Genomic DNA, 115,343 nt, shown 5'->3' with positions numbered 1-115,343 from the left:
TCTTGATTTAGTGATTCGGCGACGCCGCTGCCCACGGTGTAGAAACAAAGATCATCTACGCCATTGTTAGCATTTTTAAGGTAAGCGCCCATAAGAAACACCAACACAAAACACAGCAATGTATTGCCTGCAAAAATAGCCCTTAATTTCTTGGCAACGGGCATTGTGCTAGTGGCTTGTGCAAGCACAAGCGAGCGTCCAGTTCGTCATATTCCATACCCCCGACAAAGCAGCATCAACATCTGCGCTATCAATGCGTGTGTACCTTCCGTGTATACGCGGAAAATCTATAAGCAGACTTTAGCGGCAAACTGCATCGACAAGAATAGTGTGATCTACCTACTGAAATACGGCAGAAATAGAGGTTTTAGCAGCAGAAATACTGGCAATTTGAGGTGACTTACACGGTGGCGGTAGCGGAACGCCCCGCTATCGCCACCAGAGTACAGACATTTACGTTGAAAAAGCTAGGGAGTCATGAATAGGCGCTCATGTTTACGCCTTAATGTAGATAGAAATCGACGCGCTCATCTTGGAAAATATCGGCACCCGGTGCCAATAATTCCATATAGCGATCGAAGTAGAGGAACTGCTTCAGCAACATTGTAAAGGCGCGGGGAAAGCGAATACCGTATTTTCTAGCGATGTCCCCCAACTCACTTAATAGCGCGTTGATACCGTCGCCTTGACGATTCTCTAATACCCGCTGGGGGTCTAGGGAATTAAGTCCCTCAAATAGACTTTGTATATCATGCATTAAGGCATCAACATCGACCTTGTCGCGGGTAATACCCACGCTCACCATCGACTCCGCCATTAGACGGTAATTTTGTTCACTGATGGCCATAAACAAACTAAAAATAGCTTGCCAAGCTTCAGGCTGTATCCGACCTACCATGCCAAAATCGATGAAGCCGACTTTACCATCCGGCATAATCATCAAATTTCCACTATGTAAGTCAGCGTGGAAAAATGGGCACTGGGTCAGGCTCGCGAACCACGTGTTTAGCGCATTAAACAAGCTACTTGCGGGGTCAAATTCGCCCTTACTCATCGCCATTTCATTGGTGAGGGCCACACCATAAAAGCGCTCCATAGTGAGCACCTTCGCACCCGAGGCATTGGTATATGGCTTGGGCGCGACCACCACCTCATTGCCGCTATCACTAAGAAATTTACGGAATTGACGAAGATTGTCGGCTTCTTTAAGAAAGTCACATTCATCAATCATCGACTGATACATTTCCTCAACCAAACCTGCCACCGCGTCTTTATCGGTATTCGGCAAAATCAGTTCGAATAAACGAATCAACAAATATACTGCGTTCATATCGGTGGTAAGAATTGCCTGTACGCCAGGCTTTTGAACCTTTACAACCACATCCTCGCCGCTTAGCAATGTTGCCGCATGAACCTGCGCGATAGACGCGGATGCCAGCGCAGACTCGTCGATTGATGAAAAAACAGCCGATATGGGCTGCCCCAAGTCTTGCTCAATAATTTGACGAATTTTACTAAAGGGCAATGAGGGAGTTTGATCTAAACAATGCTGAAACTCATCCACGTATTCCTTGGGAAATATAGACGGCGAACTGGCGATAAACTGCCCAAACTTAATGTAGGTCGCCCCCAAGGTCTCGAATAACTCTCGTAACTCCTTAGGCGTGGGCTGACGCCGTTGCAACAACCATTTTATCGCGCGGGGATAGAGCGCCACCGTCGTTTGCAGAACTCGCCAAGAACCTCTTACCCCAAATTCCGCCATACTGATTCTGCGGCCAGAGGTGTCGCTGGCGGCACTTAGCCCCCGCCCTTTGGAGGCAGCAAGCAAGATTCTGTCTTTCACGCGGGCAGATATAATATTCGCCATTTCACTTTTCCCTAGATTGCGACGCAGCTTCGCAAGAAAATCACACCCATAAATTGAGGCCTCAGTACTCCGCCCCCGTAGATGCCGAGGGCGTAATAGCTAATGCAATACTTAGACCTTATTCGCTCAGGCCAAGTTACGCCATTGTAATCAGCCTTTATTCAACATTGGGTTACACTATCATTACCATCGAGCCGCACATAATAAAAAGGAGGCAACTCGAATGCAGAATACCGCCATTATATGTCAGGAAGAGCCCGTTCCCGGTGACACCGGTAAAGAAATTACCGATGAGCACTGCACAAAAGTCAGCTCCCAGTCTTACAAAATAGCCGGCAAAGATATTACGCTTCCCGTCAATGTTGGCGCCGCCGCCATGTTAATGAACATCTTTGTGGTCGATGCCAAGAAAGCCCAGCAGCTTATCGCTGATAGTGGCTTCAAGGTTGTTGAAATCTGGCCAGGCAAAGCACTCATGCAATTACTGGGCGTTGATTATCAGCAGAATGATTTGGGCGATTACAATGAAGCCGCCATTGTATTCCCTGTAACCACACCAGAAGAAAGCAAGCCACTCCCAGTCATTGGTTCGGCCCTGCGAATGGCCAAAGGTTCACTGAGCAGTTACGTGTACCGCATGCCAGTAAACCAAGGTTTTACCACCCATGCTGGCCGCTTTATTTGGGGATTTCCAAAATGGGTTACTGAGGTGGATATTCAGTTCGCTCCCAAGACCGCCGCAGCCACCTTCAATGACGATGGCGAGCTGGTATTTTCCATTCATGCCGCAACAGGGGGGAAGTCTCGAGCCAAACCGCAAGCTGCACCGTCTTTAGCGATACGAAATGGTCTAGCATGGAAAACGATAGGCACCACCGAAGGCGAAGGGCTCACCTTTAAGCTGGGAGGCCGCGTGCCAGACATTGGTGAAACCCACCCATTGGCCGTCACGCTGCGGGACTTAGGCCTACCTAAAAAACCGCTGTGTACAATTTCGATGCGAAAGGCAGTTATGCAATTTGCAGGGCCGGAATCCGTCCCGATAGGTCAGCCCTTTAGCTCCTAGCTAGCGGCATAATTAACCTACTACGCCGCTGGGTATCAAGCCGCTCTGCGCAATGCCGTCAAATAAGAATTGCATTGCCAGAGCGCAGAGCAACACACCAAAAACGCGGCTGATCATATGCATGCCCGTCACTCCCAGCCAGTTTTGCAAGCGGCTAGCCAGCAGCAGTGACAATAAAGTCATCACCAATACTAATAGCAGGGAGATAATAACAGCTCCCTGCTCTAGAAAATCTCCGTCGGCGTGGGCCATTAATAATATCACCGCGCCTATTGCACCAGGCCCCGCTATAAGTGGCGTCGCTAAGGGGAATACCGCAATATCGCTGCGCTCTTCTGCTTCTAGGTCTTCGTCGCTGGTGGTGGTAGTAGCACCACTGCCCTTCACTGTTACCAGATCAATACCTATTAACAGCAGTAGCACGCCACCCGCTGCGCGCAAGGCCGCCAGCGAAATCCCCATGACATTGAGAATGAACTCACCAAGCAAAGCAAAGGCCAATAAAATAGCGCCGGCTATCAAGACTCCGCGCACAGCGGTGTGACGGCGTTTTTTTGCTGAAACGCCGCTGGTCAAAGCCGCGAACATTGCCGCCACATCAATAGGACCAATAGTCGCAAAAAAGGTCGCCAGGGAAACGCTAAACGCTTCTATAAGTGCGCTATCGAGAGCCATTAGGCCGCCTCTTGTTTGGCAATGGCTGCAGCAGCTTCTGCAATCAATGCCGGTCCACGATAAATAAAGCCAGTATAAATTTGTACCAATGATGCGCCAGCCGCGATTTTTTCAGCAGCAGATTCGCCATCGCTAATACCGCCAACGCCAATAATGGGCAAACGGCCCTGTAGGGCATCTGCCAAAATGCGAATCACCTTTGTTGAGCTATCCCGCACTGGCTTACCACTTAAACCACCCGCCTCCTCGCCGTGGGCTAAGCCTGCCACCGCGTCGCGAGCAATGGTGGTATTAGTGGCAATCACGCCGTCGATGCCCTGCTCTACAAACACCTCGGCAACTCGACGAATATCATCCTCAGCCATATCGGGCGCGATTTTTACCGCCATTGGTACATAGCGACCGTATTGCTCAGCCAAGGCTAATTGCGCCGCTTTTAAGGCGGCAAGCAAATCTATTAGCGGCTGCCCGAATTGTAAATCCCGCAATCCCGGCGTATTCGGTGACGACAAATTCACCGTTACATAGCTCGCATGGGGATAAACAGCGCGCAGGCCGAGCAAATAATCATCTACCGCGTTTTCTGCCGGCGTGTCTTTATTCTTGCCGATATTGATCCCTAAGACACCCTTGAACTTGCTGGCCTTCACCTGTTCAAGTAAATGATCTAACCCTAAATTATTAAATCCCATGCGATTAATAATCGCCTCTGCCTCAGGCAGGCGAAATAAACGCGGCTGTGGATTACCCGGCTGTGCCTTTGGGGTCACCGTGCCCACTTCTATAAAGCCAAAACCAAGGGCTGACAAACCATTGATATGTTTTGCGTCTTTATCTAAACCCGCCGCCAAACCCACCGGATTAGGGAATTCAATCCCCATCACTGTGCGCGGTGCCGACGCCACGGGCTTAGCAAACAGACCACTCAAACCGCATTTTTGCAGCAGTGACACCGACGCTAAAGATAGGTGATGGGAGGTTTCTGTGGGGAGGCAAAATAATATACGGCGTAATACAGAATACATGGCGAAAGACCTTAACTCAGAAGCGGCAGGATACCGAAAACAAGGGAGACGAGAAAGGTATGTTGGCCAGCCAAGACCGGCCACATCATTTAGGCGGAGGTGTGCAAACCGCACTCGCGGTTTTCTGCCACCTTGGTTGGGTCAAAATAATGCTTGGCAGAAGGCAATTTGTGCTCAGCCATAAACGCCGCAACATCGGCCTCGTTCCAGTAAAAAATTGGCGCAACCTTTAATATACCGCGACCATCCCAAGACAATATGTCTAAATTCTGGCGGAATGCGGTTTCTTCTTTGCGAATACCCGTCACCCAAATTTGAGGGGCTAAATCAGCAAAGGCGCGGTTAAAGGGCTCCAGTTTTACCTGCCGAGTAAATTCCTTGTGCAGCTCGGGATTGTCATCTGGGTGTGGAATCCCCCCCATGATGGCGTTGCGGTGCTCAGCGGTAATTTCTGGGATGTATAATTTTAAATTTGGTTTAAGCAACTTGATTAACTGCTCCGCCACCCGATAGGTATCAGGCACGTTATAGCCGCTGTCAGCCCAAACCACGGGCATATCTGGCGCCACATCGGTAATCAGCTTCAACATGACTGCGGCATTTGGCGCAAAACTAGTAGACCCCATCATTGGCACGCCCTGCGACACCGCCCACCGAATAATATCGGCAGCCGACTTATGGCGAAGCTCTGCGTTTAATGAGTTTAGGTCTAAATCTTTCATTTTCATCAGTTCAGTACTAATCAGGCCGCAACTGTATCACAACACTGCCTAAAACAGGAATAAATTCTTTAAAATCATACGCTTATAACTTAAGCATATATTGTTATAACAAATTGAATATCTATTCCAAGCAAATTCTGAGCGAGCGCTTTGACTATTTGGGGATGCAAATTGGCACTACCGCAAGCAATTGCGCCCAGCACCCTGAACAGCTCAAGGCATTGGGCATACTCTTCAACTAGGAATAGTCCTGCAGACTTTTCGAGACCACCTCATACACATCGCTAGACAGTTCTGGTTCTGCTAAAACCCGCTGCAATTCAGCGCGCATCAGCTGCTGAGCCGCCGGCAAATATTTACGCCATTTGGTTAGCGGCACCAGCAAACGCGAGGCAATTTGCGGATTGCTGCGATTGAGTACCAGTACCTGATCTGCCAAGAATCGATAACCGGCGCCATCTTCACGGTGGAAATTAACCCCGTTCTGACCACAGAAGGCACCGATCAAGGCGCGTACCTTATTGGGGTTGCGAATATCAAAGGCTGGATGAGACATAAGCCCCTGCACGGTTTCCAAGGTACCCGCTAAACGACACATTGCCTGCACTTGGAACCACTGATTAATAACCAAGGGCTCGTGCTGCCATTGCTGATAAAACAGCTGAAGCGCCTTGGCCTTGTAATCCGATTCGCTATTAACAAGATAGGTGAGTGCCGCCAAACGATCGGTCATATTGCCGCTGTTTTCAAACTGCTTAATCGCCAGCGCAGTAAATTGCTCCTCATTCAGCAACATCAACAACGAGAGCGCAGTGTTCTTTAAGCTACGGCGTGCAATTTGTTCGGCATTGGCGGCATATTCTTCGTCGCTCTCACAGCGCGAATAACAAGCACTTAACTCCTCACGTAGTGCGGTGGCGAGGACTTTGCGCAGCGCCTCTCGGGCATGATGAATACCGTGAACATCTACCGGATGGATAATCTCCGCCAAGTAAGCCTCAGACGGCAGCTGCAACATGAGTGCAACCATCGCGGCATCTAGGGAGGTATCTGCCAAAAGCTCGCGGCAAGCATTGATGTACTCAACATCAGGGCACACTTCCTGCCCCGCTGCGATCGCAGTGATTGCGCGTTTTATTTCTGCCAGCCCCAATTGCTGACTCGCATCCCAGCGACAGAAACCGTCGCTATCACTGCGCATAAGGCGTAATAATTGGTCGCGGCTATAATCAAAGTCCAGTTTTACCGGCGCCGAAAAACCTCGCAATAAGCTGGGTACGGGCTCTTCTTGAATATTGCTAAATACAAAACTTTGCTCCGGCTGCCTTACGCTCAACACTAATTCAGTATTGTCAGCAGTCTCGGTATTTGGCTCGGCATCTACTAGCTGCAAAGGCAGCTGCCCCGCCTCACCAATTAAGGCAAGGGCAAGGGGAATATGGAACGGCGCTTTTTCTGCTTGCCCTGGCGTTGCTGGGCAAGATTGCTTAACAGTCAGAGTATAGCTTTGCGCTTGTGCGTCGTAACGACCGCTAATATTTAATCGCGGTGTTCCCGCTTGAGAATACCAATTGCGGAATTGTTTTAGATCGATACCGCTGGCATCTTCCATCGCCAACACAAAATCTTCACAGGTCACGGCTTGGCCGTCGTGACGTTCAAAATACAAATCGCTACCTTTGCGGAACAACTCCGGCCCTAACAAGGTGTGAATCATACGCACCACTTCCGCGCCTTTTTCATATACCGTTACCGTGTAGAAATTTGAGATTTCAATGAAGGAATCGGGGCGAATAGGATGCGCCATTGGGCCGGCGTCTTCAGCGAATTGGGCAGTGCGCAACAGGGTTACATCTTCAACCCGCTTCACCGTGGGCGAGCCCATATCGGAAGAAAACTCAGCGTCGCGAAATACCGTAAATCCTTCTTTCAAACTTAGTTGAAACCAGTCTCTGCAGGTAACGCGGTTGCCCGACCAGTTATGGAAGTACTCGTGAGCAACAACCCCTTCCACACGCTGGAAGCCGGCATCGGTGGTAGTTTCTGGTTTTGCCAACACACAGGAGGTATTAAAAATATTGAGGCTTTTGTTTTCCATTGCCCCCATATTGAAGTCATCAACGGCAACGATATTAAAAATATCTAAATCGTATTCCCGGCCATAAACCTCTTCGTCCCAACGCATGGCATTCTTTAAGGACAGCATCGCGTGGTCACATTTATCGAGGTCTTTTTCCTCAACATAAATTTTAAGATCGACGCTGCGACCGCTAAGGGTGACAAACTGATCTTCCACCACCGACAGCTTGCCCGCAACTAAAGCGAACAGATAGGCCGGTTTAGGAAAGGGATCTTGCCATACAGTTTTGTGCAAGCCATCGGGTAACTGCTCTGTGGCAACAAGATTACCGTTTGAGAGCAATACCGGATAACGCGATTGATCGGCAATAATTTCTACGGTAAACACCGACATCACATCGGGGCGGTCTAAATAATAGGTGATTTTTCTAAAACCTTCGGCCTCACACTGGGTGCAAAACATACCGCTAGATTTATAAAGGCCTTCTAGCGAGGTATTGTCCTGCGGGCGAATTCGGGTTTCACAGCGCAAGCTAAACGACGCCGGCACATTGGCAATCGTTAGTTGCTCACCGCTTTGCGACCACTCATCATCACTTAAGCGGCGACCATCAATCGACAAGGAAATCAGTTCAAGCTCGGTGCCGTGTAGCTGCAACGGCGCATCTTGAATGTCTGATTCTGGATTGCGTCGCAATTCAAGAACTGAACGCACAATGCTGCTGGCCTCACCTAATTCAAAGCTCAGCGAAGTGCTGTCAATTAAGAATTCTGGAACACGGTAATCACTTAAATATATGGTACTAGGCTGCGCGTCGCGCATGGAACAACTCCTGAATCACAATGATTCACTGCTTAATTCAATATGGTATCCGGCGTATTTACGAATATTAATTACGCCAGTGTCAAAAATTAGATACTGGGCTTTAATGCCGAGCAAAGTACCTTCAATTATGGGATCTTTATCAAGATTGAAGGACTTAACCTTTACGGGATATGTTTCAACCGGAAAGCGAATATTCTGCACCGCAACATCGTTAATCGGCTGAATTGCCTGTATGCCATGACGCTCTTGTAGCTCGCTAATTCCCGACTTGCAAAGCGCGGTAAGCTCGTCTCGGCGCGCGGCCAAATCCACCTCGCCAGGCTCGCCCTTTAACATAGCCTGCCAACTGGTTTTGTCAGCGACATGGGCCTTAAATAAGGTTTCTATCAAGCCGGACTGCAGGCGATTACTCACCCGAAATATTGGCAAGGCCGCAACTGCGCCCTGATCTATCCAGCGGGTAGGCACTTGAGTGCCACGGGTAATGCCAACCTTCACACCTGAAGAATTTGCCAAGTACACAATATGATCGATCAGGCAGTGGCTTTCGCCCCATTCTGGCTCCCGGCAAGTGCCTTCAAAATAGTGGCATTTTTCAGGACTAACAATGCAGCTATCGCACTGCGCCAAACGCTGAAAACAGGGGTAGCAATAGCCCTGATTAAAACTCTTTTTGGTCAAGCGCCCACAGTGCACGCAATTGATTTGCTGACGAAACTCCATGCGTAGCGAGCTGCCAATTAAGGCGTTCATATCCACCAACTCATCACCAATGGGCATGCTGTACATAGCAAGCTCATCGGCCAAACGGGTTTTCATTTTTGCGACGGGGCCGACCAAACTAGACAGGCTCATTAATTACTCCGCCCATTTCAAGATTTGATCTTGATCTGCACCGTCATGACTGTGGTCGTCACCGCAGACTTCACCTTCCGCCTTGCTGCCACGGTCAATATAGCCAACACGCTCATGCTCAGCATTGGTTTTTAAATCATAGGCTATAACACCCGCCATACAATGTTCGCGCTGCTCTACCGTTAACACCCGACCATCTGGCCACTTGCCAATTTCTACCGCGCGCTTAAGCCCTTCATATATTGCAGGGGTAATATTGTCGACCAACTGCTCAAAATCCATCACTACTCTCACTATTCATCTGCCACCCGCCTTACAAGGCAGCCAGCGATTATATACCAAACTTATAGGGGCTTGCGGTCGAGCAATGCCGCCGCCGCACCCAAGACAAGACCCAACACCAGACCACTCACATGAGCGGTGTTCGCCACCGAGCCAACACCGAGCAATTCAGTAAAACCGGCAATACACAGCAGCAGCCATACCACCATCACCACCGCTACTCCCTTGGCCAAGGGGAAGGCTTGAGAAGGCCGCAATTTATTCCAAATAACGATATAACCCAGCAGGCCGTAGATCACACCGGACATCCCGCCAAATAGCGAGACGCTGCTCATGGCCTGCGCGATATTAGAACCAGCCGCAACTAACACAAAAATACCAAACACCCGCACAGCGCCTTGCCGGCGTTCAATCATGCCGCCCAACTCCCAGAGCCAGAGACTGTTGAACACAATATGCATTACACCAAAGTGTAAAAAGGCCGGCGTAATCACTCGCCACAACTGCCCCACCGGCCAATCGCCTCGCAGCGTACCGTCTACAATATAAAGCTGATAAAAACTCAAATACGGCAGATATTGATAATTGCGATCAAGCACCGGAAGCAAAGCACCCAGCAAGCTTAATACCAGCAAAATAGCGACAACGGGCACGCTGAAGAAACGCTTATACCAAACGGTTTGAGGTGGCACCTCGCGGGGTTCAACTGCGGCTACTACAAGCTCCGGATCCCCTGCCTGCAGGCGCGCATAAAGAGCCTTAACCTGCTCAGCATGATGCTCCGAGGCCACCCAAACCACCTGCATACCGCGTTCTTCTGCAATGCGATGCGGCACCGAACTTTGCCAAAGCAAGAGCGAAAACCGTTCTAAATTTGCACTTAATGGCAGACGCAAGCCCACTACTTCAGCCATCTGAATCCTCTTTTCCAATATGTGCACCCCAGCCTAATTTATCGCGGCAGCTTGCATAAAAACTGTGATCTAAAGGATGCACCAAACGCAGTTGGTGGGGCTTTTTGCGCACATAAATTACGTCGCCGGGCTGAGAGGTGATTTTCACTTGGCCGTCGCAGGTAACCGGCGGTTTAACGACGTTATTGCGGCCAACGACCATTTTAATCTCGCTCTTGCCGTCGATCACAATCGGTCGACTACTGAGGGTGTGGGGAAACATGGGAACAATAGCGATCGCGTCTAAGCGCGGATGCATAATCGGCCCACCCGCCGATAAAGAGTAGGCGGTTGACCCAGTAGGCGTGGCAATAATCAAACCGTCGGAGCGCTGGCGGTAGACAAACTCACCGTCAATAAATAACTCAAACTCCATCATATGACCAGATGTACCAGAGTTAAGTACAACGTCATTTAGTGCATCACCACGTCCAACAGCGGAGCCATCTCTTAGCACCTCGACGTCGAGTAAGAAACGTTTCTCCAAACGGTATTGGCCATCTAATACCGCGCCAACCTGACTTTCAATTTCATCTGGCGAGATATCGGTTAAAAACCCAAGACGCCCTCGGTTTACTCCCAGCACTGGGGCATTGTGTCTGGCCAAGGTTCTTGCCGCACCGAGCAAACTACCGTCGCCGCCGACCACAATAATCAGATCACAAACTTCGCCAATCATCCGGCGAGAGCTCACCCGTAAACTGTGCTCAGGAAGTAATTCAGACACGGCTTCGTCGAGCACTACGCCAAGTTCACGCGCCAGCAAAAAATCGAGAAGGCGCTTTAGGGTCTCAGCAACGCCATTGCCTTCCCGCCCTATCACACCTATATTGCGAAACTGTTCCATAATACCTGCTGCCGATTCTCAGGCGATTATTATACTAAAAGCGTGGACGTTTGGATGCCAAGCGGGAGTTTGGAGCATAATAACGTCAAGTCGCAAGCAAAACTCCGTAGTTTTCTGGCATGATCGGCCACGTTAACTACATAATTAATTCGAGGAGCCAGTCCAATCACCGCCGCCACATTGCCAGCATTTCGCTCTCCACTCATTCGCGCATTAGCATGGAGTTGCTTTAGCGAAACCTTGATTAATGAAATCACTACGGCAACAGCGGTGATCCACAAGCCCCATCTCCCCCTTACGCCAAAAAGGCTGAATTGGTTGACGGCCTTAGATACGAACGACGCGCCCCTTAAAACCTATTTAGACACCCACTGCAAAAGCACAAGATTAGGTTTGGTATTTGAAAGCCTGTGGCATTTCTTTCTGCAAGAAGACCCCGACACCGAACTGATTGCGCACAATATTCCCGTACGAGACGGCAAACGAACCCTAGGGGAATTTGACCTTATTTATTATTGCCGAATGTCACAGCGCTACATTCATCTCGAACTCGCGGTAAAGTTCTTCCTAGGTATACCTAATCGGCATACAGCGCCGGGGCTGGATCAATGGTATGGCCCAAACCGCGCAGATCGATTAGACCGCAAACTCGCCCGCCTCACCCAGCACCAATTACCCCTTGCTCACACCGATGCAGGGCAAGCGGTAATTGCCCAACTGGGCATTGATCACCTTGATCAAGAACTACAGGTAAACGGCATATTGTTCCATGCCAATACCGACAATGCCCCTTACCCCTCACTAAATAGCGAACACCAGCGCGGCGATTGGCTCTCGCTAAGCGCGTTTCAAACAGCCCAAGAACAAGAAAGATGGCGCTATATAGAAAAGCCAAGCTGGCTCGGCGCCGAATACCAAACAGCAACACCGCTGGAGAACAAACACTTACAGATGGCCGCGCATAAACCCATTATGTTAATCAATAACAAACAGCAGCGACGTTTTCTGGTAGCCGACGACTGGGCAGACTAAGCCGCTCTACAAACCAAAACCGCGCCGCCCCTGCAAACCGCCAGTGTGAATAAGCAACACCTTACCACCTTCGTCGAACTCACGATTATCGACCATATACTGAAGCGCATAACTGGCTTTTGCGGTATAAACCGGATCGAGCAAAACACCATACCGCTGCTCAAATAGCTGCATATACTCCGCCATATGCGACGGCAAACGGGCGTAAGCGCCGCCGTGAAAGCGGTGATCCAAACACCAATTATTTCTGTCGCCGCCGAGCTCGGCCAATAAACCGCAAATGTCCTCGGCCATGAATTTCTCAGCCTTTAACACCGGAATACCGATGACACTTACCCCAGCTGCGATTTTTGACGCCACCCCCGCCAAACTTGTACCGGTGCCACAGGCCAATACGACCGCCGTATAGTCGCGCCCAGAATCGGGAAGCAAATCGACAATAGCGCCACAACCGCCTGCCCCCAACACATTGGCACCACCCTCCGGAATGACATAGGAATTAGGGTACTCTGCTGCAAGCTCGGCAATAAACTCCGCGTCATGGCGGCGACGGTACTCACTCCGACTTAAAAAATGCAGCGCCATACCCCAGCCCACCGCATCGAGCAAAGTGGGCGAAAGTTCAGCATCTGCATCAGCCCGCACACAAGCTATGGTCTCAATACCTTCGGCGCGACCAACTGCAGCTAAAGCGTGGAGATGATTAGAATAGGCGCCGCCAAAGCTAATGACACGTGTCTTTCCCTGTCTACGGGCGGCATTTAAATTCGGCAATAATTTAAACCATTTATTGCCAGAGGCAAGCTCGTGATGAAGATCTAATCTCAGCACATCGACAGCGACATTCTGAGCAGAGGTGTACAAATGCTGGATCATTGAATTTCTTCTAGAGCATACAATCGGTCACGATAGACCTGAGTCGCTATGATGTTGGCAGCGGTCGCTCTCACCGGGCCGAAATAACATTGGCCGCATCACTTTCTTTATCGGCTGACCACAATATTGCATATCGTCATCGGTAGCACGACATATAGGCAGACGATAATGCGCCAACCAATCGCGATACTCAGCACTAGACACCTCACACCGTGATGCGACATATGCTACTGGATCGCGGAGATACCTAGGCATTTCATCTTGCGCAATCACCAAATGCTCAACCCCAGGATGGTAGGCAACAAAGACAACCCCTTTTTCGACCATAGTTTTTAAGAGCTTATCGTCGCTACCTATCATCAGTGCGCGATTTTTCTCCCGCAGGCTACTGAGCTCGCCGCGCAGCTCAACAATCTCTGTGGCCCGCTGGTATAACTCCCGCTCCCGCTTATGCAAGGCCTCCTCTAAGGAGATCGACTGGGTATGTAAACGACGCTCCAAGTCCTCAGCGTATGATTTACGAAGCTCTAACATTTGGCGCTCAGAATCCTGACCACCTTTAATGACTAAGGCCTCCAGCTCCTGCGTTTTTTCCTGCATCAAGCGCTGCTGGCGATCTAAATGCCCTTGAAGCTCCTGCTCGGTTTTTAGCAACTCATCCAATTTGGCTTTTTGCTGTTGTATAAGTGCTTCTCGCTCTCGAAGCTGACGAGTAAAACCTTCCGCCTGAGCCTCTAAAGCACTATTAAATGATTCTGCTTGCGCCGCCAAGGTGAGTTTCTCGGCATGACGAGCGGCGCGTAATTTCTGCCGATAACGGCGATGAAATACGGGCGCTGACGGCAAACTTGCAGGGGACGATACACCTTGCGTCGACAGCTTCTTGTCGGCAGCTTTAAAAAAATTGGCAACATTCCCGGCGCCAGCCCTCTGCTTGCCACGTTCTTCGACGATGATCCCCAAACGATTTCGCATCACCGCCGTACTTATTTGATTAAACGTGCCGGCATCGGGATCCCAAAGCTGGCGCCTATACCAAGCAACTGGACAGGCGCTGCGGCAAGCAACGCGGATCGGCCCTGCACCTAAACCCGGCCCAAAACTGGCATGGTCTAGCAAATGTCGAAGTGGAATATTCCAGTGACCGGCGACCCTGCCGCGACTGTCAAAGCTGATACTGAAAAGAACAAGGCCAAGGACGCTAAGCTTGTCATCTATTTGAACAAACGCCGCACGAAGTTCGGAATTGGCAAAATCTGGAATGCCAACCACGTCATCTAGCACCGCCTCAAACTCGACGAAAAACATTTCCTTCACCACAGCATGGTCGCTGAAGAAAATAACCGCCTCTCTTAAGCCTCCCAAATAAACCTCCCCTGCGCACGATTATGTCGTCTGAGCATCCCCATCAAAGCTAATTTCACGGAATAACAGCAAACACTGGCCCGCTCCGCATTATAGGAGAGAAATTACAGGGTGCACGAAATAAATACTGCGAACGAAGGCGCGAATATTAGAGTGGAATTAATTCTTCTTGAAGTAGTTGGCGGACCGGACGGGACTCGAACCCGCGACCTCCGGCGTGACAGGCCGGCATTCTAACCAACTGAACTACCGGTCCAGATATGCACATAGATCACAGGTCTCAGACGAGTCATGCAAACTACGGGGAACAACAAGGGGAGGTCTAGATTTAAAAGTTGGCGGACCGGACGGGACTCGAACCCGCGACCTCCGGCGTGACAGGCCGGCGTTCTAACCAACTGAACTACCGGTCCGCATACTTTTACACGATTATGGTGGGTGATGACGGGATCGAACCGCCGACCCTCTGCTTGTAAGGCAGATGCTCTCCCAGCTGAGCTAATCACCCTCTCAATCGAGTGAGGCGCATTCTACAGTAATCGCTTTCGGTGTCAAACACTCGGCGCGGTTTTTTTACATTTTCTTTAAAAAAAAGCTATAACACTGATTTTGTTCATTTTTTATTCAATTTCCCACCCTATTTAAACCACCGTTAAATAGTTGACACAAGGCGCGCTGTACAGCGCCGTCAGAGCTGATTACCATTGGCGCCAATTCAAACAAGCCATCCAAAGCAGGCACCTTGCTTGCCAAACTGAGATTGAACCGTGGAAATATACAAAGAATTCACCTTTGAAGCCGCCCACCGACTTCCAAACGTGCCAGAGGGACATAAATGCGCCCGCCTTCACGGCCACAGCTTTCTAGTCAGAATATTTATTGCTGGTGATATCGATCCCCATACCGGATGGCTAATGGACTTCTCTGAGGTGAAGAAAATATTCGCCCCTATATATGACCAGCTAGACCATCATTACTTAAATGATATTGCGGGGCTTGAAAACCCAACTAGTGAAAATCTAGCCATTTGGATTTGGAAACAATTAAAGCCACGCTTAAACGCACTAAGCCAGGTCGAAATCAGAGAAACATGCACCAGCGGGTGCATTTACAAGGGCGAGTAATTATTTCCGCTGCGCACCATATATGAGCAAACTAAAGCGATTCTCTATCAATAAGTGAAAATACGTAACAGGTAACAACATTTAGCTCTTGACGTAACACTTATTCACAGATAAAGACGGGAGCTCGAAAACGTATCGCTTAGCAGCAGAAGATCACGCACTAGATTCAAAAAACCATATAACTTATTGTTTTTAATGAGCTTTATAAAAATGACTATTTTTTGAACAATTTGTTAAACTGCCGATTAAGCCTCTCTCTCCTGCCATAACCTACAACTTACCCACCAAGTTATCCACAGATACTGTGGACAAGATTTCTTGCTAATAACAGTAGCAAGGCGTTACTACAAGCGGTATTTTCACTTTATTCGCAGCCTCTGACTAACTCCACTACTGCACAGTCTCCGACATCTGCCAAGAGCACAGGCTTGAAGCCAGTAGCTATAACAGAGGGTGTCATCAATTCGTCACAATAAAATCACTTCTGTCATATATCTGTAATATAAATGTCGCAGAATTGCGGCAACAATAAGTGCGCACCACGCCGTACAAAACTTCTGCCACCACAGACACTGCTGAACGAGGATGCAATGACAACACTTACACCCCCACCACACCCAATACCTCCGCGCACACTCAAACGCCCTCTTGCGACCGTAATTGTGACACTGGCCCTATTATCAGCAGGCGCCACCGCCAATGCCGCTGACCAAGTTCAGCTCGAGCTCTACGTTGACCGCGAGACCAAACAAGTCTTCACAGAACCGGGCCCCAATCGAATCAAGCTTGGCACCTTCGAACCCGCCTCCGAAAATAATTCGTCGCTAAATGAAGACAAGCTCAAGGTCTCTACAGCGCCCAAAATCGGTATGGAAAAAAAGGGCTTAGTCGTTACATCCGCCAATAATGATTTCTCTATGAATATCGGCGGACGCATTCACGCTGACAGCAGCACCCACCTTAATGACGATCTGCAAAAACGTAGCAGTGGCGATCCCGCCGAAGCAGTCTCTGGCACCGAGCTACGCCGTGCGCGCCTAGCACTGCGGGGCAGTTTCAATCGCGATTTCTCTTACAATATTGAAGCGGATTGGGGCGGCAATAGTGTTTCTTTAAAAGATGTTCTGGTGACATACCAAGCCAGCCCGCAATTAGAGATTACCGTTGGCAATCAAAAGCACTCCGTCAGCATGGAAGTCGAAGAAAGCTCTAACGACATTATGTTTAACGAGCGCTCCTTGCTATCGGCACTCACCCTGCCACATTTTGACCGCGCAATGGGGCTCAACATTAAAACAATGGGTGATAACTGGTCGCTAAAAGGCGGGATCTACGGAGACGCCGTCTCCTCCAGTGGCGACGGCGCCGACGAAGGTGGCGGTTTCGGCGTTCGGGGAAGTTTCGCGCCTATCAATGAGTCAGGCAAATTAATACACCTCGGCGCCAGCTACGGCCTACGCAAAGCCAACGACAATAACAGCCTAAGCAACGGTAAAACACCGCGTTTGCGCTATGAAACTACGAATATGTCTGACTTATACCTCAGTGATACCGGCAGTATTGCTGGCTTTGAGGAAATTCAATTAACAGGACTTGAATTCGCCGCCATGCGCGGTCGCTTCTCGGCCCAGGCAGAATTAGGTCAAGCGAGCATTAAACGCGATGGTGGATCTGACTTGAGCTTTAATGCCCACTATCTCCAGCTTGGCTGGACCTTAACCGGCGAAGCACGCAATTACCGGGGTTCCGATGGTGAGTTTAAAATGCTTAAACCACGCAATGATTTTGACCTTGCCCAAAATCATTGGGGCGCGTGGGAATTAGCACTACGCCTAGATGAATTAGATTTACACGATGGGGGCATTGACGGTGGCAGCCAGCAACGATTCAGCCTAAACCTAAACTGGTACCTAAACGCTAATTTGCGGATTCTGTTCGGTTACAGTCGAGCATACGATGTCGAATCTGGCCCAGTGATTCAACAAGGCGGTGGCGAAGCAGATAATGTCGACATTTTCTCTCTGCGCACCCAATTGGCACTATAAAAAAGGCGGCCCTAGGGCCGCCTCATTCTAATCAAGTATTTCAAAAGCAGCGGGCGGACGGTTCAGCCGCCCGTTGCAGCACACGTCACTCCATAACGGGTATGCCTGTAACAGCATTCATGTTACTCGTATCGGTAGATTTCACGGCCGCCGCTGCAGCTTTCAGAGCCTGTAGGCGCGTTGCATAAACACCATCACCAGGCACGCCGCTATTCATGCCCTCTAGCACTTTTTGGACGTCGGCATTCATACCCGCCACATACAGCAACTTACCGCTATTGGCCGCATCGCTGGCAATAGTCTCTACCGCCAATACCGCCGACACATCAAGAAACGGCACCCGGGAGAAATCGAGTATAAGTACTTTTGCACCAACTTCACTGTGCTCGCGCACATGATGACCGAGGTCAGCAGCAGCACCGAAGCTCAATGGGCCACTGAATTCGAATAGCGCAACGCGATCTCCGCACTCAGCGAGGCACGCTTTTTCGACATCAGAATCCAAATGCTCTGGCGTGTTCTTCAGGCTGGCAATCTGCAATTGACCCACCTGCTTCACAAAGGCCAGTGCAGCCAAGACCACACCCGCAGCCACTGCGGTAATCAAGTCGACAAATACCGTGAGCGATAGCACCAAGACCATTAGGGCAAGATCCCAACGCGGGCCGTGATTTGCACGCTTAATGTAGCTCCAGTCGATAATATCTAAACCAACCTTGACCAAGATACCCGCCAATACCGCTAGGGGGATATTCGAGGCTAGCGGCCCCAAGCCCAGCACAATCGTGAGTAGCAGTAAGGCGTGAACCATACCTGAGAAACGAGTACGCCCCCCAGAGCGGATATTCACTACCGTACGCATCGTTGCACCAGCACCTGCAATACCACCAATAAAGCCAGCAACGGTATTACCAATACCCTGACCAATCAGCTCTCGGTTACTGTCGTGACGCTGACGGGTCATATTGTCTGCCACCAAAGAGGTCAACAGACTGTCGATTGAACCCAATACCGCCAATATAAACGCAGCCTCGATAACCAGCAGCGCTTTGCTTTGCTCAAAAATAGGCCAATGCAGACTAGGCAGACCCGTTGGGATCTCGCCAAGCACAGGAACGTCTAATAGTAAGAAAGCAAGCAAGGTACCCACAATCAAGGCGGCCAGCGGGCCAGGCAAATATTTACCAACCCGAGCCGGCCAGAAGAACACCAGTGCCAAGGTGCCCAAACCGAGAGCGAGGTTCGCAAAATTAATATCCATTACAGCATTTGGCAGTTTCGCCATAGCCCCTAGCGGATCACCAGGAGAATCGTGTCCCAGCAGTGGCCCCATCTGCAGAATAATAATAATGGCGCCGATTCCTGTCATAAATCCTGAGATTACCGGATAGGGAACGAGGCGGATATATTGGCCAACCCCAAGAAAGCCAAAAACAATTTGGAGAACACCCGCCAACATAACCGTGGTGAAAATCAGCGCAGCGTCACCAGACAAACTGGCAAACAAGCCCGCTAACACCACGACCATTGGCCCTGTTGGACCGGAGATTTGCGAAGCCGTACCGCCAAACAAGGCAGCAAAAAAGCCAACAGCAATAGCACCGTAGATACCGGCCATTGGCCCCAAGCCAGATGCCACCCCTAGCGCCAAGGCTAGCGGCAGCGCGACAACACCGGCGGTAATACCGCCGGTGATGTCGCCTGTGATAATGTCGCGATCTAACTTCATACCGCCACTCCATGCTCGGCAAATAAATGGCTGTAAGCCGAGTCCATTAACTCAAACTGTTGACGCTCTTCGTTGTAACACTCCACTTCACCGCTGGCGATATTGTAAATCCAGCCGTGCAAACGCACTTTTCCGCTTGCCAACTTTGCCGCCACCGCCGCGTGAGTGCGCAGATGCTGCAGCTGCAGAAGAACATTCTCTTTAGAAACTTCGTCTAAATGACATTTGTCGATATGACCGTGGCGCTCTTTTACCACCTCTCGCGCCGCACGGCAGTGGCCGAGCCACTCTTTAACATGCGGCAGCTCTTCCAGTGCACTGGGGTCGATAGCTCCTTTCATCGCACCGCAATCGCTGTGCCCACACACAACAATATGTGAGACCCCAAGTGCAGCCACAGCAAACTCGATTGACGCGGTCATGCCGCCGGTTTGGTTACTATGGGGTGGCACCACATTGCCGGCATTACGGCAAATAAACAGATCCCCTGGCTGGGTTTGGGTTAGCATGCCTGGGTCGATACGTGAATCGGCACAGGTAATAAACAATACGTCCGGATTTTGCCCATTCGCCAATTTGCGAAATGCAGCCTCTTTGCCCGGATACACCTCGTTTTGAAATTTAGCAACACCTTGAATAAGCTCTTCCACAACTACGTCCTCGTTAGTAAACAAACTGGAGTGAATATGGAGTCGATTATCCTTTGATAGTTTAATAACAAGGTATAGTATTTGCTGATATCTTTTAGTTATAAGCAAAAAGGCGAAATTGTGGCAGCAAAAATAAGCTCACCCAGCATAAAGCAATTAAATTATTTTGTTTCGGTAGCTAAACACGCTAGTTACCGGCGTGCTGCCGAAGAACTGGGAATGAGCCAGCCCGCCCTCACCAATCAAATTGCGATTCTTGAATCCACCTTAAATACACCGCTCTTTGAACGCTCCCGCGCAGGCACACTACTTTCACCAAGTGGCAGAGATTTACTCGACGCCGCACGCCAAGTATTACTGAGCATGAAAGAATTTGAGGACATGGCCGCCGCCAAAAGTGACGGCCACCAAACAACATACCGCCTCGGCGTCCCCCCTACCGTTGGCCCTTATTTATTACCCCACGTATTACCTGACCTTCACGATCTGCACGTCAATTTAAAGCTGTATGTACGGGAGGCCGCCCACCGCGAATTACAAAAAGATTTACTAGACGGGGTATACGATTTAGCCATCGTTCCGCTACCGCTGGCGATTCCGCAACTCGCCATGACGCCGCTGTTTATTGAACCCTTAAAATTTGTAGTACCTTCTAATCATCCACTTGCTGGACAAAAAAATATTACACCCAGCAAATTGCGCGGCGAAAAAATATTAACCTTAGAAGAAAAACATCATTTTCATTTACAGGTGCAAGAAATTTGTGAGCGCTGGGGCGCCGATTTGCAGCGTGACTATGAAGGCACGAGTTTGGACACCTTGCGGCAAATGGTGGTAATGGGAATGGGGGTCGCTTTTTTACCTGGGCTCTACGTACACTCAGAAATGCACAACCCAGAAGCACTTTACGTTTGCGAATTACGCAATATTCCCATACTGCGGAAACACGCCTTGGTGTGGCGACCCAACGCTCCGAACCGAGTGTTTTATCGAGAGCTGGCCGCCGATATTCGCGCAATCATCAACAAGCGATTGCGCGATGTTGTTGTCACTACCCGCTAGCTAAAACTCATCACAATACCGAGTAATTTAGCCACCACGCTATAAAACCACGTTTTTAGCGCCCGCCACCAATCCGACTGCTCGCGACTTTCTTTATCGACATTCGCCTGCTCTAAAATATAAGCGTGCAGGGCGAAAGCCTCCTCTTCATTTAACACCTCTGAGAAACCAACCATCCCCGCCTTTTTCATCACACCATCCAACACAATGGCGTTGAAATTATCGTGGAATGCCGTGGGCAAATGACGTAAATCGGGAATCGCGCCATTAGAAATCACCTCGGTTCCGTGACATGCGCTGCAGTAGGCATAATACAAGGTACGGCCCTTTTCTAAAATCGCCTTATCTTCACTTATGCGCGCCGGTGGCTCGTGCATTTGCTTAAGTGGGTTGGCGGGCAATACAGCCCCAGTACCACCCAATTTAAAGGTAAGTACTCTGCTCGGCGGTGGCGAAACTTCTTTCTCTAGACCGGCGATTAAACCGAAAGCGCCACCCCAACCGGCTAAAATCGTCACGTATTGCTCACCGTCAACGGTATACGTGACCGGTGGCGCCATAACCCCTGTGTTAGCGTCAAACGACCAAAGCTTCTCACCATTGTCCGCACGAAACGCCAAGACCTGCCCTTCTGCCGAGCCTTGAAAAACCAAACCACCAGCTGTCGCTAATAATCCGCCGTTCCACGTTAATTTATGGGGAACTTGCCAAGCAGCTTGCTGTGTCACAGGGTCCCAAGCCAACAGCGAGCCTTGGGTAATTTTACTGGTTAAGAGCTGCGCCAAAATAGGATCTGCAACTGATTGCTGCTGCATATACACGCCTAAATTCCACTGCCCCCACTGGTGTAAGTAATCATCAACTGCCTTATATTCAAACAGGCTGTTAATCACTGGGATATAGACCAAGCCAGTTTGCGGACTATAGGCCATTGCCTGCCAATTATGCGCACCCATCGACGATGGCCTTACTAATTGCGGGTCGCTTAAATAGCGGGCATTTTCGGTCTCGACTGGACGCCCTGTTTCAAGATCGTAATGGCTAGCCCAATTCACATCGGCGTAGGGTTCTGCAGACAGTAATTTGCCGTTTTCTCTGTCGAGGACAAAAAAGAAACCATTTTTGGGCGCATGCCAGATAACTTTGCGCTGCTCGCCCTTAACGTCCATATCCGCCAGCATAATATGCTGAGTTGCCGTGTAATCCCACGACTCGGCGGGGGTTTCTTGGTAGTGCCAAATATATTCGCCGCTGTCTGGATTCAGGGCCACAATCGACGACAAATACAAATTATCGCCACCCTCGGGACTGCGTATTTTTGCATTCCACGGCGAGCCATTGCCGACACCAATATAGAGTTGATCTAATTCATCATCGTAAACGATAGAATCCCATACCGTGCCACCGCCACCAAACTCCCACCACTTACCTGTCCATGTTTCTGCCGCAGCCTTCATCGCCTCACTTTCAAAGCCGTCCGCAGGATTTGCAGGAACGGTATAAAAGCGCCAAAGTTGTTCGCCAGTGTTTACATCATAAGCGCTGACATAACCGCGCACGCCGTATTCAGCCCCACCATTACCAATAAACACCTTGCCCTTGGCGACGCGAGGCGCGCCGGTAATAGTATAGGGGTAGGCGGTAATATCGGCGGTGGCAACTTCCCATATCTTTTCACCACTTGACGCGTCTAGCGCGATCAAGCGCGCATCGAGGGTGCCGAATATAATCTTACCTTCATAGGCTGCAACACCGCGATTCACTACATCGCAGCAGGCCATTTTCCCCCACTCCCGGGGAACCTGAGGATCGTATTTCCACAGTAGTTTTCCGCTTCGCGCATCGAGTGCGTAAACCACACTCCAGTTGCCCGTTAAGTAGAGCACGCCATCAATGACTATCGGCGTCGCCTCTAAGCCGCGATTAAAATCAGTGTCAAAAGACCAAGCCAAACTTAAGTCGGCAACGTTACCAACATTAATTTTGTCTAATTCACTATAACGCTGCTCTTTATAATCTTTGCCGTAAGACAGCCAGTTGTCTGGCGAATTCGCAATGATCGTTTGGGTATTCACCGTCGCTGAGCTATCAGCTAGGGCAAATAGTGAATGGAATATTGCGGCCATCACCAAGGCTGATGACACAATATTTCTACTCAGTTTTAACATGGTAATTTCCCGCGTTTATTTTATTTATCTTTCGTTCAAATACGGCCAGCACCAAGTAGGTATTCGGCTCAAACAAGTTCAGGATTAAACCCGACTTTATCCTTATAAAACGCCTTTATTGCCACGATATCCTTTTCGTAATCACCCGTTGGGTAAAAGGCCTCCCCAATACCCGTCGTTCGCGTCTTGATGTCAAGAAAACCCAAATAAATTGGCACTCCGGCACCAACTGCAATGTGGTAAAACCCCGCCTTCCAGTGCTCGACCTTACTGCGGGTACCTTCGGGGGCAATCAATACCATCAACTCTTCTCGCGCCGCATACTGCGCGATCATCTGGTCTACCGTATTGTGGGCCTTGCGGCGATCTATACCGATACCGCCAAGCCAGCGCATTAGCGCCCCCAGAATCCCCTTGGGGAACAGAGTATGCTTACCTACCCAATGCGGATCTAAACCTAACACAAAGGCCACCACCATCATGGTTGGGAAATCCCAGTTACTGGTATGCGGCGCCGCAATTAGCATATATTTTTTATCACTAGGCTTTTCACCTACGATCCGCCACCCAATAACACGCGTTATGATTTTAAATATCACACGGAAAAAGCCGCTCACTAAAGGCGTGGTAAAAACAGTACGGGTTTGCATGACGTGCGGTCGCTCAACAAAGACAGAAATCAATCCGCCGCTGCATTTATTTTGGTTACAGGGAGTTTACCAACAAGCAGGGCCAGTACAAGCACCCCGCTATTCAGTGAAAGAAAATTAACTGATTCTTAATCTTTAAAGTCTGCAGCCTTGCCTTCGCTTGCGGCGGTAATGGCTTGCATCACATCTTCAAAACTGAGCATGCCGCCATTCCACGTCGCCTGGTAATCAAGGGCATCGGAGACACTGTGGTCGCGGGTATAGAGCATCATTTGCTTGCTACCACGAATCGCCAGTGGTGATTTGCGGGCAATATCCTGCGCTAACGCCGATACCGCTTCGATCATTTCTTCGTAATTGTCAAAGCGGCGATTCACCAAGCCAATACGCTCAGCCTCTGCGGCGTCGACATTGCGACCAGTGTAAGCCAACTCGCGCATTACCCCCGCAGGAATGATATGCGGCAGTCTTTGCAAAGTGCCGACGTCGGCCACCATACCAATATCGATTTCCTTAATTGAGAACTTAACCCCGTCTGCGCAGTAACGCATATCACAGGCACTAACAATATCGACACCGCCACCCACACAGCTACCTTGGATCGCCGCCAACACCGGCTTACGACAGCGCTCAATGGCCGTCAAATTTCCCTGCAAACGCAAAATCACTGCTCTAAACCACTCTACAAAACGTGATTTTTCCATTCCCTCAGCAGACTGTGCCAAACCACCAAACATCGCCAAATCGATGCCCGCACAGAAGTGCCGCCCCTCGCCACACAGAACCACAGCCCGAACCATCGGCTCTTGATCTAGCCATTCAAAGCACACTTGTATTTCGTTCCACATAGCCTCGTTCATGGCATTTGCCTTGTCAGGCCGGTTTAACGCCACCCACGCGACGTGCTCTTCCATTCTTACTTTTAAGGTGCTGAAACTTGGGGGAACCACCGTATTCATTATTATCTCCACTCTTTCACAAAATCAGACATTTCCAACACCGGAAGCGGTTTGGCCTGCCCATCGCGACTACCTATATACAGAAACCCAGAAATTTCCTCGCTGCGCTCTAAACCAAGCGCCTTGTGCACATTGGGATCAAAAGCATTGACCCCGGTACGCCAAATACCCGCATAACCTAGAGCTTCCGCAGCCAATAAAGCGCCGTGGGCCGCACAGGCGGCTGACAACTGCTGCTCAATCACAGGAATTTTCGGGTGATCTTCAATACGGGCAATGACTACCACAATCAGCGGCGCACGTAAGGGTTGCATGCGAAAACGCTGGCAATCGGCCTCAGTAACAGCGGGATCGCGCTCCATTGCCGCCTTGGCAAATACGTCCCCCAGCGCCGACAATGCCTCTCCGCGAATCAATAAAAACCGCCATGGCCGCAAACGCCCGTGATCAGGCGCACGACTGGCCGCAGCAAAAATATCCTGCAGCTCGGTATCATTGGGTGCGGGTGCACATAACTTTGCCGCAGAGTTGCGACTTTTAAGCAAGGTCAAAGCATCCATCACGCGGCTTGCCTTGCATCAATACGAAGTTGTTTCAATTGCTCAGGGCTCACAGGCTCTCCGGTTTCATAATACTGTTTCATACTGATGGCGACGTCACGAATAACACCACGAAACACTTTGTGCAGTAGGCGCTCATAAAGGAACCGGCCCAAAGCCCCCCAGCGCATATCAAACATTAGGCTGGTTGTGAGTGCGGTTGAATTGTGGCCGGCGTCATCTAAGCGGTAGCGAAACGCCGCTTTCGCAAACGGTGGCGGCGCGCCCTTGTCTTTATTGTGAAGCCGCAGCAAAAAGCCGTGCCCCTCATTCCACTCAGCCACAGTTTCATCCATACCTTTACCAGAGGTTTGAAACACTCTTCGGCTCGCGCCGACGCCTTCGGTTTTCTCTGTTGTTATTTCGGTACCGGTAAGATTGGGCACGTAATGATGGGCAAGCGATAAGTTTTTCAACAAATCCCAGGCCTGTTCCCTCGGCATATTTATAACGACCCTAGCAGTCGCCTCATGTTTCATTGGCCATTTCCTCTGGGCAAAAAAATCCCCCAACTTGGTGGGGGGATCTATTCAACCATGAATTAGCAAGGCTGTCTCGGCTTAAGAAGCCTCAGACCATAGGGAGAAGTGGTTTAACAATCATGAATATCTGCGATCAAAATCTGCAGCATAGGCCTCAATCCATTCGGCTGCGGCCCGTTCTGGGTCTAATTCTCGGCCCTCGTTCAGCTTTACTTCTCGACGATAATTTTCAATTAAACAAAGCTGTTCGACCATTCGGGCGCGGTAAGCATCGTATGCCTGCTCAAACTCTAAGCCTAGGCGAAAACTCGCCCGCAATGGACGACACCACACAACCCTGCCGCGTCCGGCAGGCTCATCAGACAATGACGGAATATAGAAATTAAGTTTGCTACCGACCTTGATTCTGCGCGCCACATCAAACGCCAAACCCGCAACACTCACATCCCGAAGATGCCCACGCCGCGAACCGGCCTCACCAGCGACTTTTACCGCGACAGGAATCTCATTCGCGTGACGGATAAATTCCCGCATAAAACACGCTCCTAGACCTCGATTTTACACAGAGGTCTACCAACGTGAGCCATAAACAGAAATTTATCTATCCGTATTTACCCGTGTTTCGAAAATCAATCCTGCTTTGGCAACCAAGAGGCATAGGGTGAATCAAAATCTAGAGCCACTTTAGACGCCCAGCCTTTTATTGCAATTCCGTCTCGGCTTATTTCCAGATCTTCACCATCTAGCACGTTTTCGCCAAATTGGTAATGCACGCTAAGACCGGTTTCACAGGCTGCATCGTCGTAGGCTGCGGCCGCCGCCTGCACCTGCTCTCGGCGCGCCAAATATGCCTGCCATGCTTTTTCGCCGTGGCGGCCTTTAAGCATTTTTTCGCTCAACAACGGCGACAACAAGGTCACGCTAGCATTGTTGCCACCAAAACCCTTGGCATTAAGAATGGCCACATCAAGGCTACCTGCTTCAACGTCCATGTGCTCTTTTTGCAGACGTAAATTGCTCTGATGAACATCGTCGGCAATATGATCGATGGTGGCAATACCAGGTAGAATATTGTCATTCCACACCCCAAGACTGGCGATAAGTTGGTCGCCAGATGCCGCACCAATACTGTGACCGATATACGCTTTTATGGCCGCGACCGGCCAATTCTCAATCCCAAAGGTTTTAGCCGTCTCGTTCAAAATATGGGATTCAGTGACGCGATTCTGCGGCGTGCTGGTGCCGTGCGACTGCACAAAGCTGCGGGTTTTAATGGCTTTATCGCCAATAATCCCAGCGCCTGCGGCAACAGCCTTAGCTACTGTTAAATAATTGCCAATACCCGGTGACGAAATTGATTTTTTATAGCCGTCGGCATTAATAAATACATCTGGCACCGAGCCGTGAATTTGAGCGCCTAGCTGCAGGGCAAGTTCATCGTCGAACAATACGATGAACTGGGTCGACTCAGAAATAGTAAAACCGCAATTGCTACTAAAGGGTCGGCTAGCTCGGCGGTGATCGGGTTCTGTGAGACCTTTTTCGGCGTCTAATTTCAACAATTCAGCGTCTGAGGCCAAGGCTCCCATGGTGTAGTAGCCATCGATAATGCGGGAATCAATACCAGACTCCGCCACGCCTACCACCGCAACCTTTGTCAAACCATTGCGGATATCATTCACAGCTTGGCGAAGGTTGTAAAAGAAAGTTGCACAGGCACCAAGACTTGGGCCACTGGTGCCCACATTCCCGAGAACATAGGCACTGACAAAATCAGCGGGCATATCTGCCAAACCCAAGGCCAACTGTTTGGAACTCACTCGACCGCCATTGGCCCGCGCACCGAGCAAACCGCCAAAACCATTGTCGTCCAATTGCGCCATCGCTGAGCTAGCGTAAACACCCATTTGATCTGGGCGAATGCTGTCCATAACGACTTGCCATTCAATACCCATCGATTTCAGCGCATCTGATGCCCCGCAAATCGCCATTTGTAATCCGCGCGGGTGATTTCGCGAAGCATATAAACTTGCCGGATCAAAGCCGGTGGGCAGCTGCCCCGCCGTCGACACCTCTATTTTGCGAGTGGTTGGCAGCAAAACATTGCAACTCTCATTAACACTCACCGACACCTTGCCGCCATCCAGCTCTTTCACTTCCCAACCGCTGGGCAGTACATCGGGAAGATCTCGGGCACGGGTCACAAACTGTAATACACCTTCAGCGCCACTCAGCGCCATACGTTTATTCCAAGCAACCTGCTCGGTATCGAATAGATTTCCCTCGATTTTGCGAATTAAGGTGTGATCGCGCATGTATTGGCGCTGGCTTTCGTCCCCTGCTTGTTCCGCGGGAATCCCCATCACCGCCGCTAAACTGCGATAAGTACGGCTTGCCTTTTCCTGAGGTAAAGCGTCAATAACTAAACGGCGATAACCATGGTGAAATGAACTACGACCGGCGGCATTTACACCACCAAAACCCACAATAACTGGTAACTTACTCACACTAATTCCTTACACACGGCACGATATATAAATTAGGTGCTTAGTCTATCGGTATTAGGTAGATTGAAATAGAATATAACTGCCAATCAATAAGATAATTTCGCCAACATGAAACAAGTTGCTTTGCTCGCCTTTAATGACGCCCTCGCCACCAGTATTAGTCTGCCTAGCGAGTTGCTGACCGCCGCCAATAGTGTGTCGCGACGAGATAGCCGCAAAGCGATCATTAACTCAGAATTTGTCGGCCTAGACCGCTCGCCGATTAGCGTTTCTGGGGGGATGGAGGTGCACCCGAGCACGGACATAAGCAACGGCAAGGAATATGACCTGATCATTATTCCCAGCCGCTGGCGCCACCCCCACCGAGGCGCCCCCACCCGCCCCGATGTACAAAATTGGCTGCGTAGTCACGAAGCTCGTGGCGCGGAAATATGCGCAGTGGGTAATGGCAGTTACTTTCTCGCCGAAGCGGGTTTATTAAATGACCGAGTCGCCACCACCCACTGGCATTACTTCGATGACTTTGCAGCCCGCTACCCGCGTGTAGTTCTGCACCGAGATTACCTCATTACCCAGGCCGACAATATTTTCTGTACCGGCAGCGTTAACTCCGCCGCCGATCTCGTCATTCACCTTATTGACCGCAACTGGGGGGCCTCCATCGCCAGTCGGGTTGCCCAACAGTTCTCACCCGAAAGTCGCCGGCCTTTCTCTCGCAACAGCTATCGCGTTAACCGCAATGACTTGCACCGTGACGAAACCATCGCCATGGCCCAAAATTGGCTGGCACGCTATATTGCCAACCCGCTGAATATCCCAGAATTAGCGAAGCAAAGTGGACTCAGCGAACGCAGCTTTCATCGCCGCTTTCGACAGGTCACCGGCATGCCGCCCCTGCAGTATTTGCAAAAACTACGTATCGAGCTCGCCCAAGATTTATTGCAGAACAGCAACTTAAGTATTGTCGAAATAGGCCAGCAATGCGGCTATAGCGACGCCAGCTATTTTTGCCGACTATTTAAGCAGCATAGCAGTGCTAGCCCTGGGGAATACCGCCGCGCCGTGCGCCGAAAACTCTTTGAAGTAAACAAATCCCAATAGCCGCTATTAATCAGCGAAATGCCCTCAAGCCTTGAAAATCGGGGCTTGGCATGGCTAAATGTGCCGCCTCTAAAAATTCCTACTTTTAAATTTAGCGTCTAAATGTCGCCTTATTTTGCGTCAAGACGGCAAACCAACAGGGAAATTATCCTATGTCTGACTCCGTATATATTGTCTCCGGTGCCCGCACTCCTATGGGCGGTATGCTCGGTTCACTTAGCTCACTCACAGCGGTAGAACTTGGCACCACCGCCATTACAGAAGCCGTTAAGCGTGCCAATATCGACGCAGGTAAAATCGACGACGTCATCATGGGCTGCGTATTACCTGCGGGCTTAAAGCAAGGCCCAGCTCGCCAGGCCGCTATCGCAGCGGGCATTCCAAAATCTACCGGCGCCGTTACCGTCAACAAGCTCTGCGGCTCTGGCATGCAAACCACCATATACGCCCACGACCAAATTAAAGCGGGTAGCTGCGACATCGTTGTTGCCGGTGGTATGGAAAGCATGACCAATGCACCGCACATTGTCTTAAATGCCCGCAAAGGTGTTGGCACCGGCGCCAAAGGCTTCGAAGATCATATGTTCTTTGACGGCCTACAAGATGCCTATAGCGGCCGCATGATGGGTAGCTTCGCTCAGCAAACTGCTGACGACAGCAACTTTACCCGAGAGCAAATGGACGCTTATGCCATTGAGTCTCTTAAACGTGCCTGCGCTGCCATCAATAACGGCTCACTAAAAGCAGAGACGGCAGCTGTTACCGTAAGCTCTCGCAGCGGCGAAACAATTGTCACCGACGACGAACAACCTCTCAAAGCCTCTCTAGAAAAAATCCCTACGCTGCGCCCCGCCTTTGCTAAAGACGGCACTATCACCGCAGCAAACGCTAGCTCCATCTCTGATGGCGCATCGGCGATGGTGTTAATGAGTGAGAAGGCCCTCAAAGAAACTGGCTCAACGCCAATGGCACGTATTGTTGCCCACAGCCGTCAATCCTTAGAACCAGAATTGTTTACCACCGCCCCCGTTGGTGCAGTACAAAAGCTGCTCGCCAAAACTGGCTGGAACAAAGACGATGTGGATCTTTGGGAAATTAACGAAGCCTTTGCAATGGTAACGATGCTAGCGATTCGCGACCTTGAACTAGACCACGCCAAAGTCAATGTTCACGGCGGTGCCTGCGCCCAGGGTCACCCCGTTGGCTCAACCGGCTCACGTATCATCATCAGCCTGATGTACGCCCTGAAGCAGTACGGCAAAAAGCGCGGAATCGCAACGCTGTGCATTGGCGGTGGCGAAGCCCTAGCGGTAGCGATTGAGCTGGTCTAATTAGTTATATTCTGCGCGGCTAGTGTTTTCTCTAGCCGCGCCTACCTTCCCGTCTAATCTGCTCTCTATTTTCACTCGCAACACCACGCGCTAGCGTATAATCCTATTTTCATTATTTATCTTTGCGTGAGGACTACCCCATGACCGCGATCGGTCGCATTAGCCGCTTTAAAATTACCCGTCACACCCAAGCGGGATATTATTTAGACGGTGGCAAACTGGGGGATATTTTCTTAAGCCGCAAGAACGCACCCGAAAACTGTGAGCTAGGCGATGAATTAGACGTCTTTGTTCACCACCATAGCGACGGCAGCTTAATCGCAACAAGCACAAAACCACTTGGGCAGCTCGGCGATGTGATCTCCCTCAGGGTGTCGCAGGTGAATGATACCGGCGCTTTTCTAGACTGGGGCCTAGAAAAAGAACTACTACTACCCTATGCAGAACACGTGGGTGAGGTCATTGCCGGCAAAAATGTATTGGTTAAAATATACCTCGATAAAAGCTACCGCATTGTCTCGTCGATGAAGCTCGATGAATTCATTGAAGATACTGCACCACACCTAAAACGCGGCCAATCCTTCACCGTTACCGTTGGCAATAAAACCGAGCTTGGCTATAAGGCGGTAATAGAAAACCAATACTGGGGATTACTATACGATAGCGACCTAGTACGCCCATTGCGTCGCGGCGAAACCTTAACCGCCTACGTAAAAAAAGTTCGCGATGACGGTCGTATCGATTTAAGCATGCAACCCGTTGTTACAGTAAACAACACCGACATCGCCAGCAAAATTATCGCTCAACTAGAGGCCAACAACGGCTTTTTAGACGTGGGAGACAAAAGCCCGCCAGAGAGAATTTACGCTCAATTTGGCGTTAGTAAAAAAATTTTTAAACAAGCCATTGGTCGTCTTTATAAACAAGGACGTATAAGCATTGAAAACGGCGGAATCAAATTAATCGACAACTAATATTTCCGCCTTAATGAAACACAATCAGCGCGAGACCACAGCTAATGGATGCACTGGCATTTCTAAGAGAACAACGCAGCCCAATGCGATTGGCGGTAATAGATCAAGACGGTTTCCCAATTGTGTGCTCACTTTGGTATATCCTCGACGGTGAGGACATACTTTGCGCGAGCCATGCTTCAGCAAAAATAATCCGCGTTTTAAAAGACAATCCCCACTGCGCCTTCGACGTCTCCGTCAATGATTCGCCCTATCGTGGCGTTAGAGGTAAAGCCCTAGCCACACTCACAAAAGACCGCGAAGGACTCGTGCTGGCAAAGCTAATAAATCGCTTTATTGGTGATTCGCAACCCAGCCTTAAGGCATGGTTGCTAAGCCGCAGCGCGGACGAATACGTCATTAGGTTGACGCCTAAGACACTGTCTAGCTGGGATTATGGCCAACGCATGCAGGGCAACTAAGCTGCCCCGCCCCACCGCTTCCTCCCATATCATCTACCGCGCTTAGCTTTCTCACCAAGTGTCGCGAGCAAAACATAAAACAGCGGTACGAACACCGTTGCTAAAAATGTTGCCAATAGCATGCCTCCGATAACACCGGTACCGAGTGAAATACGGCTCGCAGCCCCCGCGCCGCTCGACATGGCCAGCGGCAAACAACCCAAAGTAAAGGCCAGCGAAGTCATGACAATAGGGCGAAAACGCAGTCTGATTGCCTCCACTGCCGAATCGGCAATCGACATTCCCTGCCGCTGCTTTTGCATTGCAAACTCAACAATTAATATCGCGTTCTTACTGGCCAAGCCAATCAAGCACACTAGGCCTATTTGGAAATAAATATCATTTTCCAGACCCCGCATCCATGTCGCCATGATGGCGCCCAACAATGCAAAAGGCACAGCTAAAATAACCGCAGCGGGAATTATCCAGCGCTCGTACTGAGCTGCCAGAATCAAAAACACCATCAACACCGCTAATACAAAAGCTTGGCTACCGGAGCCACTAGATGCTTTTTCTTGGTATGAGCTGCCCACCCACCCTAAATCAAAATCAGGGCTCAGTGCTTCGGCGGCAACGCGCTCTAAGGCCGCTATTGCATCACCAGAACTATAACCTTCAGCCGGATTACCCAATACCTTTGCAGCGGGAAAGCCGTTAAAACGACTAACCGTATCAGGCCCAACAATGCGTTCGACCTGCAACAGCGAACGCAGTGGCACCAAGCTGCCTGAGTCAGCTCGAACAAAGACTTTTCCCAAATCATCCGGCGAAGTTCTAAAGTCCTCTTCTGACTGCAGATTTACCTGAAAACTACGGCCGTATAAGGTGAAATCATTGACGTATAAACTACCGAAGGTCGCCTGCATTGTGCTGAATACATCTGCCACCGGAACACCCAAACTCAGGGCTTTCTCGCGATCTAAAGTCAGTCGATATTGCGGTGTATTAATATCGAAGGTGGTATTTACACCGCTCAGTTCTGGCTGCTTATTCGCCAAGGCTAGAAACGCATGCAGCTGTTTATCCATTTCAATAAAATCACTGCTACCGCGATTCTGCACAAAAAATTCAAAGCCACCCGTACTACTCAAACCAATAATCGGCGGCGGGTTAAAGGCAAACATTTGCCCGTCTAAAAGATCACTACCTAGCATAGGAAGGCTATGCGCCAATTCCGCAGAACTCTGCTTTACTTCTAGCCGCTCATCCCAGTCTTTGAGCATAATAAATGACACGCCGGCATTGCTCTTTTGCGCAGACGCTAGCAAATCAAACCCAGAAAATGTCATTAAATTGCGCACTTCTTCCTGCTCAAGAATGCGCTCATTCATTACCTCCGTCACCGCCATTGTGCGCGACAGTGACGCAGCTGGTGGTGTTTTATAGGCCATGATGACGTAGCCTTGGTCTTCACTGGGCACCAAGCTACCAGGAACAATACTGAACAAATACCACAGCCCCAGCATTAATCCAGCAAATGCACCGAGACCAATAAGCCAATGCTCGATGATCTTTTTGGTCACGACAACATAGCCATTGCGAAGCACGCCAAACCAGCGATTAAATCCGCCGAGGAAACCCGTTTCACGTGGCGCGTGAACCTTGCTTTTTAACAGCATTGAACACAGTGCCGGCGTTAATGTTAAGGCCACAATCCCCGATAAAATAACGGACACTGAAATTGCGACCGCAAACTGCCGGTACATTTCACCAGTTAAACCATCCATAAAAATAACGGGTAAAAACACGGCACAGAGCACCAACACAATCGCGACCAAAGGCCCAGAGACCTCTTCCATAGCGCGCTTTACAGCCGTGTCGGCGTCAACGTGCTGCTCTTCCATTATTCGCTCGACGTTTTCGATCACAATAATCGCGTCGTCAACGACAATACCGATAGCGAGAATCAAACCGAATAAGGTCAACAAATTAATAGAAAAACCAACAATATAAAGCCCAGCGAAAGTACCAATGATCGACACTGGAATAGCCAGCAGGGGAATAATCGTTGCCCGCACGTTTTGCAAGAAAATAAACATGACAAGTACTACGAGTACCAGCGCTTCGAAGAAGGTAACAATCACCTCTTTAATCGAATGCTCAACAAACACCGTGGTATCAAATGCCAAACTTAAGTTCACACCCTGTGGCAATTTTGCGCGCACGCGCTCTAATACTTCCTGCGCTTGTTTTGCGGTTTCAATGGCGTTTGCACCAGGCTGTAAATACATTGCCACTGGCACGGCAGCTTGACCGTTAAATGAGCCTTGGAAGGCGTAATCCTTCGCACCCAATTCAACCCTAGCAACATCACCCAAACGCAAGGTGGCCCCTGAGTTGTCAGTCCGTAAAATAATATTTTCAAATTCCGCCACTGTGGCTAAACGGCCCTGGGTTGTCACCGTATAGGTGAATGGCGCGTCGTGAACCAGAGGTTCTGCGGCAAATTTACCCGCGGCAAAATTTGCGTTTTGTTCCCGCACTGCCTGCGCCACATCCGCAGGTGTTAGAGCAAACTCCGCAAGGCGGTCTGGTTGCAACCAAATCCGCATCGAATAATCTTTGGCACCTAATAGACTAGCATCACCAATGCCGGGTAAACGTCGCAATTCGTCGACAATATTCAGCAGCGCATAATTACTCAAATATATGGCGTCGTATTGTGGAAAATCCGAGGTCAGTGCATAAATCATAAGAATGCTGGTGGAGCGTTTGCTCACTTGAATACCCAAGCGCTTTACCGCCTCTGGCAAACGATTTTCAGCCACTGCGACACGGTTACTCACATTAATTGCCGCTTGGTCCGGATCCGTTCCAGTGGCAAATACAACATTGATACTTACTGTCCCCGCAGCAGAGGCCTGCGTAGACATATACAACATGCCATCAACGCCGTTAATTTGCTGCTCCAAGGGTGCAGCCACGGTCTCAGCAATGGTCTCTGCATTTGCACCAGGGTAGCTTGCTGAAACAACGATTTCTGGCGGCAAAAACTCAGGGTATAAAGCGATCGGCAAACGCCCCATCGCGGTAGCACCACCAAGTAAAATTAGGAGTGATATAACAATTGATAAAACCGGACGATCAATAAAAAAACGTGCGCTCACTCCCCGTCACCCTCCACTGCAGTGATATCTGCCTGCGCCGATTCACCCTCGGCAGGCCCTATTGATTCAGGCTCACTTGGTGTTGAATCATTTGCACCCTCCAGTTCGCGCGGATCGAGAATCGCACCGGGTTGAACTCTAGACACACCATCCACAATAATTAGGTCGCCAGCATCTACACCCGACTCAATAATCACACCCTCGTCAGCATCCATACCCAAGGTAACGTCTACCATTTCCGCTTTATTGTCTTTACCAACTCTGTAAACGTAAGTGCCCTGTGCCCCCTGCAGTACGGCTCGAGCAGGTAACACAATCGAATTCAGACTCATCAAGCCATGCAATTTAACCCGCAAAAACTGGCCTGGTAATAGCGCGTTATCTGGATTAGGAATAATGGCACGTAATTGCACCGTTCCCGTTCGGCGATCAATGGCGCTTTCAGTGAAATTCACCTGGCCAAAATAAGGATATGGCTCACCTTGACCGACAATAATTTCTACCTCCCGCTTTCCTTCAAACGCAGCCTCACCACGATCAATCATACGTCGAATACCCAGCACTAATTTGTCTGGGAGCGACACATTGACCCATAAAGGGTCTAGCTGGGTAATTGTCGTTAATAAGCTATTATTTGGGCCGACCAAACTGCCTTCGGACACGGCCTCTCGGCTAGTAATGCCAGCGATTGGCGCCTTCACCTGAGTGTAATCAAGATTAATTTTTGCCGCCTGCACCTCAGCTTCAGCGAGTTTTACTGCTGCCTTGGCAAAATCTAAATCAGACTCAGTATCGTCGCGCTCACGGCGACTAATGGCGTTGGTTTTAATTAGCTCCTGTGCGCGCTGCCAGCGGCGCTGAGCAGCCGACAAGGTGGCATTGGCTTGCGCCAACTGAGCTTTTACGCGATTTAAGGCTACTTCAAATGGCGCAGCATCAATCTCAAACAAGAGCTGACCGGCAGTAACGGCCTGCCCCTCAGTATAGGCGCGGCGCAACAATATACCTTCCACACGCGCGCGAACCTGCACCTCCTTTGAGCCAACTGTTCGCCCAGGGTACAAACCGCCAATTGGCACAGAATGCTCCACTGCGCGAACCACATTCACTTCAATTGGAGAATGCACCTGCTCTGCGGGAGTCTCATTACCACAAGCGATAAGAGCAAACAGAGTGAAACCAGAAAGCAGTATGAAACCAAAGCGGGACGAAAAAGATAGCACTAGCGAACGCCTCTAACTAAGCAAGATACAAACTTCACTTTACATACATGCGTGCATGTATGTAAAGTGAAGTTTCTGTAAAGTTCACCACAGCAAATAATAAGTTAGGTTAGCAATCATGAGACGATCCAAGGCCGATGCAGAAGTAACACGCGCCCGTGTTTTAGACGCAGCCGGCAAACTCTTTGCCAGCCAAGGCATCACCCGCACCAGACTTACTGATGTCGCGAGCGAAGCAGGCGTAACCCGTGGCGCGATTTATTGGCACTTCAAAGACAAAGAAGCCTTGATAGAAGCCATGATGGACAGCGTGGGCGCCCCAACCAACGCCGCATTAGAAGCACTCAGCAACACTCGAAAGCATGAAATTGTGTCGCTAAACATGTTAAAAGAAGTCATTGTCGACGCCTTTGAACGAAGCAATCAGCAGCCCGCTCTAGAGCAAATAACACGGTTTGTTTTTAGGTATTCGCTGTGTAATGAAAATGAGTCGCTCACCAATCGCATCAATAGCGACCGCAAGCTAGCCATTACTCGGCTACAGCGTTTTATCAGCAACGCTCAAAAAGCAAAACTGGTAAGAGCAGACCTTAGTGCCGAATGCCTTGCCATTCACATCCACACCCACATCATTGGCCTATTTCACCACCATCTTAGCGCCCCACCACCGAGACTGTCGGCGGAGTATGTCGCCACCTCACTAGACTTACTATTTGAAGGAATAAAAGCAAAACCGTGTGAGTCTTAAGCCTTCACCAATCAACCAAAGGCCTGCTCCTCACCAACAAATTCATTTATTGTAAGAGGTAATACAATTTCAAAAACCGCACCCTGATCTGGCTGGCTACTCACGGAAATACGCCCTTTCAATTGCCGCCTCACGGTATTGTAGACAACATGCAAGCCCAAGCCTGTGCCGCCACTGCTGCGACGAGTAGTGTAGAAAGGCTCGAATATTTTTTTCTGATCGGCCAGCGGAATACCAATCCCATCATCGCTGAATCGAATCACAACCTCGCCGGAGCGCGAACTCACACCGAGCTTAATATGCCCCTTGCGATCATTTGGAAAGGCGTGAATAAGGCTATTAGTTAATAAATTAATGACAACCTGAGCAATGCCTCCCGGCACAGTTCGAATATTAAGATCTGGCGGGCAATCGAGTATTACCTCATGCCCAGTGCGCCGGTAATTCGGCGATAAATGCATTAGCACGTCCGTTAAATATTCATGCAAATTTATTGTTCGCGTTTCCGTCGTGGCCTGATCTACCGACACCTGTTTAAAACTCATAATAAGCGCCCCAGCCCGCTGAACATTGGCCAGCACAATACGGGACGCCTCCTGCATTCGCCGCAGCGTAGCTATCTCCGCAGCCACTCCGCCACGCTCCTGCAATGCCGCATCCAGTTTACCAAGATCATCCTGAAGGGTAGATTCGGCAGTTATTGCAATACCAAGAGGAGTATTTAATTCGTGAGCAAAGCCCGCCACCAACCCCCCCAGCGACGCCATTTTTTCAGCCTCAACCAAGTGTTCCTGCGCCTCTTGGAGTTGATGCAGCATCCCCTTTAATTTTTCACCAGTCACCTCAGAACTATATTTTTGCCCCGTTAACACCAAAAATGTCATCCCCAGCAAGCCGGTAAACAGCAAGCCCGCCACCAACATTCCCCATGGCACCATCGACCGACTACCAACCAAAAACCGCTGGTCCGCCGTCAACTGAAAAAGCCACTCCGTATCAGCGAAGTGCAAAACGGCACTGTCAGAGAATAAGGACTCCTGAGCTGATGACGAGCGATCACCAAAGATAATTTCACCACCATCTCGCTCGGAAACCGAGGCCGAGATATTCGCCAAATAATCTGAGCTCAGCAATAAATTCATTAGATCGGGGATTCTGAAAACAGCAGCCACATAACCCGCCAAACCAGCCCCGCTAGTTGCGTCGCTGATAAAATGGACCGGCAGATACACAACCAAACCCAGCTGATCTTCCTGCTCTTGAACCAATCGAATCGGCCCCGTCGTCGCTGGGGAATTTCCGGCTGCAGCCCTCGCGAGAGCATTACGGACAAGATCGCTAGAACTAATGTCGTAGCCCAAAGCTGTCAAATTATCCGCCAAGGGCTCAATGTAACGAATAACATAATAGTCCTCCTTGCTGAGCTGCGGCATGGTATTTTGCTTTTCGTCACGCCCTGTAATGAGGACATGAGCACCGTGCTCGGCACTCATCTGCGCCTCCATCGTCAGTCGTTCACGGTCAGGAATATGCTGAACCCAAACAATTGCTTGAAAGCCTGTATTTCGCGCCAAAAAGCCATCGACAAATTTCTCAAACTCGATTGCCGTTACCTTATTAGAAACCTCAAACAAGGCCCTTGTTGCATACAAATTTTCTATATGCGCGTCGATAACAGTTTGTGCGCGGGTAAATATTTGCGAGGTGTAACGACTGAATTCGCTTTGCTGTCTCGATAACTCCCAGCGACTGCCGAAAACATAGAGGGTGACCGCAACCACCGACACCCCAAGCAATACCGCCGGTAAAATACGACGGCGACTACGCCAAACAGCCTCCGGTTTACCGAGATACACAAAGGTCAACACGGTAAAAATCATCACCCCTAAACCGTCGCCAACCCACCACGTTAGCCAGTTAAAGACAAAATTTTCTACGGGGAGCAGGCCCGCCATAAACAAGGTCGCAGTGCCGACACTAGCGCTTACCAAACAAGAAAGCCCACAGCCAATTAAGATAAACCGCAAAACCTCGCCTACGCTGTCGAGGGACAACTGAAACCCAATATAACGGCGTATCAAGTAGGCCCCTATCAGCGCCTGTATCGCAGCACCGACGGCGATAACAAAGGGGACGACAAAGCTCGCGAGCAATGTGAGCAGTGGCTGCCCCAAGGCCGGCACCGCATCAATATTCACCAGAAAGGAACCCAGCAAAATACCGGGCCAGACGCGATAACCCATTATCATTACTGCAGCCAAGGCAACACCGGCTGCTGGCCAAATGGCGGTAGCGTAGCCCGGTGGAATAGCAAGAAGAAGTGCGAGCTTACCTAATAATAAATAAGCTAAAGCAACAAGAAGTATCACGAAGCTACGGCGATCAGACATCACATACCGACATCAACATAAACACAGCAGTTGGATTATTTAATCGATTTTCCACTCATACCCCGCAAATTCCGCTGTCATCTGGATATACGAAAACTATTCGTAACCACGTCAGTTTAGTCCGCAAAACGCTTATGGCTCTATAAGTAGAACTGCCTAAATAACTGACAATACGGGCCACTATCATGCCAAGATATGACGCTATCATATTAATTTATAGGGAGTTTTATCTTGACCATAAACTCAGTTAATCCACACTTTTATCGCTTCTTAAGGCCATTTGTAATATCCTAGGCCGTTTTACCCAAAACCAAATTGTTAACCACAATGGATCTACAAAGATGCTCATAGGAATCCCAAAAGAACTCGCGAGCGGCGAAAACCGCGCAGCGATTATTCCGACAGATGCCAAAAAGCTAATCAGAGCCGGTGCTACGATTCAAATCGAAGCGGGCTTGGGCTTAGGCAGCGGTTTTAGCGACGAGGAATACACCGACGCTGGCGCCACTGTTATTGCTGACCGCAACGCCGTGCTGGCCAATGCCGATATTATTTTACGTATCAGCAAGCCAACATTGGACGAAATTGGACAGATGAAATCCGGCTGCATTCATATCAGCTATCTGGATCCGTTTAATGAACACAGCTTGATCAAAGCCTTCCGTGATCGCGGAGTAAGCGCGATCAGTATGGAAATGATTCCACGCTCTACTCGCTCGCAAAAGATGGACGCTCTCAGTTCACAGGCGAGCTTGGCCGGCTATGTGATGGTGCTGCTTGCCACCACCAAGCTACCCCGCATTCTGCCCATGATGATGACCCCAGCGGGCACCTTGAAGCCGTCTACCGTCTTCATCATCGGCGCCGGTGTTGCCGGTCTGCAAGCCATTGCAACCGCAAAACGCCTTGGCGCCAAGGTTGTTGCCTTTGACACCCGCTCTGTGGTTGCCGAGCAGGTTCGCTCATTAGGTGGCAAGTTCCTTGAAATCGATCTCGGCGAAACCGGTCAAACCAAAGATGGCTACGCGGTTGCCCTGACCGAAGAGCAAATGAAATTGCAGCTTGAAGGTCAGAAAAAGCAAATTGCTGAATCTGACATCGTCATCACCACCGCCCAACTGTTTGGTCGCAAGCCGCCGGTACTCGTTACCAGCGACATGATCAAGGGCATGAAGCTCGGCTCGGTTATTGTCGACATGGCAGCCGAGAGCGGCGGCAATGTTGAAGGCTCTGTCGCTGGTGAAACCGTTGTTGTCGACGGCGTGACCATTATCGGCGACGGCAACTGGTCTAACTTCGTTAGCCGCGACGCCAGCCAAATGTATTCATCCAACCTCTTCAACCTTGTTGATGAAGGCTGGAACGGCGATGACAAGAAAATGGTTATCGACATGGAAAACGATATTCTGCAGGGCTGTGTGATCACCCACGGCGGCGAGATCGTTAACGAAACCATTAAAAACCTGATTAACTAGGAGAAGATGATGGAAATTGTATTTCTCGCTTTCATCTTAATGCTGTCTATATTCTTAGGCTTTGAGCTGATCAATAAAGTCCCTGCCACACTGCACACGCCGTTAATGTCAGGTTCTAACGCTATCTCGGGTATTACCCTTGTCGGCGCCCTTACCTCAGCAGGCGCGGAGCACTCTGGCCTTGCTACTATTCTTGGCACCATCGCGGTGGCGATGGCAACCATCAATGTGATCGGCGGCTATATGGTCACCGACCGCATGCTGGCCATGTTCAAGAAGAAGGGAGGTGCTAAGTAATGGGCATCGAATTACTGGTAAATATGTCCTATGTGGCAGCGGCCGTCCTCTTTATCTTCGGTCTTAAAATGCTGGGTTCACCAGCAACTGCCCGCAAGGGTAACTTGGTGTCTGCACTGGGTATGTTTGTTGCGGTTGTGATCACCCTGCTAGATCAGAGCATAATTGATTACAAATGGATTCTGGCCGGCGTTGTGGCCGGTGGTGCTATTGGCGCCATTGTTGCCCGCCGCGTTGAAATGACCGGCATGCCAGAAATGGTCGCTCTGTTTAACGGCTTTGGCGGTGTCGCCAGTTTACTGGTTGGCTGGGCTGCGCTATATGGCTTTGAAGCCAACACCTTTGAAATGATCACTATCATTTTGTCGATCTTGATCGGCGGTGTGACCTTCTCAGGCAGTATGGTTGCCTGGGGCAAGTTAAGTGAACGCATCTCTGGCAAGCCAATGGTTTTTGGCGGTCAGCGGGTCTTTAATATCCTGCTGATTGTTGCGATTATCGCCGCATCAGCCATGTTCACCCTCTACCCAGAATCGCACCTCTATCTGTATCTGGTGATCGGCCTTGCGCTGCTGCTGGGTATCATGCTGGTTATCCCTATCGGCGGTGCCGATATGCCAGTGGTTATCTCGCTATTAAACAGCTACTCCGGTCTAGCAGCGTGTGCGGCTGGCTTGGCAATCAACAACATCATCTTGATCGTGGCGGGCGCACTGGTTGGTGCTAGCGGTATCATCCTGACCCAAATCATGTGTAAGGCGATGAACCGCTCACTGAGCAATGTCCTGTTCAGCGGCTTTAGCGCGGTATCGGCTGGCGGCGCTGCCGCTAAGATCGAAGGCGAAGCCAAAGCCATGACTGCAGAAGATGCCTACTACGTGCTTGAAGCGGCGGCTAGCGTGGTCATTGTCCCCGGCTACGGAATGGCGGTTGCACAGGCACAACACGTGGTAAAAGAACTGCAAGAGCTGCTAGAAAAGAATGGCGCTGAAGTGGTTTACGCTATTCACCCCGTAGCAGGCCGTATGCCTGGTCACATGAACGTACTGCTTGCAGAAGCAGATGTCTCTTATGACCTACTGCTGGAAATGGATGCGATCAACCCGCGCATGGAAACCTTCGACGTGGCGATCGTTATCGGCGCCAACGACGTGGTTAACCCCGCGGCACGCGAAATGGAAGGCAGCCCGATTTACGGCATGCCGGTCATCAACGTGGACATGGCGCGCAATGTATTTGTTATGAAGCGCTCGATGGCATCTGGCTTTGCGGGTATCGACAACCCACTGTTCTTTAAAGAGAACACGCGGATGTTGTTTGGTGACGCAAAAGAAATGCTGGGCAATATCATTAAGGCATTTAACTAAGCCCCGCTTAGTTAGTCGCAAAAACGGGCTCCTAGGAGCCCGTTTTTACATCCGCAAGAAAATGCTAATCTTCTTCTAGCCCCGCCTTCAACGCCGGCAATAACCGCCCCAATAGCTGCTTCAGCTGCAGTAAGTCATCCTCTTCAGCCACGACTTTATTTAACAAAGCACTGGGAATGCATTCACACTCATCTCGCAAGCTGCGCCCCGCATCCGTAAGATGCAAAACAACTACCCGCTCGTCCACCGAGTCTCGCTGCCGCGAAATAAGCCCCTGCTGCTCCAAGCGCTTCAATAACGGCGTCAGGGTATTGGTGTTGAGCAAAGTACGAGCACTCACGGTTTTCACCGCGCACGGCGCACTCTCCCACAACACCATCATCACAATATACTGAGGATAAGTTAAACCGAGGGGGCCCAACTTATCCTGATACAAACGAGTGATCATTCGTGACGCTGCGTAAAGCGGAAAACAGAGCTGGCTATCCAATTGCAGCTGCGGGGGAATTACCTCAGTCGCTACTCCACTCATGCCGCTAGCGCAGCCTCAATGTCCGCAACAATATTCTCAGGCTTAGTAGTTGGTGCAAAACGCTTAATTGCAACGCCATCTTTGCCCACCAGAAATTTTGTAAAATTCCACTTCACCGCATTGCTTAGTGTGCCCGGCGCCGCCTTTTTAAGGTAGGCAAACAATGGGTGCGCGCCCTTCCCGTTTACATCAATTTTTTCCGTAATCGGAAAACTCACGCCGTAGTTCACCAAACAGCTGCCCTCGATGGTATCGGCGTCGCCAGGCTCTTGATTGGCAAACTGGTTACAGGGCGTACCTAGTATGACCAAGCCCTTGTCCTGATACTTGTCATACAGAGCCTGCAAACCCTCATACTGAGGTGTAAGACCGCACTTACTCGCGGTGTTAACGACCAATACAACCTTACCCTTGTACGCAGATAAATCTAAAGGCTTACCCTGTAAGCTTGATATCTCAAAATCATAAAGTGTTGTCATCGTAATTCCCTAAGTGCATTTAACAGAATCCAGCAGCAAACTGGCCCAGCTACATTAAAGCAGCATTTTGAATCGCACACAACTATATCGTGCACGATATAATATATAACTAAAGCATATGTAATTTATGCCGATAGACTAAAAGAAGAGGAATAAAGCCAAGCAACAACCTTAGAGCGCTTATGGTCATAATCAACCCCAGCTTCGCGACCCAGCCTGCGGCACTGAATCGCCCCGCAGGTCCCGCGCCAGTACTCGCAATCGATCGCGTACTGAGCGCCGTTGTCGTTGGCCAACGCGCCGAACATCTCTATGAACTCGCCTCTGGCAATCTAAGGATGATGGCGGAAAGCCAAACCGCCCTGCGTCACGGAGAAAAACTACTGCTGCAAGTCACCGGCAAGGATCGTCAACAACGCCCACAACTTCTTATCCTTAAGGCAGACGCCAATTTCATTAGCAAGCAATTGCGCTCAGCACTGCCCCAACAGCAAAGCACTCCCCAGCTACTTAGTACAATAAACGCCGTTAACACACGACCAACACCGCCGAGCCTCAGCGCGCTGCTTAAGGAATTTTTAAATATATTACCCAGCAAGACACAGGTAACACAGGCAAGTGAACTACGACAGACTATCTTACAGAGTGGACTATTTTTTGAGAGCCAACTCGCCAAGGGTGAGGCACCACCTCGCGATATAAAATGCGCCCTACTGCGCTTGCATCAGCAGCTAAGCCAAGAGCTCGACCTTGAATTACCAGCCGAGAAGGTAAAACGTGGCCAAACAAGCGCCGACGAAAAACAGACTCAACTAGCCCGAGAGTACGCCCCCCCAAGCCGCTCACTATTAGCCCCCGCAAATCTTAGTACAGGCAGCAAACCCATCGTCAGCCAGAGCTATACCGAATACGCTGCAAACAAAGCTAGGCCTGAAGAATTACCCGGGCAACTAAACCCACAGGGTAGACAAACTGCAAACCTCGCCGACGGCGATTCACAGACTGAGATATTGCGGCAGCTGCTCCGTGACGTGCGCGGCTCCTTGGCTCGCCAAGAATCCCATCAGCTACAATTTTTGCAGCAAAACGACAAACAACACAGCCAATTTATGATCGAGCTACCGGTCCGTGACGACGACGGTACAGACCTTTGGCAGCTACAATTTTACAAATCCCAATACACTGAAGATAAAGCGCAAAACCAAGAACAGCCGCGCCCTGATCGAGAAAAACCCCAGCACAACTGGGTAGTAAACTTAAGCTTTGACCTTCCCGGACTCGGCCCGCTAAAAGCCCGCATTAGTCAAACACCGACGCTAAACATTCGATTCAGCACTGATAAACCCCAGACAATGGCACTAATAAACGCTCAACGCGGCGACCTCGAAGAACGCCTGTCCGCCCAGGGCATTAGCACCCCAAGTATTCAATGCAGCGCGGAGCCCATAGCAGAAGGCGCGCTATCGCTATATCCGCAAACACTACTGGACACGCAGGCATGAGCAACAAACCAGGGGAAATTGCCGTTTCTTTACATTACGACGGCTACAGTGCACCTACGGTCAGCGCCAAAGGTGAGGGAGAAATTGCGCGCCAAATACTCGAAATTGCCACTGAGCACGATATTCCGATTTACCAAAACGGCCAACTTACTGAGCTTTTATCTAGAGTGGAACTCGACAACGAAATACCAAGAGAATTGTATATTGCCGTTGCCGAAGTCATTGCATTTGCCTACCGTCTTAAAGACAAAACGCCGATGGACTGGTGATAAAAGTCCGCGCTTATCTCGTTAACTTCCATGTAAACCGCACCTGCGCCACAGAGGCGACGGGCTTGCCGTTTACCCGTTCAGGTTCAAAATCACAGCGCGACAATGCTGAAAGAGCCCGATAATCAAGACGACGTGTACCACTGGTTTCAACTACCTTGCCCTCGCTAGCATTGCCCTCAGCATCAACAACAAAGGACATTGTCACCGTGCCCTGCTGCCCAAACCGCACAGACTCCTCTGGGTATTCTGGTCGAGCACAGCTATTCCAATCAATGCTGGCCGGTACGGTGTCTATTGCTGCCACCGCGCTAGCCGCCTTATTAGCCGCTGTAGCAGGCTTGCTCTCCACAGGCTTAGCGGGCGCCTCGCGCTCCCGAATCTTAGCCAGTGCGAGTTGACGCTCTTTTTCAGCACTCAATGCCCGCGCCTCAGCAACCTCTGCCGCACGGGCGGCCGCCTCCGCCGAAGCCTGCGCCATCGCTAGGGCTTCTGACTGCTGCTGCAAGGTTGCCAACTGTGCTTGCTGACGCAAATTTTGTTCGCGCTGACTAAACTCACCATCCAAGCGACGCTGCCATTCCGCCAGCACCGCCTGCTCTTCAGACTGAAGACGCTCGTCCCCCTGAACAGATGCCACCTTCGCAATATCACTTCTGTCCGCAGAGATTGCCGGCTTGTCATCACCAGACAACAGCCAAGCCGCCAACCCAGCAGCCGCACATACACACAACAGGGCAATTGCAACCACTGACTCCGCAGACTGGGCCATACCCTGCTTACGATCCACCGCGCCTACCGCTTCATTCATTCGGCAACTCCCTCTAGTCTCGTTATCACGCAGTCAAACCAAATAAACGCCCAATGCGCTGAAATACACCCCGGCGATCCGACTCTGGTGGCGGTGGCGGCGTCGCCTCCGCTGCAATTCGCAGGGTTTGCGCTGGGTGCTTTTGTAATATTTCAAAGCGCCGCATTGCCAAATTGACACTACCCCGCAACAAACCCTCACTTACCGGCTTGCTAAGAAAACGGTAGATTTGTCCCCGATTGATGAGATCAATCCCCTGCTCCGCGTCAGATTTCCCCGTTAAGACTATCGCCACCAAGCTCGGGTGGTGTTGGCGCAAGGCACTCAGCAGGTCGGTAACAAGCTCACCGCCTACCGCAATTTCCGTGATAATGACGCCAATCTTATGGCGCTCTAATAAATCCAAGCCCTCATCTAAATTAGCTGCGGTATACACTGCGCGCTCACGCCCCAAAACACGCTGCAAGGTCGTACGCGTCGCCTCGTCATCATCCAAAATTAAAGTGCCGACATCATCAACACCTGGAACGTGAACACGGGCCGTTAAATCCTCTTCCGGCGCCGCCGCCTCACTGACAAAATCCACCGCGGAAGCCTTTACCGCCGCCGCAATCGTTGAACGCAAATCAACATTAGACCAAGGTTTATTAATAAAGCGGAAAATCTCCCCATCGTTTATTGCAGAGAGTATGGCGCTCAAATCTGAATAACCGGTCAGTAGCACCCGAATAGCGCGGGGGCGCAAGTCCTTAGCCTTGCGCAACACTTCCACCCCCGTCATTTCAGGCATGCGCTGGTCGCTCACCACAACATCGACATCACCTTGACGAAGAATTTCGAGCGCAGCCTCACCGGAGCCCGCCGTCACCACATCGTAATCTCGTCTGAAAAGTGCTTTCAGCGCGATTAAAATTCGCGGTTCGTCATCGACAAATAAAATTCGTGCGCGAGGCTCTTCAGAGGGACTTCCTACGTTCGTTTCCATACTTTACGCATCTCCAGTCAAAACCACATCTTGCTCTAAGAAACTATCTGACGCTTTATTAACACCAGCCACGGGCAATCGAATAAAGAACTCAGTACCCTTACCCAATTCCGATTCAACACGGATGCTGCCACCGTGGTCCTCTATAATTCGGAACACAATAGACAAACCAAGCCCCGTCCCCTTTCCTACCGGTTTGGTAGTGAAAAACGGTTCAAAAATATGGGCGCGGGTTTCCTCGTCCATACCACTGCCGGTATCGCTAATAGCAACCTCAACATCATTTTCATGAAGGCTGGTGCGAATACATATTTGTCCCTTGCCATCCATCGCTTGGGCAGCATTGGTTATCAAATTAAGGAATACTTGATTCAACTGCGATGGCGCACAGTTGATCTGAGGTAGCTCAGCAAACATGCGCGTAACGTTTACGCCGTCTTTAAGCTGGCTATTACAAATTTTAAGCGCAGTTTCTATGCCTTCGTTTATGTCAAAAAGCTGGGATTGAGAGCGATCTACGCGGCTAAAATCCTTGAGACTCATGACCAACTCGGCAATCTGCGTTAAACCGTACTCGGTGTCAGCCAATAGCATGTCAAACTCCGCTATGCTCTCCGCATCTACGGTGCCGTCCATCGCCTGCATAGACTCTCGAACAATTTCGACATTGCTGGAGGCATAGCCAAGGGGCGTGTTAATTTCATGTGCCACACCCGCAACCATTTGCCCGAGTGAGGCCATTTTCTCTGATTGAATTAACTGTCCCTGCTGCATTTTCAAGTCATCTAAGGCTTTACTAAGAGCCTGGGTGCGCTTATCGACGATTTGTTCCAAATTCACGTTCGCATCTTGTAGCTCATTATTCAGGCTATCTAATGCCGAGAAACTAGAGCGCAAACGCACCGCAATAACTCCAAAGGCCAGTAGCAACGCTACCGCGTACACCGCCAATGTTTGCCGGTAATTTCGCGCGGTTGTCTGCAAACCGTGGTAGTGATTTTCGTAAGAATTACGCAAATCATATAGAGCAGCCCCAGTAGGCAAGCTATCAAACTTTGCAACAAATACCTGAAGCTGGTCTGCAGATTCGCGCAGAGCATCGACTGTAGCGAGTAAATGCCGGAGCGCCCCCACCTCCGCATCGTTATCCAGCTGCTCCTCAGCGGCGACAAGATTTCGCCCTAGCTCGTCGATATATGAACCGTTTGTGGCTTCAGATTGAATTCCATACGCCGTCGCCTCTCGCAAAATCGCCATTACATTTTCACGCAATTCTTCCGAGGCATTTACAGAAGGGGCATTCAAAAGTGAGATACCAGCAACACGCAAGACCGAAAAATGCTGGGATAAACGAGCTAACTTTGCAGAATAGTCATTCAATACACGGAGCTTTGCAGAAGCTTGGGTATTATATTGCTGGAGCGAAGAGTCAATTTCAGGAGACAGGCCAGCCAAACTCGCTTGGCCGCTGCTTAGCGCGCTCTGAGCGACGGTGAAGCGATCTCGAGCCAACTCCAACTGCTGCGCCCCAGAATCAAGTGATAGGCGCCCACGGGCGATTTGAAGATTGAGTTCGGCATCAGCCTTGGCCGCCGTCTCAAGTTGCTCCAAACGTATGACATGGAGGCCCGTTTCCAATGGATTTCGTAGCGTTTTCCATAGCAAAAACGAGATCAAACTCAAGGCCAGCAGCACAGCAAGCAATGCAATAAATCGCTGAATTGAAAAGCCCCGCGAAACACGGAGAGACACACCCACTCGAACCATAGAAGTCTTCTTATTATTTTATGTGCTACGCTACCGCTTTCCTTCCCCAGCAACAACACGCTCAGTTATTGCAAAGCAATTCAGACGGCAAGCAACAAATCGAAGCAAACACCCAAAACGTCTTTTTATATTTTTAAAGCAGATGAAGAATAAAAGCTGCCAAGCAAAATGTCTAGCATTTAACAAAAACGAAATATCGCAATATTATTGATATAACAGTCACTTAGCCAAAAAACTTAATCGCCTGCTGCGTATACAGTAAAACCGGCTAGCGTCTCATCACAAGTAGGGCGCGAAGTAAGACATGGACAGGATGTGGAAATGTGGTAAATCTGTGGTGAGAAAATAGGGGCATCATCTAAGTGATTGAAACCCCTATATTTTTTTGGTCGGAACGGCAGGATTCGAACCTGCGACCCCCACACCCCCAGTGTGGTGCGCTACCAGGCTGCGCTACGCCCCGATTGAAGGGGCAGCATCATACCCCAAGAATTTGTTTGAGTGAACTATCTTTTCAGGAGTTTCGCGACTTCTTCAAGCTCACTCAGCATTTGCCGAATAACTTGGCGAGTTTGCGACGATTCGTCTTTGGCGGTATCGCCCGACATACGCTGCCGCGCGCCACCGATGGTGTAGCCCTGTTCATAGAGCAAGCTACGAATCTGCCTGATCATCAGCACATCCTGATGCTGATAGTAACGGCGGTTACCACGACGCTTAACGGGGGTTAGCTGAGGAAACTCCTGCTCCCAGTAACGGAGAACATGGGGTTTTACGCAGCATAAATCGCTCACTTCGCCAATAGTGAAGTAACGCTTTCCCGGTATGGGGGGCAATTCATCGTTATGACTTGGTTCCAGCATAGTCCTCTACCCTGGATTTAAGTTTTTGTCCGGGCCGGAACGTAACAACACGACGAGCAGAAATGGGAATCTCCTCGCCGGTTTTGGGGTTACGTCCGGGACGTTGACTCTTATCCCTAAGATCAAAATTCCCGAAGCCAGATATTTTTACCTGCTCGTTGTTTTCCAAGCAGTGGCGAATTTGTTCAAAAAACAATTCGACCAGCTCCTTGGCCTCACGCTTATTAAAGCCCAGCTCTTCGTATAATCGTTCAGCCATTTCTGCTTTGGTGAGGGACGTCATCACACTAGTTCCTTAAACTTGCGCCAAATGCCTCCTTCAAGGTTTGTACAACCGCGTCAACCGATTGACTCACCTCTTCTTCGTTAAGGGTGCGCGATGAATGACGGAAGGTCAAGCCTAACGCCAAACTTTTTCGTTCAGGATCAATGCCTTTACCCTGATAAATATCAAATAGCTTCAAGTCGTTCAGGTATTCACCAGCGGATTTCCTGACTACCTGCAAGACCTCATCTGCCGCCAATTGTCGGTCAACGATAAGCGCCAAGTCTCGACGCACCTCAGGATAGCGAGACAATTCCGCGAAAACCGGCACTTTGCGCTCAAGTAGAGGCTGTTGATCAAGCTCAAACAGGTATACCGGATTCACAAAATCCCACTTCGCCTGTAGGCTTGGATGGAGTGCACCAATACGCCCAATGCGCTTACCATCACAGTAGATATCGGCAGTTTGTCCAGGATGTAGCGCAGCATATTTAGCGGCCGTAAAGGAAATTGTGCCCGCAGATACCGAAAGCAGGCTCTCTAAATCAGCCTTGAGATCATAAAAATCGACCAAATAGCCGCTCTCGCTCCAACTTTCGGGCTCGCGACGCCCCGTTAGCAGTGCCGCCAAGGTGGGCACCTGCTTCAACCCAGTATCGGATTTTACAAACCTGAGCCCAGATTCAAACAAACGTATCCGAGCTTGCTGACGCTTTGCATTGTGCATCGCGGTTTTAATCAGACCAGGGAGCAAGCTTGTCCGCATAATCGACATATCAGCCGAAATTGGATTAAGTAGCTCGACACCCTCTTCACCCTCGGCCATGGCCTGATGCATCGCAGGATCAATAAAGCTGTAAGTGATGGCTTCTTGGTAGCCTCTCGCCACCAATTGTTGACGAAGCTGCGGCATTCCGCGACGGCTTTCTGGTGCGGCCTGAATCGTCAGAGAATCGTGAATTGGTGTCACCGGCAGACGGTTATAGCCGTAGACCCGCGCTAGCTCTTCTAGCAAATCCACTTCGATGCTGATGTCGAAGCGCCAACTAGGCGCGATTACGCTCCAACCCTCGTCTACCGCGCTTACCGCCATACCCAAGCCGCGCAAAATGGATTCGACTTCGTCGCTGGCTATCGCCATTCCAAGCAGCTTCTTAATGCGTTTTTCACGAAGCATTATCGGCTCACGGGCCGGCATTTGAGCCTCAACACAGCTCACCGGCCCAGCCTCACCGCCGCATATTTCGATAATGAGCGCCGTTGCACGCTCAATAGCGCGCTGGGGCAGTTCATAGTCTACCCCGCGCTCAAAGCGATGCGAGGAATCTGTATGCAAACCATAAGACCGCGCGCGACCAGCAATTTTATCTGGGGCAAAAAACGCAGCTTCTAAAAACAAGTGCTGACTAGCGTCAGTCACAGAAGACAATTCACCACCCGTAATTCCCGCCAAAGCGAGGGGCTGCTTCTCGTCGGCAATAAGCAGGGAGTCTTCACGAAGCTCAATAGTCTGTCCATCGAGTAACGCCAATGATTCTCCCGAGACTGCCTGACGCACAACAATACCACCTTGGATTTTATCCAAATCAAAGGCGTGCATGGGCTGCCCCAATTCCAGCAGAATAAAATTGGTCACATCGACAACAGCATCAATACTCCGCAAACCGCAACGACGCAGCTTTTCCTGCAGCCACAGAGGGCTTGGCTTAGAGACATCGACATTGCGGATAATCCGCCCCACGTAACGCGGGCAGTCATCTGCTGCCATCACCCTAATTGGCAATTCTTCGCCTATCGCTGGGGAGTAAGGCGCTATCGCAGCGTCTTCAAAAGCTAGACCACTCAACACCGCAGCTTCGCGGGCAATACCGCGAACACTTAAACAATCTGCGCGATTGGGTGTTAAACCCAACTCAATCACCGTGTCATCTAATTTCAAATAGCGGCGAATATCCTCGCCCAAGGGCGCATCGGCGGGTAATTCCATCAGGCCGTCAGATTTTTCCGCCAAGCCCAACTCCTGCTCAGCGCACAACATGCCGAAGGACTCCACACCCCGCAGCTTGGCCTTTTTGATTTTAAAATCACCAGGTAAAACCGCCCCCAATGTCGCCAAGGGGATTTTTATGCCGGGGCGCGCATTTGCCGCGCCACACACAATCTGCACCTCTTCGGCACCGTTATTGACTCGGCAAACCTGCAACTTCTCGGCGTCTGGGTGGGGTTCCGTGGCAACAATCTCTGCCACAACCACGCCGCTAAACACGCCGGCAACAGGATCAATCGCATCCACTTCCAAACCGGCCATCGTTAACCGCGCGGCTAATTGCTCGGTATCCACTGCTGGGCTTACCCACTCTCGCAACCACTGCTCACTGAATTTCATATTCTTTCCGTCTAAACACGTTTGGGCGACACGCTAAGGCCAACTACGCAGCCAAAGCCCGCTTACTTAAATTGAGCGAGAAAACGCAAATCGTTCTCAAAAAACAGGCGCAGATCATTCACGCCATAACGCAGCATCGCAAGCCGCTCCACACCAAGACCGAAGGCAAAGCCCGTAAACCGCTCAGTGTCGATATTAGAGGCCGCAAACACACTCGGATGAACCATGCCGCAGCCCAGAATTTCGATCCAGCCAGTATGGCTACACACTCGACAACCTTCACCACCACACATCACACACTGTATATCCACCTCAGCGGAGGGCTCTGTGAAAGGAAAATAAGATGGTCTAAAACGAACACTTAGCTCTTTCTCAAAAAAACTACGCAAAAAGGATTCGAGCATGCCTTTTAAATCGGCAAAGCTGGCGTCTTCACTGATCAACAAACCCTCAACCTGATGAAACATCGGGGTGTGGGTTAAATCTGAGTCGCAGCGATAAACCCGCCCAGGGCAAATCAACTTCATTGGCGGCTCGCTAGTCTCCATCACCCTCACCTGCACCGGCGAGGTATGGGTGCGAAGTACCGTAGACTCATCAACGTAAAACGTATCGTGCATAGCCCGCGCAGGGTGGTGAGCAGGAATATTAAGCGCTTCAAAATTGTGATAGTCGTCCTCAATCTCAGGCCCTTCAACAACGTCAAATCCAATGCCGCCGAAAAATGCGCTGATCCGCTCGATGGTTCGCGTTACTGGATGCAATCCACCGGCATGTTGACCTCGACCAGATAAAGTAACGTCGATTTTTTCAGCCTCAAGGCGGGCATCAACTGCGGCTTGATCAAGGCGCTGCTTAGATTCCGAGATTTGGTCTGACAGAGCCTCTTTCACGCGGTTAATTTCCGCGCCTGCCGCTGGCCGCTCTTCAGCAGACAAACTACCCAGCCCTTTTAATAGTGCCGTGATATGCCCTTTTTTACCTAGGTACTCTACTCGCACTTGATCCAACGCCTGCGCGTCTGTTGCGGCACTGATTTTTGCCGCAGCCTCAGCCGCTAAACCTTCAAGATTTTCCATTCCGCGCTCCCAATCTCTGCGCCGCTGCCACCCGATTAAGCCTTAAGGCCTCTAGTGATGACTTAAATTAGTGTCTTAAAAACAAAATAGGGAAAGGGCGCTAGCCCTTTCCCTATAGTAAAACTAAGCACAATGACCGCCACGCAACGGTCAAACGCTTTTTAAGCTAAGGCTGATTTCGCGCGTTCTACGATCACAGCAAAGGCTTCTTTGTCATGCACGGCTAGATCAGCCAGTACGCGACGGTCTAAAGCAATATCTGCCTTTTTCAAGCCAGCAATCAAACGGCTATAGCTCAAGCCATTAGCACGTGATCCTGCATTGATACGAGTGATCCACAAAGCGCGGAATACGCGTTTCTTAGCACGGCGGTCACGGTAAGCATATTGACCTGCTTTAATTACCGCTTGTTTCGCAACACGATAAATACGTGAACGAGCGCCGTAGTAACCTTTGGCTTGTTTCAGAATCTTTTTATGACGACGGTGTGCGGTCACACCACGTTTTACGCGGGGCATAGTATATTCCTCTTAATCTCGATGACGTTTATCAGATGGCGCGCAACATGCGGTCTACTAGAACTTTGTCCGACTTATGGACAGCACTAGTACCACGTAATTGACGCTTACGTTTGGTGGTCATCTTGGTCAAGATGTGGCTTTTATGAGCGCTTTTACGCTTATAACCGCTACCGGTTTTTTTGAAGCGTTTTGCCGCCCCGCTGTGTACTTTTTGTTTTGGCATCGTTAGATACTCCGCATTCTCAATGTAAATTAAATCAAGTAGGCCCTAGGAGCTCGCTACTTTTTCTTTTTCGGAGCAATGACCATAGTCAATTGACGGCCTTCCATTTTCGGAAATTGTTCTACAGAACCGTATTCAGCGAGGTCTTCTTCAACCCGCTTCAACAGCTGCATACCCAATTCCTGGTGGGCCATCTCACGGCCGCGGTAACGCAGAGTTACCTTAGCCTTGTCTCCGTGTTCAAGGAAACGTGTCAGGTTGCGTAGTTTTACCTGATAGTCCCCATCTTCCGTACCTGGGCGGAACTTAATTTCCTTAACCTGGGTTCGAACCTGGTTTTTTCGGGCCGCAGCTTGCTGCTTCTTGGCCTCGAAAACATGTTTTCCGTAGTCCATCACCTTACAGACTATCGGGTCTGAATCAGTGATCTGAACTAAGTCCAATGTCGCTTCTTGCGCAGCTTTCAGCGCTTCCGCAAGCGGGACAACGCCAACTTGGTTGCCCTCGGCGTCAATCAAGCGTACTTCACTGGCTTCAATTTCTTCGTTTATCGGCGCACGTTTGCTGCGCCCTTTTGCGTTATCGCGTTTAATTGCTAGTTCTCCGAATTTGCGCGGCTACGTTTAGCTACGCTATCTGCGAGGAGTTTACTGAGATCATTAATTGATACCGATCCCAAATCTTCGCCACTGCGTGCACGTACCGAAACAGTCTGCGTTTCGACCTCGTTGTCACCTACGACAAACAAGAACGGAACCTTCTGAATTGTGTGCTCGCGGATTTTAAAGCCGATCTTCTCATTTCTCAAGTCCGCATCGACTCTAAAGCCACTATCTCGCAATAAATCTTGCACTTTAGTGACGTATTCACCTTGTTTGTCCGTAATATTACAAATTACAGCCTGAACCGGAGCCAGCCACACAGGAAATGCGCCTTCGTAATGCTCGATCAAAATACCGATAAAGCGCTCAAAAGAACCCAAAATTGCGCGGTGCAACATGACCGGGGTTTGACGCTGACCAGACTCATCGACGTATTGCGCCCCAAGGCGGCCAGGCATAGAGAAATCGACCTGAATCGTACCCAACTGCCATACGCGGCCAATACAATCCTTTAGCGAAAATTCAATCTTAGGCCCGTAGAACGCGCCCTCTCCCGGCAACATTTCCCAAGGCAGGCCTTTGCTATCAAGGGCGAGGGCCAAAGCCTGCTCAGCGCGATCCCAATCTTCGTCACTACCGACCCGCTTTTCAGGGCGAGTAGACAAACGATAAATGACCTCGCTAAAACCAAAGTCTTCGTATACTTCATGCAAGAAATCTATAAACGAAGCCACCTCTGGCTGAATTTGCTTTTCGCTACAGAAAATATGGGCATCATCTTGGGTAAAGCCGCGCACCCGCATAATGCCGTGTAGCGAGCCCGAGGGCTCATTGCGATGACAAGAACCAAACTCCGCCAAGCGCAGCGGCAAATCGCGATAACTGCGCAAGCCCTGATTAAATACCTGTACATGGCAGGGGCAGTTCATGGGCTTGACGGCAAAGTCACGCTCGTCGGCACTAAGGGTAAACATGCCATCACTGAATTTGTCCGCGTGACCCGATTTTTCCCACAGCGAAATATCCACGACCTGCGGCGTACGGATCTCTTGATAATCGTGTTTGCGCTGCTTACTGCGCATATATTGTTCAATCGCCTGATAAACACTCCAGCCTTTAGGGTGCCAAAACACCATACCTGGCGCCTCTTCCTGCATATGGAAGAGGTCGAGCTTTTTACCAACCTTGCGATGATCGCGTTTTTCAGCCTCAGCAATGCGATTCAAATACGCCTTCAGTGCTTTCTTATTGCCCCAGGCGGTGCCGTATATACGCTGCAACATGGCATTGGCTTGGTCGCCACGCCAGTAAGCACCCGCCACTTTAGTCAACTTAAAGGCATTCAACTTGCCGGTGCTAGGAACATGAGGGCCACGGCACAAATCCATCCAATCGCCCTGCTTGTAGACAGAAATATCTTCGTCGCCAGGCAGGTCTTTAATAATTTCGACTTTGTATTCTTCGCCCAATTCACTAAATGCTTTTACCGCATCTTCTCGGCTCATTACGACACGGGATACAGGCAAGTCTTCCGACGACAACTCGGTCATGCGGGCTTCAATTTTTTCTAGATCTTCTGGCGTGAAGGCGCGCTCATAAGCAAAGTCGTAATAGAAACCGTCGTCAATTACTGGGCCAATGGTAACTTGCGCGCCAGGAAATAGATCCTGCACCGCCATCGCCAATAAGTGCGCAGTAGAATGGCGAATAACCTCAACGCCCTCTTCATCGCGCTCGGTGATAATACCAAGCTCAACATCGTCATTAATAATATGGCTAGTATCAACCAACTTGCCGTTCACACGGCCCGCCAAGGCGGCTTTCGCCAAACCGGGGCCAATATCCATAGCAACGTCGGCAACAGAAACAGGATGATCAAAGACACGCTGGCTCGCGTCGGGAAGGGTAATTACCGGCATGGTATTTTCCTTTCAGTGGTGACCCCTACGAAAGGCCACGTGAGTTAAATAGTGTATTGAAAATTATAGAAATTTAAGCCGCCCATTATGAAGTTTACAGCGCCGAGCTGCAAGTAATGGCAAGCCACAAAAACTAACTAAAGCTGGTATTCGATGCAAATTAAATAGGTAATGACTATTGGCCCGTCGTCATGGGGCAATTTTTCCTCAACGACCCGCCGCGTTGCTAAACGCTCAAAGCGCGACCGGTTCTCCTCAAAATTCAAGAAAGCCTGCTCCTTGGTATCCGCTGTTTGGAAAAAATCGATTAACGCCGACCGAGATACAGCAAAAATATAACGCTTACCAGCAGCTTTAGCGGCGAACTTCACGCCGCTAAATTTATCATCCCACGACGCCGCATCTTCAAATTCCATTGCCTGTTCCCACCAAAATCATCAATATCAACACCAATCCACTTTTGTTCCGCCGCCATAGGGCACAGCAAAACCACCAAGGATTAATTGCTCTCCTAGGCTTACCCCATCAACCCATACCTCGGCCAGTAGACGGAAATATTTATCGCGCTCAATACCCTTGAGCTCTATTAGCTTCCCCTCTCTAAGCCGTGCCACCGAAAACTGCTTGGCCGCCCGTGCCGCCTCCTTTTCTCGCTGACACTTACCGCGCAACTCCGGTGTATCTATGCCCTTTATACGCACCGGCATACTGTCACCAACCACCGCGGGCCAACCATCGATGTTCACCCGAAAAGTATCGCCATCATAAATCGTGCGTACAGCAGCCACTGTTGCGCTACCAAATTCGGCAGCACTGAGAGCAGTCGTTAAGAAAAATGCGCACAGAAAACGAGTAAGCTCGTTTTTAAAAGCCCTACAAACACGAGTAAATTTAATTTAGGCAACCCCAACTTCAGAAACAAACAAAGCAAGTCGGGAGCTCCTTTTCCGATACAGGCTGGATAATTAATAATTCGGTGCGAGTATAACGTCATTAGAGAAAAAACGCCGCGCTGATTTGCGAAACGAAAAATCAAAGCGCAAAACAAGTTTTTTCACTAAGGACAAACGATACGACAAGAATGAAAAGCCAAACACTGAGAGATTTGAGCAAGCCCAATTAGGCTAACGTCAATTTGAACTCAAAGGGAATTGGTACGACCGAGTGGATTCGAACCACCGACCCCCACCATGTCAAGGTGATGCTCTAACCAACTGAGCTACGGTCGTACAAAGCGTGCTGGCAATCGTCGAGTCGCTTGCCTTACAAGGAGGCGCATTATAATCACGCCACCACAGCAGCACAAGGTTTTACGCCAGATTAATAAATTGCAAATTAGCTCGTGAAGAAACGCTGTTTGATCTCAGATAATTTATCCCTCACATTCGCAGCCGCCTCAAATTCCAGATTCTTCGCGTGCCGCTGCATATCTTGCTCGAGGGTTTTCAGCAGTTTCGCCAGCTCGGCATTCGACATTGTTTCCGCATCCAGCAAATAATCTCCCGAGGGCTCAGCGACTTTTCGCTGCTCACCGCGCTGCTTTTTCTTTGAGCCAGGTATCGCGCCTGCGTCAAGAATATCGGCTACTGATTTTAAAACACCGATAGGCGTAATATTATTTTTCAAATTATGGGCGATTTGCTTGCTTCTGCGCCGCTCGGTTTCATCAATAGCACGCTGCATTGAGCCGGTAATTCGATCGCCATATAGAATCGCTTTGCCGTTTAGGTTTCGCGCTGCGCGACCAATAGTCTGTATTAATGAACGCTCTGAACGTAGAAACCCCTCTTTATCCGCATCCAAAATAGCAACCAAAGAAACTTCCGGCATATCCAAGCCTTCACGCAGCAGGTTAATCCCCACCAATACATCAAACTTACCTAGGCGAAGGTCGCGGATTATCTCCACTCGCTCAACAGTGTCAATATCTGAATGGAGGTATCGCACCTTTACACCATGCTCATCTAGGTATTCAGACAAATCTTCGGCCATACGCTTTGTTAGTGTCGTTACAAGCACCCGATCACCCACGGCCGTGCGCAAAACAATTTCCGAAAGCAAATCGTCCACCTGCGTACTTGCTGGCCGCACTTCAATTTCAGGATCGATTAGGCCAGTGGGCCTTACCACTTGCTCAACGACACGGGATGAGGTTTCCGCTTCGTAATTACCGGGCGTCGCCGACACCAAGATAATTTGCGGCACCAAGCGCTCCCACTCATCAAATTTCATCGGCCGATTATCAAGCGCCGACGGCAGACGAAAGCCATATTGCACTAGGGTTTCTTTCCGCGAGCGGTCCCCTTTATACATAGCGCCAATTTGCGGAATGGTGACATGGGACTCATCGATGACAACCAAAGCATCTTCCGGTAAGTAATCAAACAGCGTTGGAGGCGCCTCTCCCGGCTCTCGACCCGACAAATAGCGTGAGTAATTTTCAATGCCGTTGCAGTAGCCAAGCTCGCGAATCATCTCAATATCGTAGCGAGTACGCTGCTCTAATCGCTGCGCCTCGACAAGCAGCTCATTGCTGCGCAGCTGCTCCAAGCGCTCGACCAACTCCTCCTCAATAAAATCGACGGCCTTTAATAAGGTTTCTCGCGGCGTTACGTAATGGCTTTTAGGGTAAATCGTTATACGCGGATACTTGCCATAGGACTCTCCTGTGAGCGGATCAAAGCCCGTAATAGAATCAATCTCATCGTCAAATAGCTCAACACGGATCGCATTTTTATCACTCTCCGCCGGAAAGATATCAATTACGTCGCCGCGAACTCGGTACGTCCCGCGCTGGAAGGCAATATCATTGCGGGTGTATTGCAACTCCGCCAAGCGGCGCAAGAGCTTGCGCTGATCAATACGCTCGCCACGCACTAAATGAAGAATCATTTTGAAATACTGCTCAGGATCACCCAAACCGTATATCGCAGATACCGACGCCACAATAATAGCGTCAGAGCGCTCCATCAGCGCCTTAGTCGCCGATAAGCGCATTTGTTCTATGTGATCGTTTATAGATGCGTCTTTTTCAATAAACGTATCAGAGGCAGGGACATAGGCTTCAGGCTGATAGTAGTCGTAATAGGAAACAAAATACTCCACGGCATTATTCGGAAAAAATTCCTTAAACTCTCCATAAAGCTGCGCCGCCAAGGTTTTATTCGGCGCCATCACAATTGTCGGCCGCTGCAGCGCCTCTACGACGTTAGCGATAGTAAATGTTTTACCAGAGCCCGTTACCCCCAATAAGGTCTGAGCATGCAAGCCCGCATTTACGCCCTCTATTAGACCGGCAATTGCTGCGGGCTGATCTCCCGCAGGAGCAAACTTCGACACCACCTGAAAAGGTTTACTCATAAAATTGCCCGCCACAAAAATCCCCATATTAACGCGGCCAGCAGCTCGCAGCAAAACAACCCCAGCTATTTTAAATACGCTAAACCTTGGAAATTGCTCATAAAATCACCAAAACAAGAAATTCTTTCATCAGGGGTTGACGACCCCAAGAAACATCCTTAATATGCGCGGCCTCAGCTGTTAAAGCTGTTCCGCCTTAGCTCAGTTGGTAGAGCAAATGACTGTTAATCATTGGGTCGCTGGTTCGAGCCCAGCAGGCGGAGCCAAACCTAAAGCCCTGATTTATCAGGGCTTTTTTATCTCTTAGACTTCAGTTTGATAGTTGGTCAGCACCTAACTTTTAACTGACGAGCACAGTAGATCCCTACAATGCCGGAGTGTCTAAGGGGAAAGCCTTATGGCCACCTGTTGATTTGAATCTATTTTAGAGCGCGGTGAATAATATAGGCCCTTTTTTATGCAATAATTTCTGACATATCCACCAACACGTCAATCACCCAACAGCCATCGTCAATCTTGATATTAAGCTGCCCCTGCAAATCTGCCACGCGCTGTCGCATTATTGACATACCGCGACCAGCGGAACCGCCCTCTGTCACCGAACCATCATTCTTTATTGAAATACTCAAACGGCCGCCCTTTAAGTCAACGGCAATAGCTACATAGGTCGGCGACGCATGGCGCAGCGCATTAGACACCGCTTCCCGCACAATGCGCTGTAATTGATGCTGCGATTCTGGCGTGAGCAGACTTAGCAGATATTCGCCACGCTGCTGCCACCTAAGCTCAACATCAGCGCTTTGACAGCGCTCTTCAAACTCTAACTTCCATGCGGATAGCATTTGAGAAAGACTGCGGGGCGGGATATCTAAAGCCTCTAGCAAAGCGCGCAAATCCTTGATTGCTTCACGAACCAGTGGGCGCTCGCTGTCGGCACTTCTATGCAGCAAGGTGAGCAACCTCGCGCCTAAATCGTCATGAATATCACGACGAATACGATCTCGCTCGGCGAAGCGGCCCTCTTCCCGCGCCTCAACTGCAGATATCGCCACCTTAAACTGCGCCTGCAACAATTCAATAATGGCGATATCGCCACGATTAAATAAACGCCGCCCCTTCTCAGGCATCGCCATTTCTATGGAGTGATTTTCGTTAAAAACACCACTGACAGCTAAAACCTGCCCACCGTCTCGAATCTCACTATGCCCGAGCATTTTGTCTAGCGGAGAAATACTGAGAGGCGAAAATATATCTTCTAATAGCCGTATCCAAAGCAAACGCAGCTCACCCACATCGCGAATATCGACAAACATCGGAATACTGCTGTGTAAAATCTTTTGCAAATCTCGGGTCGGCACACTTACAAAACGTGTCCAAAACCACTGCCTCAAAGGAAAATATATCCAACCTACTGCGGCTAAGGCCAAGGACAAGGCCGCGGTCTCGCCTAAGGCGGGAATAGACACCAAGGCCAAATCAACCAAAATGACGGCAATACCACCGAGCAGCCAGCTCCAAATTTCGAACCACCAACGGTCAATATCAAATAGCCGGTAGCGCAACAACCCCAACGCAATACCGGCATACATCAGCAAAAAAACCGCAAACAAAACCGACTGTGGCAGAAGCAAATCCATACCCAATGCAGCCGGAATAAGCTGAAAACCGGCAAAGAGACCCGTACCTAAAAATATCGCCAGCAAAAACCATAGTAGTGCAGCGCGCTCAAGCGGCTTATGGCGGGTGTAAAACCATTGGGTAGCGGCAAACACAATCGCCGCCATATATATCAGCAAGGTATAAATATAGGAGTCTGATGCGCCCGACCCAATCTGAAAGAAAACCGTTATTACACCCGCAATACCCGCAGCAAAGCTAAGATAAACAGCGGGAAAGCGCCCTAAACGCTGCGGGTAATACCAAAGCAGAGACGCTAAAGCAGAAGAAAACAAAATTGCGTTAGAGCTATTAATATTAGACAAATAACGAAACAATTGTCCGTCAATTAAAAAACTGCGCGTGCTATAAACAGAGGCGGTAACGATAGCAATCGTTAAACAAAGCCCCGTCAAGGCATATAAACCCGTTGCCTTGCTTGGTTGCGCGGCCCACACCACGCCACCAATTAAGCAAACCCCGGTCGCCACCAGTAACTGAAACCAAAAATCCCAGGGCAGATCTGCAATATGCCGGTCGCGAATCAACACCGTATTCGATTCACCTTCCGCACTCATAAATTGCAACACCCCTGATTTCGCCTCTTTACCTAAAATACTGTGTGCATACATCAGGCGGTTAAAATCCGTAAAGGTTTCGATGATATCTGGCTCAGGAATGAGCAATAATGACTCGGCTTCAATGTCGCCGGCACTGCTTATAAAATGGCTAATCGCGATGGCGTCTTGGCCTTGTTCTTGATAGATGAGACTGTCTTCATCGGCATAAAAATAACCGTTGGTCTCAGGTAAATTAATACTAAGGTAGAATGCGGAGCTTAATAACAGTACAAGTAGGCTTAAAACAAGACCAAGGCGAAGCTGTAAATTCATGATTTCTCTTTTTGCTTTTACCGCCTCACCCGCGAATAGGGGATGTGCGCAGTAGACATATTCAGGCACTATTATTGTTTATAATCCATATAGATAAAAGACGGCGAGGCAGGATTGACCCTCTATCAAAATATACTAATCGTTGAAGACCTAGCTGACGTAGCAGACTGGCTCTACCGTGTATGCGCTGACTGTTTTGAAGGGGCCGACATTCGCACCGCAAACTCTATTAGCAGCGCCAAATCATCAATTAGCGACTGGGTGCCGCAGTTAGCCTTATTGGATATTGGCCTACCAGATGGTTCTGGCATAGACATCATGGAGGATATTTTTGTTGTTAACCCAAGTTGCCAATGCGTCATTACCACCATCTTCGACGATTCAAATCACCTGTTTGACGCACTCAAGGCCGGAGCAACAGGCTATTTGCTCAAAGACGAAACCGAAGCTGTATTCACCACCCGTCTTAAAGGCATTCTCGAAGGCCAACCACCGCTGTCACCCAGTATTGCACGCCGAATGTTGAGTTTTTTTCAGCCGCAAAAGATTGCGCCCGAAACAGACATTACACCCCGCGAGAAAGAAGTACTCACCCTCATCGCCCACGGCTACAGCGTGCGCGGCACTGCAGAATCACTATCACTTAGCCACCATACCGTGGCGAGCTACGTGAAAGATATTTACCGTAAATTGCAAATAAATTCTCGAGCAGAAGCCACATTGAAGGCGATGGAACTGGGGCTAATTAGTCGGAATGAATAAGGGCTGCTATTCCTTAATTAGCAGCTTTCGCTCAAGACACGAGTCAGGCGATCAATATTCTGCTCATTTGCAGCGCCCACTAATTGCTTAACTGCTTGCGCGGTTTCGGCATCGTCAAAAACCTGCTCCCACGTCAAATGCGTTCCATTGCTAGTAGGCCTTAGCCGAATTGTAAGCCGGAAGTATGGCGGGCAATCATGACGAATCACAACTTTGGCTTCTGGCTCAAGCTCCTCAAAGCGGCTTTCATTAAGATAGCTTTTTCCGTCGGGGCCATGCATCACAAACTTCCAGCGCCCACCAACTGTAAATTCAAAAATTTCGAAAGTATTAGAAAAGCCCTCAGGTCCCCACCATGTCGATAGTAAATCGGCAGACGCAAAAGCCCCATATATTTCTTTAGGTGAGAATGGCAATATTCTAGAAGTAGCTAGTGTTCTTTCTTTAGTCATGATGGTGACTCAAAAGTGGAGATATTTTCTACTGCCTAAGGTTTCAATCAACTAAGCTCAAGAGCTAAGAATTAGAAATATTCGATGCTTTATTCTGTTCATTTTTAATTCTAGCGATAAGGGCTTTCTAAAAGAAAGCCCTTATCGCCTAAGTTTTACGAAGAGTGGTTGCTACAAGCCTTACAGCAACAAGCGCCGTATATCTACCAATATCTCCCCCATAAAAGTAAAGAACTGCCCAGCATCAACACCGTTTATCGCACGATGGTCATAAGACAAAGAAACCGGCAACATTTTACGGGGCAGGAATTCGCTGCCATTCCACTGGGGTTTAACAGCTAATTTAGACACCCCCATAATCGCCACTTCTGGCGCATTGATAATTGGGGTAAAGCCGGTGCCACCAATGTTGCCAAGACTAGAGATCGTAAAGCAGCCGCCCTGCATATCGGCGGATTTGAGTTTACGATCCTTCGCCTTCTGCGCTAACTCGGCGGATTCTGCAGCGAGTTCCCACAACGATTTTTTATCAACATCGCGAATAACCGGTACAACCAATCCTGCAGGGGTGTCTACAGCGATACCTATATTGACATACTTTTTAAAGACTATGTTTTCACCATCGCTACTCAACGAGGCATTAAACTTAGGATGGGTACGCAGCGCGAGTGCCGCCGCTTTGAGCAAGAAAGGCAATGGCGTAAGCTTAACACCACGCTGCTCGCCTTCTTTTTTCACGCTGGCGCGGAAGTCTTCTAAGTCACTAATATCTACTTCATCAAACTGCGTCACATGGGGAAGATTCACCCAACTGCGATGCATATTCGCCGCAGTTAGTTTATGCAGCTTCGTCATTGGCTGAACGTCAATTTCACCAAACTGGCTGAAGTCAACCTCTGGAATAGCGGGAATGCCAGAAGCCGGCGCCGCTGCTTTGCCCGTCGCTAGATCTTTTACAAATTGCTGCAGATCTTCTTTAAGAATTCGATTGCGCGGCCCAGTACCGGTTACCTGCTCCAGCTCGATACCAAACTCCCTTGCCAATTTGCGCACCGCCGGCCCCGCATACACATCGGCATGACTAACAACAGAGGGAACAAACGGTTCTGCTGGTTTACTCGCCGCAAGAGCAGATTTTTCTGGCACCGGAGCGGGCTTCTCTGGTGCTTTTTCTGGCACCTTATCTGGCGTTTCAAACTCGGCGTCAGACTCTTCTGCAGTGGCTTGATATTCAATTTCCGCAATGGCCGTACCCTGCTTGGCATTGTCGCCGGTCTTAATCGCCACCGACACAATTTTACCGCTATAGGGTGAAGGCACCTCCATTGAGGCTTTGTCAGACTCCAATACAATCAGCGAATCACCTTCGCCAACTTCGTCGCCCTCCGCGATACAAACCTCAATAACCTCTATGCCATCGCTAGCACCGATGTCTGGCACTTTGATCATTTCACGTTTCAAACCGCCGGCAGCAGGCTTTTCACTTTTCGCCGGCGCAGCTGTTGATGGTGCCGCCGCTTGCTCGGCTTCCTCCACAGGTTTCGCTTCCGTCTGAGATGGCTCTTCCGCAGCAGCTTCTGAGGACGCCTCGCCTTCTACTTCTATTTCAAGAATGACGTCGCCTTCACTTACCGTGCTGCCCTCTTTAAGGCTAATACTTAACACCTTGCCGGCTGTTGGCGAGGGGATTTCCATAGACGCTTTTTCGGACTCTAGTACCACCAACGAGTCTTCCTTAGCGACGACATCGCCCACCTTGACGCAGACCTCAATGACATCAACTTCACCGCCACCTAGGTCAGGAATTTTTACCGTTTCTTTTGCCACAAAAAAAATCCTTCTAAACTATTAGCGATAAAGTGGATTCAATTTATCCACATCTAAACCAAAAGCCTTAATTGCTTTTGTCACTTCGCTTGCAGCGAGCTGTCCATCGTCGGCCAAGGCTTTTAATGCCGCAACAACAATGTACTGGCGGTCTACTTCAAAGTGCTGACGCAGTTTGGCGCGGGTGTCTGATCGGCCATAACCGTCGGTACCCAGCACCACATAGCGGGCCTCAATATAAGGCCGCAACTGCTCGCCGTAGGACTTAATATAGTCTGTTGCACAAATGACCGGCCCCTGCTTGCCGCGCAACTGCTCAGTCACATACGGCACGCGCGCATCACTTTCCGGGTGCATCATATTCCAGCGCTCGCAATCCAAACCGTCCCGACGTAGCAGATTAATACTTGTCGCACTCCAAATATCAGCCTCGACTTTGTAGTCAGATTTTAGGATTGCCGCCGCTGCTTCAACTTCACGCAATATCGTGCCCGAGCCCATCAACTGCACTTTTAGTTTTGGCTTTTTAAGCGCCGATGGCGCAAGACAATACAGACCCTTTATGATGCCTTCTGCACAGCCCTCAGGCATATCGGGGTGGGCGTAGTTTTCGTTCATTACCGTAACGTAGTAATAAACATTTTCCTTGTCTTGGTACATACGCCGCATACCGTCTTGAATAATAACGGCTAGCTCGTGGGAATAGGTTGGGTCGTAAGAAATGCAGTTTGGAATCATATTTGCCATCAGGTGGCTATGGCCGTCTTGGTGCTGCAAGCCCTCACCGTTAAGGGTCGTACGACCGGCAGTCGCGCCAATCAAGAAGCCCCGCGCCTGCGAATCACCCGCCGCCCAAGCAAGATCCATAATCCGCTGAAAACCAAACATTGAATAGAAAATGTAAAACGGAATCATCGGGTAATGGTGGTTGCTATAGGAAGTCGCCGCCGCCAACCACGCAGAAAACGCACCGGCCTCGGTAATCCCCTCTTCTAGGATTTGCCCCTGCTTATCTTCTTTGTAGTACATGATTTGATCAGAGTCATGCGGCGTATAACGCTGCCCCTGCGAGGAATAAATACCTAGCTGACGGAACATGCCCTCCATACCAAAGGTACGCGCCTCATCCGGTACGATTGGTACGATGCGAGAACCCACTTCCTTGTCTTTTACCAAGCTAGACAGCATACGCACAAACGCCATCGTCGATGAAATTTCACGCTTACCGGTAGCTTTTAGCTGGGCGCTAAAGGTGTCTAAACTCGGTGTTGTGACCGCCTGAAAATCTGCCTGACGAGCGGGTAAAAAGCCGCCAAGTTTTTCACGACGTTTACGCATATAGACCATTTCTGGGCTATCTTCGGCTGGGCGGTAATACGGCACCGATTTCAAATCATCGTCGCTAATGGGGACGCCAAAACGATCTCGGAATTTTTTCAGTTCTTCTAAATCTAGCTTTTTAACCGAGTGCGCTTCATTTTGCGCTTCGCCACCATCACCTAGACCGTAGCCTTTTACGGTCATGGCCAGTATCACGGTCGGACGATCCTTGGTTTCCATCGCCTGCGCATAGGCTGCGTAAACTTTGTATGGGTCGTGACCGCCGCGATTGAGATACATAATATCTTCATCGGACAGGTCTTTTACCAACTCTAACAACTCGGGGTATTTACCAAAGAAATGTTTACGGGTGTAGGCACCACCATTGGCTTTGTAGTTTTGCAGCTCGCCATCAACCACTTCGTTCATACGGCGGCGCAATAAGCCGGTGGTGTCTTTTTCTAATAATTTATCCCAGTGTCGGCCCCAGATAACTTTAACAACATTCCAGCCGGCGCCACGGAAAACACCTTCCAGCTCCTGAATAATTTTGCCGTTGCCCCGCACCGGCCCATCAAGCCGCTGCAAATTACAATTAACAACAAAAATTAAATTATCTAGCCTTTCACGACCCGCCAAGGCGATAGATCCCAGTGATTCTGGCTCGTCACTCTCGCCGTCACCCATAAAGCACCACACTTTACGGTCGCCATGATCAACCAAACCACGGCTTTGCTGGTACTTCATTACGTGCGCTTGGTATATCGCCTGAATCGGCCCCAGCCCCATACTCACCGTAGGGAACTGCCAGTAATCGGGCATTAGCCAAGGGTGTGGGTACGAAGACAGGCCATTGCCGTCGACTTCGCGACGGAAGTTATCTAGCTGAGTTTCATCAATACGCCCCTCAAGATAGGAACGCGCATACATACCCGGTGAGCTGTGGCCTTGGTAGTAGATTAAATCGGCCTTTTCGCCGCCGCAGAAGAAATAGTTAAAGCCCACATCGTACAAGGTTGCAGAGGACGAAAAGCTCGAAATATGGCCGCCCAAGCCCTCATTATTGTCATTGGCGCGCATCACCATCGCCAAGGCATTCCAACGAATCATTGAGCGAATTTTACGCTCCATAAACAAATCACCCGGCATGCGGCGTTCGTTATTCGGTTCGATGGTATTGCGGAATGAGGTGGTAATTGCGGAGGGAAGCTCGGTGCCAGCACGTGTTGCGTGCTTGGCCAGTCTTTTCATCAAAAATGCAGTGCGTGCCCGACCACCATTTTTTAATACGCCATCAAGGGCTTCTAGCCACTCTTGGGTTTCTTGGGGATCTAAGTCTTCACGCAAATCATGGTCTTGATACATACACAGTCCTTTACCAATACAGTGGGCTGTCCAGACCAGCAAGCATTGAGCTTGGATGTGTTCCGCTTACAACTGACTCACCGGAGAGCGATCAGCTCCGGGTGCTTGGAATCAGCCTGTGAGTGACGGTTATCACCTGGCCTAGTTGGGCAAAACGCGAGCCTTTTGAGCCTACGAGCACCCGAATACAGGATTTTTTACCTACACCCAAGATCTGGTTTACAGATTTGGGCGACGGAAATTCTCACAGCTTTTTATGCATAAATCAACTAAATGAAACTATTTTTTATGTGAATAAACTATTACAACATCATCATAGAATGCATCAAAAACAATGGCTTACAACCTGCAAGCCATTGCCTTCAAATTACTCAAAGCGGTAAGCGGGTAAGGCGGCCTTAAACTTAGCAGGCTCGCCACTCGCCTTTCCGGCAGGAATCGACTTCGGCCATTTACCGGCGTTATACACCAGCAGAGCGCGCTGCTTGTTCGCCGCAAAATCGCGTTGGGTTGCCGCAAGCCAGTCGCTGTAACTCAAGCCCTCTAGGGCCTCTAGCAATAATTCGCGGCTATTAAACTTGGGATAATCGTCCAGCAAATCCTGCCAGTGACGGGCTGCGGCGTCCCATAAATTTTCAGGCTGCTCTGCAAGACGTAGCAACAAGCCAGCCTTATGTTTATTGAAACTTGCTTCGTCTACACCAGTGGTCAGCCACTGCTGAATGTATGCATTAATCTCACCCTGAACTGCGGCGGGATCAAGCACCGGCGACTGCACTAAAAAGATCATGCCGGCAACTTCACGCTGAGGGTAAACACTGGCGCTAACGACATAACCCAACTGCTTTTCCGTACGCAATTGATGATAGAAATCTGCACTCATCATCTGCGCTGTTAAGCCCATCGCCACCCGCGCCTGCATGCCCTTAACCGCACTTTGCACATACAAGAGCACCGCGCTGTCGTCATGCTCCGCAGCAATTTTTCGCACCGCCGTTCCTGCGGCCAATTGCGTCACAAACTGCGCCGGCGACCGTGTTTCTACTGCATTTGGTAGCGCTGTCGTCACCACCTCAGCCAACGCCTCGGCGTCGGCCTCGTCAAAATTGCCATCTACCAACATACGTAAATGCAGATTTTTCATTACTGAATTCACATGCTCGGCAACGGCGGCCATATCAGCAGCCTGAGTCGCGGCTTCGTGTTCTACTAAACCTGGCGTCTCGCGATTCAGCATTCGTGGTAATTCAGCAACCACCTGCTGATAAGGTGATTGGCGACGGGCATTTTCAAACTGACGAAGGCGCTGCGCCTTTAATCTTGAAAAGCGACTTTGCTGCCATTCTGGGGCTTTCAATACCGCCAGTAACTCAGCCAGCAGTTCGCCCTGCTTCTGATTGAAGCCGCCGACGCTGATTTGAATACCGCGCCACCCCACCGACACATCAAAATCCAAGCCCGCTAACTGTGCTGGATAAGCCAACTCATTTAGCTGATCTTTCACCATACGCAGCCATAAATCACTCTTTGCACGCTGCTCCGCGTCCGTCACCGCCTCCTCAGACTCGAGCAATAAATACACTCGCCCCTTTGGCAATTCAAATACATCGTCAGTATTCAGCCACAACTCAATTGGCGCACTGGCCAATAGCTTAGGCGCAGATTCTCCACCTGCTTTGAGGCTAAAATCAGAGGCGACAAAATTATTCTTTGCCGGCAAACCAAGACCTGCGGTATCGCTTTTGGTCAAAGCACTTAATTGCTCGGCGCTGACTTCACGCTGGCCGTAATTAACTTGATAGCGAGCAATCTCGGCATCGACACTCACATCCGGTGCCACCAAGCTGATGTAGCTATTTTCTGGCGTCATCACCGCCAAAAATTCTTTTAAAACGTCAGGCCGATAGTCACCCATCAAATACGGCCCACGCAGTAACTCTTGGGCAGGATATTTCTGCAGCGCCATAGATAGCTGAACCACTTCGTTTATCGGTGCATTTTGCGCCCTAAACATAAACTCTTGTTTGGCTAAGCCCGCCTGCTCTTCAAAACGCCATTCTTCAATGCCGCTGTCACGTAGCTGCGCAATGCCTTCGTAAATCAAACCAACAATCTCGTCGACATGCTTAAGGCCTGCATCAGTTAAAGAAACGTCAACACCAAACAGCGCACCGCCCTGATAATCAAAGCTCTGGCCCGCACTTAAATTTTCGGCCCAGCCTCGCGCTTTAAGCACCGACAGCAAGCTGCCATCGCCTTCATGCCCCAGAATATTACCGATATAGTTCAAGGGCTTGCTGCGCCAGTATTGCTCCGCATCGGGTACTGGGAAATTAACCGACAGCGAACGACGATTTTGCACCGGTTGAATATTTATCCAGCGCGGTAAGTCGCCGGCCTTAAATAAAGGTGCATCGATAGCCGCCAAATGACGATTGCGATTTTTTACAGCGCTGAATTTGGGCCGCACAAGAGCCTCTAAGTCCGCCAATGACTCACGACCAATTACCGTTAAGGTCATGATGTTGGCAGAGTAATTTTTGCGATAAAAACTCAGCAGCTGCTCCCGCAGTGCCGCCTCTTCGCTGCTGTGCAGCGTGTCGAGGTTACCCACCGAAAATTTGGCGAAGGGGTGTTCTTGATTTAGCTGCGACTTAAACACCGCCAACTCACGGCGCTGATCGTCACGTATACGGGCGCGATACTCGGAATTCACCGCGTTCACTTCACGCTGCACATACTCAGCATTAAATAATGGCCCCACAAAAAACTGGGCGAATTGATCCAGTGCCGGCTCTAAAGAATCGGCGCTAATATCAAAAAAGTAATTGGTGTGTTCAAAGCTGGTAAAGGCGTTGTGACTACCACCGTGGGCAGTGATATATGCCTGATAGGCACCGGCCTCTGGGTATTTTTCAGTGCCCAAAAATAACATGTGCTCTAAAAAATGCGCCAAACCTTGATAGTCTTTGGGGTCTTGGCGACTACCCACATTCACGTCTAAGGACGCGGCGGCTTTGTCGGCCCCCGCATCTGAAATCAGCATAACCCGCAGACCATTTTCAAGCTCGATATAGCGATATTCGCGCTGGTCACTGACGGGTTTTAAAACCCCTTCACTGGCATCACCTAGATTCAACCAACTGCAGGCTGCCAACTGAAAAATGAGGACAAACAAAGTCACTGATTTCAAATATTTCACAAACCTTCCTTCACCACGTTGAATGATTTTTCTCTGTTATTCGTCGGCCAGCATATCCGTCGTGTTCTCTCCCGCCACCTTGGGCCGCGGCCACGCATATAAAATTGCCTTCACAAGGGTGGCCAATGGGATGGCAAAAAACACCCCCCAAATCCCCCAGAAACCGCCGAAGACTAATACCGCAACAATAATCGCCACAGGGTGCATATTCACTGCTTCTGAAAACAATAGCGGCACCAAGACATTGCCATCGAGGCCTTGAATCACGCTGTAGACAATAAACAGGGTAAAAAACTCCCCTCCCCAGCCCCATTGAATAAAGCCCACGAGCAATACCGGCAAGGTAACCACCGCCGCGCCGATATAGGGAATAACCACCGACAGCCCGACCGCCAACGCCAGCAAGGCCGAGTAGTTCAAGCCAATCACCACAAAGGCGATATACGAGACAAAACCGACGATGACAATCTCTACCGCTTTACCGCGAACATAGTTGGCAACCTGAACATTCATTTCTGCCCAAACTGCGCTTAGCAGGGGACGCCGCCCAGGTAAAAAGCTCGCCAGCCAAGACAGGATGGTCTCTTTATCTTTCAAAAAGAAAAACACCAGTATCGGAATCAGAATGATATTTATAACTAAACCGACCACATTCGGGAGCTGGGCAATAGAGAATGACAGCAAGTACTGCCCAACTGAGCCGAGTTCTTTGCTGGCCAGGGCCATCCAGTCGCGAATTTGCTGTTCAGTGAACATTTCCGAGCGCTGTGGAAGTAGCAGCAAAAGTTGCTGAAGCTTACGCAGCATGGCAGGTAATTCTTGAAAAAGATTCGTCAACTGCTGCCAAACCAGCGGCAGTAGCACTACTAAAACACCAAAGAAAATACTGACAAAAACCAGATAAGTGATGGCAATCGTCAGCCAGCGAGACATGCCCATATTACTGAGGCGAGCAATAATGCCCTGCATCATAAACGCTAAAACAATACTGGCAACAATAGGCACCAATACATTACCCAACGTCACCATTAACAAAAAACACGCGCCAATCAACAGCAGCAGCACCACTGTTTCTTCTTCTGCGAACAGGCGGTCAAACCATGAACGAACAATACCCAGCATGACTGAGATTCCTATAAAGTTGGTGACGTGAGTCGGGCAGTGTTACTTCTTTTTAAAGAGATAGCGATAGGTGCCAACGTTATCTTCGCTCAATAGCAAAGTATTGCCGCTTTGCTTGGCAAATACCTCAAAATCCCGCACAGAACCGGCATCGGTCGCTAACACTTCTAGTACTTCGCCACTGGCCATACGATTTAAGGCCTGTTTTGCTTTTAATAGCGGCAGCGGGCAATCTAGGCCTGCGGCATCTAAAAAGACATTAATTTCAGTCATAGTTTCCGTATCAAAACGATAAAATAATGAGGCCTGCTAAAATATAAGCATCTATAAGGTCAATGCCTTAGCGCCGTTGGCCCCTAGTATAGCCTGCGACGTCGAGCGCCCCAAGGGATCGCGTCGCGGCCTAACGAGAACAATAATTTACACCTACTTAAACAAGCACTTTTAATGAATAAGAAGGTCATAGGCTAAGCGCTCTAGTATGATAAAAGACCGCACTATTTTCGCGATGCAAGGTATATAAGATTGACTGTGTTTAAACATCTGCTCGGTATTGGTTTACTACTCACTGCAGGCCTTAGCCTCGCAGATAACAGCCCATCCACTAATTTACCTGATCTAGGGGACGTTACAGCGTCGCGCTATTCCGCCCAGCAAGAGCACGACTTGGGCAGAATGTGGCTTAAAATGTTCCGCAATAGTGTAAAAACCGTCGATGATCCGCTGATGCAGGATTATATTGAATCACTACTTTACCGCCTGGTATCTAACAGCGAGCTAAAAGACCGACGCCTAGAAACCGTGGTTGTGGATAACCCCACCATTAACGCCTTTGCGGTACCCGGTGGCGTGATTGGTGTGCACAGCGGTTTATTTCTAAACACTGACAACGAAGCCCAACTCGCCGGCGTACTCGCCCACGAAATAGCCCACATTAGCCAGCGTCATTTCACTCGCTCACTAGACAAGTCTGCGCAAAATACCATACCAACCCTTGCGGGTTTACTCGCTGGCGTAGTGCTTGCCGCCACCGCCGGCGCAGATGCCGGCATGGCCGCCATTACGGCAACCCAGGCCGCAGCGCTAGATAGTCAATTGCGCTTTAGTCGTCAAAATGAACAAGAAGCAGATCGCCTAGGCATGGAAACCTTGGCAAAAACCGGCTTAGACCCTAATGGCGTACCGAGCATGTTCGAAAACATGGGCAAAAATCTGCGCTACGCCCGCTCCAAACCCCCAGAGTTTTTGCTAACTCACCCGCTGACCGATAGCCGTGTCGCCGACAGTAAAAACCGCGCCCGCCAATATCCGCGCAAAGTCTATACCGACAATCTGAATTATCAGTTGATGAAAATGCGCGCTACCCTGTTTCACAGTAATAACGCCGAAGATCAACTTAAAAACTGGTCTGGCAGCTCCGGCGTTAACGGTGAAGCCCATCGCTACGGCGTGGTAATTGCCCTCATCAAACTAGAACGCTGGGACGAAGCACGGGAAAAGCTCGAGCCCCTGCTAAAAGACGACGGCGACCGCATTGCCTATCGCATTGCCGAGGCGGACATACTCATGGGCAAAAAAGAGTATGACAAAGCCATTGCCATGCTTAGTAGGCAATTGGCTATTAGCCCCGGCAACAACCCATATACAATGGCACTGGCCGAGGCCCTGCAAGACGCCAATCGCTACGACGAAGCTGACCATTTATTAAGTACGCAGTCTCAGCGTCGCCCCGACGACCCGCATCTGTGGTATCGGCTAGCTGAAGTGCGTGGCTTAGCGGGGAATATTCTGGGTGTACACCTCGCCCGTGCGGAGTACTTTATTCTTGTTGGCCAATTTGAACGAGCCAAGCAACAGCTGCGCTACGGTTACGACCGCACCGGCAGCAATCATATTGAGCAAAGCCGAATTAGAAAACGGCTAAAGGATATTGCCGATATGGAAGAAAAATTGAAACAGCTATAAATCCATGCCAGAAATAAAAACGCCGCTAAATTTAGCGGCGTTTTTTTATATATGCGTCACGCGATTAGCGCTTACCGGCTGCAAAATCCAGCATTCGCGTTAATGGCTTCATGGCCTCTAGCCCCAACGCTGGATCAACAAACACCTCATTTGTGCCGCTTTCAAGCACGGCGGCCAAATTATCTAAGGCATTCATCGCCATCCACGGGCAGTTAGCACAGCTGCGACAGGTGGCACCGCTACCCGCCGTTGGCGCAATAATAAATTCCTTATCTGGCACTTGCTGCTGAAGCTTATAAAAAATTCCCTGATCCGTAGCGACAATCATCTGCTTATTCGGCAAGTCCCGCGCGGCATTAATAATTTGTGTTGTTGAGCCGACCATATCAGCCAATTCAACCACGCTCGCCGGCGACTCGGGGTGCACAAGCACCGCCGCATCGGGGTAAACCTTTTTCAGATCGAGAATACCCTGCGCTTTAAATTCTTCATGAACAATACAGGCGCCATCCCATAGCAATACATCGGCGCCGGTCTCTCGGCGAACGTAATCACCCAAATGCTTGTCGGGGGCCCAGAGTATTTTTTGCCCTTCGCCGTCTAAGTAATCCACCACGTCTAAAGCAATACTAGAGGTCACCACCCAGTCTGCACGGGCTTTTACTGCGGCTGAGGTATTTGCATAAACCACGACGGTGCGGTCGGGGTGCTCGTCGCAAAATGCAGAAAACTCATCGATTGGGCAACCAATATCTAAAGAGCAGGTGGCCTCTAAAGTCGGCATTAATATGCGCTTTTCAGGGGACAATATCTTAGCGGTTTCGCCCATAAACTTAACGCCCGCCACCACCAGCGTTGAGGCGTCATGATCGCGACCAAAGCGCGCCATTTCCAAAGAGTCAGATACACAGCCACCGGTTTCTTCGGCCAGCGCCTGAATTTCGGGGTCGGTGTAATAATGCGCCACTAAAACCGCATTGCGCTCAATAAGCAGGCGCTTAATTTTTTCACGCAAGGCCGCCCGCTCTTCTGCTGGGACCTTGGGTTGCTCATGCAACTGCGCCAAATGTTCGCGAACCACCTGTTGCGCTGAAGCTTGTTCCGCCATAACTCTATCTCTTTGTCACGGATACTGGGGTCGCGAAGTTTAACAGAATTGCTAGAAGCAATCCCAGCGCTTAGCTCCCCAGCAAAAAGCATCGCTCATAAAATGCCGTAGCCACTGCTGTTAAAAATTCACATTTATTGAAGCAAAAAGCAATATTCAGGTCTTCCGGCCCCAGCAAAAAGTCAATAAATACAATTTAATTCAATAACTTAATAACAATTAATCGATTTCTACAGAATTACCTGCCTCGAGCAAACCTAAGTAAACACCCGTTGACAAACACGCGCTGCAAGCCTATTGTGCACACACGTTTACTAAGTGCTGATTTAAATATAGATCAGCAGCTCAATTTTTAGACATTAAGGAGAGGATATGAGCCTTGCCACAACAACAGCCCGCAGTGCTTGGCGCCGTATCGTCGATACACCGCTAATCAATGCACTGGCCGCGCCACACGGAATCGGCCGCTACCTTGAGGTTATCAACCCCATGTGGTCGCTGGATAACACTCGTATCCCGGCGCGTATCACCAACATCACCCGGGAAACCGATGATTCAGTGAGTATCGAACTCTCTCCCAATGGTGAGTGGACACATTTTCAAGCTGGTCAATTTATTCAAGTTCACATCGAAGTTAATGGCCGCCAGCACAATCGCTGCTACTCACTTAGCCGCAGCGCCTTTACCACGAAACCGCGTATTACGGTGAAAGACCATGACGATGGATTTATTTCGCACTATTTAAACACCCAACTAAAAGTGGGCGACCGTATTGCGATCTCGCTAGCTCAAGGTGATTTTGTGCTGCCCACGCAAATACCAAGCGCACTACTTTTTGTTGCCGCTGGCAGCGGCATTACCCCCGTTATGGCAATGATTGATACCCTGCTGGAGTATAAGCACGATAGCGCGATCACCCTTCTGTACTACAGCCGCAATAAAACAAGCTGCATTTTTAAAGAACGCTTAGAAGAATTAGCCCAGCAGCACCCTAATTTTTCCTTGCTGATGGTTTACAGCCAAAATGACTCTACAGCTGAGCATGGTCTACAGGGCCACTTTAATCAGCAGCATCTTCTTAAGGCACTGAGTCTTAATCCCGCATTGACAGAACAAACCAAGGCACTTTCGCTGCCACTAAGCTATGTATGCGGGCCGGAGCAATTAATAAATGCAGTGCAGTCTGAATACGAATTGCTAGGCCATAAAGACAAATTACTCAGCGAGCGCTTCAAGGCCGCAACTGCGGCGCAATACGAAGGTGAAGTAGCCGGCGATATCGCATTTAATAAAAGCCTGTCGAATGTCGCCAACGACGGTCGCAATTTATTAGAACAAGCCGAAGACGCGGGGCTAAACCCACAGTCTGGCTGCCGGATGGGGATTTGCCATACCTGTAGCTGCTTAAAAACCAGCGGCAGTGTTCGCAATATCAGCACCGGCGAGATTAGCCATGGCGAAGAACATATCCGCTTATGTATTTCGCAGGCACTCGGCGACGTCAGCTTGTCGCTGTAGTGATCTACACCAGCCAGCCACACAAACACTAGCACCTCAATTTTGGGACAAGGCTATGAATCAAAAAACATTAAACGCCGAACAACTTGCCGCCTTTGGCGACGAAATCGACGCCATAAAACAACAGGCGCTGAGTGAGCGCGGCGCAAGAGACGCAAACTATATTAAGCGTGTCGTCGCCTTTCAGCGTGGGCTAGCAATCAGTTCTCGAATCAGCATATTTGCTGCCCTGCCGTTTTTACCATCACTTGGCCTAGCAGTAGCTAGTTGGCCAGTATTTTGGCTGCTCATCTGCGCGGGAAGCATTGGACTGGGTATTGCCAAAATTCTCGACAATATGGAAATTGGCCACAATATTATTCACGGCCAATACGACTGGATGGGGGACCCACGCTTCCATTCCAAATTCTACGACTGGGACACCAACTGCCCGAGCGAGCAATGGGCGCATTCCCATAATTATGAGCACCACACCTACACCAATATATTGGGTAAAGACCGCGATATTGGCTACGGTATTTTACGCATGGACGCTGCGCAATATTGGCATCCAGCTTATTTAGCCAACCCCATTTTTGCGACCTTACTAATGTTGTTCTTTGATATGGGTGTTGCACTGCACGACGTTGAAATGGACAGCCTGCGCACCGGCAAACGGTCATTCCGCGAAACTTGGCCAAAGCTAAAGCAATCCTTGCGCAAGACAGCGCGGATTTGGGGTAAAGATTTCATTTTATTTCCCGCCCTTGCAGGGCCGCTATTCCCAGTTGTTATGGCCGCCAATGCCGTCGCTAACCTTATAAGAAATATCTGGAGTTTCACCATTATATTCTGCGGGCACTTTCCAGCAGAGGTTCACACCTTTCCCAAGCATGTTTGTGAAAACGAAACCCAAGGTCATTGGTATTACCGCCAGCTACTTGGCTCTGCAAACATCGAGGGCGGCAAGCTCTTTCATATCATGAGCGGAAACTTGTCTCACCAAATTGAACACCATCTGTTTCCCGATGTTCCTGCGCACCGCTACGCTGAAATGGCGCTAAAGGTACGCAAGGTCTGTAATAAATACGGTATTCCATATAACACCGGCCCGCTGTGGAGCCAGTACGCCTCGGTTTGGGCAAAAATATTTAAACTGGCCTTACCGCCCCGCAACTCTCAAACCTCGATCACCGCATAACTATCAATACCACCCACCACATCCTTCGCTGGCCACATCCAGCGAGGGCTTGTAAACTTGCTTACTATATTCTGAGCACCGCGCCTGACACCCCGAACCAAGAGCTTCGCGGGATTCCCCTTCAATACGCGATGCAATAACTCTCGACCAAGGTTAAGCAACTCTATGAGTCGTCCACAAAAGCGTCATCGCAGCCACGGCGATACCCTCATTAATACACGGCAGGCACTACTCGAAGCCGTACTAGAATTGATCAACCGCGATAAAAGTTTTGACGGTATCAGCCTGCGAGAAGTCACCCGCGAAATTGGCATTACCCCCGGCGCTTTTTACCGACACTTTCCAGACATGGACAGCCTTGGACTGGAATTAGTTACCTCATCCTTCAGTACCCTGCGCACCATGCTAATCACAGTGCGGGCCAATCCCATTCCAGAAGAATTAATAATCCGCCGCTCGGTGGAAACCTTCATCACCTATGTCCGCGCCCACCGTCGACAGTTTCAGTTTATTAGCCGAGAGGCCTTTGGCGGTGTGGCGGTCATTCGCAACGCCATTAACGATGAATTCAAGCAACTCGAAGTTGAACTCGCCAGTGATTTAGCCCGCCTAGTAAGTAGCGACAATTGGAGCGAGGAAGATCTGCAAATGCTGGCGAGCTTGATGATCGGCTCAATGATTCAAATCGTCACCCAGCAATTGATGGGAAGACCCCGTGGCGAAGACGATGCTGAACTCATCCAAAAAGCAGAAAAACAATTACGACTGATCGCCTTAGGCGCCAATGCTTGGCATAGTTCAGGCAGCAAAAATGAATCTTGATCAAGACCCGCAACTGCTGATTGACGCAGTAAACCAAGTCATGCCCTTTGGAAAATACCAAGGTCGAAAGTTACTCGAACTTCCAGAACCTTATTTGGTGTGGTTTCACAAACAGGGTTTTCCCAAGGGCAAGCTCGGTGAACAGCTCGCGCTAATGTACGAGATTAAACTCAATGGCCTCGAAAATATGCTAAGGCCATTGCTACGCTAAACACCTTTACTACAAGCCCAGCAGCGGCGAATTTAATAATGGAATTGCCGGAATGATGGTCAGACCTTCTGAAATAATCGTACCGCCGCCAAGAATAAAATCGCCAGTCGATAATGGGTCATTCATCAGCACGTCTAATATAGGCACTAGCTGCCCCTTCAATGGTCCACCTAAGCTTATTACGATATCGAGTGGATTGCGCCCGCTTAACAATATATCGCTGCCCGCATTAAAGAACGCACCGCCATTTTCAATACTGCGCGGCAATAATCCCAAATTACTAATAGGAGCGTAAAGCACCGCGCCAGGGCCATCGCTAAGCGACAATAAATTCGCCAACTCCGCTTGCGCAAACACCTTTGTACTCAGAAGTGGCATTGACATCAGCAGCGCTGCAGCTACTAAAGGTTTAGATATAATACGATTTAATTTCATGTGTACTTCCTTTTTATTCTAAAAATTAAAAAAGCGGAGGACGCGCCGTCCACACATCCTCCGCAAGGGTGTTTTTCTCACTCAAAACAGCGTGTCGAAATCCCATTTCAGTTTTAAACCATAGGTACGCGGTGGCGCTAAGGTCACTGTGCGACCAAAGTCCTGCTGCACCATCGCTTGGGTATAGTCTTTGTCTTTCGCGTTATTAACAAAGGCCGTTAATTGCAAACCAAGTGGGTCGTAAAAATATGAGACGCGACCTGCCCAAGTTTCATATTGGTCTTGTTCAAAATGCGGTGATGCTTGGGGAGTCGTGTTGTAGCCACCGTTGTAGTAATAGTCCACACCAAACTCAAGATTACCCATCTCACCTAAACTCAAGAATTGGTTGGCCGACACGCTGGAGCTAAAGCGCGGCGTTCTCACAATACGATTGCCGCTAAAGTCCCGAGCAGGGTCACCTGTTAAACTATCGTCACCAAAATACAGACCGGTGTCGTCATCAAAGCCGGCGCCGTTTTTATAATCGGTATAATAGGCGTCTAGGTATGTCGCACCGCCACTGAACACTAGACCAGGATTAAGATCCGCCATTGGCTGCCATTGAAAATCAATTTCAGCACCCTCTATTTCAGCAGTACCTGCATTTTTAAAACTCACAATACCGCCAGAGGGAATGGCGACAAGGGCTGTTAATAAGCCGTCTATCTTCGTTTTAAATATTGCGCCGTTCAGACGCAAGGTGCTATCAAACAGATCAGACTTAAAACCTAACTCAAAAGCTGTTGCCTCTTCTTTATCTACCGGATCAGGGTTGGTAAAGAAATTAACAATATTATAGGTTGGGCTCTTATAGCCGCGCTGAGCAGAGGCAAATATCTGCAAATTGTCTGAAGGAAAGAACTGTATTGCGATTCGCGGTGAAACCGTCTTTTCTTCCAGATCCGGCGCTTCAAAATCTGATATGCGAACATTTTGCGAGCGATCACCCGACTTATAATATTCATTTGGTGGATCACCCGCAGTCGGCAATACCACGTCTAGATAGCTATTGGTAATGCCGCGCACTTCTTCTTGATAACGCACACCTGCCGTGACATTAAACCAATCGGTGGTAAACCACGTCGCCTGAGCGTAGGCTGAGTTAGATTCTGTAGTGAGAATACCGCCGTTACCAAGTACAACATCAGGTGTTGAATTAAGTATCGGCCCCAAAATCGGTGCTAGTAGATTCGGCAAACCAACAAGGTTAAATGCCAAGCCAGTTGGATTAAGCGTGAGATACAAGCTCCCAAAGCCACCCTCTCCCTCTAGGCGATATAAGCCGGCAACCCACTGCAGATCCTCAGACAACCAAGTGTCCTCATTGGACAAAACCTGTAACTCGTAGGTTTTTTGATCATTGAACTGGTCAGCACTGTAAAAATAGGCCTCTGCCTGCTCCGTTGAATCAAGGTCGTAATGGGCCTCGTCAACGATGGCGTAGTTTTCTGAATAAATAAATTTCACATCTACAGGACCCGGATGCCATTCAAATATCCCGCCATATAATTCGTTCATAGTAGAGTTGCCACCAAGATCGTCGTTATGCCAAACACGATCTTGCTCGTCGGCTTCCACACCGGCTAATAGCACTGGCGACGGTCTGGTGTTTTCTTGCGACAAGGAGTTACTGGTAAATTGATTCCCGTAAGATGCAATTAAGGTCATTGAGAAACTGTCCCAAGGGTCCCAACGCATTTTGACGCGAGCGCCCTCTGCAAACTCATCCCTCATGGGACCTGGCTCGCCAAACACTTCATTGCGACCATATAAGTCTTGCGAACTATTAAATAGAGAGACCGTTAGACCCAAGGTATCTGTCACAGGCAAGCCCAAATAAAGCTGACTGGCCTTGGCGTTGTAATTACCGATTTCGGTCTTTAAATAGCCGGTAAACTCCTCCGGTGGATCTTCTGTAATAATGCTGATCGCGCCGCCGGTCGCATTGCGCCCAAACAAGGTTCCCTGCGGTCCCTTTAGCACCTCGACACGCTTCACTGCGCCTAGTGTGTCTTGCTTACCCTGACTTGGGCCAATGTTAATCCCATCAATATAAGTGGCAATACTGGGATCAGCATTCGGAAGGAATGCATCAGTTCCAATACCGCGCAAATAGATTACCGTATAGCCATATGCATAGGTAAAGGTGAGGCCTGGAGTGATCTTTTGAAGATCTGCGGTGGAGTCGACCCCCATTGCATCTAGCTTTTCACCGCTAAAAGCGCTAATCATAATAGGAATATCTTGTGAGTCCTCTTCGCGCTTTTGGGCCGTAACCATGACCTCCTCAATTAAGCGGCTTCCCTGACCGGCGGCAAGCGCCGATGTAGGAATTGACACCGCCGCGCCACTACCAATAGCCAAGGCCATCATTCGATAAAGGTAATTCATGTTTCACACACCATTATTATCTGTTTTTATTAAGCAGCGATGCAGGTGTCTATTCGCACCTACTTTGTACTGCCACTTCCAGGTTTTCTATTTACGTCTTCTTTATCAACGCCGTAGCAAAAACTGCTGCTGCACCAAAGTCTGCCAAGGCTAATACCAATAGCGCCGGAGATACGCCCTGCATATACCCAAACAGCAACCACCCTCCAGCAAATATTTTTACCAGCAAGCTAATTAATACCAGATTTCTACTGTCGGGAATCCGTAACCGAAGTAATGAAAAGCCCAGCCCCAGTACTCCGGCAATCCCCACAAAGGTAATTAATGCCGTCTTCGCCGAACCAACGTAGAAGCCAGCGTCGCCAAAGGAAAGTATGATACTGATCAAATACTCATTGAGACACGGAATGGCTAAGAGTAAAAACAAGCCTACATCCGACACATAGAAACTACGGTGACTAGGCAGCATTGTTGGTAAACGCCTTATAAGCCACTGTGGTATTCATAAAATCGCGGAACCACAGCCATTTTCCGTCTTTACAGGTGATAACGTGTACGAAGGGCGATTTAATTTCATTGCCGTTAATTTTAGTCGTTAAGCGCAAGTGGCCTACCACAATGACCTTGTCGTTTTCACAGATAAACTCGTCGGCCTCGAATACATGAATATCAACCGAAGAAAGTACCGTATTAAAAAATTCTCGACATTCGGCTAGGCCCTTGTAGTCTCCAGCATAGGGAATTTCGCTAGGCCCATAGAATTCAATGTGGGCATCGTCATGCAGCAGCTCCACTATGCCATCAACATCATGACTGCCAAATCTAAAAAACACCTCTTTAGTTAAGGCCAGATTCGCTTCTTCCAGCTTCTTTGCTTCGATATCACTCATTATTATTCCCCTATTCGGATTGAGCTATTGTGATTTTTAAAGTTTTTAATTCTTCTTTTAGACTTAACTGACACAGAAGGCGGCTACCGCTACGAACATGTAATAAACCGTCTAAAACATCCCGCTCGCTATCATCGCAATCTGATAAATACTTTGCGTCGCCTTCATCGGTATAGACATGACAAGTTGCGCAGGAACAACATCCGCCACACAAGGCATCAATTTTCATTTCATCGCTGAGCTGTGTAAAAAGCGCTGACAAATCAGGCACCTCGTACTCGGCTACCTCACCGCTTCTATCTCTTACTATTACTTCCACGCTACATGCCTTATATCTGTAAATTAAATTTAGCTACCACGCTTTGCTATCAGTTGTAGCGGTAGCGTGGCAAAGCCATAAGCTAGTAGGCCACCAGATTGACGCTTTGAATTAGCTAACTCGCCATTAACCCCTTCGCATTTATCAAGAATGACATTAAGCATAATTTCGGCCTCTACACGGGCCAACGGCGCGCCTAGACAATGATGAATTCCTCTGCCGAAGGTGATGTGTTTGGCAATATTTTTGCGACCAATAATAAATTTTTCTGGTTCAGGGAATACATTTTCATCATGATTCGCCGCCGCCATAAAAAATGCGATCCAGTCTCCAGCTTTAATTGCCTGACCTGAAATTTCACAATCTTGAAGCACTAAACGAAATAGACGTTGCGGCGGCCCATCTCGGCGCAAACACTCTTCCATAAAGGGCCGAATCAAACTGCGGTCAGACTTTAATTTAGAGAACCACTCTGCATCCTCAAGCATGACCCCCATCAAGTTACCTAAGAAATATGTGGTTGTTTCGGCACCGGCAACCACCAAGGTAATGCAGAACAAAACAACCTCTTCCTTAGATAAAGTGTCACCTTCGTACTCCGCATTAATAAATGCTGTCATAAGGTCATCCGATACCTTATTACCCGCTTCAATATCCGCGTAGCGCTTGCCTACCGCAGCCACAAAATAGTTGAAGAGTTCAACATTACAAGCTTGGCGTTCTTCCGGTGTAAAGTCAGATGAAACCATAAATGCATTGGCCCAACGTACCAACAACTTATAATCTTCTGGTGGCAAACCCATTAAATAGGTCATTACTAGCGCGGGAATCACGCCAGCCACGTCCACCATAAAATCCATTTCTGCGTTGAGCTTACGGTCTACAATTTTATTAATATCTGTGCGCAATCTATCCACAATATCGTCGTGGATACGCTTTGGAGTAAACGCCATCTTCGCCAAATTTCTTAACGCCGTATGACGAGGACGATCATGATTTACCAGCATCAAGCTTGGCGCGCTGGAGTTTGCCTGCATCGGGTCTTCCGATGAAAATATCTCAGGGTTACGCAATACATAATCAACGTCTTCGTAGCGAGTCACTACCCACGCTGGATAAGGTGTATCCACACCGGGCACGGTACCTGGCGGATAATCCAGCAAGCCATTCACTGGCGCATGACTGCGCAGCTGCTTATAAACTGGATATGGATTACTAATACACTCCGGCGACAACATGTTTTTAATGAGGAGTTCGATGTCAGTCTCGGTACTACTCATAGCGCTATTATTCATATTTTCCTCATTAATTTATTAACCATTCTGAACACACCTGAATATGGCGGCGTGACAAAGCCGGACACATCAACAATTCCTGATTTGTATACCGCTCTATTATTTGAAAACTCTTTGAAACCGTATTCACCACGGTACTTGCCCATGCCGCTGCCACCCACACCACCAAAGGGCAGGTCGTCATTGGCGTATTGAAAAATAACGTCGTTTTTAACCAAACCACCTGAACTGGTTTCGCGGGCGACACGTCGAAATTCAGTTTCACTGCGGCCGAAGTAATAAATAACCAAGGGATGCGACGATTGATTGATATAAGCGATTTGCTCAGAAAGATCGCCTATGGTCTTGATTAGCAGAACCGGGCCAAATATTTCAGAACTATTTATTCCGGCGTCTGCTGATGGATTTATGACTACCGTTAATTGGTAGGCCGACTGATTGTGGCCGGAAAATCGCATCACTCTAGCGTTTGTGCTCTCACCTTCCGCTATTAAATAATCGATACGCTGACGATGGCGTTCATTCACTATGGAAACTGAATCGGCGGAACCCTGGGATGAATCGGCGTGCTCTACTTCGGATTTCAAGTCGAGTAAAAATGCCTCTAGCCTATCCTCAGCGATTAAAAGGTAATCCGGCGCAATACAGATTTGCCCCGCATTGAAGTATTTACCAAAGGCAATTCGCTTAGCGGTTAATTTTAAATCGGCAGAGCTACTGACTATGACCGGCGACTTACCCCCCAGCTCAAGTGTTAGTGGCACAAGGTTTTCTGCGGCATCTCGCATAATATGCTTCGCCACCGTTTCGCCACCGGTATAAATAATGTGATCAAAGGGCAGCTTCACAAAGGCTTGCGCCACATCTACATCACCACAGGCAACGGCCACTTCATCGTCAGTGAAATATTGCGAAATCAATTTTTCTAATAACGCCGAAGTCGCCGGCGTGGCCTCTGAGGGTTTTATAAACGCACGATTTCCAGCAGCCAATACCGACACCAATGGCGATAAAGCCAAATTTATTGGGAAGTTCCAAGGACTAACAATACCTACCACGCCCTTGGGGAAGGCTTCCACATAGGTTTTGGCTCCACTCATTCTCAAACTCAAGTCAGGTATGCGACGCTCTGCCTTCATCCAGAATTTCAAATTCTTTAAGGCATGGTTAACCGACTTAATACTGGTAGTAATGTCCGCAAATGAACTTTGATCCGCAGATCGATAGCCGAAATCCTGAGATAAAGCCTCGCACCATGCCGACTCATGCTCAGTCAACATTGCTTTAACACGACGCAAGCGATCCAAGCGAGCCGTAAGCGAAGGATAGCGCTCTAGGTAATAAGCCTTGCGCAAGACCTGGAACTGGGGCTCTAAGTTATTACTGCTGACAGACATAAACTATTTCGACTCGTTATTGTTTCGAAAAAGAATACAAGCCAAAAGAAATAGTGTCAACAAGAAATAGTTTCTATATTATCACTATGTCGAAATTCAAATATCTTGACACTGCCGCCAATCAACCCTAAATTCACATATAAATCAGTACATTGGGAAAAAAATTGAGTAACAACTGGAAAAAACACGACGACGTGCCCGTCAATGCGGAAACCGCGCCAAATATGTTTTTGGACTATTTCTACCCAATTCATTTTTCAATCGGGATGAAAATAGAGGCCGGGTTAATGGAGTGCGGGCGGCTTGATCGCCATCAAACCGTTATTATGTGGATACTTCGTTCAGAAACTCAGCGCAGTGGTGAAAGCGCTATCAGTCGCAAAGACGTGGTTAGATTAATGACTAACTGGTACGACATTACCAGCAGCAGCGTATCGAAGGCGCTACGCGCACTGGCGAAATCGCCGCTTAATTACATAGAGCTGGAAGAAGACCCTAACTCCGGGCGCGAAAAATTAATCACCCTTACTCCCGCTGGTGAACAACACTGTAAAGAAATGATTGCCAGTGCCTGCAATGTGATTAAGCGCATTACTGAAAACTTTTCTGAAGATGAAAACAAAATGGGTATCTATATGTTTATGCGTATGGATGACGAATTTTCAAAAATCAGAGGCTAATCGTATTAGACCTGTAAATTCCTTTGAGTAAGCCCATTGACGACTTTATCGCGCCACATTGCGCGGATGAGATCGACATACTCTACCAAGACGAAGACATTCTGCTAATCAGTAAGCCAAGTGGCTTGCTGAGTCTTTCTGGGAAAAATCCTTTAAATAAAGACTCTGTGCATTTTCGTATGTCCCAGAAGTTTCCGAGTATTAGCCTTGCCCATCGCTTAGATTTTGGCACGTCGGGTATTATGCTTTTAGCACTTAATAAAAAAGCCAATGCCAATCTGAACAAGCAGTTTCAAAATCGTAGCGTTAAAAAAACCTATATTAGCGAACTGCTGGGGCATATTGCGGAAGACAGCGGAATTATCGATGCCGCCATCGCTAAAGATCCAGAAAATTTTCCCGTACTGAAGCTATGCGAAAAACTAGGCAAATCAGCGCAAAGTCATTTTAAGATTATTTCGCGACTAGCTAATCCAAATCGCAGTCGAGTGCTCTTCACACCAGTAACGGGACGGACTCACCAACTAAGAATTCATAGCCTAGCGATTGGCCACCCCATTTTAGGCTGTGATTTATATCATTGCGGAAATTCGGCACAACTTGCACCGAGACTACTTCTACATGCTGCTTCGCTGGAATTTGACCACCCATCAACGGGGCTGCGAATGCACGTAGCTAGCCCCTGCCCCTTTTAGGCGCCAGCAATCAGCACTCGGAATATCTAGAACTGATCGCTGTACGACATCATGCTTGCAAAGATTTCACTGGAACCATCCTTCTTCACAAGCATCACATTATAGGGCGTGAATTGGCTACCCATTTCCATACCGGGACTACCGGCGGGCATACCGGGTACCGCTAAACCTGCTGCGTCAACAGGCGGATTGGCCAAAAATTTTGCGACCACACTAGCGGGAACATGACCTTCAAAGAAATAACCTTCGGCACTGACGCCGGTATGGCATGAGCTTAAATTGGGTGGAATACCTAATGCTGCCTTGGTTTCATTCAAATTTGACGGATGCTGAACCGTCGCGGTAAAACCGCTTTCCTCAAGATGCGTCACCCACTTACCACAGCAGCCGCAAGAGGGGCTTTTAAACACCTCTAGCGCCGTTACACCCGGTGCTGACTCAGCAAAAGCAAAACCTGTGCTTAGTAATACACAGAGCAGTAGACATCTTTTAAATATGACCATCGGAACACCTGCCAAGGGTTTGTAAGGAGTATTGGCGTGAAACCACGTAAGGTGAAATTTCCGCCTACCATATAACTTGAGGATACTGTATCACAGCCGCGATTGGCGCAAAATTGCCATTTTCTGAGCCGAGCCTGCACTCGCCTACCAAGGAGCTACGGCCATCCTATTGCTGACGCGCCAGGGAAATTGCTCAATTTGAGATAGTAAGTGTTTTTTTCTCAAGCTCGCCATCGTCCACCTGCCAACTAATCCGCAAATCAATTGTGTGGCGTGATTCATCCTGAATCGCGGTTAGCTTCATATTTAGCAAGCCTTCGGGCGACATAATAAGCTCGCCGTCTTCATCACTAAATTGAAGTCGGCCCTTGGCAAGGCCCTTTGTTATTGCCTTTAAAAATTCCTGAATAGATTTTCCGTCCTGTAAAGACTCGTGACGAAAACTGCTTTTAGTTTGACGCATTTCAGCTCTTTCCTTGTTCGCTTACAAGCCGCAGATAGTTATTGCAAATAACGTGCAGGAGAAAATTCCTTGATGGCAGGATAGTCATTGCTAACACCCAACACTCTTCCCGTCGGCTCGATAATAGTGGCTCCAATCCCAATTCCAGTCAGGCCTTCTTTAAGGCGGGAATTACGATCCATAGTAATATCGCCCTCTATATGTAATAGGCCCTGTCGCAGCATTAGTCGCTGACCATCCAAGCGATTACGATGCCCGTGAACAACCGCATGAATGCCTTGGCGACAAAGCTCGGCCACCGCCCCGTTTGAAAGCGGCATATCAACATCGCGATACTTTGTCCGCATGGTATTCGCGACGGAGCCATAGTAAAAATCGAATAAATTATGCCGTAGCTGCTGCTTATACAGCTTATTGAGCGACTTCACGCCATCACGCTTTATTATCTCTATCGCTTGGTCGTCCAAGCCGGCGTGAATAAATAAAAATGAGCCACTGCGGTAGGCCAGCTGCATTTTATTAAAAAACCAGAAAAACTCACCGCCACGCTTTAGAAATAGCTTTTGGCATAGCTTTGCGGTCGCGTAAACCTCACGCCAATCCATACCCACGTCAGAAAATGCAGATTCAAACCCCGATATTTTTTTCCGCATTCGCGTCAATTCACGCTGCAAGGTCTCGTCGCGCATACGGCTCCGCGCCGACATCTCAAAGCGCTCAAACCAATCCGCCGCCGGTAATAGGCGCTTTTGACACTCCTCACGAGAGGGCACTCCCCTAAGAGCGCGCTTACTGCCTTGCAAATAGTGCTGGTATATTTCATGTAAAAGCGGAACCACCTTCGGCGACATCCGTGCAAACATATGCTCGGTATCACAATGCGCGGGCAAACTCATTGCGCGCAAACCAATGAGAAAGCGAACATCGTGATTTCCCGCCAATAATTTCACATCGGCACCGCAATCCATCAGCGCTTTCACGCTGCGCAATAAGGCTAAATTACTTGGCCCCTTATCCAAGCAGTCGCCACCAATAACGAAGCTAGCCTTGCGCCCTGCCGCCGTTAGCACAAATCCACGATGACGATGTAATTTAACGCCACCGGATACCACTAAAGACTCCTCAAAAGCCTCGGTATCTGCATGCGGATCAGACACAAAAATAATGCTTCGCTTCGGCCAAGCCCAAGGGTGCTCTGCAACAGATTTTTCTAAACTCTCTCGTAATAGCGTTCGCCGCTTTGCCAGCTTCAATGAATCACTTCGACCACCCAATTCCCAAGGTTCATAGCCAGAAGCTAGCTTCTCTGAACCGCTATCAGCCTGAGAGTTAAATTGAAGCCTGTGTGCAACACCTACTGCCATCGTGTTTTTTCCATCATCATGAGCCTACAGTTATATTTCAGCTCTATGACATTTAAATGAATACGGCGAATTAATTGCTCTTTGATTTAGCGGCAAACACTCAATCAAGCATAGTGCGCGCCCCATCACGCAGCTTCCAATCGCCGCCAATATGCACCCACTTGTCATCAATTAATTCTATATAAATAGGTTTTGCGTGGTACATGCTGAACTTTGCAATATCGTCAAAATTCAGTACACCGAGTATATGCGCGGCATGGCGAAACGCCGCACCGTGGCCCACAAATACCTTTAGAGTATCGCGCTCTGCGTTAATACAATCTTGCATACTCATGCTTATATGCTCCGCGACGCGCTGGCCAGCCATCATCAAGGATTCCGCACCCGTTAACGGCAGACAGAAATGACTATTAGACTTCCAGTCTTCGGGTAGATCGGCAAAGCGCGGGTCATCGCTAATAATTTTTTGGATCTCCGCCAAAGTCAAATTAGCTGCGCTGCCCACACTGCGCTCGCACAGGGCGTCAAAGCTTGCCAGTTGCGCTGGCATGTCGAGATGGCCTTGAATAGCCAAGCAATAGCGCTCTGCAGTTTGCCATGCCCGCAACAAGGTCGAGCTATCAATGCGATTGCAAATATCCCACTGATTTTCTGCAGCCTCAGCAATTAGCGCTGCTGCGGCCTCGTCTGTTTGGACAAAACCCCTGGCGTTTAATGGATAAGGTTGAAGTGCACTTGGAATGTGTGCGCGCTGATGATATTCGCCATGACGAACAAGCGCAGCAATTAGTCTTGGCATAGCGGCTCTAGGGCTAGTTGATTCATAATTAAATTTACGCCGCACTCAATGTCTACCTTGCCACTCAACTCCCACACTTGGGATAGTTGAAGCAAGGAGAGATAGGGCTCCTCATCTACCCCATTGTCATCCTGCAAAAATTTGCCGTTGGCGTCTTGATAAAAAGGCCCCGGCGCCTTTTTTACTGCCGCCAGTAATTCCCGGCGGGCAGCAATATCCACTGCCTGTATCATCGTTGGCTCGTCACTGTCGTGCCGCCAATTCAAAATAATGACTGCGCTCAATTCCGACGAGGCCAAAATTCTACCCATGCCATACAATGTCTCTATTGGCACATCGTATTTCTTCTCAATATTCCAAAGTTCTGAAAAAGGAAGATTATCAAAATATAACTGATCACCCTCATCCATCAAGACTCGAAGTCGAGCGTTGTTTAACAAGGTACCCGGATTAACACGAGGCAATTTCGGCACGCCAACTGCATGCACACCGTCGTCGCTGTAGCGCAGGAAAAGGCGGTCATTGCTAATAAATTTACTATCGCTATTTTCCATTAGCTTTAACATCAAGGTAGACTTTCCGCCGCCAGAAAAACCCGCTAAGGCCAGCCCAAGCCCATTTACCTGCACAGCAGCTGCGTGACAAATTAGGTAATTGGAATGCTGAAGGCGGTTCATCACTTGAGAAATAATAAAATTAACCACTTGATTGCTATTAGCCACACAGGGGCCAAGCGCCAATAGCAGCTTACTATTTTGCAGAAAAACCATACCCGTGCGCACTTTTCGCAATAGTCGGCCATCACTCAAGTCGGCATAGCTATCCTTGCGCCCTGTCTTGCCACCCTCTCTGCGCCAATCTTGAAAATTCATTTCTACTAGAGGTTCTTCCTGCTCAATAGCGGCAATGCGAATAGTCCCTTCAGTAGCAACTAAATCATCACTTGGTAATATACAGTGCAAAAAATACTTACTGAGCTCATCAAGCATTTCTAAAGAATTACTGCGCAGAGCCACCCTTATACCAGCCCATTCCAATTGAATTTCACGCGGCTCAAATACCACGCCGTCGCAAAAATGCTGGTAAAGCTCTCTACTGCTTTTCATCATGGTCTTATATTTTCCAGTACATACTCACTGTAAAGCGCTGCTGCGTCGATTCCCGCCCCTTCGAGCGCACCGCGAAATCCGCCAAAAGCTGACACTTCAAACACGACTGGGCCAATATCGGTTTCGGCCACATCGACGGTGGTAAAATCTAAATTAAATGCCGCCTGTGCGCGCTGTGCAATTTCAATAGTCTCAGCCGGTGGATCTGCTAGCGCGTAGCGGCCGCCGCTATTAATCGTTGTATTCCAACTATCACTTTGAGAAACCCGAGCGTAACTCCCTAAATACTTGCCACCCAAAAATACCAAGCCTAAATCCCGCCCAGGGAGCTCGATCTTGCGCTGCAGATACATAACAGGATTAGCTAATTGAAACTCTTGCAACTCCGCAGCAAGTGCTACGTCTTCTTGCTGAGCATTAATAATACACATTCCCCGCGCCTTGGTAGAAAAAAGGGGTTTGCATACCACCGCTGAAAACTCGCGCGCTGCAGCCATCGCTTCGTCTATATCTTCCGTTACCACCGTATCTGGCATGGGAATTCCGTGTTGCCGCAAAGTGACCGTGCAGCTAAGTCGATTAATCAACCCCAACATACTTGTCGCAGAGCTAAACACACGCACACCACGGGCCTCAACAAAGCGCAGCATTTCAAGGCGGTTAAGGGTATCTGGACTGTATTCGGCACTTATTTTCTTCACCACAATACCATCAAGATCACACAGATTAATACCGCGGTACATCAGTAATCCAAGGCTTAAATCTAAACAGACTTCTGCCATATCAATCACTAGGCGAAATCCCGTTCTAGATTCAAGTGCGTCTGCGAACACTTCGGTAGACCATTTTCCTGGTATTCCTACCACAGCGATTTTTAATTTAGACAACGAAGATCTCCTTGATCGGCACTTTGAACGACGGCACCTCACTAGCTGGCGTAGCGAGGACTTTTTCAATCAAGTAGCAGGAGCGTAAAAACATTCGCCGCGCCTGCGACTTATCAAGAGTAAAACGGCTTGAAGTAATAAAAGAACGCGCCAGCCCCAGTGCTAAACGAATCTCAAAACTATCGTCCCCCTGCTCAGCAGCAAAGCGACGGGTAGATTCACAAAAGTCTCTTGCTACCGCCATAATGCGCTGTCGAATTTGGTGATCGAGTATCTGTAAACGATAATTCGACACCATAAATACCGACACATCCTGCACATAATCCATATACCTAGAGCGATGCAGATCAATAAAATTAATTCGATTCTCCGCTGGGTCGTAAATAATATTGTCGACGTTAAAATCGCCGTGAATATAAACTGAGAAAGGTGCAAGAAAATCCCTTTCATAAACCTCTGCCTTTTTCAAAACATCTGCAAAAGCAGGAATTTTAAGACTACAAATATTAGCCTTACCCAGACGAAACTCAGGATGAATTCTATAAATTTCTGGCAGGCGTTTGCCGATTTGAGTAATAAATCCCGCAGCCACCGGCTCTTCATTGCGAGTCTGTGTCCACACTGCCTGCAGCGTTTCGCATAGCCGTTCAAGACTAATCGCAAGCTGGTTACGGTTTCCACTTAGCAGAATTTGCTCAAATGTAAGGCCAGGCAAATGTTCTATTAGCAATGCAGCCGACTGGCCACGCTTTTTATAGCTCAGTATGCGCGGCGCCAAACCTGGATAGATTTCGTGCCAGCTCTTCACTCCTTGCCGCTCTTCCTTAAGCTTGCTTTTCTGGCCCTCCTTAAAAATGGCAATTGGTTCCCTCTCATTTCCCGACCCAGCGTGAACACCGGATATAGCGCTACCTGATCGGGTTTCAGCAATAGGGAGTACCGTTAACTGACCACGCAGGGCCTCGGCCTCCAAGTGCTCTACCGACTCTTGCAGGGCGTGGTAGCGTTCAAAATTTACGGGCTGCCCGATATTTGCAGAAATAATTGTTTCACTAATATTGCGTAAGGCATCACCCATCTGCTCAACGTTATACGCAAGAAACAACGCCGTCACAAAGCTTTCGGTATATTTGCCATTGATCTTTAAAGCAGTGATATAGCGCTTATATAAGCGATGATAGCTGCGGTCTATCTGCGACTCTAGCTGAGCGATTTTCAAGGCTTGACGGCTATCGCTGTCATTAACTGCCACGCCAATCATCGCAATACCTTCACGTATCAAGGTTAGCATCGGCGGATAGCGCTCCGGAAATATCTCACTGCGCTCATCTAGATAGCTAATTTGCTTAACACTCTCGCGGCAAAGCTCAGCAATACGCTCTAGGTCGGTAGCAATGAACTCCGCAGCGCGTAGGCTCATAGTATTGTCATCGCCTGTTTTAAGAAATGACAACTGCTGGAGAGAGGCGTTGTGAATTCGTACTTTTAAATTGTAGGCATAGCCGCCTCGATCGAGTATCCGTCGACCTTGCACCGCGACATCCTCAAGAAAGCAGGCCTCTAAGCTCTCCAATAAGGAATCAACCTCAATGCACAAAAATCGCAAATTGTCGCGGATGTTTTTAGGGATTTTCATGGCTGATCTTCTTCATATTGCCATCGGCAATGGGAACGACAGGACAATTTTCACACTGCAGTCAGGGCAGAGTAGAAGTTAAATGACGAAAAAACGTCACATAAGCGACGTATCATGGCTTAATTCTGAACCATTATTTGTCATTGCCTGTTACAGAAATATGACAAAACCGAGATTAGCCTTAAGAAATTGATTTAATTTATGACGAATGTTCGAGTTACCCGCAGCCTCAGTATTCCCGACCCATTACGTATTAGCCGCTACCGAAAAATACCCGAGCTTGGCCCTCGCATACTATTTTTTAGCGGTGGCTCGGCCTTAAACAACCTTTGCAAAACCCTTAAAAACTACAGCCACAACACTATCCACCTATTAACACCTTTTGATTCTGGCGGCAGTTCCGCAGAATTGCGCAAGGCTTTTGACATGCCATCAATTGGTGACTTACGCAGTCGTCTTATGGCACTAGCCGATGAAACGGTACTCGGGCATCCAGAAATTGTCGCTCTGTTTGAGCACCGTTTAGACAAAGCTGCATCGCAGCAACTTTTGCTTATGCAGTTGAATGACCTGATTCGGGGTAAATCGCCACTCATCAGTGACATTGCAAACCCCATGCGCAAGTTAATCTGCAATCAATTAGGATTCTTTCTGGCCGCCATGCCAGAAAATTTCGATCTAAGAGGCGCAAGCATCGGTAATCTTATTCTTGCCGGTGGATACTTAAATAATCACCGCCACCTAGATCCTATTATTTTCCTATTTTCCAAGCTTGTGAATGTACAAGGCATCGTAAGAACTATAGTGAATGATGATCTTCATCTTGGCGCCGACTTGGAGGACGGCAGTGAAGTCATTGGTCAGCATTTAATTACTGGCAAGGAAGTAGCACCGCTAGATTCAGCCATTGAGCATATATTTCTATCTCAAGATCCAGAAATGAAATCCATTAAATCCATTTCCATTCGCAAAAAAAATCGCAAATTAATCGAATCGGCAGAACTCATTTGCTATCCCCCAGGCAGCTTTTACTCATCACTACTTGCGAATTTGATCCCAGAAGGCGTTGGGAAAGCGATAGCAGAAAACGACTGTCCAAAAGTATATATCCCTAATTTAGGCAGTGATCCTGAACAATTCAATATGGATTTAACTAGCTCAGTTGAACGTCTACTTGCCCAACTTCACGCAGACTGTGACGATAGTACGACAAACCAGCAACTATTAAACTTTGTACTACTAGATAGCCGAAATGGAATTTACCCATCTAAACTTTCGTCCGAGGTATTGGCATCACTGAATATTGAGCTAATCGATACGCGGCTAGTTAGCAAGCAAAGCGCGCCCTATTACGACAACGAGCTTTTAGTCTCCGCGCTTATGTCACTTACATAAAGCACCGACGAGTTTAGGAAAGATATAGGCGTTTTTAATAGGATATCGACATTTTAAGCTCACGACGTTTATCACTGAGCAGCGAGCTAATCACCAAGCTTAGCGTTTAAGTCCTGTATCTGCCGAGCAATATGGTGGCTTGTTTCTGGTGTTGCCATCACGCCGCTAGACCACTGCACGGCGTACCACAACACAGTTAAATAGCAGTAAATTAAGCGCCAATTTTTAAGGTTTTGCCTGTCGTTTTCACTTACGGATCTCGCAAAATATTCGCTTAATAGCAATTCTTGCTGCGACTGATTCAGTGCCTGGCCTTCAACAATTACTGCAAGTTCATAGAAGAGGTCGCCCATTGTGGCGTATTCCCAATCAATTGCGTATAAGCGTCCCTCTTCCGTACTAATTAAATTCTCTCTCAGCAGGTCATTATGGCAAAGACAGGCGCCAGAGCCTGAACGCCTTGTACTTTCGATAAGTGGCATCATTTTATTTGCCACCTTTTTCAATTCTGCCAAATGCGGTGCGTTTTTAGCTATTGCCTGCCAATAGCGCTCGGCTTTATCGGCAATAGTTAAATATTTATCAATGGCGGGAAGGCGGTGAATACGCTGCAATAGCGTTGCCAATGAGCGAATTCCCTGCTCGTCTGCACGCCAGTGCTTACCCTCTACATAGCGACTCACCACGTATTGATAGTCGCCGTCGTAGTGAATAAGAGGGGCGCACAAACCCGCATCGTCGGCAAGCACCAACACCCGCGCCTCGGTAACGCGATCAAGATTTAATGCTGCACTTATAGCGGAGTTTTTCCGCAATACCATGTCGGTGTTGTCGGCAGATATTAAATAGCTCTTATTTGTTAAACCGCCGAGCAATGGCTTTAATAGCTTGGGTTTAGTTTTACTCCACTTCGGCCAGTCTACTGGGATAATGTCGGCTGATGTGTTCATACTTAGGATTCGAGCTGTTCGCGTTTATAAATGGCATTCCATTGAAAAAAGCCAATCACGACCAACACTACATAAAGCACAAATAATAGCGCAGTTAAATACAACTCTCGGTCTATGTATAAGTAGACTGAGGCGCCGTCAATGACGATCCAGTAAATCCAATTTTCTAGTACTTTACGGGTCACCATATAGGTTGTGACAACGGCACCCCAAGTAGTAAAGGAATCTAAATATGGTAGTTCCGCGTGGGTCGAAGTGGATAGCACATAACCGAAACTCAGTGTTAGCAAACCCACCACAACCGCAACTATGATGTGTGTTCGCAAAGCCCAGCGGTGAATGCGCAGTTCACTTTGAGTATCACCCTGTTTACGCCACTGCCACCAACCGTAGACAGCCATAACAAGATAAAAAATCTGCAGCGCAGATTCCATTAATAAACTCACGTCCCAAAATAAAAAAACGTAAATTGATGTGCTCACAAATGCGGCATACCAGCACAGGCTATTTTCTTTCATGGCGAAAATCAAATACGCCAAGGCGAGTACAACCGCAGCCACTTCCCACAGCGACATCGCCGCAAACGCAGCTGTAATCGCGTTGAAAACTTCCTCGCTAAACATTGTCAGCCACAGGGCTTAAATCGCCATCAATAAACTTGCAGATAAAAATGGCGCGACCAAACTGCTCGTAAGATAAGCGCATTTCTTTTTTTAGTACATCCATCACTATGTCGTAATCCCCAAAGATTTGAGTGCTCATAGTATTGGTAATTACTTGTAAGTCTGGGTGAGTATTCAAGCGATCAATAAAATGTTGAATAGCGAGAATATACTCATCTTTTAGGGGATACATACTGATTTCAACCGAAAGCTTCATACATTTTCCTCGACCTATTTTTCTAAGTGCTTGAATTAGGGCGGCAGTAGCCGCCCAACCCATCAAAAGGTGTAGTTAGCTGAAACACCTACAATGCGCGGCTCGCCAAACTGGTAATAGGCCTCTGGCGCATAGCCATTGGCGGGGTTGTTACCGAAGGCGTTGCTAAAGTAAAACCCTCTGGTTTCGTAGTCTTCGTCTGCTAAATTGCGCCCCCATACCGACACATCCCAGTTGCTGGCATAGTAGGTCAAGCGCGCATTAATCAGCTCATAGCTACTTGATTTTTCATTGTGGCTATTCGAGAAATAAAACTCATCTTTGCCCTCAAGCTCTACACGCAAAACAAGGTTACTCAGAATATTTAATTCAGTGCCCACAAAGAATTGATACTTGGGTGCGTGGGCGAGCTCTCTGCCATCAAGATTTACCGGCGCCAATGCCACACCATTACCGTCGTCCTTTGCGTCGACATGCGACTGGCTCACAAACTCGTCGAATTCAGCGTTGAGTAAACCCGCTGCAGCAAAAAACCGCAGACTGTCACTAGCCAAATAATTAAGTTCCAACTCTAGACCGCTGGTCTTACCCCCTGCCGCATTGGCTAGGAAATCATCAAAGGAAAAATTATTGGGATCAAAAATAGATTGCTTGGCTTGCACATCACTGCGATCTTGGAAAAAGGCGGCAAGCTGCGCTTGCAGACGATTGTCTAACCACGCGCCTTTAATACCCAGTTCGTAGTTGATCATATGTTCGGTATCAAACTGGTAAAGATCACTATCTATAGAAGTATTCGTCGCAGAGGCAGAGATGATCCGCCCGTTCACGCCACCTGCCTTATATCCCCGCGATATTGTCGCGTAAACCAGTTTGCTATCGGCGTAACGGTATTCCAGGGTCAAATTACCGCCCCACAGGTCTTCATCATTATCTGAACGAACTTGCAGCGAATCTTGATAGTCCGCTTTGCGCTGTTCAAATCGCAGTCCAGACACCAAGGTCAAAGTATCGCTTAAGCTCGTTTGTAGCTGGCCGTAAACTGCCGTATTGTCGGTTTCAAACTGACTGCTAAAACTCGCGTTACGTTCAAGATCTTCGTCTTCTGTGCGCAAATAAACGCCGCCTACCCAGCTAGTGCTGTCATTAAAAATGCGAGATTCATCACTGGAAATAAACCGAACATCAACACTTATATTCTCTTTGTCACGCTGATAATTATCGACGGAGCTGTATTCGTCGGGGTGAAATCCGATATAGACCCAGTCTTCATCATAGCCGTATTCGGTTTCCGAATTTGCGAAGCTCAGCGTCGATTCAAGACTGAATAATGAGCTAGCCGTCCAACGCGAAATAATCGAGCCCGCTAGGGTTTCCTGCGTATCTGTGCCTGGCTGGTCTGACTGTGTTTTACGATTATTATCTAAAGAAAAAGCGTCGTAGCCATTGTCGGCATCTAGGTACAAAAGATTGAAATCCAACTGCAAGTCGTCACTCGCCGCAAAACTAAGTTTGCCACGCAGCACCGATTCGTCGATATTATTGGTATCATCGCGGTTTAAAAAAGTATTTTCGACATAGCCATCGGACTGTTGATTTTGCACTGCAAGTCGATAGCCCACCCGCTCACTCAAAGGCCCACTCGCAACCACAGCCAATGTTTGGCTATTGTACTCGGCCACTTCGGCGGAGATTTTTACCATCTGCTCTGCGCTTGACGCTTGGCTAGTCATGCTAATTAGCCCCGCCAAGGCATTGGCACCGTAAACAGTACCCTGCGGCCCGCGCAGCACTTCAACCTGAGCGATATCTAAGGTACTTGCCGCTAAACCCAGACCGCTAAAATCGATACCATCAATAATCAAACCCACAGACGGACTGACGGGGTCAATAAACTGGCTGCGCTCACCAATGCCGCGAATCTGAAAAAAGCGACCGCGAGACGCACCCGCTGCAAAATTCACATTGGGCGCAAGATTTAGCAACTGCTCGATATTGCTAGCGCCGCGAGCACTGATGCTCGCCTCGTCGAATACGCTGACGGTGCTGGCAAGATCTAATAGACTCGTGTCGCGAAACTGGCTGCTAACAATAACTTCTTCCATATTTGCAGGCTTGCCCGATGCGTCGGCAAAACTTGGATTTGCCGCCAACAGGCAGGCGACACCAGCGGTATAAACTAGGGATTTAGAGGGAAATAAAGGTTTCATGGCTCTCTCATAAGTATTAAAACTAAGAGACCCGGTACGCGCTAGAAGAGGATTTTCGACCTTACACCTATTCCTACGCCGGTATTAACCGGATCAGGTTCAAGGGTTTGCAGATTGCTTTACACAATCGCATCTCAGGCCGCAGCCACCCCTTAGGTTTTTCGAGCGAGACTATAGCAGAATTGCTTTATGGCGGGAATTATCGTTAATCGAACTGACGTTTTGAGGCCGTAGCCAGCTATTGATGAGTCACACTGTTTGAGAACACATTAATCACCACGACGCCAGCCACGATTAAACACATTCCCAACAAGGCGGGCAAATCCAGTCTCTGACCGTAATAAAGCAGGCCGACAATGGCTATTAGTACCACCCCCAAGCCCGACCAAATGGCGTAGGTAATCCCAACAGGCATGGTGCGCAGCACAATGGACAAGCAATAAAATGCAATGCCATAGCCAAGCACAACCGCGATGCTAGGCATCAACTTTGAAAAGCCGTCCGATGATTTCAATGCACTGGTGGCGATGACCTCAGAAATGATTGCTATCGCCAAGTATATATACGCGTTCATAACTTACCTCAACAACCAAGAAGATAGCCGCCAAGTTAGGCGGCTGAGTGCAGTGTAACGGAAAGCCAAGAGAACGATAGAAATGAAATACATGCTCAGATAGATTGGGCCGCACTCTACGCCAAACGACGATAAGGGCTACTCGTAGTGAGTCCATAGACGCAATACTTTGACAGCTTTCTGCTCTTCCAATACTTGGTAAACCAAGCGATGCTGAATATTTATTCTACGAGAATAAGCACCGGCTAAATCACCAATCAGCTTTTCGTAAGGCGGGGGATTTTGAAAGGGATTATTCTCAATGAGCTTTAATAATTCTTGGGCTTTTTCTTTAAGACCTGATGACGCTAATTTGCGCGCGTCCTTTTGTGCTTGTTTAGTGTAATGGAGCGACCACATCACCAATCTAACTCTTGGGAGCAGTCGTCTAAATCAGTGTTCAAACCCTCGCGAATCGATTCACGCATATTTGGCTGTGATAACAGATAGAGCGTTTCGTTAATCGCGTTCCAATCGTCCTCGGCCAGAAGTACAGCATTGCCTCGTTTGCCAGTAATAACGATGGGTTGATGGCTACTCGCCGTTTCATCTATCAGAGCGTAGAGTCTGGAACGGGCTTCAGTAACTTTGAGTGTGGTCATAATAAGGTGCCTCCCAACGACAAAGCGTACGCCTACACGTACGCGTCGTCAATATTTAGTTATTGGGAGATCTGAGACTTTTATTCTGTAGCCGCCATTAATGCGCCTTTTTAGACAGCGCCATAATCAGGTCTGCCTCGCTGGCAGAAATGCCGCAGCGCTGCGCCAACTCCGGGGCAGCCATACCTCGGCCAGCCATAGTGCTAACTTGTTGGTAGAACCGGGCATCCTTTTTATCTGCGTCGCTGCGCTGTTGACGCTCGCCTAGCATTTCTAAATATTCTTCCAAGGCCAAAATTCTCTCGCCAAGCATCGATATCGCGGAGTTTTGATCGTCAATCTTGCGCTCCAATGCCGCCACCAAAGCGCTGTCTGCAGGCTCTTGCTTCACCTCAGCCACACCGCCATCAACCCGACGAGCTTTTAACATAAACATCAGCAAGCCAATACCGACCAAGCTGAGTAGCAAGCCTAAGAGCGATGCCTCGCTTAAATTTTGGCACCACTCAAGGAATTTCATTGGGAACTGCAAATACTCATATTTAGTCATTGCTATCTCACCTTAATACCGCACTGTTCATCACGCCGAGGCTCGCCGCTACGCCGCTGTCCATTCACTGAGCCGCCCCTTAAGGCGAACGATGGCTTGGCTGTGAATTTGGCAGACCCGCGACTCACTCACTTCCATAACTTCGCCAATCTCTTTGAGGTTCAAGCCGTTTTCGTAATACAGGGCCATCACCAACTTTTCGCGTTCTGGCAGCTCATTAATTTGGCTGGCTAGAGCGTGCTGAAAACCGTCTTCTAAAACGTTCTCTAGGGGAGCATAGCGATCATCTCCCCCACCAATATCAATGGTATCGTTTTCACCTTCGCTCATTTGGTCGAGACTAAAAAGACGAACTGAACTGGTATCCCGCAAAATATCGTGATATTCGTCTAGTGAAATATCCATTTCTTCGGCTATATCATTCGCCGTAGCTTCTCGACCCAATCGACTTTCCACCTTGCGCACCGCTTCGCTCATTTCACGCAGCTGGCGGGTAACAGAGCGCGGCGCCCAGCCGCTATGACGCATTTGATCTATCATTGCGCCGCGAATACGAATACTGGCAAAGGTTTCGAAACTGGCACCCTTATCCATTTGGTAATTGCTACCAGCCTCGAGCAGGCCAATCATGCCCGCTTGAATAAGATCATCGACTTCGACACTCGCCGGTAAGCGACTCACCAAGTGATAGGCAATTCGCTTAACCAAAGGCGCGTGACGACTCACCAGCTCTTCGCGGCTGCCGTACTGCACATTTAGGTAAGCGGAATGCCCGTTCACATCGCCGCTCCTGCTACCGCGTCACCGCTAAACATGCGGTCTACAAAGAATTCAATATTGCCACTGGGACCTGTCGGCATGTCCCATTTATCAACGACTTCTGCCAAACGTCTAAACGCCATTGAGGACTCTGCACCAGGGTACAAATCACTAACGGCTTTTTGGCGGGTGTCGGCTTTAATTAAATACGGATCACGGGGAATAAAGCCGGCGTATTCTAGCGTGACATCCAAGAAACGCTGCGCCACTTCATTTAAACGCTCGAAACCATCCCGCGCCTGATCATGGCTATTCACCATATTGCGCAGCACTTTAAAGCGCTTTATACCCGCGTCGCGGTTCATAACTTTAATAAGTGCGTAGGCATCCGCCATCGACGTGAGTTCGTCGGTGACCACCACCAATACATATTGGCTAGCGCGACTAAAGGTAATAACACTGTCTGAGATACCCGCGGCAGTATCGACAATCATCACATCGTAATCGCCGCTCAAGGAACTTAAAGAGCGCACAATCGCCGCGTGCTGATCATTGCCCAATTCCGCCATTTTCTTGATGCCAGAAGCAGCGGGAATAATAGAAATACCATCGGGACCAGGAACCAAAACATCCTCAATTGAGCACTTGCCATCAAGTACATGAGACAAATTCCATTTTGGCTTGAGCCCCAACATAATGTCGACGTTGGCAAGACCAAGGTCAGCATCCATCAGCAAGACCCGGTTTCCGCGTCGCGCTAATTGACACGCCAAATTAACCGACACATTGGTTTTACCAACGCCACCTTTACCACTGCTGACAGCTATTACTTTTACTGCGCTCATTGTTTTTATCACTCTCCCGATACATTTTTCACCACCCCAAAATCGATGGCAGCGGATTCTTAAACTATCGTTCTTTTATCTTATGACCTTTACCCTAAAATTGATCTACGCACTATCACTAACATCTTGATTATATTGCGCTAAACTCGCACATTTAGCGACGAACCACGCTGAGCTTGCCTAGCCATTGCCACCTCCGCCGGTACAGATTCAGCCTGCTTTTCAGGCTCCTTCGGCACCGTAATCGGCTGGCGCTTATGCTCAAAGGCTTTGGTCATGCGAACAGCCATATTCACTAATTTTGAGGCATCCGCAGCGGACAAGTTTTGCGGCACTCGCGGGCCATTAGCACACCACACCAAAGGTAGGCGATGCTGAATTAAATTCGACATTGCGCCGCCGATACGCATGGCCTCGTCAATGCGAGTTAGCACTGCGCCTCTGGCATTAAATGCAGAATAAGCGTCGATGATTTCGCTTTGCACATAGTTTTCGGTATCCGCTGGCAGAGTTAAAAACACCTGCACGTCTTGCATGGCCGACACCAGACTATGAAGTTCACTAATGCCCTGCTTGTCGCGGAAGGAAATCCCCGCCGTGTCGATCAGGACCAAATTCTTTTTGCGAAGTAGGCGATAGGTTTTCACCGCCTCTTCTTCGTCTGCGGCAACATGCACCGGCACCTGTAATATACGACCATACGCCCGCAGCTGCTCTTGCGCGCCGACTCTGGCGGTATCGGTTGTTAGAATCGCGATGTCACTGCGGCCGTGAGTCAGCACATATTGCGCGGCAATCTTGGCGATTGTTGTGGTTTTACCCGCGCCCTGCGGACCAACTAAGCAAATTGCACCGGAGCTTGGCGGGGTCGCTACCGACAATTTTTTAATCAATAGCATTTTTAGCATTTCACGCTGCAAGCTCACGGTCTCGTCGGCGGGAATCTCCGCGCGGAGCTGCTTGCCTAAGGCCGGATCAATATCCATTGCCGACAAAAATGCATTCAGCTCTTCGTACTCAGGAGTTTGATGGCTGGCATGTTGCCAGCTATGACCTTTAAGCTGATCCATCAACATGGATTTCATCGATGCCAATTCCTGCTTCATGGTCAGCAGTTCTTCATTCTGCGACCAAACAACCTGCGGCCCGGCGGCGGTTTCGCGATTAGGCGCAACTGCCTCCTTAGCAGCAGGTGCCGATTGCTCCTCTGCTTTTTTACGACGATTAAACAAGGCATCTAAGGCCGTTGGCTCGCGCTCACTTCGGGTATCACGCGCAGATGCCAAATTCGCTGTGGCCGGCGCGCTGCTTTCAATCAGTTCTTCAAGGCTGACAACAACTTCGACACCACCCGCAATACTGCGACAATCTAATATAACCGCGTCAGGGCCGTGTGATGCGCGTACCAGACGCATCGCTTGCTGAGTGTCAGCGGCTTGATATTTTTTTACTTGCATAAGCTTCTCCAGCACATTTCATTTCTCAAGAAATGCATTAACTTAATCTTTCTCACAGCCCTAAACGCTATTTCAAACATGCTAATTTAGGCGCCCTTGCTGACCGATGGTTGATAGCAACCTTACTTGCTTGCTGTCTGGTACTTCGTTGTAAGACAACACCGCTAAACCTGGTACGCTGCGCCGCGTAAATCGTGATACCCAAGAGCGTATCGACGGGGATACCAATACTACGGCGGGCTGTCCGGCAATTTCTTGGCGGTGACTGTAATCCGCCAATTCATTCTGTAAACGCTCCGCAATTCCTGGCTCTAATCCTGCGGCCCCAGCATTGCCTCGCAACATGTCTTGCAACAACTGTTCCAAATCAGGATCTAGCGCAGAAACCGGCAACTCTTCTTCTAAGCCATTGATTTCTTGGACAATCATTCGTCCTAAAGCAACGCGAACCCCCTCCAATAATTCGTCAGGATTTTTGCTACGCGGCGCTTGCTCCGCCAAACTTTCGGCGATCATGCGAATACTTCTAATCGACACACCTTCTTTTAGCAGGTTTTGTAAAACCCTAACCACAATACTGAGTGGCAATTGCTTGGGCACGACGTTTTCAACCAAGCGTGGATCTGTTTTAGCGAGGCGATCTAATAATTGCTGCACTTCTTCATGACCTAATAATTCATGGGCATGCTGTTTGATAATTTGGCTCAGATGAGTGGCAATAACCGTACAGGGATCAACCACGGTATAGCCTTGGGTTTGCGCCTGATCGCGTTGGCTAGAATCGATCCACACCGCATCCATACCAAAGGCGGGATCTTTTGTCGCAGCGCCGCGCAAGCTACCCTGAGCGCCACCGGGATTAATCGCCAATTCTTTGCCAGCCTGAATCTCGCCCTGGGCGATGGTGTCGCCCAGCAACTGAATGCGATAGCTACTTGGCTGCAGCTCTAAGTTGTCGCGTATATGTACCGGCTGAATTAGAAACCCAAGATCCTTAGATAATTTTTTGCGCACGCCGGTTATTCTTGCGATTAACTCACCACCTTGATTACGGTCTACAAGTGGAATTAAGCGATAGCCAACTTCTAAACTAACGACGTCCATCGGTGTTACTTCGTCCCAGTTAAGCTCACTGGGCTCACGCGCTGCGGGAAGATCTTCTACGCCCTCGTCTTCGTCTAAAATTTCTGGGGCATTTTTCTTCTGATTCTGCATCCACCAGCCGCTACCACCGCAGGCGGCAGCTAATAGTAAAAACACCAGATTGGGCATGCCGGGGATAATACCGATAAGACCTAGCAAGGTAGCCGACATGTACAAGACATTGGGGTTGGCAAACATTTGACCAACAATTTGCTGCCCCATATTTTGTGAGCGAGAGATACGGGTAACAATAATCGCCACCGCCGTAGACAGCAGCAGTGAAGGTAGCTGCGCCACCAAACCGTCACCAATGGTCAGCAGCGTGTAATTATGCATGGCCTGAGAGAACGACAAACCGTGCTGGGCCATGCCCACACCCAAGCCGCCAATAACATTTATAAACAAAATCATAATGCCGGCAACCGCATCGCCGCGCACAAACTTACTGGCACCGTCCATTGAGCCGTAGAAGTCTGCCTCGGTGCGGACTTCTTCACGACGACGACTCGCCTCTTCTTGATTCAAAAGACCCGCATTTAAATCGGAGTCTATTGCCATTTGCTTGCCGGGCATCGCGTCAAGGGTGAAACGTGCCGTCACCTCTGAAACCCGCCCCGCACCTTTGGTCACCACCACGAAGTTGATAACAACCAAGATAATAAACACCACGATACCGACAACGTAATTACCGCCGATAACAAATTCACCAAAGGATTCAATTACCTTACCCGCAGCGCCGGGGCCACTGTGGCCTTCTAATAACACCACGCGGGTTGAAGCCACGTTCAAGGCCAAACGCAGCAAGGTTGCCAATAGCAAAACCGTAGGAAAAACCGAGAAATCGATGGGCCGCTCGACGTAAATAACCGCCAAAATAATGACCAAAGACAAGGTAATATTGAAGGTAAACAATAAATCCAGCAGGAACGGCGGCATGGGTATAACGAGCATACCTAAACACGCAACAAGCAATAGCAACACACCAATACCGCTATCTGCGGTCTTTTGTAGCCATCCCGGCATTGCTAGTGCTTGTGTCGCCATACCTTAATCTCTTATCTGTAACGTGTTGAGCAGTAGTGGACACACTACTAATGCGCCAATATTTCGTCGTTATAGAATAGAGTTGCAACAAGGGGGCCAATAAATATAAGGGTAAATACGGATGCTAGCTGCGCTTACAGCAGATTACCTAGGTATTCATCCGCCACCTCTGGTTCCGGTGCTTCTGGATAGTCGCCACCCATCGTTTCCCAGCTGCGCAATTGGTATACATAGGTCAAAATTTGCGCAACGGCTAAATACAGGCCGCCGGGAATTTCTGCGTCTAAATCCGTGCTGGCAAACACCGCCCTCGCCAAACGCGGTGACTCTACAATCAGCACATCGTGTTCGGCAGCCAGTTCACGAATTTTGGCGGCAATATTGTCAGCACCTTTAGCCAAAAGCATAGGTGCAGCCATACGCGCTTCGTCGTATTTCAAGGCGACGGCAAAGTGGGTGGGGTTGGTGATGATAACGTCTGCAGTCGGGACCTTCTCCATCATGCGGTTGTTTGCGGCGGCTTGCTGCATTTCTCGCAGCTTGGCTTTCACCTCTGGACGACCGTCGGATTCCTTATGCTCGTCGCGCACCTCTTGACGAGTCATTTTCAATTCTTTATTAAAATTCCAAATTTGCCACGGCACATCCACCGCCGCTATCGCCACTAACGGTAAACTCACTATAAAGAAAAACCACACCAGTAGCTGCGCACTATGGGCAATGGCATCTTTAGGGGCCTGCAGCCCCAATGCCAAAATATCATCTGCCATCCCCGACAGTAACCACACCGCCGCCACGCCAATAAACACCATTTTTAAAATGGATTTACCGAGCTCGCCCAAGCTACGCAGAGAAAATAATTTGGCAATGCCCTTTATCGGATCCATACGTTCCGGCTTAACACTTAAGCTAAAGGTCCAGCCACCCAGGATCGTTGACGACACCAATACCGCAACTAGCGCGATAGCGAGTATCGGCCAAATGGTAAGTAGGCCTGACACCAGCGTTTGGTAAAGGCGCGATACGATTAGGGATTCGTTTTCTACCAATAAAAACTCCGGCGACAAACTGCCCGCCAAAAGCTCTTTTAAAGCGAGTGCCAGCTCCCCCCCCATAAACAACAGCATGGCCGCACCGCCAACCGTCACCATCATGGTGGTGAGTTCTTTTGAGCGTGTTACCTGCCCCTTCTTTTTGGCATCGGCCAATTTCTTGGCCGATGCCTCTTCTGTGCGTTCCTGACCGTCTTCGTTCTCTGCCATATACTAGGCTCCGAGAAACAGTTCGACAGCAATGAATGCGCTGCCCAACATAGACGTAAGTTGTGGCAATAAATTTGGCAGCAAACGATCAACCACCAAAAACCCAATTAGCATCGCAATAGGAAAACCCACCGCAAACAAGTTCAAGGTCGGCGCGGCGCGACTCACAATACCAACGGCGAGCTGTACCACTAACAAAGCCACAACAGCAGGGATAGCCACCCGTATCGCGCCGGTAAACAGCTCTGCACCGCGCACCCACACTATTTTGAGTTGATCTGGCGAAACACCATCGCCACCTACCGGCCAATACTCAAAACTGCGCGCCAACAAGGCGAGAAAGTCGATATGGCCATTCATAGCGACAAAAATAAGCATGGTAAAAATCAATAAAAACTGTGATAACACCGGCACTTGAGCGCCGCGCTGGGGATCTACCATCATGGCAAAACCAAGCCCCATTCCCATCGCAATAAGCTGGCCGGCAAGAATAATGGCGTCAAACACCAGCTGCACGATAAAACCGATACATACGCCAATAAGCAATTCATTGGCGGCTAAAAAAATAGCCTGGTAGCCGATTAAATTCATCACCGGTGGTGCAGGCAACATAGGTAATATGGCGGCGGTGATAAAAACTGAAAGGAGAATACGCGCCCGTGGCGGAATATAGGCAGCGCTAAACAATGGCGCAGTGAGCATGGCACCGCCAATACGCAGAAACGGCAGCCAAGCGGATGCAAGCATAATACTAAGCTGGTCTGCCGTCGGCGCGATCATGTCACACTTACCCGACCAAACTCGGAATCATGGCGAATAATTGGCGGGTATAATCAACTATCTGACCCAACATCCAAGGCCCCGTCACTCCCATAACAACAATCAGTACAACTAACTTAGGAATAAAACTTAGGGTCATGTCTTGAATTTGAGTGGCAGCCTGAAACATACCAATAGCCAAACCGGCGGCCAAAGCCGATAGCAACAAGGGCGCGGCCAATAAAACGGTGACGTTCATAGCCTGACGACCGATCTCGATTACCGTGTCTGCATTCATAGCAAGGCCTCATTGAATTGGTTTATCGCGGCTATTGCCACTGCCGTTGAAGTCGTCATTGATAGAAACTCGCCGCCAAGGAACCCATCACCAAGCCCCAGCCATCTACCAAAACAAATAACATAATTTTAAAGGGCAGCGAGATCATCATTGGCGACAGCATCATCATACCCATCGACATCAGAACGCTGGCCACAACTAGGTCGATAACCACAAATGGAATAAAAATGAGAAAGCCAATTTGGAAGGCCGTTTTTAATTCGCTGGTCAAAAACGAGGCCATCAAAATAGTGAAGGGTACGTCTTCGGGCTTATCAAATTGCTGCATGCCGGCAATTTCTGCAAAGCGGCCGATATCTTCTTCGCGGGTTTGCCGCAACATAAATTCACGAAAGGGTTGAAAGCCACTTTCTAATGCCTGATCAAAACTTATCTCTTCAGCAATATAAGGCTTGATGGCATCGGTATACGCTATCTCTGCAACGGGGTGCATAATAAATAGGGTAAGAAACAGCGCGAGACTCAACAAAATTTGATTCGATGGTGTTTGGCCCGTGCCCAGTGCCTGCCGCAGTATCGACAACACAATCATAATACGGGTAAAGGCGGTCATGCCTAGAAGTATCGCTGGCAATAGGGTCAGCGCCGTCATCACCGCCAATAATTGCAGCGACACGGTATATTCTTGACCACCAGCCGGTGTCGGCACCGAGGTCACCGCCGGCAAGGCCAGAGACGCAGCGTCGGCTAATAGAGGAAATCCACATAAGCAAAACAATATTGCAATGCGCGAGAACTTCATAGCTGCTCCCCCGTTTTGCTACTGCTAGCTGCAGTCAGCTGACGCTTAGCCAATAATTTTGCAAAGGCCGACTCTGGCGGCTTGGTGTTCTCATCGTCTGGCGCAGAGGGCCAGCTATGCAATGTATTGATTGCCGCCGCAGTGCAACCCAGCAACAATTTTTCGTCACCTACCTGCACAACAATTAATTTCTCTTTCATGCTGAGCGGAATTTGCGATACCAAGCTCACACCACTCTGCCCAGTTGCCGCCACCAAGCGGCTGCGTTTTAGCAACCACATTAGACCGACGATGCATAAAATAACAAACAGTAAGCTGCCAATCATTCCAGTAACATCAAAAGACGGCCCAGCGGGCAAATTCGCTGCAGGCGCTGATTTCGTCGCTAGCTCCTCCGCCCACAATGACTGCGACAGCACTGCGGCAGCCAAACTAAGCGGCAGGCGAATTGCACTAAGCGTGAGGCAAGCTACTGACTGACGCATTAGTGACGCTCGCGATCATCTTGACCAACCACTTCGGTTAGCATGATGCCGTATTTTTCCTTCACCACAACAATCTCGCCACGGGCCACCAGCGTGCCATTCACCAGCACATCCAAGGGCGTACCTGCCGCGCGATCTAGTTCAATAATCGCGCCCTGATTCAAATCACGCAGATCTCGGATACTCATTTTTGTTCTACCCACTTCAACGGCAACGCTAACATTGACGTCCATAATCATATCCAGACTCATATCCTTACTCATGCGCCCGCTTCCTGTTCTTTCCGCAGTGGTGTTGGTGGTATTTTTTTCAGTCAGTGCAGCGCTTTCTTGTGCTGGAGCCTCGCTGCCGCTATTAATTTGATCAGTCATCCTTCGTCCTCAATGCTGGTGTCGATTCGTTTCCGACCTGCCGGTCAAGCGAACAGCTAATTTTTCATCATTGCTGCCAAATCGACCGTACATAAACGGCGTGTCATCGATCATAAGTACAACGTCTTCCGCCGACGGAATATCGATAACGTCGCCCACTTTAAGTAAAGAAACGCGCTTCAAGCTCATGCGGGTTTGCGCAAGAATGGCTACCAACTCTATGGGTGCCATCTCTAAACCCTCCCGCAGGCGCTCGCGCCAATCTGCGCTTGAGGCCTTTGTGGCCGGCTTGGCAGGATCACTTAAACTGTCTCGCACCGCGTCTATGGCACTCCATGGCACTATCGACCAAAGCCCACCAGAAAACTCACCCACATTGACAATAAAGCGAGTCGCAACCAGTGAATCTGCCTCGCCAATACTGTCCAACATACGCGGGTCACTCACCTGGGCAGCGATACTTGGCTCAGTTTTAATGACGGATTTCCAAGCTGTGCCAATGTCGCTTAGCAGCGCAGCATTCAGCATTTCCATAAAACTAAATTCCGACACTGACAACTGTTCGCGCTGACCTTTTTGAAGGCTGCCGGAACCACCGAAATAGCGATCAACCATCTGGAAAACCAAATCAGATTCAAAGGCCAGTAAAATATTGGCGTTCATCGGCAAACCACGTACTACTGAAATACTGCAAGGCGCCGGCAAGGTATTCAGCATTTCGTCAAATTTCATTACCGTGATTTTATCGACCCGCACCGCATCAACCGACGACACAAACTCACGCATGCGGTCTCTGGTTGCGGTAGCAAATTGCGACTGAATAAGTGACAAAGCCGGAATCAAACGCTGAATAGCGTAGTCTTGACGGGCCAAATTATATTTAGCGCGGCTAGGATCATTCTCATCTTCGCCGGCCATTAAGGCTTCTAATTCTTCGGGATCGAGAATATTGCTCATGCCCTCACCCTCACTGAATCACAAACTTGGTAAAGTAAACGGCCTCTACACCGCCCTTACCAGATTCGGAATTCAATACACCATTGATTGTGACTAAGGCTTGCTCCTGAAGATTCTGGCGCTGCTCAACGGTCGCGACGGCTTCGCGATCCAAATTGCTAAACAACATAAGAAGGTCATTCCGAATACGCGGCTCGTATTGTTCAATACGCGAGAACACATCATCGCGACGCGACATCAAATCAATTTCTATCATTAAAAATCGAATATTGCGCTCGCCCTGCAAATTCACAACAAAGGACGGCGACAAGCTGTAATACTCAGGTTCTTTTTTCTGACTGGCGGCAGCAGCTTCAGCGCTGGCTTCGTCACCGGCCACAGGCTCGGGTGCGGGATCACTCATAAAAAACCATGTCCCCCCCACTGCGCCGGCCAAGACCAACACCTGCACTGCGATCATAATAATCTTCTTATTCATAGCTCTTCCTAATTCCTTAGCCGCCACAAAATCAGCATTCCTACAGAGATAGAGCAAGCCCTATGCCAACCAAATTTATCTTTAAATAACAGCAACTTACTAAAACAGAAGATAAAAACGACAATAATTTGGCGGACTTGGCAAAACCCTGAGCCACTGTATCAACACAGAAAATTGGCACCATTAGTAATAACCACAGCGGGTGTAGGTTTTGTCGGATGGAGGGTGTCGGATGGCGGGTGTCGGGTGTCGGGTGTCGGGCGTCGGGTGTCCGGTGTCGGGTGTCCGGTGTCCGGTGTCCGGTGTCCGGTGTCCGGTGTCGGGTGTCGGGTGTCGGGTGTCGGGTGTCGGGTGTCGGGTGTCGGGTGTCGGGTGTCGGGTGTTTGGATTAATCCATAATTTGGCAGAGAAGTTGAACTATGCGCAGGCAAAAGTAATGTTTTCTCGGTACGACTCCCCGTTACCAAAGGGATTTTAGCTATAGCTCGTAATAAAGCCTAAACATCACATTAGCGAACATACGATAATTACAAACATCGGCATCAATTCTGGCTGTATTAACTGTATATTTTTTCTTCGCTAGGATTTATGCTCGGTTTATCGGAGCGGAACGCTCGTTTTTTCAGTTCTGCCAATAAAAAATTTTGTAAGATCAGCCACATAGGGACTTGGGGTAAGACATATGAGACATCACCAAAATTACATATGCGCGCGCTCGTTTTCCCATTGCGTGGCCTCTATTCCACCCCCATTTTCTCTAATAAAATCAATACATTCGTGCCGCTTGACCGGATATCCATTTTTGGAAAAACGAGCACGCCGTATATTCAAATGTTATGTCTTTGCTCTTTGCTAGATCGGATATGAGACGGCTAAATGAGAGAGAAGAAGTGGCTGTCCCATTGGGAGTGCTTTTTGTGCCAATTATCCTAATGCGCACAAATAATTATCAGGTGGCGGCTTTTGGTGTAGTACTTTTTATCGCGATCTATATTCTTTATTCAAAGTACTTTTTTCCAGATATACGATCTAAGGTTGTTACTCTCTTGGGTGCCGTTACAGTTGGAGTTTATGGTCTTGCTTCGTGCCGGAATGGAAGGTGTAAAGATTACTCTCACGATTTATTTGATGGTTTAACCTGGTCGGACAGTATTTACATAGCATACCTAGTTACGGTCTCCTTACTAATATTTAAAAATTACAAAAAGAAATATCGATAATATAATGATCTCGGTAGATATAGCTAGAAAGCATAACAATCACGCGCAGTTGGCCGCTGAAAAGCGCGGCGGGACAGCCAAAGCTCCGCGCCTTTTTGTGCAATCGCTACGCTCATTTTTGCACAAAAAGGTGCTCCACTTCGTCTGCCTCTGGCGTGGGCGTTAGACGCCATCCATGATCATGAGAATAGGTGAACTTGCTAAAAGTGCAGGAGTTTCGGTCGAGACGGTTCGTTACTATCAGCGGCGGGGGCTTCTGGATATTCCGGAGCGCCCATACGGCGAGAACCGGCACTACTCGACGTCTCACCGTGATCGTCTGTATTTCATCAAGCGCGCTCAAGCGCTTGGGTTCACGCTGTCGGAAATTTCCTCCCTGCTTGAGCTTTCAGCATACGATTGCGCGGAGGTCGAGAGCGTAGCTAACCGGAAGTTGTTGCTGGTGCGTGAAAAATTGAATGATCTTGCCAAAATCGAAGCTGTCTTGGAGCAAGCCGTTGCCAGTTGCAAAGATCGCAAGCCTTATGAGGGATGCCCCATCATAGAGAGCCTGATCGAAGAAAAGAATTGACGCCGTACTTAGGTACGGGATTTACACTGACCGTGTCTTAATAGTCAAGGTCTCATGCCATGAAAGAATCCCTTCTAAGTTTTGGTGGTGTCGGAAGTAGTGTGTCAGCGGTAGCCGCTGCGGCTCCTTGCTGCCTTCCGTTTCTTGCTTCCGTTGCCAGCACAGTCGGTTTATCTGCTTTACTGCCTTACTCCGAGCACATTGCGTACATCGTGCAAATATTCGGCCTGCTGGCAGTTTTCGGCGCGTTTCTGTCATTTCGGAAACATGGCAAGTACGGGCCATTAGCCTTAACCGTAGTGTGCTTTGGTGCATTGGTGGTTGTTTACAACATTTCGCTACTGGGATGGCTACTGTACTCTGCGCTGGTTGGGCTGATGGTTGCTGCCATTTGGAACACTTTGGAAGCTAGGAGGTGTAATCAATGCGTAGCACAGGCATAGTGCTTCAATCGGAAATCACATGCCCCCACTGTGGTCATCAAAAAACAGAAACCATGCCAACTGACGCATGCCAATATTTCTATGACTGCGAGTCCTGCAAAAGGGTCCTAAAACCAAATGCGGGAGATTGTTGTGTTTTTTGTAGCTTTGGTACGATTAAATGCCCTCCAATACAGGAAGGCAAGTGTTGCGAGTAATGGCATCTAATCGGGTAGCCGAGGGTCTCTAACCCTCAGCCCCCACAACACCCTGCATGCGGATCCGCACAGGGCGTTTCACTAAGAATGGTGAAGCTTGATCCAGCCATCGCGCAATTCGTACAACCCCTGAGATTTTAAATAGGCATTGGATAATGTCTGATTAATCCCCGGTGTTTTGGAGCTGCGCCATGGGCCTTTGCTGGTAATACCACACGCAA

General features: G+C 49.1%; 109 protein-coding genes, 6 tRNA genes and 1 riboswitch (1 of these 116 running past the window's edge). Of the genes, 28 read left to right on the top strand and 87 right to left on the bottom strand.

Going from position 1 to position 115,343, the window contains the following annotated elements:
- Positions 1-188, bottom strand: the beginning of a protein-coding gene (locus C0068_RS18335; protein ID WP_146047927.1) for a sensor histidine kinase. Its footprint begins 1,261 nt before the window's first position; 188 of the gene's 1,449 nt are visible here — the first part of the coding sequence; it begins with the start codon at positions 186-188; its stop codon lies off the left edge, out of view.
- Positions 189-502: 314 nt separating this feature from the next.
- The gene (locus tag C0068_RS18330) at positions 503-1,870 is read right to left on the bottom strand and encodes an ABC1 kinase family protein (protein ID WP_103685919.1); all 1,368 of its coding nucleotides are present in this window, start codon (positions 1,868-1,870) and stop codon (positions 503-505) included.
- A 223-nt stretch (positions 1,871-2,093) separates the two neighbouring features.
- On the opposite strand from C0068_RS18330, the gene C0068_RS18325 reads away from it, so the two are divergent.
- A complete protein-coding gene (locus C0068_RS18325) occupies positions 2,094-2,936 on the top strand; it encodes an acetoacetate decarboxylase family protein (protein WP_103685918.1) in 843 nt (280 codons plus the stop codon).
- Positions 2,937-2,948: 12 nt separating this feature from the next.
- Here C0068_RS18325 and C0068_RS18320 read toward each other — a convergent pair whose 3' ends face one another.
- The 8 genes from C0068_RS18320 to C0068_RS18285 form a co-directional block, all read right to left on the bottom strand.
- Complete coding sequence (locus C0068_RS18320; protein WP_103685917.1) at positions 2,949-3,611, bottom strand: MarC family protein; 663 nt, start codon at positions 3,609-3,611, stop codon at positions 2,949-2,951.
- On the bottom strand, positions 3,611-4,636 hold the full coding sequence (locus tag C0068_RS18315) for a quinone-dependent dihydroorotate dehydrogenase (protein WP_103685916.1): 1,026 nt from the start codon (positions 4,634-4,636) through the stop codon (positions 3,611-3,613). Before C0068_RS18315 ends, C0068_RS18320 begins: the two co-directional genes overlap by 1 nt.
- Before the next feature lie 89 nt (positions 4,637-4,725).
- Positions 4,726-5,358, bottom strand: a complete 633-nt coding sequence (locus C0068_RS18310; protein ID WP_103685943.1) for a phosphoadenosine phosphosulfate reductase domain-containing protein — start codon at positions 5,356-5,358, stop codon at positions 4,726-4,728.
- Positions 5,359-5,596: 238 nt separating this feature from the next.
- A complete protein-coding gene (pepN, locus tag C0068_RS18305; protein WP_103685915.1) occupies positions 5,597-8,260 on the bottom strand; it encodes an aminopeptidase N in 2,664 nt (887 codons plus the stop codon).
- 15 nt (positions 8,261-8,275) lie between these two features.
- The gene (locus C0068_RS18300; RefSeq protein ID WP_233208863.1) at positions 8,276-9,118 is read right to left on the bottom strand and encodes a DUF2797 domain-containing protein; all 843 of its coding nucleotides are present in this window, start codon (positions 9,116-9,118) and stop codon (positions 8,276-8,278) included.
- A 3-nt stretch (positions 9,119-9,121) separates the two neighbouring features.
- Positions 9,122-9,400 (bottom strand): YeaC family protein, encoded by a 279-nt coding sequence (locus tag C0068_RS18295; RefSeq protein ID WP_103685914.1) that lies wholly within the window; start codon positions 9,398-9,400, stop codon positions 9,122-9,124.
- Between the two features lie 62 nt (positions 9,401-9,462).
- Positions 9,463-10,314: a rhomboid family intramembrane serine protease gene (locus C0068_RS18290; protein ID WP_103685913.1), complete on the bottom strand. Its 852-nt coding sequence runs from the start codon at positions 10,312-10,314 to the stop codon at positions 9,463-9,465.
- Positions 10,307-11,200 (bottom strand): NAD(+) kinase, encoded by an 894-nt coding sequence (locus C0068_RS18285; protein ID WP_103685912.1) that lies wholly within the window; start codon positions 11,198-11,200, stop codon positions 10,307-10,309. Before C0068_RS18285 ends, C0068_RS18290 begins: the two co-directional genes overlap by 8 nt.
- A 180-nt stretch (positions 11,201-11,380) precedes the next feature.
- Here C0068_RS18285 and C0068_RS18280 point away from each other — a divergent pair, with 180 nt between their 5' ends.
- Entirely contained in the window at positions 11,381-12,232 is an 852-nt protein-coding gene (locus C0068_RS18280) for a DUF1853 family protein (RefSeq protein WP_158250027.1), read from the top strand.
- Between the two features lie 6 nt (positions 12,233-12,238).
- Here C0068_RS18280 and C0068_RS18275 read toward each other — a convergent pair whose 3' ends face one another.
- The 5 genes from C0068_RS18275 to C0068_RS18255 all read right to left on the bottom strand — a co-directional run bounded on the left by C0068_RS18275 (position 12,239) and on the right by C0068_RS18255 (position 14,981).
- On the bottom strand, positions 12,239-13,108 hold the full coding sequence (locus C0068_RS18275; RefSeq protein WP_103685910.1) for a 1-aminocyclopropane-1-carboxylate deaminase/D-cysteine desulfhydrase: 870 nt from the start codon (positions 13,106-13,108) through the stop codon (positions 12,239-12,241).
- A gap of 27 nt (positions 13,109-13,135) precedes the next feature.
- Entirely contained in the window at positions 13,136-14,473 is a 1,338-nt protein-coding gene (locus C0068_RS18270) for a hypothetical protein (protein WP_146047926.1), read from the bottom strand.
- Between the two features lie 179 nt (positions 14,474-14,652).
- Positions 14,653-14,729: transfer RNA gene (locus C0068_RS18265), tRNA-Asp, on the bottom strand.
- A gap of 80 nt (positions 14,730-14,809) precedes the next feature.
- Positions 14,810-14,886, bottom strand: a tRNA-Asp gene (locus C0068_RS18260).
- Between the two features lie 19 nt (positions 14,887-14,905).
- Positions 14,906-14,981, bottom strand: a tRNA-Val gene (locus C0068_RS18255).
- Positions 14,982-15,240: 259 nt separating this feature from the next.
- Here C0068_RS18255 and queD point away from each other — a divergent pair.
- Entirely contained in the window at positions 15,241-15,597 is a 357-nt protein-coding gene (gene queD, locus C0068_RS18250; protein WP_103685908.1) for a 6-carboxytetrahydropterin synthase QueD, read from the top strand.
- 590 nt (positions 15,598-16,187) lie between these two features.
- Entirely contained in the window at positions 16,188-17,642 is a 1,455-nt protein-coding gene (locus C0068_RS18245; RefSeq protein ID WP_158250026.1) for an OprO/OprP family phosphate-selective porin, read from the top strand.
- 85 nt (positions 17,643-17,727) lie between these two features.
- Here the strand turns inward: C0068_RS18245 and C0068_RS18240 are convergent, their stop codons facing one another.
- Together C0068_RS18240 and C0068_RS18235 are read right to left on the bottom strand one after the other, a co-directional pair.
- The gene (locus C0068_RS18240; RefSeq protein WP_103685906.1) at positions 17,728-19,371 is read right to left on the bottom strand and encodes a SulP family inorganic anion transporter; all 1,644 of its coding nucleotides are present in this window, start codon (positions 19,369-19,371) and stop codon (positions 17,728-17,730) included.
- Positions 19,368-20,021 (bottom strand): carbonic anhydrase, encoded by a 654-nt coding sequence (locus tag C0068_RS18235; protein WP_103685905.1) that lies wholly within the window; start codon positions 20,019-20,021, stop codon positions 19,368-19,370. The genes C0068_RS18240 and C0068_RS18235 overlap by 4 nt, the downstream gene beginning before the upstream one ends.
- A 120-nt stretch (positions 20,022-20,141) precedes the next feature.
- Here C0068_RS18235 and C0068_RS18230 point away from each other — a divergent pair, with 120 nt between their 5' ends.
- Complete coding sequence (locus C0068_RS18230; protein WP_199176226.1) at positions 20,142-21,083, top strand: hydrogen peroxide-inducible genes activator; 942 nt, start codon at positions 20,142-20,144, stop codon at positions 21,081-21,083.
- Here C0068_RS18230 and C0068_RS18225 read toward each other — a convergent pair.
- From C0068_RS18225 to C0068_RS18195, 7 genes are all read right to left on the bottom strand, one after another.
- Entirely contained in the window at positions 21,080-23,251 is a 2,172-nt protein-coding gene (locus tag C0068_RS18225; RefSeq protein ID WP_103685904.1) for a PQQ-dependent dehydrogenase, methanol/ethanol family, read from the bottom strand. The two genes, C0068_RS18230 and C0068_RS18225, sit on opposite strands and share 4 nt — an antisense overlap.
- Positions 23,252-23,319: 68 nt before the next feature.
- A complete protein-coding gene (locus tag C0068_RS18220) occupies positions 23,320-23,901 on the bottom strand; it encodes a lysophospholipid acyltransferase family protein (protein WP_103685903.1) in 582 nt (193 codons plus the stop codon).
- A 128-nt stretch (positions 23,902-24,029) separates the two neighbouring features.
- Complete coding sequence (locus C0068_RS18215; RefSeq protein WP_103685902.1) at positions 24,030-24,860, bottom strand: crotonase/enoyl-CoA hydratase family protein; 831 nt, start codon at positions 24,858-24,860, stop codon at positions 24,030-24,032.
- Positions 24,861-24,862: 2 nt separating this feature from the next.
- Complete coding sequence (locus tag C0068_RS18210; RefSeq protein WP_103685901.1) at positions 24,863-25,420, bottom strand: nitroreductase family protein; 558 nt, start codon at positions 25,418-25,420, stop codon at positions 24,863-24,865.
- On the bottom strand, positions 25,420-25,938 hold the full coding sequence (locus C0068_RS18205; protein WP_103685900.1) for an SRPBCC family protein: 519 nt from the start codon (positions 25,936-25,938) through the stop codon (positions 25,420-25,422). The genes C0068_RS18210 and C0068_RS18205 overlap by 1 nt, the downstream gene beginning before the upstream one ends.
- 120 nt (positions 25,939-26,058) lie before the next feature.
- Complete coding sequence (locus C0068_RS18200) at positions 26,059-26,475, bottom strand: PilZ domain-containing protein (RefSeq protein ID WP_103685899.1); 417 nt, start codon at positions 26,473-26,475, stop codon at positions 26,059-26,061.
- 95 nt (positions 26,476-26,570) lie between these two features.
- Positions 26,571-28,448 (bottom strand): beta-ketoacyl synthase, encoded by a 1,878-nt coding sequence (locus C0068_RS18195; RefSeq protein WP_103685898.1) that lies wholly within the window; start codon positions 28,446-28,448, stop codon positions 26,571-26,573.
- Between the two features lie 108 nt (positions 28,449-28,556).
- On the opposite strand from C0068_RS18195, the gene C0068_RS18190 reads away from it, so the two are divergent.
- The 4 genes from C0068_RS18190 to C0068_RS18175 all read left to right on the top strand — a co-directional run bounded on the left by C0068_RS18190 (position 28,557) and on the right by C0068_RS18175 (position 32,315).
- A complete protein-coding gene (locus tag C0068_RS18190) occupies positions 28,557-29,549 on the top strand; it encodes a GlxA family transcriptional regulator (RefSeq protein ID WP_103685897.1) in 993 nt (330 codons plus the stop codon).
- A gap of 152 nt (positions 29,550-29,701) precedes the next feature.
- On the top strand, positions 29,702-30,880 hold the full coding sequence (locus tag C0068_RS18185; protein WP_103685896.1) for a thiolase family protein: 1,179 nt from the start codon (positions 29,702-29,704) through the stop codon (positions 30,878-30,880).
- 140 nt (positions 30,881-31,020) lie between these two features.
- A complete protein-coding gene (locus tag C0068_RS18180; protein WP_103685895.1) occupies positions 31,021-31,854 on the top strand; it encodes a CvfB family protein in 834 nt (277 codons plus the stop codon).
- Between the two features lie 44 nt (positions 31,855-31,898).
- Complete coding sequence (locus C0068_RS18175) at positions 31,899-32,315, top strand: pyridoxamine 5'-phosphate oxidase family protein (protein ID WP_103685894.1); 417 nt, start codon at positions 31,899-31,901, stop codon at positions 32,313-32,315.
- Between the two features lie 29 nt (positions 32,316-32,344).
- Here the strand turns inward: C0068_RS18175 and C0068_RS18170 are convergent, their stop codons facing one another.
- On the bottom strand, positions 32,345-35,461 hold the full coding sequence (locus C0068_RS18170) for an efflux RND transporter permease subunit (RefSeq protein WP_103685893.1): 3,117 nt from the start codon (positions 35,459-35,461) through the stop codon (positions 32,345-32,347).
- Entirely contained in the window at positions 35,458-36,684 is a 1,227-nt protein-coding gene (locus C0068_RS18165) for an efflux RND transporter periplasmic adaptor subunit (RefSeq protein WP_103685892.1), read from the bottom strand. Before C0068_RS18165 ends, C0068_RS18170 begins: the two co-directional genes overlap by 4 nt.
- Before the next feature lie 118 nt (positions 36,685-36,802).
- Between C0068_RS18165 and C0068_RS18160 the strand changes: the two genes are divergently transcribed.
- Entirely contained in the window at positions 36,803-37,432 is a 630-nt protein-coding gene (locus C0068_RS18160; RefSeq protein WP_103685891.1) for a TetR family transcriptional regulator, read from the top strand.
- A gap of 11 nt (positions 37,433-37,443) precedes the next feature.
- On the opposite strand, the gene C0068_RS18155 is transcribed toward C0068_RS18160, so the two are convergent.
- Positions 37,444-39,822 carry a CHASE domain-containing protein gene (locus C0068_RS18155; RefSeq protein ID WP_103685890.1) on the bottom strand — a complete coding sequence of 793 codons (2,379 nt, stop codon included), beginning with the start codon at positions 39,820-39,822 and terminating at the stop codon, positions 37,444-37,446.
- 341 nt (positions 39,823-40,163) lie between these two features.
- Here C0068_RS18155 and C0068_RS18150 point away from each other — a divergent pair, with 341 nt between their 5' ends.
- Genes C0068_RS18150 through C0068_RS18140 form a run of 3 tightly spaced genes read left to right on the top strand, consistent with a single transcriptional unit; the run spans position 40,164 to position 42,961 of the window.
- The gene (locus C0068_RS18150) at positions 40,164-41,297 is read left to right on the top strand and encodes an NAD(P) transhydrogenase subunit alpha (protein WP_103685889.1); all 1,134 of its coding nucleotides are present in this window, start codon (positions 40,164-40,166) and stop codon (positions 41,295-41,297) included.
- Between the two features lie 9 nt (positions 41,298-41,306).
- Positions 41,307-41,594 carry an NAD(P) transhydrogenase subunit alpha part 2 gene (locus C0068_RS18145; RefSeq protein ID WP_103685888.1) on the top strand — a complete coding sequence of 96 codons (288 nt, stop codon included), beginning with the start codon at positions 41,307-41,309 and terminating at the stop codon, positions 41,592-41,594.
- Positions 41,594-42,961, top strand: coding sequence for an NAD(P)(+) transhydrogenase (Re/Si-specific) subunit beta (locus C0068_RS18140; RefSeq protein ID WP_103685887.1), 1,368 nt, complete (start codon positions 41,594-41,596; stop codon positions 42,959-42,961). Before C0068_RS18145 ends, C0068_RS18140 begins: the two co-directional genes overlap by 1 nt.
- Before the next feature lie 64 nt (positions 42,962-43,025).
- On the opposite strand, the gene C0068_RS18135 is transcribed toward C0068_RS18140, so the two are convergent.
- A complete protein-coding gene (locus C0068_RS18135; RefSeq protein ID WP_233208861.1) occupies positions 43,026-43,409 on the bottom strand; it encodes a MarR family winged helix-turn-helix transcriptional regulator in 384 nt (127 codons plus the stop codon).
- A gap of 80 nt (positions 43,410-43,489) precedes the next feature.
- Positions 43,490-43,972: a glutathione peroxidase gene (locus tag C0068_RS18130; RefSeq protein ID WP_103685886.1), complete on the bottom strand. Its 483-nt coding sequence runs from the start codon at positions 43,970-43,972 to the stop codon at positions 43,490-43,492.
- Positions 43,973-44,154: 182 nt separating this feature from the next.
- Here C0068_RS18130 and fliK point away from each other — a divergent pair, with 182 nt between their 5' ends.
- Positions 44,155-45,474 (top strand): flagellar hook-length control protein FliK, encoded by a 1,320-nt coding sequence (gene fliK, locus C0068_RS18125; protein WP_103685885.1) that lies wholly within the window; start codon positions 44,155-44,157, stop codon positions 45,472-45,474.
- A complete protein-coding gene (locus tag C0068_RS18120) occupies positions 45,471-45,743 on the top strand; it encodes an EscU/YscU/HrcU family type III secretion system export apparatus switch protein (protein WP_103685884.1) in 273 nt (90 codons plus the stop codon). Before fliK ends, C0068_RS18120 begins: the two co-directional genes overlap by 4 nt.
- 13 nt (positions 45,744-45,756) lie before the next feature.
- On the opposite strand, the gene C0068_RS18115 is transcribed toward C0068_RS18120, so the two are convergent.
- The 16 genes from C0068_RS18115 to uvrB form a co-directional block, all read right to left on the bottom strand.
- Positions 45,757-46,554, bottom strand: coding sequence for an energy transducer TonB (locus C0068_RS18115; protein ID WP_103685883.1), 798 nt, complete (start codon positions 46,552-46,554; stop codon positions 45,757-45,759).
- Positions 46,555-46,579: 25 nt separating this feature from the next.
- Positions 46,580-47,539: a response regulator gene (locus C0068_RS18110; protein ID WP_103685882.1), complete on the bottom strand. Its 960-nt coding sequence runs from the start codon at positions 47,537-47,539 to the stop codon at positions 46,580-46,582.
- Positions 47,540-47,542: 3 nt separating this feature from the next.
- Positions 47,543-49,291 (bottom strand): ATP-binding protein, encoded by a 1,749-nt coding sequence (locus tag C0068_RS18105; protein WP_158250025.1) that lies wholly within the window; start codon positions 49,289-49,291, stop codon positions 47,543-47,545.
- A gap of 401 nt (positions 49,292-49,692) precedes the next feature.
- Positions 49,693-49,769: transfer RNA gene (locus C0068_RS18100), tRNA-Pro, on the bottom strand.
- A gap of 43 nt (positions 49,770-49,812) precedes the next feature.
- Complete coding sequence (locus tag C0068_RS18095) at positions 49,813-50,169, bottom strand: MerR family transcriptional regulator (RefSeq protein ID WP_103685880.1); 357 nt, start codon at positions 50,167-50,169, stop codon at positions 49,813-49,815.
- Entirely contained in the window at positions 50,150-50,452 is a 303-nt protein-coding gene (ihfA, locus tag C0068_RS18090; RefSeq protein ID WP_103685879.1) for an integration host factor subunit alpha, read from the bottom strand. Before ihfA ends, C0068_RS18095 begins: the two co-directional genes overlap by 20 nt.
- A gap of 4 nt (positions 50,453-50,456) precedes the next feature.
- Positions 50,457-52,820, bottom strand: coding sequence for a phenylalanine--tRNA ligase subunit beta (gene pheT / locus C0068_RS18085; RefSeq protein WP_103685878.1), 2,364 nt, complete (start codon positions 52,818-52,820; stop codon positions 50,457-50,459).
- 62 nt (positions 52,821-52,882) lie between these two features.
- The gene (gene pheS, locus C0068_RS18080) at positions 52,883-53,899 is read right to left on the bottom strand and encodes a phenylalanine--tRNA ligase subunit alpha (RefSeq protein ID WP_103685877.1); all 1,017 of its coding nucleotides are present in this window, start codon (positions 53,897-53,899) and stop codon (positions 52,883-52,885) included.
- A 161-nt stretch (positions 53,900-54,060) separates the two neighbouring features.
- Entirely contained in the window at positions 54,061-54,417 is a 357-nt protein-coding gene (rplT, locus tag C0068_RS18075; protein ID WP_103685876.1) for a 50S ribosomal protein L20, read from the bottom strand.
- Positions 54,418-54,448: 31 nt separating this feature from the next.
- Positions 54,449-54,643, bottom strand: coding sequence for a 50S ribosomal protein L35 (gene rpmI / locus C0068_RS18070; protein ID WP_008247190.1), 195 nt, complete (start codon positions 54,641-54,643; stop codon positions 54,449-54,451).
- Positions 54,644-54,699: 56 nt separating this feature from the next.
- Positions 54,700-55,236 (bottom strand): translation initiation factor IF-3, encoded by a 537-nt coding sequence (infC, locus tag C0068_RS18065; RefSeq protein WP_103685875.1) that lies wholly within the window; start codon positions 55,234-55,236, stop codon positions 54,700-54,702.
- A gap of 2 nt (positions 55,237-55,238) precedes the next feature.
- Positions 55,239-57,164 (bottom strand): threonine--tRNA ligase, encoded by a 1,926-nt coding sequence (gene thrS, locus C0068_RS18060; protein ID WP_103685874.1) that lies wholly within the window; start codon positions 57,162-57,164, stop codon positions 55,239-55,241.
- A gap of 137 nt (positions 57,165-57,301) precedes the next feature.
- Positions 57,302-57,580: a DUF1488 family protein gene (locus tag C0068_RS18055; protein ID WP_103685873.1), complete on the bottom strand. Its 279-nt coding sequence runs from the start codon at positions 57,578-57,580 to the stop codon at positions 57,302-57,304.
- A gap of 27 nt (positions 57,581-57,607) precedes the next feature.
- Positions 57,608-57,952 (bottom strand): thermonuclease family protein, encoded by a 345-nt coding sequence (locus C0068_RS18050; RefSeq protein WP_199176224.1) that lies wholly within the window; start codon positions 57,950-57,952, stop codon positions 57,608-57,610.
- Between the two features lie 364 nt (positions 57,953-58,316).
- Positions 58,317-58,393: transfer RNA gene (locus C0068_RS18045), tRNA-Val, on the bottom strand.
- Between the two features lie 106 nt (positions 58,394-58,499).
- A complete protein-coding gene (gene uvrB / locus C0068_RS18040) occupies positions 58,500-60,524 on the bottom strand; it encodes an excinuclease ABC subunit UvrB (RefSeq protein ID WP_103685940.1) in 2,025 nt (674 codons plus the stop codon).
- Positions 60,525-60,714: 190 nt separating this feature from the next.
- On the opposite strand from uvrB, the gene C0068_RS18035 reads away from it, so the two are divergent.
- Positions 60,715-60,790: transfer RNA gene (locus C0068_RS18035), tRNA-Asn, on the top strand.
- Between the two features lie 189 nt (positions 60,791-60,979).
- Here C0068_RS18035 and C0068_RS18030 read toward each other — a convergent pair.
- Positions 60,980-63,073: a sensor histidine kinase gene (locus tag C0068_RS18030; RefSeq protein ID WP_103685871.1), complete on the bottom strand. Its 2,094-nt coding sequence runs from the start codon at positions 63,071-63,073 to the stop codon at positions 60,980-60,982.
- A gap of 114 nt (positions 63,074-63,187) precedes the next feature.
- Here C0068_RS18030 and C0068_RS18025 point away from each other — a divergent pair, with 114 nt between their 5' ends.
- Complete coding sequence (locus C0068_RS18025; protein ID WP_103685870.1) at positions 63,188-63,835, top strand: response regulator transcription factor; 648 nt, start codon at positions 63,188-63,190, stop codon at positions 63,833-63,835.
- A gap of 17 nt (positions 63,836-63,852) precedes the next feature.
- Here C0068_RS18025 and C0068_RS18020 read toward each other — a convergent pair whose 3' ends face one another.
- The 6 genes from C0068_RS18020 to C0068_RS17995 form a co-directional block, all read right to left on the bottom strand.
- The gene (locus tag C0068_RS18020; protein ID WP_103685869.1) at positions 63,853-64,287 is read right to left on the bottom strand and encodes an SRPBCC domain-containing protein; all 435 of its coding nucleotides are present in this window, start codon (positions 64,285-64,287) and stop codon (positions 63,853-63,855) included.
- Positions 64,288-64,467: 180 nt separating this feature from the next.
- On the bottom strand, positions 64,468-66,114 hold the full coding sequence (locus C0068_RS18015) for a dihydrolipoyllysine-residue acetyltransferase (protein WP_103685868.1): 1,647 nt from the start codon (positions 66,112-66,114) through the stop codon (positions 64,468-64,470).
- 21 nt (positions 66,115-66,135) lie between these two features.
- Positions 66,136-68,781, bottom strand: coding sequence for a pyruvate dehydrogenase (acetyl-transferring), homodimeric type (gene aceE, locus C0068_RS18010; RefSeq protein WP_103685939.1), 2,646 nt, complete (start codon positions 68,779-68,781; stop codon positions 66,136-66,138).
- Positions 68,782-69,166: 385 nt separating this feature from the next.
- On the bottom strand, positions 69,167-72,001 hold the full coding sequence (locus C0068_RS18005) for an insulinase family protein (protein WP_103685867.1): 2,835 nt from the start codon (positions 71,999-72,001) through the stop codon (positions 69,167-69,169).
- Between the two features lie 36 nt (positions 72,002-72,037).
- Positions 72,038-73,123, bottom strand: a complete 1,086-nt coding sequence (locus C0068_RS18000; RefSeq protein WP_103685866.1) for an AI-2E family transporter — start codon at positions 73,121-73,123, stop codon at positions 72,038-72,040.
- A 42-nt stretch (positions 73,124-73,165) separates the two neighbouring features.
- Positions 73,166-73,396 (bottom strand): sulfurtransferase TusA family protein, encoded by a 231-nt coding sequence (locus C0068_RS17995; RefSeq protein WP_103685865.1) that lies wholly within the window; start codon positions 73,394-73,396, stop codon positions 73,166-73,168.
- 258 nt (positions 73,397-73,654) lie between these two features.
- On the opposite strand from C0068_RS17995, the gene C0068_RS17990 reads away from it, so the two are divergent.
- The gene (locus tag C0068_RS17990; RefSeq protein WP_123182202.1) at positions 73,655-75,088 is read left to right on the top strand and encodes a M48 family metalloprotease; all 1,434 of its coding nucleotides are present in this window, start codon (positions 73,655-73,657) and stop codon (positions 75,086-75,088) included.
- A 64-nt stretch (positions 75,089-75,152) separates the two neighbouring features.
- Here the strand turns inward: C0068_RS17990 and nadA are convergent, their stop codons facing one another.
- Positions 75,153-76,196, bottom strand: a complete 1,044-nt coding sequence (gene nadA, locus C0068_RS17985; RefSeq protein ID WP_103685863.1) for a quinolinate synthase NadA — start codon at positions 76,194-76,196, stop codon at positions 75,153-75,155.
- A gap of 372 nt (positions 76,197-76,568) precedes the next feature.
- Between nadA and C0068_RS17980 the strand changes: the two genes are divergently transcribed.
- From C0068_RS17980 to C0068_RS17965, 4 genes are all read left to right on the top strand, one after another.
- The gene (locus C0068_RS17980) at positions 76,569-77,714 is read left to right on the top strand and encodes a ferredoxin reductase (RefSeq protein ID WP_103685862.1); all 1,146 of its coding nucleotides are present in this window, start codon (positions 76,569-76,571) and stop codon (positions 77,712-77,714) included.
- A gap of 55 nt (positions 77,715-77,769) precedes the next feature.
- Positions 77,770-78,894: a fatty acid desaturase family protein gene (locus tag C0068_RS17975; RefSeq protein ID WP_103685861.1), complete on the top strand. Its 1,125-nt coding sequence runs from the start codon at positions 77,770-77,772 to the stop codon at positions 78,892-78,894.
- Between the two features lie 165 nt (positions 78,895-79,059).
- Entirely contained in the window at positions 79,060-79,716 is a 657-nt protein-coding gene (locus C0068_RS17970; RefSeq protein ID WP_103685860.1) for a TetR family transcriptional regulator, read from the top strand.
- On the top strand, positions 79,706-79,927 hold the full coding sequence (locus C0068_RS17965; protein ID WP_103685859.1) for a DUF3820 family protein: 222 nt from the start codon (positions 79,706-79,708) through the stop codon (positions 79,925-79,927). The genes C0068_RS17970 and C0068_RS17965 overlap by 11 nt, the downstream gene beginning before the upstream one ends.
- A gap of 9 nt (positions 79,928-79,936) precedes the next feature.
- On the opposite strand, the gene C0068_RS17960 is transcribed toward C0068_RS17965, so the two are convergent.
- The 7 genes from C0068_RS17960 to C0068_RS17930 all read right to left on the bottom strand — a co-directional run bounded on the left by C0068_RS17960 (position 79,937) and on the right by C0068_RS17930 (position 86,696).
- A complete protein-coding gene (locus tag C0068_RS17960) occupies positions 79,937-80,362 on the bottom strand; it encodes a hypothetical protein (RefSeq protein WP_103685858.1) in 426 nt (141 codons plus the stop codon).
- An 81-nt stretch (positions 80,363-80,443) separates the two neighbouring features.
- On the bottom strand, positions 80,444-82,795 hold the full coding sequence (locus C0068_RS17955; protein WP_103685857.1) for a TonB-dependent receptor: 2,352 nt from the start codon (positions 82,793-82,795) through the stop codon (positions 80,444-80,446).
- Between the two features lie 91 nt (positions 82,796-82,886).
- Positions 82,887-83,264, bottom strand: a complete 378-nt coding sequence (locus C0068_RS17950) for a hypothetical protein (RefSeq protein ID WP_103685856.1) — start codon at positions 83,262-83,264, stop codon at positions 82,887-82,889.
- Entirely contained in the window at positions 83,254-83,685 is a 432-nt protein-coding gene (locus tag C0068_RS17945; protein WP_103685855.1) for a nuclear transport factor 2 family protein, read from the bottom strand. Before C0068_RS17945 ends, C0068_RS17950 begins: the two co-directional genes overlap by 11 nt.
- Before the next feature lie 10 nt (positions 83,686-83,695).
- Positions 83,696-84,004, bottom strand: a complete 309-nt coding sequence (locus tag C0068_RS17940; protein WP_158250024.1) for a 2Fe-2S iron-sulfur cluster-binding protein — start codon at positions 84,002-84,004, stop codon at positions 83,696-83,698.
- Positions 84,005-84,033: 29 nt separating this feature from the next.
- Positions 84,034-85,299: a cytochrome P450 gene (locus C0068_RS17935; protein ID WP_103685853.1), complete on the bottom strand. Its 1,266-nt coding sequence runs from the start codon at positions 85,297-85,299 to the stop codon at positions 84,034-84,036.
- Positions 85,296-86,696 carry an aldehyde dehydrogenase family protein gene (locus C0068_RS17930; RefSeq protein ID WP_103685852.1) on the bottom strand — a complete coding sequence of 467 codons (1,401 nt, stop codon included), beginning with the start codon at positions 86,694-86,696 and terminating at the stop codon, positions 85,296-85,298. The genes C0068_RS17935 and C0068_RS17930 overlap by 4 nt, the downstream gene beginning before the upstream one ends.
- Positions 86,697-86,860: 164 nt before the next feature.
- On the opposite strand from C0068_RS17930, the gene C0068_RS17925 reads away from it, so the two are divergent.
- Positions 86,861-87,376, top strand: coding sequence for a MarR family winged helix-turn-helix transcriptional regulator (locus C0068_RS17925; protein WP_103685851.1), 516 nt, complete (start codon positions 86,861-86,863; stop codon positions 87,374-87,376).
- Between the two features lie 23 nt (positions 87,377-87,399).
- Positions 87,400-88,071: an RluA family pseudouridine synthase gene (locus C0068_RS17920; RefSeq protein ID WP_103685850.1), complete on the top strand. Its 672-nt coding sequence runs from the start codon at positions 87,400-87,402 to the stop codon at positions 88,069-88,071.
- Positions 88,072-88,097: 26 nt separating this feature from the next.
- On the opposite strand, the gene C0068_RS17915 is transcribed toward C0068_RS17920, so the two are convergent.
- From C0068_RS17915 to C0068_RS17885, 7 genes are all read right to left on the bottom strand, one after another.
- Entirely contained in the window at positions 88,098-88,574 is a 477-nt protein-coding gene (locus C0068_RS17915) for a DUF411 domain-containing protein (protein ID WP_103685849.1), read from the bottom strand.
- Positions 88,575-88,767: 193 nt separating this feature from the next.
- Positions 88,768-89,037, bottom strand: a complete 270-nt coding sequence (locus tag C0068_RS17910; RefSeq protein ID WP_103685848.1) for an amphi-Trp domain-containing protein — start codon at positions 89,035-89,037, stop codon at positions 88,768-88,770.
- Positions 89,038-89,075: 38 nt separating this feature from the next.
- Positions 89,076-90,401: a metallophosphoesterase family protein gene (locus tag C0068_RS17905; RefSeq protein WP_103685847.1), complete on the bottom strand. Its 1,326-nt coding sequence runs from the start codon at positions 90,399-90,401 to the stop codon at positions 89,076-89,078.
- A gap of 100 nt (positions 90,402-90,501) precedes the next feature.
- Positions 90,502-91,200 (bottom strand): histidine phosphatase family protein, encoded by a 699-nt coding sequence (locus C0068_RS17900; RefSeq protein WP_103685846.1) that lies wholly within the window; start codon positions 91,198-91,200, stop codon positions 90,502-90,504.
- Positions 91,188-92,309, bottom strand: a complete 1,122-nt coding sequence (locus tag C0068_RS17895) for an HprK-related kinase B (protein ID WP_103685845.1) — start codon at positions 92,307-92,309, stop codon at positions 91,188-91,190. The genes C0068_RS17900 and C0068_RS17895 overlap by 13 nt, the downstream gene beginning before the upstream one ends.
- Entirely contained in the window at positions 92,306-93,196 is an 891-nt protein-coding gene (locus C0068_RS17890; protein ID WP_103685844.1) for a GAK system ATP-grasp enzyme, read from the bottom strand. The genes C0068_RS17895 and C0068_RS17890 overlap by 4 nt, the downstream gene beginning before the upstream one ends.
- Positions 93,189-94,832, bottom strand: coding sequence for a PhoU domain-containing protein (locus C0068_RS17885; protein WP_103685843.1), 1,644 nt, complete (start codon positions 94,830-94,832; stop codon positions 93,189-93,191). The genes C0068_RS17890 and C0068_RS17885 overlap by 8 nt, the downstream gene beginning before the upstream one ends.
- A 201-nt stretch (positions 94,833-95,033) precedes the next feature.
- Here C0068_RS17885 and C0068_RS17880 point away from each other — a divergent pair, with 201 nt between their 5' ends.
- Positions 95,034-96,227, top strand: a complete 1,194-nt coding sequence (locus C0068_RS17880) for a GAK system CofD-like protein (protein ID WP_103685842.1) — start codon at positions 95,034-95,036, stop codon at positions 96,225-96,227.
- Positions 96,228-96,313: 86 nt separating this feature from the next.
- Here the strand turns inward: C0068_RS17880 and C0068_RS17875 are convergent, their stop codons facing one another.
- The 20 genes from C0068_RS17875 to C0068_RS17780 all read right to left on the bottom strand — a co-directional run bounded on the left by C0068_RS17875 (position 96,314) and on the right by C0068_RS17780 (position 112,691).
- On the bottom strand, positions 96,314-97,177 hold the full coding sequence (locus tag C0068_RS17875; RefSeq protein ID WP_103685841.1) for a phosphotransferase: 864 nt from the start codon (positions 97,175-97,177) through the stop codon (positions 96,314-96,316).
- A 2-nt stretch (positions 97,178-97,179) separates the two neighbouring features.
- Positions 97,180-97,800: a nicotinamide riboside transporter PnuC gene (gene pnuC / locus C0068_RS17870; RefSeq protein ID WP_103685840.1), complete on the bottom strand. Its 621-nt coding sequence runs from the start codon at positions 97,798-97,800 to the stop codon at positions 97,180-97,182.
- Positions 97,793-98,056, bottom strand: a complete 264-nt coding sequence (locus C0068_RS17865; protein ID WP_103685938.1) for a YkoF family thiamine/hydroxymethylpyrimidine-binding protein — start codon at positions 98,054-98,056, stop codon at positions 97,793-97,795. Before C0068_RS17865 ends, pnuC begins: the two co-directional genes overlap by 8 nt.
- Positions 98,057-98,118: 62 nt before the next feature.
- Entirely contained in the window at positions 98,119-100,266 is a 2,148-nt protein-coding gene (locus tag C0068_RS17860; RefSeq protein WP_103685839.1) for a TonB-dependent receptor, read from the bottom strand.
- A gap of 53 nt (positions 100,267-100,319) precedes the next feature.
- Positions 100,320-100,429, bottom strand: a riboswitch (TPP riboswitch).
- A 75-nt stretch (positions 100,430-100,504) separates the two neighbouring features.
- Positions 100,505-100,840: a DMT family transporter gene (locus C0068_RS17855; protein ID WP_103685838.1), complete on the bottom strand. Its 336-nt coding sequence runs from the start codon at positions 100,838-100,840 to the stop codon at positions 100,505-100,507.
- Between the two features lie 138 nt (positions 100,841-100,978).
- Complete coding sequence (locus tag C0068_RS17850) at positions 100,979-101,239, bottom strand: Txe/YoeB family addiction module toxin (protein WP_233208866.1); 261 nt, start codon at positions 101,237-101,239, stop codon at positions 100,979-100,981.
- On the bottom strand, positions 101,239-101,481 hold the full coding sequence (locus C0068_RS17845) for a type II toxin-antitoxin system Phd/YefM family antitoxin (protein WP_103685836.1): 243 nt from the start codon (positions 101,479-101,481) through the stop codon (positions 101,239-101,241). The genes C0068_RS17850 and C0068_RS17845 overlap by 1 nt, the downstream gene beginning before the upstream one ends.
- A 97-nt stretch (positions 101,482-101,578) precedes the next feature.
- Positions 101,579-102,031, bottom strand: a complete 453-nt coding sequence (locus C0068_RS17840; protein WP_103685835.1) for a DUF2802 domain-containing protein — start codon at positions 102,029-102,031, stop codon at positions 101,579-101,581.
- A gap of 48 nt (positions 102,032-102,079) precedes the next feature.
- Complete coding sequence (locus C0068_RS17835) at positions 102,080-102,811, bottom strand: RNA polymerase sigma factor FliA (RefSeq protein ID WP_103685834.1); 732 nt, start codon at positions 102,809-102,811, stop codon at positions 102,080-102,082.
- Positions 102,808-103,635: a MinD/ParA family protein gene (locus C0068_RS17830; RefSeq protein WP_103685833.1), complete on the bottom strand. Its 828-nt coding sequence runs from the start codon at positions 103,633-103,635 to the stop codon at positions 102,808-102,810. Before C0068_RS17830 ends, C0068_RS17835 begins: the two co-directional genes overlap by 4 nt.
- A 140-nt stretch (positions 103,636-103,775) precedes the next feature.
- Positions 103,776-105,092 (bottom strand): flagellar biosynthesis GTPase FlhF, encoded by a 1,317-nt coding sequence (gene flhF, locus C0068_RS17825; protein ID WP_103685832.1) that lies wholly within the window; start codon positions 105,090-105,092, stop codon positions 103,776-103,778.
- 81 nt (positions 105,093-105,173) lie between these two features.
- Positions 105,174-107,279, bottom strand: coding sequence for a flagellar biosynthesis protein FlhA (flhA, locus tag C0068_RS17820; RefSeq protein ID WP_199176223.1), 2,106 nt, complete (start codon positions 107,277-107,279; stop codon positions 105,174-105,176).
- Between the two features lie 134 nt (positions 107,280-107,413).
- Positions 107,414-108,541, bottom strand: a complete 1,128-nt coding sequence (gene flhB / locus C0068_RS17815) for a flagellar biosynthesis protein FlhB (protein ID WP_103685831.1) — start codon at positions 108,539-108,541, stop codon at positions 107,414-107,416.
- Positions 108,542-108,544: 3 nt separating this feature from the next.
- Positions 108,545-109,321, bottom strand: coding sequence for a flagellar biosynthetic protein FliR (gene fliR / locus C0068_RS17810; RefSeq protein ID WP_103685830.1), 777 nt, complete (start codon positions 109,319-109,321; stop codon positions 108,545-108,547).
- A 7-nt stretch (positions 109,322-109,328) separates the two neighbouring features.
- Positions 109,329-109,598, bottom strand: coding sequence for a flagellar biosynthesis protein FliQ (fliQ, locus tag C0068_RS17805; protein WP_103685829.1), 270 nt, complete (start codon positions 109,596-109,598; stop codon positions 109,329-109,331).
- Between the two features lie 55 nt (positions 109,599-109,653).
- The gene (gene fliP, locus C0068_RS17800; protein ID WP_103685828.1) at positions 109,654-110,400 is read right to left on the bottom strand and encodes a flagellar type III secretion system pore protein FliP; all 747 of its coding nucleotides are present in this window, start codon (positions 110,398-110,400) and stop codon (positions 109,654-109,656) included.
- Positions 110,397-110,885 carry a flagellar biosynthetic protein FliO gene (gene fliO, locus C0068_RS17795; RefSeq protein ID WP_103685827.1) on the bottom strand — a complete coding sequence of 163 codons (489 nt, stop codon included), beginning with the start codon at positions 110,883-110,885 and terminating at the stop codon, positions 110,397-110,399. Before fliO ends, fliP begins: the two co-directional genes overlap by 4 nt.
- On the bottom strand, positions 110,885-111,256 hold the full coding sequence (gene fliN, locus C0068_RS17790; protein ID WP_199176222.1) for a flagellar motor switch protein FliN: 372 nt from the start codon (positions 111,254-111,256) through the stop codon (positions 110,885-110,887). The genes fliO and fliN overlap by 1 nt, the downstream gene beginning before the upstream one ends.
- 9 nt (positions 111,257-111,265) lie before the next feature.
- Positions 111,266-112,213 (bottom strand): flagellar motor switch protein FliM, encoded by a 948-nt coding sequence (locus C0068_RS17785; protein ID WP_103685826.1) that lies wholly within the window; start codon positions 112,211-112,213, stop codon positions 111,266-111,268.
- Positions 112,214-112,223: 10 nt separating this feature from the next.
- Positions 112,224-112,691, bottom strand: a complete 468-nt coding sequence (locus C0068_RS17780) for a flagellar basal body-associated FliL family protein (RefSeq protein WP_103685825.1) — start codon at positions 112,689-112,691, stop codon at positions 112,224-112,226.
- A gap of 1,395 nt (positions 112,692-114,086) precedes the next feature.
- Between C0068_RS17780 and C0068_RS17765 the strand changes: the two genes are divergently transcribed.
- From C0068_RS17765 to C0068_RS19815, 3 genes are read left to right on the top strand one after another with little or no spacing between them, the layout of a single operon-like run.
- On the top strand, positions 114,087-114,482 hold the full coding sequence (locus C0068_RS17765; protein ID WP_035525842.1) for a MerR family transcriptional regulator: 396 nt from the start codon (positions 114,087-114,089) through the stop codon (positions 114,480-114,482).
- A gap of 59 nt (positions 114,483-114,541) precedes the next feature.
- The gene (locus tag C0068_RS17760; protein ID WP_103685823.1) at positions 114,542-114,925 is read left to right on the top strand and encodes a MerC family mercury resistance protein; all 384 of its coding nucleotides are present in this window, start codon (positions 114,542-114,544) and stop codon (positions 114,923-114,925) included.
- Positions 114,907-115,122 carry a GDCCVxC domain-containing (seleno)protein gene (locus tag C0068_RS19815; RefSeq protein ID WP_084638734.1) on the top strand — a complete coding sequence of 72 codons (216 nt, stop codon included), beginning with the start codon at positions 114,907-114,909 and terminating at the stop codon, positions 115,120-115,122. The genes C0068_RS17760 and C0068_RS19815 overlap by 19 nt, the downstream gene beginning before the upstream one ends.
- The last annotated feature ends 221 nt before the right edge of the window (positions 115,123-115,343 follow it).

Source organism: Zhongshania marina, from assembly GCF_002915595.1.
Classification (GTDB): domain Bacteria; phylum Pseudomonadota; class Gammaproteobacteria; order Pseudomonadales; family Spongiibacteraceae; genus Spongiibacter; species Spongiibacter marinus_B.
This window is presented reverse-complemented; position numbering and strand designations above follow the sequence as displayed.

Coding starts and splice junctions, on each gene's coding strand:
- C0068_RS18330 (WP_103685919.1), bottom strand. CDS start 1,870: ATGGCGAATATTATATCTGCCCGCGTGAAAGACAGAATCTTGCTTGCT.
- C0068_RS18325 (WP_103685918.1), top strand. CDS start 2,094: ATGCAGAATACCGCCATTATATGTCAGGAAGAGCCCGTTCCCGGTGAC.
- C0068_RS18320 (WP_103685917.1), bottom strand. CDS start 3,611: ATGGCTCTCGATAGCGCACTTATAGAAGCGTTTAGCGTTTCCCTGGCG.
- C0068_RS18315 (WP_103685916.1), bottom strand. CDS start 4,636: ATGTATTCTGTATTACGCCGTATATTATTTTGCCTCCCCACAGAAACC.
- C0068_RS18310 (WP_103685943.1), bottom strand. CDS start 5,358: ATGAAAGATTTAGACCTAAACTCATTAAACGCAGAGCTTCGCCATAAG.
- pepN (WP_103685915.1), bottom strand. CDS start 8,260: ATGCGCGACGCGCAGCCTAGTACCATATATTTAAGTGATTACCGTGTT.
- C0068_RS18300 (WP_233208863.1), bottom strand. CDS start 9,118: ATGAGCCTGTCTAGTTTGGTCGGCCCCGTCGCAAAAATGAAAACCCGT.
- C0068_RS18295 (WP_103685914.1), bottom strand. CDS start 9,400: ATGGATTTTGAGCAGTTGGTCGACAATATTACCCCTGCAATATATGAA.
- C0068_RS18290 (WP_103685913.1), bottom strand. CDS start 10,314: ATGGCTGAAGTAGTGGGCTTGCGTCTGCCATTAAGTGCAAATTTAGAA.
- C0068_RS18285 (WP_103685912.1), bottom strand. CDS start 11,200: ATGGAACAGTTTCGCAATATAGGTGTGATAGGGCGGGAAGGCAATGGC.
- C0068_RS18275 (WP_103685910.1), bottom strand. CDS start 13,108: ATGATCCAGCATTTGTACACCTCTGCTCAGAATGTCGCTGTCGATGTG.
- C0068_RS18245 (WP_158250026.1), top strand. CDS start 16,188: ATGACAACACTTACACCCCCACCACACCCAATACCTCCGCGCACACTC.
- C0068_RS18240 (WP_103685906.1), bottom strand. CDS start 19,371: ATGAAGTTAGATCGCGACATTATCACAGGCGACATCACCGGCGGTATT.
- C0068_RS18225 (WP_103685904.1), bottom strand. CDS start 23,251: ATGTTAAAACTGAGTAGAAATATTGTGTCATCAGCCTTGGTGATGGCC.
- C0068_RS18220 (WP_103685903.1), bottom strand. CDS start 23,901: ATGCAAACCCGTACTGTTTTTACCACGCCTTTAGTGAGCGGCTTTTTC.
- C0068_RS18215 (WP_103685902.1), bottom strand. CDS start 24,860: ATGAATACGGTGGTTCCCCCAAGTTTCAGCACCTTAAAAGTAAGAATG.
- C0068_RS18210 (WP_103685901.1), bottom strand. CDS start 25,420: ATGGATGCTTTGACCTTGCTTAAAAGTCGCAACTCTGCGGCAAAGTTA.
- C0068_RS18205 (WP_103685900.1), bottom strand. CDS start 25,938: ATGAAACATGAGGCGACTGCTAGGGTCGTTATAAATATGCCGAGGGAA.
- C0068_RS18200 (WP_103685899.1), bottom strand. CDS start 26,475: ATGCGGGAATTTATCCGTCACGCGAATGAGATTCCTGTCGCGGTAAAA.
- C0068_RS18190 (WP_103685897.1), top strand. CDS start 28,557: ATGAAACAAGTTGCTTTGCTCGCCTTTAATGACGCCCTCGCCACCAGT.
- C0068_RS18185 (WP_103685896.1), top strand. CDS start 29,702: ATGTCTGACTCCGTATATATTGTCTCCGGTGCCCGCACTCCTATGGGC.
- C0068_RS18180 (WP_103685895.1), top strand. CDS start 31,021: ATGACCGCGATCGGTCGCATTAGCCGCTTTAAAATTACCCGTCACACC.
- C0068_RS18175 (WP_103685894.1), top strand. CDS start 31,899: ATGGATGCACTGGCATTTCTAAGAGAACAACGCAGCCCAATGCGATTG.
- C0068_RS18160 (WP_103685891.1), top strand. CDS start 36,803: ATGAGACGATCCAAGGCCGATGCAGAAGTAACACGCGCCCGTGTTTTA.
- C0068_RS18155 (WP_103685890.1), bottom strand. CDS start 39,822: ATGTCTGATCGCCGTAGCTTCGTGATACTTCTTGTTGCTTTAGCTTAT.
- C0068_RS18150 (WP_103685889.1), top strand. CDS start 40,164: ATGCTCATAGGAATCCCAAAAGAACTCGCGAGCGGCGAAAACCGCGCA.
- C0068_RS18145 (WP_103685888.1), top strand. CDS start 41,307: ATGGAAATTGTATTTCTCGCTTTCATCTTAATGCTGTCTATATTCTTA.
- C0068_RS18140 (WP_103685887.1), top strand. CDS start 41,594: ATGGGCATCGAATTACTGGTAAATATGTCCTATGTGGCAGCGGCCGTC.
- C0068_RS18135 (WP_233208861.1), bottom strand. CDS start 43,409: ATGATCACTCGTTTGTATCAGGATAAGTTGGGCCCCCTCGGTTTAACT.
- C0068_RS18130 (WP_103685886.1), bottom strand. CDS start 43,972: ATGACAACACTTTATGATTTTGAGATATCAAGCTTACAGGGTAAGCCT.
- fliK (WP_103685885.1), top strand. CDS start 44,155: ATGGTCATAATCAACCCCAGCTTCGCGACCCAGCCTGCGGCACTGAAT.
- C0068_RS18120 (WP_103685884.1), top strand. CDS start 45,471: ATGAGCAACAAACCAGGGGAAATTGCCGTTTCTTTACATTACGACGGC.
- C0068_RS18115 (WP_103685883.1), bottom strand. CDS start 46,554: ATGAATGAAGCGGTAGGCGCGGTGGATCGTAAGCAGGGTATGGCCCAG.
- C0068_RS18110 (WP_103685882.1), bottom strand. CDS start 47,539: ATGGAAACGAACGTAGGAAGTCCCTCTGAAGAGCCTCGCGCACGAATT.
- C0068_RS18095 (WP_103685880.1), bottom strand. CDS start 50,169: ATGCTGGAACCAAGTCATAACGATGAATTGCCCCCCATACCGGGAAAG.
- ihfA (WP_103685879.1), bottom strand. CDS start 50,452: ATGACGTCCCTCACCAAAGCAGAAATGGCTGAACGATTATACGAAGAG.
- pheT (WP_103685878.1), bottom strand. CDS start 52,820: ATGAAATTCAGTGAGCAGTGGTTGCGAGAGTGGGTAAGCCCAGCAGTG.
- pheS (WP_103685877.1), bottom strand. CDS start 53,899: ATGGAAAATCTTGAAGGTTTAGCGGCTGAGGCTGCGGCAAAAATCAGT.
- rplT (WP_103685876.1), bottom strand. CDS start 54,417: ATGCCCCGCGTAAAACGTGGTGTGACCGCACACCGTCGTCATAAAAAG.
- rpmI (WP_008247190.1), bottom strand. CDS start 54,643: ATGCCAAAACAAAAAGTACACAGCGGGGCGGCAAAACGCTTCAAAAAA.
- thrS (WP_103685874.1), bottom strand. CDS start 57,164: ATGCCGGTAATTACCCTTCCCGACGCGAGCCAGCGTGTCTTTGATCAT.
- C0068_RS18055 (WP_103685873.1), bottom strand. CDS start 57,580: ATGGAATTTGAAGATGCGGCGTCGTGGGATGATAAATTTAGCGGCGTG.
- uvrB (WP_103685940.1), bottom strand. CDS start 60,524: ATGAGTAAACCTTTTCAGGTGGTGTCGAAGTTTGCTCCTGCGGGAGAT.
- C0068_RS18030 (WP_103685871.1), bottom strand. CDS start 63,073: ATGAATTTACAGCTTCGCCTTGGTCTTGTTTTAAGCCTACTTGTACTG.
- C0068_RS18020 (WP_103685869.1), bottom strand. CDS start 64,287: ATGACTAAAGAAAGAACACTAGCTACTTCTAGAATATTGCCATTCTCA.
- C0068_RS18000 (WP_103685866.1), bottom strand. CDS start 73,123: ATGCTGGGTATTGTTCGTTCATGGTTTGACCGCCTGTTCGCAGAAGAA.
- C0068_RS17995 (WP_103685865.1), bottom strand. CDS start 73,396: ATGACTGAAATTAATGTCTTTTTAGATGCCGCAGGCCTAGATTGCCCG.
- nadA (WP_103685863.1), bottom strand. CDS start 76,196: ATGGCGGAACAAGCTTCAGCGCAACAGGTGGTTCGCGAACATTTGGCG.
- C0068_RS17980 (WP_103685862.1), top strand. CDS start 76,569: ATGAGCCTTGCCACAACAACAGCCCGCAGTGCTTGGCGCCGTATCGTC.
- C0068_RS17975 (WP_103685861.1), top strand. CDS start 77,770: ATGAATCAAAAAACATTAAACGCCGAACAACTTGCCGCCTTTGGCGAC.
- C0068_RS17970 (WP_103685860.1), top strand. CDS start 79,060: ATGAGTCGTCCACAAAAGCGTCATCGCAGCCACGGCGATACCCTCATT.
- C0068_RS17965 (WP_103685859.1), top strand. CDS start 79,706: ATGAATCTTGATCAAGACCCGCAACTGCTGATTGACGCAGTAAACCAA.
- C0068_RS17960 (WP_103685858.1), bottom strand. CDS start 80,362: ATGAAATTAAATCGTATTATATCTAAACCTTTAGTAGCTGCAGCGCTG.
- C0068_RS17955 (WP_103685857.1), bottom strand. CDS start 82,795: ATGAATTACCTTTATCGAATGATGGCCTTGGCTATTGGTAGTGGCGCG.
- C0068_RS17950 (WP_103685856.1), bottom strand. CDS start 83,264: ATGCTGCCTAGTCACCGTAGTTTCTATGTGTCGGATGTAGGCTTGTTT.
- C0068_RS17945 (WP_103685855.1), bottom strand. CDS start 83,685: ATGAGTGATATCGAAGCAAAGAAGCTGGAAGAAGCGAATCTGGCCTTA.
- C0068_RS17935 (WP_103685853.1), bottom strand. CDS start 85,299: ATGAATAATAGCGCTATGAGTAGTACCGAGACTGACATCGAACTCCTC.
- C0068_RS17930 (WP_103685852.1), bottom strand. CDS start 86,696: ATGTCTGTCAGCAGTAATAACTTAGAGCCCCAGTTCCAGGTCTTGCGC.
- C0068_RS17915 (WP_103685849.1), bottom strand. CDS start 88,574: ATGGTCATATTTAAAAGATGTCTACTGCTCTGTGTATTACTAAGCACA.
- C0068_RS17910 (WP_103685848.1), bottom strand. CDS start 89,037: ATGCGTCAAACTAAAAGCAGTTTTCGTCACGAGTCTTTACAGGACGGA.
- C0068_RS17905 (WP_103685847.1), bottom strand. CDS start 90,401: ATGGCAGTAGGTGTTGCACACAGGCTTCAATTTAACTCTCAGGCTGAT.
- C0068_RS17900 (WP_103685846.1), bottom strand. CDS start 91,200: ATGCCAAGACTAATTGCTGCGCTTGTTCGTCATGGCGAATATCATCAG.
- C0068_RS17895 (WP_103685845.1), bottom strand. CDS start 92,309: ATGATGAAAAGCAGTAGAGAGCTTTACCAGCATTTTTGCGACGGCGTG.
- C0068_RS17885 (WP_103685843.1), bottom strand. CDS start 94,832: ATGAAAATCCCTAAAAACATCCGCGACAATTTGCGATTTTTGTGCATT.
- C0068_RS17880 (WP_103685842.1), top strand. CDS start 95,034: ATGACGAATGTTCGAGTTACCCGCAGCCTCAGTATTCCCGACCCATTA.
- C0068_RS17875 (WP_103685841.1), bottom strand. CDS start 97,177: ATGAACACATCAGCCGACATTATCCCAGTAGACTGGCCGAAGTGGAGT.
- pnuC (WP_103685840.1), bottom strand. CDS start 97,800: ATGTTTAGCGAGGAAGTTTTCAACGCGATTACAGCTGCGTTTGCGGCG.
- C0068_RS17865 (WP_103685938.1), bottom strand. CDS start 98,056: ATGAAGCTTTCGGTTGAAATCAGTATGTATCCCCTAAAAGATGAGTAT.
- C0068_RS17860 (WP_103685839.1), bottom strand. CDS start 100,266: ATGAAACCTTTATTTCCCTCTAAATCCCTAGTTTATACCGCTGGTGTC.
- C0068_RS17855 (WP_103685838.1), bottom strand. CDS start 100,840: ATGAACGCGTATATATACTTGGCGATAGCAATCATTTCTGAGGTCATC.
- C0068_RS17850 (WP_233208866.1), bottom strand. CDS start 101,239: ATGTGGTCGCTCCATTACACTAAACAAGCACAAAAGGACGCGCGCAAA.
- C0068_RS17845 (WP_103685836.1), bottom strand. CDS start 101,481: ATGACCACACTCAAAGTTACTGAAGCCCGTTCCAGACTCTACGCTCTG.
- C0068_RS17840 (WP_103685835.1), bottom strand. CDS start 102,031: ATGACTAAATATGAGTATTTGCAGTTCCCAATGAAATTCCTTGAGTGG.
- C0068_RS17830 (WP_103685833.1), bottom strand. CDS start 103,635: ATGAGCGCAGTAAAAGTAATAGCTGTCAGCAGTGGTAAAGGTGGCGTT.
- flhF (WP_103685832.1), bottom strand. CDS start 105,092: ATGCAAGTAAAAAAATATCAAGCCGCTGACACTCAGCAAGCGATGCGT.
- flhA (WP_199176223.1), bottom strand. CDS start 107,279: ATGGCGACACAAGCACTAGCAATGCCGGGATGGCTACAAAAGACCGCA.
- flhB (WP_103685831.1), bottom strand. CDS start 108,541: ATGGCAGAGAACGAAGACGGTCAGGAACGCACAGAAGAGGCATCGGCC.
- fliR (WP_103685830.1), bottom strand. CDS start 109,321: ATGATCGCGCCGACGGCAGACCAGCTTAGTATTATGCTTGCATCCGCT.
- fliQ (WP_103685829.1), bottom strand. CDS start 109,598: ATGAATGCAGACACGGTAATCGAGATCGGTCGTCAGGCTATGAACGTC.
- fliP (WP_103685828.1), bottom strand. CDS start 110,400: ATGAAGTTCTCGCGCATTGCAATATTGTTTTGCTTATGTGGATTTCCT.
- fliO (WP_103685827.1), bottom strand. CDS start 110,885: ATGCGTCAGTCAGTAGCTTGCCTCACGCTTAGTGCAATTCGCCTGCCG.
- fliN (WP_199176222.1), bottom strand. CDS start 111,256: ATGACTGATCAAATTAATAGCGGCAGCGAGGCTCCAGCACAAGAAAGC.
- C0068_RS17785 (WP_103685826.1), bottom strand. CDS start 112,213: ATGAGCAATATTCTCGATCCCGAAGAATTAGAAGCCTTAATGGCCGGC.
- C0068_RS17780 (WP_103685825.1), bottom strand. CDS start 112,691: ATGAATAAGAAGATTATTATGATCGCAGTGCAGGTGTTGGTCTTGGCC.
- C0068_RS17765 (WP_035525842.1), top strand. CDS start 114,087: ATGATCATGAGAATAGGTGAACTTGCTAAAAGTGCAGGAGTTTCGGTC.
- C0068_RS17760 (WP_103685823.1), top strand. CDS start 114,542: ATGAAAGAATCCCTTCTAAGTTTTGGTGGTGTCGGAAGTAGTGTGTCA.
- C0068_RS19815 (WP_084638734.1), top strand. CDS start 114,907: ATGCGTAGCACAGGCATAGTGCTTCAATCGGAAATCACATGCCCCCAC.